Source organism: Calidithermus timidus DSM 17022, assembly GCF_000373205.1.
GTDB classification, from domain to species: Bacteria; Deinococcota; Deinococci; order Deinococcales; family Thermaceae; genus Calidithermus; species Calidithermus timidus.
The window spans coordinates 278,044-389,264 of record NZ_KB890696.1; the positions used below are offsets into that span (position 1 = coordinate 278,044).

General features: G+C 65.0%; 112 protein-coding genes and 2 pseudogenes (1 of these 114 running past the window's edge). 57 read left to right on the plus strand and 57 right to left on the minus strand.

Annotated elements, in window-relative coordinates; translation table 11 throughout:
• Nucleotides 1-50 precede the first annotated feature (50 nt).
• The 4 genes and pseudogenes from B047_RS0107900 (at nt 51) to B047_RS18700 (ending at nt 4,933) form a co-directional block, all read left to right on the plus strand.
• Entirely contained in the window at nt 51-1,097 is a 1,047-nt protein-coding gene (locus B047_RS0107900) for a zinc-binding dehydrogenase (protein WP_018466420.1), read from the plus strand.
• Nucleotides 1,094-2,083, plus strand: coding sequence for a Gfo/Idh/MocA family protein (locus tag B047_RS0107905; RefSeq protein WP_018466421.1), 990 nt, complete (start codon nt 1,094-1,096; stop codon nt 2,081-2,083). The genes B047_RS0107900 and B047_RS0107905 overlap by 4 nt, the downstream gene beginning before the upstream one ends.
• Nucleotides 2,080-3,957 carry a glycoside hydrolase family 36 protein gene (locus tag B047_RS17215; protein WP_157205847.1) on the plus strand — a complete coding sequence of 626 codons (1,878 nt, stop codon included), beginning with the start codon at nt 2,080-2,082 and terminating at the stop codon, nt 3,955-3,957. Before B047_RS0107905 ends, B047_RS17215 begins: the two co-directional genes overlap by 4 nt.
• Before the next feature lie 123 nt (nt 3,958-4,080).
• A pseudogene (locus tag B047_RS18700) lies at nt 4,081-4,933 on the plus strand (transposase).
• Between the two features lie 289 nt (nt 4,934-5,222).
• Here B047_RS18700 and B047_RS0107920 read toward each other — a convergent pair.
• The 6 genes and pseudogenes from B047_RS0107920 to B047_RS0107945 all read right to left on the minus strand — a co-directional run bounded on the left by B047_RS0107920 (nt 5,223) and on the right by B047_RS0107945 (nt 11,386).
• Nucleotides 5,223-6,068, minus strand: a complete 846-nt coding sequence (locus B047_RS0107920) for a carbohydrate ABC transporter permease (protein ID WP_018466424.1) — start codon at nt 6,066-6,068, stop codon at nt 5,223-5,225.
• Nucleotides 6,061-6,939 (minus strand): carbohydrate ABC transporter permease, encoded by an 879-nt coding sequence (locus B047_RS0107925; RefSeq protein ID WP_026234711.1) that lies wholly within the window; start codon nt 6,937-6,939, stop codon nt 6,061-6,063. The genes B047_RS0107920 and B047_RS0107925 overlap by 8 nt, the downstream gene beginning before the upstream one ends.
• A 103-nt stretch (nt 6,940-7,042) precedes the next feature.
• Nucleotides 7,043-8,311: an ABC transporter substrate-binding protein gene (locus B047_RS0107930; protein WP_018466426.1), complete on the minus strand. Its 1,269-nt coding sequence runs from the start codon at nt 8,309-8,311 to the stop codon at nt 7,043-7,045.
• A gap of 229 nt (nt 8,312-8,540) precedes the next feature.
• Nucleotides 8,541-9,895 (minus strand): annotated as a pseudogene (locus B047_RS16525) (NAD(P)(+) transhydrogenase (Re/Si-specific) subunit beta).
• A 25-nt stretch (nt 9,896-9,920) separates the two neighbouring features.
• On the minus strand, nt 9,921-10,214 hold the full coding sequence (locus B047_RS0107940; protein WP_026234713.1) for an NAD(P) transhydrogenase subunit alpha part 2: 294 nt from the start codon (nt 10,212-10,214) through the stop codon (nt 9,921-9,923).
• 47 nt (nt 10,215-10,261) lie between these two features.
• Nucleotides 10,262-11,386: an NAD(P) transhydrogenase subunit alpha gene (locus B047_RS0107945; RefSeq protein ID WP_018466428.1), complete on the minus strand. Its 1,125-nt coding sequence runs from the start codon at nt 11,384-11,386 to the stop codon at nt 10,262-10,264.
• 101 nt (nt 11,387-11,487) lie between these two features.
• Here B047_RS0107945 and B047_RS0107950 point away from each other — a divergent pair, with 101 nt between their 5' ends.
• Together B047_RS0107950 and B047_RS0107955 are read left to right on the plus strand one after the other, a co-directional pair.
• Complete coding sequence (locus B047_RS0107950; protein ID WP_018466429.1) at nt 11,488-12,381, plus strand: DMT family transporter; 894 nt, start codon at nt 11,488-11,490, stop codon at nt 12,379-12,381.
• A 47-nt stretch (nt 12,382-12,428) separates the two neighbouring features.
• Nucleotides 12,429-13,079, plus strand: coding sequence for a TapB family protein (locus B047_RS0107955; protein ID WP_018466430.1), 651 nt, complete (start codon nt 12,429-12,431; stop codon nt 13,077-13,079).
• A gap of 51 nt (nt 13,080-13,130) precedes the next feature.
• Here B047_RS0107955 and B047_RS0107960 read toward each other — a convergent pair whose 3' ends face one another.
• Nucleotides 13,131-13,460, minus strand: coding sequence for a hypothetical protein (locus B047_RS0107960; RefSeq protein ID WP_018466431.1), 330 nt, complete (start codon nt 13,458-13,460; stop codon nt 13,131-13,133).
• A 66-nt stretch (nt 13,461-13,526) separates the two neighbouring features.
• Here B047_RS0107960 and B047_RS0107965 point away from each other — a divergent pair, with 66 nt between their 5' ends.
• Nucleotides 13,527-14,693 (plus strand): MFS transporter, encoded by a 1,167-nt coding sequence (locus B047_RS0107965; RefSeq protein ID WP_018466432.1) that lies wholly within the window; start codon nt 13,527-13,529, stop codon nt 14,691-14,693.
• 61 nt (nt 14,694-14,754) lie between these two features.
• Here the strand turns inward: B047_RS0107965 and B047_RS0107970 are convergent, their stop codons facing one another.
• Nucleotides 14,755-15,189, minus strand: coding sequence for a 23S rRNA (pseudouridine(1915)-N(3))-methyltransferase RlmH (locus tag B047_RS0107970; RefSeq protein ID WP_018466433.1), 435 nt, complete (start codon nt 15,187-15,189; stop codon nt 14,755-14,757).
• Nucleotides 15,190-15,480: 291 nt separating this feature from the next.
• Here B047_RS0107970 and B047_RS0107975 point away from each other — a divergent pair, with 291 nt between their 5' ends.
• The 5 genes from B047_RS0107975 (at nt 15,481) to lpdA (ending at nt 20,745) form a co-directional block, all read left to right on the plus strand.
• Nucleotides 15,481-16,587, plus strand: a complete 1,107-nt coding sequence (locus B047_RS0107975) for a thiamine pyrophosphate-dependent dehydrogenase E1 component subunit alpha (RefSeq protein ID WP_018466434.1) — start codon at nt 15,481-15,483, stop codon at nt 16,585-16,587.
• Nucleotides 16,588-16,665: 78 nt separating this feature from the next.
• Nucleotides 16,666-17,640 (plus strand): alpha-ketoacid dehydrogenase subunit beta, encoded by a 975-nt coding sequence (locus B047_RS0107980; protein WP_026234715.1) that lies wholly within the window; start codon nt 16,666-16,668, stop codon nt 17,638-17,640.
• Nucleotides 17,641-17,656: 16 nt separating this feature from the next.
• A complete protein-coding gene (locus B047_RS0107985) occupies nt 17,657-19,078 on the plus strand; it encodes a dihydrolipoamide acetyltransferase family protein (protein ID WP_018466436.1) in 1,422 nt (473 codons plus the stop codon).
• A 31-nt stretch (nt 19,079-19,109) separates the two neighbouring features.
• Nucleotides 19,110-19,301: a four helix bundle protein gene (locus B047_RS0107990; protein ID WP_018466437.1), complete on the plus strand. Its 192-nt coding sequence runs from the start codon at nt 19,110-19,112 to the stop codon at nt 19,299-19,301.
• Between the two features lie 49 nt (nt 19,302-19,350).
• On the plus strand, nt 19,351-20,745 hold the full coding sequence (gene lpdA, locus B047_RS0107995; protein WP_026234716.1) for a dihydrolipoyl dehydrogenase: 1,395 nt from the start codon (nt 19,351-19,353) through the stop codon (nt 20,743-20,745).
• 197 nt (nt 20,746-20,942) lie between these two features.
• Here the strand turns inward: lpdA and B047_RS0108000 are convergent, their stop codons facing one another.
• From B047_RS0108000 to yedA, 9 genes are all read right to left on the minus strand, one after another.
• Entirely contained in the window at nt 20,943-22,835 is a 1,893-nt protein-coding gene (locus B047_RS0108000; protein WP_157205848.1) for a DUF4900 domain-containing protein, read from the minus strand.
• On the minus strand, nt 22,832-23,680 hold the full coding sequence (locus B047_RS0108005; protein ID WP_018466440.1) for a PulJ/GspJ family protein: 849 nt from the start codon (nt 23,678-23,680) through the stop codon (nt 22,832-22,834). Before B047_RS0108005 ends, B047_RS0108000 begins: the two co-directional genes overlap by 4 nt.
• Before the next feature lie 9 nt (nt 23,681-23,689).
• Nucleotides 23,690-24,175, minus strand: a complete 486-nt coding sequence (locus tag B047_RS17590; RefSeq protein ID WP_084784974.1) for a type IV pilus modification PilV family protein — start codon at nt 24,173-24,175, stop codon at nt 23,690-23,692.
• A gap of 11 nt (nt 24,176-24,186) precedes the next feature.
• Nucleotides 24,187-24,603 carry a hypothetical protein gene (locus tag B047_RS0108010; protein ID WP_169336595.1) on the minus strand — a complete coding sequence of 139 codons (417 nt, stop codon included), beginning with the start codon at nt 24,601-24,603 and terminating at the stop codon, nt 24,187-24,189.
• A 75-nt stretch (nt 24,604-24,678) separates the two neighbouring features.
• Entirely contained in the window at nt 24,679-26,283 is a 1,605-nt protein-coding gene (locus tag B047_RS0108015; RefSeq protein ID WP_018466442.1) for a DNA polymerase/3'-5' exonuclease PolX, read from the minus strand.
• A gap of 49 nt (nt 26,284-26,332) precedes the next feature.
• Nucleotides 26,333-27,124, minus strand: coding sequence for a histidinol-phosphatase HisJ family protein (locus B047_RS0108020; protein WP_018466443.1), 792 nt, complete (start codon nt 27,122-27,124; stop codon nt 26,333-26,335).
• Nucleotides 27,125-27,128: 4 nt separating this feature from the next.
• Nucleotides 27,129-27,701, minus strand: a complete 573-nt coding sequence (locus tag B047_RS0108025) for a hypothetical protein (RefSeq protein WP_018466444.1) — start codon at nt 27,699-27,701, stop codon at nt 27,129-27,131.
• A 60-nt stretch (nt 27,702-27,761) separates the two neighbouring features.
• On the minus strand, nt 27,762-29,009 hold the full coding sequence (locus B047_RS0108030) for an MFS transporter (RefSeq protein ID WP_245533721.1): 1,248 nt from the start codon (nt 29,007-29,009) through the stop codon (nt 27,762-27,764).
• Between the two features lie 13 nt (nt 29,010-29,022).
• Nucleotides 29,023-29,907: a drug/metabolite exporter YedA gene (yedA, locus tag B047_RS0108035; RefSeq protein WP_018466446.1), complete on the minus strand. Its 885-nt coding sequence runs from the start codon at nt 29,905-29,907 to the stop codon at nt 29,023-29,025.
• A 243-nt stretch (nt 29,908-30,150) separates the two neighbouring features.
• On the opposite strand from yedA, the gene B047_RS0108040 reads away from it, so the two are divergent.
• Nucleotides 30,151-30,615 carry an Lrp/AsnC family transcriptional regulator gene (locus B047_RS0108040; protein ID WP_018466447.1) on the plus strand — a complete coding sequence of 155 codons (465 nt, stop codon included), beginning with the start codon at nt 30,151-30,153 and terminating at the stop codon, nt 30,613-30,615.
• A 14-nt stretch (nt 30,616-30,629) separates the two neighbouring features.
• Nucleotides 30,630-31,772: a PQQ-dependent sugar dehydrogenase gene (locus B047_RS0108045; RefSeq protein WP_018466448.1), complete on the plus strand. Its 1,143-nt coding sequence runs from the start codon at nt 30,630-30,632 to the stop codon at nt 31,770-31,772.
• 38 nt (nt 31,773-31,810) lie between these two features.
• Here the strand turns inward: B047_RS0108045 and B047_RS0108050 are convergent, their stop codons facing one another.
• Both B047_RS0108050 and B047_RS0108055 read right to left on the minus strand, forming a co-directional pair.
• Nucleotides 31,811-32,401: a DNA-3-methyladenine glycosylase family protein gene (locus B047_RS0108050; protein ID WP_018466449.1), complete on the minus strand. Its 591-nt coding sequence runs from the start codon at nt 32,399-32,401 to the stop codon at nt 31,811-31,813.
• Between the two features lie 16 nt (nt 32,402-32,417).
• Nucleotides 32,418-33,008: a cysteine hydrolase family protein gene (locus B047_RS0108055; RefSeq protein WP_018466450.1), complete on the minus strand. Its 591-nt coding sequence runs from the start codon at nt 33,006-33,008 to the stop codon at nt 32,418-32,420.
• Between the two features lie 37 nt (nt 33,009-33,045).
• On the opposite strand from B047_RS0108055, the gene B047_RS16530 reads away from it, so the two are divergent.
• Entirely contained in the window at nt 33,046-33,291 is a 246-nt protein-coding gene (locus B047_RS16530) for a hypothetical protein (protein ID WP_018466451.1), read from the plus strand.
• Between the two features lie 122 nt (nt 33,292-33,413).
• Here the strand turns inward: B047_RS16530 and B047_RS0108065 are convergent, their stop codons facing one another.
• Both B047_RS0108065 and B047_RS0108070 read right to left on the minus strand, forming a co-directional pair.
• Nucleotides 33,414-34,016, minus strand: coding sequence for a biotin transporter BioY (locus B047_RS0108065; RefSeq protein WP_018466452.1), 603 nt, complete (start codon nt 34,014-34,016; stop codon nt 33,414-33,416).
• A 3-nt stretch (nt 34,017-34,019) separates the two neighbouring features.
• Entirely contained in the window at nt 34,020-34,928 is a 909-nt protein-coding gene (locus B047_RS0108070; RefSeq protein WP_018466453.1) for a biotin--[acetyl-CoA-carboxylase] ligase, read from the minus strand.
• An 82-nt stretch (nt 34,929-35,010) separates the two neighbouring features.
• Here B047_RS0108070 and B047_RS0108075 point away from each other — a divergent pair, with 82 nt between their 5' ends.
• Entirely contained in the window at nt 35,011-36,774 is a 1,764-nt protein-coding gene (locus B047_RS0108075; RefSeq protein WP_018466454.1) for a WD40 repeat domain-containing protein, read from the plus strand.
• Between the two features lie 104 nt (nt 36,775-36,878).
• On the opposite strand, the gene B047_RS0108080 is transcribed toward B047_RS0108075, so the two are convergent.
• Genes B047_RS0108080 through B047_RS0108090 form a run of 3 tightly spaced genes read right to left on the minus strand, consistent with a single transcriptional unit; the run spans nt 36,879 to nt 38,598 of the window.
• Nucleotides 36,879-37,181: a hypothetical protein gene (locus tag B047_RS0108080; RefSeq protein WP_018466455.1), complete on the minus strand. Its 303-nt coding sequence runs from the start codon at nt 37,179-37,181 to the stop codon at nt 36,879-36,881.
• On the minus strand, nt 37,178-38,026 hold the full coding sequence (locus tag B047_RS0108085) for a cobalamin-binding protein (RefSeq protein WP_245533722.1): 849 nt from the start codon (nt 38,024-38,026) through the stop codon (nt 37,178-37,180). Before B047_RS0108085 ends, B047_RS0108080 begins: the two co-directional genes overlap by 4 nt.
• Nucleotides 38,027-38,034: 8 nt before the next feature.
• Entirely contained in the window at nt 38,035-38,598 is a 564-nt protein-coding gene (locus tag B047_RS0108090) for a cob(I)yrinic acid a,c-diamide adenosyltransferase (RefSeq protein ID WP_018466457.1), read from the minus strand.
• Nucleotides 38,599-38,717: 119 nt separating this feature from the next.
• Here B047_RS0108090 and B047_RS0108095 point away from each other — a divergent pair, with 119 nt between their 5' ends.
• From B047_RS0108095 to B047_RS0108145, 11 genes are all read left to right on the plus strand, one after another.
• Nucleotides 38,718-39,395, plus strand: coding sequence for a cytochrome c biogenesis CcdA family protein (locus B047_RS0108095; RefSeq protein ID WP_018466458.1), 678 nt, complete (start codon nt 38,718-38,720; stop codon nt 39,393-39,395).
• Nucleotides 39,396-39,449: 54 nt separating this feature from the next.
• The gene (locus B047_RS0108100; protein ID WP_018466459.1) at nt 39,450-40,031 is read left to right on the plus strand and encodes an ABC transporter ATP-binding protein; all 582 of its coding nucleotides are present in this window, start codon (nt 39,450-39,452) and stop codon (nt 40,029-40,031) included.
• 100 nt (nt 40,032-40,131) lie between these two features.
• Nucleotides 40,132-40,806, plus strand: a complete 675-nt coding sequence (locus tag B047_RS0108105) for a heme exporter protein CcmB (RefSeq protein WP_018466460.1) — start codon at nt 40,132-40,134, stop codon at nt 40,804-40,806.
• Nucleotides 40,807-40,897: 91 nt separating this feature from the next.
• On the plus strand, nt 40,898-41,590 hold the full coding sequence (gene ccsA / locus B047_RS0108110) for a cytochrome c biogenesis protein CcsA (protein ID WP_018466461.1): 693 nt from the start codon (nt 40,898-40,900) through the stop codon (nt 41,588-41,590).
• A gap of 12 nt (nt 41,591-41,602) precedes the next feature.
• On the plus strand, nt 41,603-41,725 hold the full coding sequence (locus B047_RS18540) for a hypothetical protein (RefSeq protein ID WP_018466462.1): 123 nt from the start codon (nt 41,603-41,605) through the stop codon (nt 41,723-41,725).
• Between the two features lie 56 nt (nt 41,726-41,781).
• Complete coding sequence (ccmE, locus tag B047_RS0108120) at nt 41,782-42,210, plus strand: cytochrome c maturation protein CcmE (protein WP_018466463.1); 429 nt, start codon at nt 41,782-41,784, stop codon at nt 42,208-42,210.
• 97 nt (nt 42,211-42,307) lie between these two features.
• Complete coding sequence (locus B047_RS0108125; RefSeq protein ID WP_018466464.1) at nt 42,308-44,320, plus strand: heme lyase CcmF/NrfE family subunit; 2,013 nt, start codon at nt 42,308-42,310, stop codon at nt 44,318-44,320.
• Nucleotides 44,317-44,853, plus strand: a complete 537-nt coding sequence (locus B047_RS0108130) for a TlpA family protein disulfide reductase (RefSeq protein WP_018466465.1) — start codon at nt 44,317-44,319, stop codon at nt 44,851-44,853. The genes B047_RS0108125 and B047_RS0108130 overlap by 4 nt, the downstream gene beginning before the upstream one ends.
• Complete coding sequence (locus tag B047_RS0108135; protein WP_018466466.1) at nt 44,850-45,329, plus strand: cytochrome c-type biogenesis protein; 480 nt, start codon at nt 44,850-44,852, stop codon at nt 45,327-45,329. The genes B047_RS0108130 and B047_RS0108135 overlap by 4 nt, the downstream gene beginning before the upstream one ends.
• On the plus strand, nt 45,326-46,312 hold the full coding sequence (locus tag B047_RS0108140; protein ID WP_018466467.1) for a tetratricopeptide repeat protein: 987 nt from the start codon (nt 45,326-45,328) through the stop codon (nt 46,310-46,312). Before B047_RS0108135 ends, B047_RS0108140 begins: the two co-directional genes overlap by 4 nt.
• Complete coding sequence (locus tag B047_RS0108145) at nt 46,309-46,881, plus strand: Rieske 2Fe-2S domain-containing protein (RefSeq protein WP_018466468.1); 573 nt, start codon at nt 46,309-46,311, stop codon at nt 46,879-46,881. Before B047_RS0108140 ends, B047_RS0108145 begins: the two co-directional genes overlap by 4 nt.
• 18 nt (nt 46,882-46,899) lie before the next feature.
• Here the strand turns inward: B047_RS0108145 and B047_RS0108150 are convergent, their stop codons facing one another.
• Together B047_RS0108150 and B047_RS0108155 are read right to left on the minus strand one after the other, a co-directional pair.
• Nucleotides 46,900-47,943 (minus strand): C39 family peptidase, encoded by a 1,044-nt coding sequence (locus tag B047_RS0108150; RefSeq protein WP_018466469.1) that lies wholly within the window; start codon nt 47,941-47,943, stop codon nt 46,900-46,902.
• Nucleotides 47,944-47,946: 3 nt separating this feature from the next.
• Nucleotides 47,947-48,177, minus strand: a complete 231-nt coding sequence (locus tag B047_RS0108155; RefSeq protein WP_018466470.1) for a hypothetical protein — start codon at nt 48,175-48,177, stop codon at nt 47,947-47,949.
• Nucleotides 48,178-48,297: 120 nt separating this feature from the next.
• Here B047_RS0108155 and B047_RS0108160 point away from each other — a divergent pair, with 120 nt between their 5' ends.
• Complete coding sequence (locus B047_RS0108160; RefSeq protein WP_018466471.1) at nt 48,298-48,789, plus strand: hypothetical protein; 492 nt, start codon at nt 48,298-48,300, stop codon at nt 48,787-48,789.
• A gap of 205 nt (nt 48,790-48,994) precedes the next feature.
• On the opposite strand, the gene B047_RS0108165 is transcribed toward B047_RS0108160, so the two are convergent.
• From B047_RS0108165 to guaB, 3 genes are all read right to left on the minus strand, one after another.
• Nucleotides 48,995-49,477, minus strand: a complete 483-nt coding sequence (locus tag B047_RS0108165; protein WP_018466472.1) for a hypothetical protein — start codon at nt 49,475-49,477, stop codon at nt 48,995-48,997.
• A gap of 177 nt (nt 49,478-49,654) precedes the next feature.
• Nucleotides 49,655-50,212, minus strand: a complete 558-nt coding sequence (locus tag B047_RS0108170) for a hypothetical protein (RefSeq protein WP_157205850.1) — start codon at nt 50,210-50,212, stop codon at nt 49,655-49,657.
• Between the two features lie 51 nt (nt 50,213-50,263).
• Nucleotides 50,264-51,775 carry an IMP dehydrogenase gene (guaB, locus tag B047_RS0108175; RefSeq protein WP_018466474.1) on the minus strand — a complete coding sequence of 504 codons (1,512 nt, stop codon included), beginning with the start codon at nt 51,773-51,775 and terminating at the stop codon, nt 50,264-50,266.
• Nucleotides 51,776-51,893: 118 nt separating this feature from the next.
• Here guaB and galE point away from each other — a divergent pair, with 118 nt between their 5' ends.
• On the plus strand, nt 51,894-52,898 hold the full coding sequence (galE, locus tag B047_RS0108180; protein WP_018466475.1) for a UDP-glucose 4-epimerase GalE: 1,005 nt from the start codon (nt 51,894-51,896) through the stop codon (nt 52,896-52,898).
• 38 nt (nt 52,899-52,936) lie between these two features.
• Nucleotides 52,937-53,752, plus strand: a complete 816-nt coding sequence (locus B047_RS0108185) for a hypothetical protein (RefSeq protein WP_018466476.1) — start codon at nt 52,937-52,939, stop codon at nt 53,750-53,752.
• A 107-nt stretch (nt 53,753-53,859) separates the two neighbouring features.
• Here B047_RS0108185 and B047_RS0108190 read toward each other — a convergent pair whose 3' ends face one another.
• Both B047_RS0108190 and B047_RS0108195 read right to left on the minus strand, forming a co-directional pair.
• Nucleotides 53,860-54,519 (minus strand): thiamine diphosphokinase, encoded by a 660-nt coding sequence (locus tag B047_RS0108190; RefSeq protein ID WP_018466477.1) that lies wholly within the window; start codon nt 54,517-54,519, stop codon nt 53,860-53,862.
• Nucleotides 54,516-55,472: an ABC transporter ATP-binding protein gene (locus B047_RS0108195; protein WP_026234723.1), complete on the minus strand. Its 957-nt coding sequence runs from the start codon at nt 55,470-55,472 to the stop codon at nt 54,516-54,518. Before B047_RS0108195 ends, B047_RS0108190 begins: the two co-directional genes overlap by 4 nt.
• 43 nt (nt 55,473-55,515) lie before the next feature.
• On the opposite strand from B047_RS0108195, the gene B047_RS0108200 reads away from it, so the two are divergent.
• The 3 genes from B047_RS0108200 to B047_RS0108210 all read left to right on the plus strand — a co-directional run bounded on the left by B047_RS0108200 (nt 55,516) and on the right by B047_RS0108210 (nt 58,819).
• Nucleotides 55,516-56,976, plus strand: a complete 1,461-nt coding sequence (locus tag B047_RS0108200) for a bifunctional ADP-dependent NAD(P)H-hydrate dehydratase/NAD(P)H-hydrate epimerase (protein WP_018466479.1) — start codon at nt 55,516-55,518, stop codon at nt 56,974-56,976.
• A gap of 209 nt (nt 56,977-57,185) precedes the next feature.
• Nucleotides 57,186-58,070 carry a homoserine kinase gene (gene thrB / locus B047_RS0108205; protein ID WP_040779539.1) on the plus strand — a complete coding sequence of 295 codons (885 nt, stop codon included), beginning with the start codon at nt 57,186-57,188 and terminating at the stop codon, nt 58,068-58,070.
• Entirely contained in the window at nt 58,055-58,819 is a 765-nt protein-coding gene (locus B047_RS0108210) for a DUF4388 domain-containing protein (RefSeq protein WP_018466481.1), read from the plus strand. The genes thrB and B047_RS0108210 overlap by 16 nt, the downstream gene beginning before the upstream one ends.
• Before the next feature lie 65 nt (nt 58,820-58,884).
• Here B047_RS0108210 and B047_RS17595 read toward each other — a convergent pair whose 3' ends face one another.
• The 3 genes from B047_RS17595 to B047_RS0108220 form a co-directional block, all read right to left on the minus strand.
• Nucleotides 58,885-58,968, minus strand: coding sequence for a 30S ribosomal protein THX (locus B047_RS17595; protein WP_084784966.1), 84 nt, complete (start codon nt 58,966-58,968; stop codon nt 58,885-58,887).
• Between the two features lie 11 nt (nt 58,969-58,979).
• Nucleotides 58,980-59,273: a 30S ribosomal protein S20 gene (gene rpsT / locus B047_RS0108215; RefSeq protein ID WP_018466482.1), complete on the minus strand. Its 294-nt coding sequence runs from the start codon at nt 59,271-59,273 to the stop codon at nt 58,980-58,982.
• Nucleotides 59,274-59,402: 129 nt separating this feature from the next.
• Entirely contained in the window at nt 59,403-59,786 is a 384-nt protein-coding gene (locus tag B047_RS0108220) for a hypothetical protein (RefSeq protein ID WP_018466483.1), read from the minus strand.
• Between the two features lie 51 nt (nt 59,787-59,837).
• Between B047_RS0108220 and tyrS the strand changes: the two genes are divergently transcribed.
• A complete protein-coding gene (gene tyrS, locus B047_RS0108225; protein WP_018466484.1) occupies nt 59,838-61,136 on the plus strand; it encodes a tyrosine--tRNA ligase in 1,299 nt (432 codons plus the stop codon).
• Between the two features lie 111 nt (nt 61,137-61,247).
• On the opposite strand, the gene B047_RS0108230 is transcribed toward tyrS, so the two are convergent.
• The 9 genes from B047_RS0108230 to B047_RS0108270 form a co-directional block, all read right to left on the minus strand.
• Nucleotides 61,248-61,913 (minus strand): V-type ATP synthase subunit D, encoded by a 666-nt coding sequence (locus tag B047_RS0108230; protein WP_018466485.1) that lies wholly within the window; start codon nt 61,911-61,913, stop codon nt 61,248-61,250.
• 93 nt (nt 61,914-62,006) lie between these two features.
• The gene (locus tag B047_RS0108235; protein WP_018466486.1) at nt 62,007-63,407 is read right to left on the minus strand and encodes a V-type ATP synthase subunit B; all 1,401 of its coding nucleotides are present in this window, start codon (nt 63,405-63,407) and stop codon (nt 62,007-62,009) included.
• Between the two features lie 21 nt (nt 63,408-63,428).
• Nucleotides 63,429-65,168, minus strand: coding sequence for a V-type ATP synthase subunit A (locus tag B047_RS0108240; protein ID WP_211209142.1), 1,740 nt, complete (start codon nt 65,166-65,168; stop codon nt 63,429-63,431).
• Nucleotides 65,169-65,277: 109 nt separating this feature from the next.
• On the minus strand, nt 65,278-65,592 hold the full coding sequence (locus tag B047_RS0108245; protein ID WP_211209143.1) for a V-type ATP synthase subunit F: 315 nt from the start codon (nt 65,590-65,592) through the stop codon (nt 65,278-65,280).
• Between the two features lie 2 nt (nt 65,593-65,594).
• Nucleotides 65,595-66,575 carry a V-type ATPase subunit gene (locus B047_RS0108250; RefSeq protein ID WP_018466489.1) on the minus strand — a complete coding sequence of 327 codons (981 nt, stop codon included), beginning with the start codon at nt 66,573-66,575 and terminating at the stop codon, nt 65,595-65,597.
• 2 nt (nt 66,576-66,577) lie between these two features.
• Complete coding sequence (locus B047_RS0108255; RefSeq protein WP_018466490.1) at nt 66,578-67,144, minus strand: V-type ATP synthase subunit E; 567 nt, start codon at nt 67,142-67,144, stop codon at nt 66,578-66,580.
• Nucleotides 67,145-67,198: 54 nt separating this feature from the next.
• On the minus strand, nt 67,199-67,480 hold the full coding sequence (locus B047_RS0108260; RefSeq protein WP_018466491.1) for a hypothetical protein: 282 nt from the start codon (nt 67,478-67,480) through the stop codon (nt 67,199-67,201).
• A gap of 37 nt (nt 67,481-67,517) precedes the next feature.
• Entirely contained in the window at nt 67,518-69,494 is a 1,977-nt protein-coding gene (locus tag B047_RS0108265) for a V-type ATP synthase subunit I (protein WP_018466492.1), read from the minus strand.
• Between the two features lie 8 nt (nt 69,495-69,502).
• Nucleotides 69,503-69,817, minus strand: coding sequence for a V-type ATPase subunit subunit G family protein (locus B047_RS0108270; RefSeq protein WP_026234727.1), 315 nt, complete (start codon nt 69,815-69,817; stop codon nt 69,503-69,505).
• Between the two features lie 240 nt (nt 69,818-70,057).
• Between B047_RS0108270 and B047_RS0108275 the strand changes: the two genes are divergently transcribed.
• The 14 genes from B047_RS0108275 to B047_RS0108340 all read left to right on the plus strand — a co-directional run bounded on the left by B047_RS0108275 (nt 70,058) and on the right by B047_RS0108340 (nt 87,195).
• Nucleotides 70,058-71,212, plus strand: coding sequence for a 23S rRNA (cytosine(1962)-C(5))-methyltransferase (locus tag B047_RS0108275; protein ID WP_018466494.1), 1,155 nt, complete (start codon nt 70,058-70,060; stop codon nt 71,210-71,212).
• Nucleotides 71,213-71,477: 265 nt separating this feature from the next.
• Nucleotides 71,478-71,693 (plus strand): DUF3248 domain-containing protein, encoded by a 216-nt coding sequence (locus tag B047_RS0108280; RefSeq protein WP_018466495.1) that lies wholly within the window; start codon nt 71,478-71,480, stop codon nt 71,691-71,693.
• Nucleotides 71,694-71,739: 46 nt separating this feature from the next.
• Nucleotides 71,740-72,168, plus strand: a complete 429-nt coding sequence (locus B047_RS0108285) for a DUF3809 family protein (protein WP_018466496.1) — start codon at nt 71,740-71,742, stop codon at nt 72,166-72,168.
• A 99-nt stretch (nt 72,169-72,267) separates the two neighbouring features.
• Nucleotides 72,268-72,939: a metal-dependent hydrolase gene (locus tag B047_RS0108290; RefSeq protein WP_018466497.1), complete on the plus strand. Its 672-nt coding sequence runs from the start codon at nt 72,268-72,270 to the stop codon at nt 72,937-72,939.
• A 71-nt stretch (nt 72,940-73,010) separates the two neighbouring features.
• Nucleotides 73,011-73,883 (plus strand): serine/threonine-protein kinase, encoded by an 873-nt coding sequence (locus tag B047_RS0108295; RefSeq protein WP_018466498.1) that lies wholly within the window; start codon nt 73,011-73,013, stop codon nt 73,881-73,883.
• Between the two features lie 73 nt (nt 73,884-73,956).
• Nucleotides 73,957-75,882: an AMP-binding protein gene (locus B047_RS0108300; RefSeq protein WP_018466499.1), complete on the plus strand. Its 1,926-nt coding sequence runs from the start codon at nt 73,957-73,959 to the stop codon at nt 75,880-75,882.
• Nucleotides 75,883-75,977: 95 nt separating this feature from the next.
• Nucleotides 75,978-77,624: a dynamin family protein gene (locus tag B047_RS0108305; RefSeq protein ID WP_018466500.1), complete on the plus strand. Its 1,647-nt coding sequence runs from the start codon at nt 75,978-75,980 to the stop codon at nt 77,622-77,624.
• A 476-nt stretch (nt 77,625-78,100) separates the two neighbouring features.
• A complete protein-coding gene (locus B047_RS0108310; RefSeq protein ID WP_018466501.1) occupies nt 78,101-78,475 on the plus strand; it encodes a response regulator in 375 nt (124 codons plus the stop codon).
• Nucleotides 78,472-78,924, plus strand: a complete 453-nt coding sequence (locus B047_RS17225) for a chemotaxis protein CheW (RefSeq protein WP_018466502.1) — start codon at nt 78,472-78,474, stop codon at nt 78,922-78,924. The genes B047_RS0108310 and B047_RS17225 overlap by 4 nt, the downstream gene beginning before the upstream one ends.
• Before the next feature lie 96 nt (nt 78,925-79,020).
• Complete coding sequence (locus B047_RS0108320) at nt 79,021-80,994, plus strand: methyl-accepting chemotaxis protein (protein WP_018466503.1); 1,974 nt, start codon at nt 79,021-79,023, stop codon at nt 80,992-80,994.
• 8 nt (nt 80,995-81,002) lie between these two features.
• Entirely contained in the window at nt 81,003-82,844 is a 1,842-nt protein-coding gene (locus B047_RS16540) for a methyl-accepting chemotaxis protein (RefSeq protein ID WP_018466504.1), read from the plus strand.
• Nucleotides 82,845-82,852: 8 nt separating this feature from the next.
• A complete protein-coding gene (locus B047_RS0108330; protein WP_018466505.1) occupies nt 82,853-85,606 on the plus strand; it encodes a hybrid sensor histidine kinase/response regulator in 2,754 nt (917 codons plus the stop codon).
• Complete coding sequence (locus tag B047_RS0108335; protein ID WP_018466506.1) at nt 85,603-86,343, plus strand: DUF4388 domain-containing protein; 741 nt, start codon at nt 85,603-85,605, stop codon at nt 86,341-86,343. Before B047_RS0108330 ends, B047_RS0108335 begins: the two co-directional genes overlap by 4 nt.
• A gap of 12 nt (nt 86,344-86,355) precedes the next feature.
• Complete coding sequence (locus tag B047_RS0108340; RefSeq protein ID WP_018466507.1) at nt 86,356-87,195, plus strand: response regulator; 840 nt, start codon at nt 86,356-86,358, stop codon at nt 87,193-87,195.
• Between the two features lie 69 nt (nt 87,196-87,264).
• On the opposite strand, the gene B047_RS0108345 is transcribed toward B047_RS0108340, so the two are convergent.
• The 4 genes from B047_RS0108345 to sdhC are packed head-to-tail and all read right to left on the minus strand — an operon-like array spanning nt 87,265 to nt 90,573.
• The gene (locus tag B047_RS0108345) at nt 87,265-87,975 is read right to left on the minus strand and encodes a succinate dehydrogenase iron-sulfur subunit (RefSeq protein WP_026234730.1); all 711 of its coding nucleotides are present in this window, start codon (nt 87,973-87,975) and stop codon (nt 87,265-87,267) included.
• Nucleotides 87,976-88,033: 58 nt separating this feature from the next.
• A complete protein-coding gene (sdhA, locus tag B047_RS0108350) occupies nt 88,034-89,764 on the minus strand; it encodes a succinate dehydrogenase flavoprotein subunit (RefSeq protein ID WP_018466509.1) in 1,731 nt (576 codons plus the stop codon).
• 2 nt (nt 89,765-89,766) lie between these two features.
• Complete coding sequence (locus tag B047_RS0108355; RefSeq protein WP_018466510.1) at nt 89,767-90,204, minus strand: succinate dehydrogenase hydrophobic membrane anchor subunit; 438 nt, start codon at nt 90,202-90,204, stop codon at nt 89,767-89,769.
• A 3-nt stretch (nt 90,205-90,207) separates the two neighbouring features.
• Nucleotides 90,208-90,573, minus strand: coding sequence for a succinate dehydrogenase, cytochrome b556 subunit (sdhC, locus tag B047_RS0108360; RefSeq protein ID WP_018466511.1), 366 nt, complete (start codon nt 90,571-90,573; stop codon nt 90,208-90,210).
• 350 nt (nt 90,574-90,923) lie between these two features.
• Between sdhC and speD the strand changes: the two genes are divergently transcribed.
• On the plus strand, nt 90,924-91,364 hold the full coding sequence (gene speD, locus B047_RS0108365) for an adenosylmethionine decarboxylase (RefSeq protein WP_026234731.1): 441 nt from the start codon (nt 90,924-90,926) through the stop codon (nt 91,362-91,364).
• A gap of 45 nt (nt 91,365-91,409) precedes the next feature.
• Nucleotides 91,410-93,956 (plus strand): TolB family protein, encoded by a 2,547-nt coding sequence (locus B047_RS0108370; protein WP_026234732.1) that lies wholly within the window; start codon nt 91,410-91,412, stop codon nt 93,954-93,956.
• A 14-nt stretch (nt 93,957-93,970) separates the two neighbouring features.
• Here the strand turns inward: B047_RS0108370 and B047_RS0108375 are convergent, their stop codons facing one another.
• The gene (locus tag B047_RS0108375; protein ID WP_018466513.1) at nt 93,971-94,780 is read right to left on the minus strand and encodes an IclR family transcriptional regulator; all 810 of its coding nucleotides are present in this window, start codon (nt 94,778-94,780) and stop codon (nt 93,971-93,973) included.
• A gap of 158 nt (nt 94,781-94,938) precedes the next feature.
• Here B047_RS0108375 and aceB point away from each other — a divergent pair, with 158 nt between their 5' ends.
• The 5 genes from aceB to B047_RS0108400 all read left to right on the plus strand — a co-directional run bounded on the left by aceB (nt 94,939) and on the right by B047_RS0108400 (nt 100,965).
• Nucleotides 94,939-96,528: a malate synthase A gene (aceB, locus tag B047_RS0108380; RefSeq protein WP_018466514.1), complete on the plus strand. Its 1,590-nt coding sequence runs from the start codon at nt 94,939-94,941 to the stop codon at nt 96,526-96,528.
• A gap of 222 nt (nt 96,529-96,750) precedes the next feature.
• Nucleotides 96,751-98,172, plus strand: coding sequence for an FAD-linked oxidase C-terminal domain-containing protein (locus B047_RS16545; RefSeq protein WP_052606070.1), 1,422 nt, complete (start codon nt 96,751-96,753; stop codon nt 98,170-98,172).
• Nucleotides 98,169-99,323 (plus strand): FAD-binding protein, encoded by a 1,155-nt coding sequence (locus B047_RS0108390; protein WP_018466515.1) that lies wholly within the window; start codon nt 98,169-98,171, stop codon nt 99,321-99,323. Before B047_RS16545 ends, B047_RS0108390 begins: the two co-directional genes overlap by 4 nt.
• A gap of 5 nt (nt 99,324-99,328) precedes the next feature.
• A complete protein-coding gene (locus tag B047_RS0108395) occupies nt 99,329-100,591 on the plus strand; it encodes a (Fe-S)-binding protein (RefSeq protein WP_018466516.1) in 1,263 nt (420 codons plus the stop codon).
• Between the two features lie 86 nt (nt 100,592-100,677).
• Nucleotides 100,678-100,965: a GYD domain-containing protein gene (locus tag B047_RS0108400; RefSeq protein WP_018466517.1), complete on the plus strand. Its 288-nt coding sequence runs from the start codon at nt 100,678-100,680 to the stop codon at nt 100,963-100,965.
• A 23-nt stretch (nt 100,966-100,988) separates the two neighbouring features.
• Here B047_RS0108400 and B047_RS0108405 read toward each other — a convergent pair whose 3' ends face one another.
• From B047_RS0108405 to B047_RS0108430, 6 genes are all read right to left on the minus strand, one after another.
• The gene (locus B047_RS0108405; RefSeq protein ID WP_026234733.1) at nt 100,989-101,510 is read right to left on the minus strand and encodes a DJ-1/PfpI family protein; all 522 of its coding nucleotides are present in this window, start codon (nt 101,508-101,510) and stop codon (nt 100,989-100,991) included.
• A 68-nt stretch (nt 101,511-101,578) separates the two neighbouring features.
• Complete coding sequence (gene pstB / locus B047_RS0108410; protein ID WP_157205852.1) at nt 101,579-102,385, minus strand: phosphate ABC transporter ATP-binding protein PstB; 807 nt, start codon at nt 102,383-102,385, stop codon at nt 101,579-101,581.
• Between the two features lie 9 nt (nt 102,386-102,394).
• Nucleotides 102,395-103,228: a phosphate ABC transporter permease PstA gene (gene pstA, locus B047_RS16550; RefSeq protein ID WP_018466520.1), complete on the minus strand. Its 834-nt coding sequence runs from the start codon at nt 103,226-103,228 to the stop codon at nt 102,395-102,397.
• Entirely contained in the window at nt 103,225-104,175 is a 951-nt protein-coding gene (gene pstC, locus B047_RS0108420) for a phosphate ABC transporter permease subunit PstC (protein WP_018466521.1), read from the minus strand. The genes pstA and pstC overlap by 4 nt, the downstream gene beginning before the upstream one ends.
• Before the next feature lie 95 nt (nt 104,176-104,270).
• Nucleotides 104,271-105,353 carry a phosphate ABC transporter substrate-binding protein PstS gene (gene pstS / locus B047_RS0108425; protein WP_018466522.1) on the minus strand — a complete coding sequence of 361 codons (1,083 nt, stop codon included), beginning with the start codon at nt 105,351-105,353 and terminating at the stop codon, nt 104,271-104,273.
• A 97-nt stretch (nt 105,354-105,450) separates the two neighbouring features.
• Nucleotides 105,451-105,792: an ArsR/SmtB family transcription factor gene (locus tag B047_RS0108430; protein WP_018466523.1), complete on the minus strand. Its 342-nt coding sequence runs from the start codon at nt 105,790-105,792 to the stop codon at nt 105,451-105,453.
• Nucleotides 105,793-105,951: 159 nt separating this feature from the next.
• Between B047_RS0108430 and B047_RS0108435 the strand changes: the two genes are divergently transcribed.
• Nucleotides 105,952-106,431 carry an arsenate reductase (azurin) small subunit gene (locus B047_RS0108435; protein WP_026234736.1) on the plus strand — a complete coding sequence of 160 codons (480 nt, stop codon included), beginning with the start codon at nt 105,952-105,954 and terminating at the stop codon, nt 106,429-106,431.
• A 9-nt stretch (nt 106,432-106,440) separates the two neighbouring features.
• Entirely contained in the window at nt 106,441-109,014 is a 2,574-nt protein-coding gene (locus tag B047_RS0108440) for an arsenate reductase (azurin) large subunit (protein ID WP_026234737.1), read from the plus strand.
• A 106-nt stretch (nt 109,015-109,120) separates the two neighbouring features.
• Here the strand turns inward: B047_RS0108440 and B047_RS0108445 are convergent, their stop codons facing one another.
• The 3 genes from B047_RS0108445 to B047_RS0108455 form a co-directional block, all read right to left on the minus strand.
• Nucleotides 109,121-109,849 (minus strand): pseudouridine synthase, encoded by a 729-nt coding sequence (locus B047_RS0108445; RefSeq protein WP_040779613.1) that lies wholly within the window; start codon nt 109,847-109,849, stop codon nt 109,121-109,123.
• 107 nt (nt 109,850-109,956) lie between these two features.
• The gene (gene mnmA, locus B047_RS0108450) at nt 109,957-111,057 is read right to left on the minus strand and encodes a tRNA 2-thiouridine(34) synthase MnmA (protein WP_018466527.1); all 1,101 of its coding nucleotides are present in this window, start codon (nt 111,055-111,057) and stop codon (nt 109,957-109,959) included.
• Between the two features lie 84 nt (nt 111,058-111,141).
• On the minus strand, nt 111,142-111,221 hold the 3' portion of the coding sequence (locus B047_RS0108455) for a DUF1385 domain-containing protein (protein ID WP_018466528.1). It continues 904 nt past the right edge of the window; 80 of the gene's 984 nt are visible here — the last part of the coding sequence; the start codon falls outside the window, past its right edge; the stop codon is at nt 111,142-111,144.

The following is a 111,221-nucleotide window of genomic DNA, read 5'->3' on the forward strand; positions in this document are numbered from 1 at the left end:
AGGGGCTATGGGCTATCGACTATCGACATTTCTCGACTGAAAGGACTCCCGTGGCACGACGACTGATCTTCACCGCCCCCCGCCAGATCGGCTTCGAGGACTACGACGACCCGCCCCTGGGGCCGGAGGAGGTGCGGGTGCGCACGCTCTACTCCGGGATCAGCGCGGGGACCGAACTCACTGCGTACCGCGGCACCAACCCCTACGTCCACAAGCGCTGGGACCCCAAGCGGCGGCTTTTCCTCGCCGACGCCGCCCCCAGCACGCCCTATCCCCTACGCGGGTGGGGCTACGAGGAGGTGGGCGAGGTGGTGGAGGCGGGCTCCGCCGCCGGCGACCTGCCCCCCGGGACGCGGGTATTCGGGGTGTGGAGCCACACCACCCACGCCGTACTGAGCGCGGCCTACCTGCGGCCCCGGCAGCTTCCCGAGGGCCTCGACCCCTTGCTGGGCATCTTCTCGCGCATCGGCTCCATCGCGCTCAACGGCGTCCACGACGCGCGCATCCGGCTGGGCGAGACGGTGGCGGTGTTCGGGCTGGGGGCGCTGGGCCAGATCGTGGCGCAGATGGCCCGGGCTTCGGGGGCTTTGGTGATCGGGGTGGACCTGCACCCGGCGCGCCTCGAGCTCGCCCGGAGGCTGGGCACCCCCGTCACCCTCGACGCCCGCGCCGTCAAGGTGGCCGAGGCCATCAAGGACCTCACCGGCGGGCGCGGGGCCGACGTGTGCCTCGAGGTCACGGGCTCGACCCAGGCCCTGAACGAGGCCATCCGGGCGGCGGCCTACTCGGCGCGGGTGGTGGCGATGGGCTTCTTCCAGGGCGAGGCCCAGGGCCTGCGGCTGGGCGAGGAGTTCCATCACAACCGCATCAACCTCGTCTGCTCGCAGATCTCCGGCCCCGACCCCGAGCTCAAGTACCGCTGGGACGACGTGCGCCAGGCCCAGACCGCCATCCGGCTCCAGCACGAGGGCGTGCTCAACCTGCGCCCCCTCGTCACCCACGTCCGGCCCTTCGAGGAGGCCGCTGCGCTCTTCGAAGCCCTCGACCAGACCCCCGAGCAGGTGGTGCAGGCCGTGCTGGAGTTCCCACAACCATGAAGCGCCTTCGTGTCGGCATCCTCGGCTGCGGCGGCATCGCCCGCGCCCACGCGCGAGTGCTGCTCGAGCTGCAGGGCGAAGCCCGGCTCGTCGCCTTCTGCGACCGCAACCTCCACAAGGCCCAGGCCCTCGCCGCGGAGTTCACCGACGGCAAGGCCGCCGTCTTCGCCGACCACCACGCCCTGCTCGAGCACGCCGGCCTCGACCTCCTGATCGTCGCCCTGCCGCCCTACGGCCACTCCGACGAGGTGGAGCAGGCCGCACGGCGCGGGGTCCACCTGCTTATCGAGAAGCCCATCGCCCTCGAGCTCCCCCTGGCCTGGCGCATGGTGGAGGCCGCCGAGCAGGCGGGCATCAAGACCCAGGTGGGCTTCATGTACCGCTTCGGGGAGGCGCTCGAGCGCCTGCAAAGCCTGGACACCGGCCCCGTCGGGCTCGTCAGCGCCCGCTACTTCTGCAATGCCCTGCACGCCCCCTGGTGGCGCGACCGGGCCCGCTCGGGGGGGCAGATGGTCGAGCAGGTGATCCACCTCTTCGACCTGCTGCGCTACCTGCTGGGCGACCCCGTGACGGTCTACGCCAAGGCCGCCAACCTCTTCCACCGCGACACCCCCGGCTACACCGCCGAGGACGTGAGCGCCACCGTCGCCGCCTTCGAGGGGGGCGCGCTGGGCGTGGTCTACGCCACCAACGGGGCCATCCCGGGCCGCTGGATCAAGGACTTCCGTCTGGTCGCGCAGAAGCTCACCGCCGACTTCACCGACCCCAACCGCGCCACCTTCCACTTCACTACCGGCCCCGAGCAACCCCCCCTCGAGGTCGGGTCGGCCCGCGACCTCTTCCTGGCCCAGATGCACGACCTCATCCGGGCCATCCGCGACGACCGCCCCGCCCGCACGCCCATCCGGGAGGGCGCGAAGTCGCTCGAGTTCGCCCTGGCCGCCCGCCAGTCCGCCGAGACCGGGCAGGAGGTGCGGCTGCGATGAGGCCGCTGCTCGAGGACCACGCCCTGAGCCTGCGTTCGTCCCGCGTCGCGCTGCGCCGGTGCTACCCGGTGGTGAACGGGACGACGCACCGCGCCGAGCCCACGCACGTCCGGAAGGATGCGCACGGGTTGAGCCTCGAGTACGCCCTCCCCGAGGGCCGCTTCGGCCTGGAGGCGCGGGTAGAGGGCGACCGCTGCCGGGTGAGCTACCGGCTCGAGGGCTCCCCCGCCGATCTCGTCCTCGACAGCTTCGGGCTGCACTTCGCGCGGCTGGAGGGGGTGCGGGCCGCCCTGCGCCAGGGCTACCACAGTTGGGACGGGGCGGAGTACGTAGACCTCGAGGCCATCCCCCAACCCCGCACCGGCTACGCCCTGACCCAGTTGCTCCCCCGCGAAGGCCCGGGCAGCGCGGTGCTGGGTTTCGAGCGGCACGACCGCTTCCAGCACCGCTTCACGCTGGCCCCGGACGGCCTGACCGTCGAGACCCTCTGGGACCGCAAGGCCCCTGGCCCCGGCGGGCGCTGCGCTTCGGAGACCCTGCTGGCCTTCGCCCACGCCGGGGTCGAGGCGGCGCTGCGGGAGTGGGCCCGGGCCGTTGCCCAGGCCGCCGACCCGCCCCCGCGCCGCCCCCCTGAGCCCATCACCGGCTGGTGCTCGTGGTACAACCTCTACGGCTCGATCAGCGAGGAGAACCTGCTCGAGCACCTGCGGGGCGTGGGGGAAGTGGCCCGGCGCGAAGGGCTGCCCATGCGGGTCTTCCAGATCGACGACGGCTTCACCCCCGAGATGGGCGACTGGCTCGAGGTCAGGCCGCAGTTCCCCCGCGGGATGAAGCCCCTGCTCGACGACGTCCGGGCCGCCGGCTTCGTCCCGGGCCTGTGGATCGCGCCCTTCGTGGTGGGCAACCGCAGCCGCCTCTACCGCCTTCACCCGGATTGGGTGGTGCGCGACCGGCAGACCGGCGGCCCGCTGGTGCAGATGCGCTTTTACGGCGAGTTCCGCTGGCACAAGCGCAGCGAGGAGTATTACGTCCTCGACGCCACCCACCCCGAGGCGCTCGAGCACCTGCGCCAGGTCTTGCGCACCTGGCGGCGGGAGTGGGGCTGCGCCTACTTCAAGACCGACTTCATGTTCTTCGGCATGGAACACGGCCCCGACCGCGCCCTCCACCACACCCCCGGCCTCACCCGCGTCGAGATCTGGCGCACGGTGGCCCGGATGATCCGCCAGGAGATCGGGGAGGCGCTGTGGGTGGGCTGCGGCGCCCCCCTATGGCCCTCGGTGGGGCTCGTGGACGGCATCCGCACCGGGCGGGACGTGGGGGCCGAGTGGCCGCCCGACGCCCGCGAGCGGCTGCACGGGCTGGCGCTGCGCAACTTCGGCAACCACCTGCTGTGGGAGGCCGACCCCGACTGCGTGCTGCTGCGCGAGCGCTTCCACCACCTGAGCCCCCTCGAGCAGGAATCCCTGACCCGCTTCGCCGCGATGATGGGCGGGGTCATGCTCACCAGCGACGCCCTCGACGAGCTCTCCCCCGCCCGCCTCGAGCTGTGGCGGCAGTGCCTGGAGGCCGCCCCCGGCGGCTGCCGCTTCCCCCTGCTCGGCACCGGCGACCCGGTGCTCGTGCAGGTGCGCGGCAACCCGGCCCACGGAGCAGCCGTCTTCCTCTTCAACCCCACCGACGAGCCCGCCCCCCGGCGCTACCCCCTGGCCGACCTCGGCCTCGAGCCCCCCCTTTTCGCCCTCGACCCGGCCAAAGGCCCCCCAGGACAGGGACCCCTCGAGGAGCTGACGCTCGAACTCCCCCCACACCAGGGCACCCTGCTGTTCCTAAGCCGCGAGCGGCTCGAGCACGTCCCCGAGCGGCTGCCGTGAGGCGGTTAACAGCTTTCATACCGGATTCAAAAAGATAATCACCCAAACCAAAGACCTTCAGAGGCTATCTTTACCCAAGTTGCCACCTACTTCCTTCGCCGGGATGCAAAAATGTAGGCCGCTATGCTTCGCGAAACCATAGCGGCCTTCTGCATTATAGACGACCTCCTCCCCCTCCTGGGCCACAAAGACGACCCTCAGACCAAAACCCCCTCCAGCACCATCCTCACCCTCGCCATCCTCTCCGCCCTCCACTTCGGCGGCAACCACCGAAGGGCCCTGACCTTCGCCCAAGACTTTGCCCTCTTCTCCCACCTCCCCTCCCCAAGCCGTTTCAACCGCAGGGTCCACGCCCTCAAACCCCACCTCCTGGCCCTCCTACCCCTCCTCTCCCACCTCTGGAAGCATTTGCACCAAGCCCAGGGGTACGCTCTGGATACCTTCCCCCTGGTGTACGGCTATGCCGTCCCGACAGGGGATCGTCCCCCCTTCCCCTCTGCGAGAACATCCGGGCCCCAAGGTGCAAGCTGGCCCCGGAGCGGGTCTTTCGGGGGTTTACTTCCACGGCTTCAAGCTGCACCTTTTGGTGGACGATGGCCTCTTCGTGCACGAGGTGGCCCTTACTCCCGGGGGCGTGCACGACTTGGGCTCGCTCTTCCTTCTGCCCCTGGAGGTGGAGGAGGGGAAGGCGCTGTACATGGACCGGGGGTATGAGAGCTACGTGTGGGAGGACGTGATGCGGGAGGCGTTGGGGGTGGAGGTGATGCCCATTCGCAAGCGGAGGAGCAGGCGGTATGTGCCGTGGTCCCAGTACCTAGCCATCCTAGGGCGGCGGGTGGTGGAGACGGTGGGGAGCATGTTGCACGGTCTTTTCCCCCGGCGGATTCATGCCGTGACGCAGGAGGGGTTTGTCTTGAAGGTGCTTGCTTTCGTCCTGGCGCACGACATCCGTCTTATCGCGGAGAAAATCGCTTAGGTAGCAACTTGGGTTATCTTTTTGAATCCTAGAGCACACCCCTCCCTGACGGTCGGCGAAGCAAGCGCATCCCTTCGGTCGGGTCAGTTCGTCCCCATTCGGGAACGAACTGACCGAATCTGGTATCAGTCATCAGCCGTCAGCGGGAGGCTCGTGGCGCGTGGTGAAGGAAACCCCTCCCCCGCCCTCCCCGCCCGCGGGGAGGGAGTATCCCCCCGGCCCCCCTTGCCAAGGGGGGGTAGAGAGAGAGCGTTCAGCGTTCAGCTATCGGGTATCGACCCCCAACAACCTACCCCTTCACCGCCCCCGCCGTAAGCCCTGCCACGATGCGCTGCTGGAACACCAGCACCATGATTACCAGCGGCACCGTCACGACGACCGAAGCCGCCATGATCGAGCCCCAGGGGATCTCGAAGGGCGTGGCCCCGCCAAAGGAGGCAATGGCAACCGGCACCGTCTTGACTTCGTTGCCGATGGTGAAGGTCAGGGCGAAGAGGTACTCGTTCCAGGCCTGGATGAAGGCCAGCAGGCCGGTGGTGACCAGGCCGGGGCCGGTGAGGGGCAGCATCACCCGCAGCAAGGTCTGCATGGGGGTGGCCCCATCGACGTAGGCGGCCTCCTCGAGCTCCCGTGGCAACCCCCGGAAATAGCCCGTCAGCACCCAGATGGTGAAGGGCAGCGTGAAGAGCAAGTAGGAGAAGATCAGGCCGCCATAGGTGTTGAACAGGCCCAGCTGGCGCAGCAACACGAACATGCCCGAAAGCACCGAAACCTGCGGGAACATGGTCATGGCCAGCACGATGTAGAGCACCGCGTTCTTAGGCGGGAAGCGCAGGCGGCCCAATGCGTAGGCCGAGAGCACGCCCAGCACCAGCGAGATCAGGGTAGCAAAGCCCGCCACGATGAGCGAGTTGATCAGGTTGCGCCCGAAGGCCGCGCCGCTGAAGACGTTCTCGTACTGTGAGAGCGTGAAGGGGATGGGCAGGAAGCTGGGGTTGGAGCTGAAGAGCGCGTCGCTGGGTTTGAAGCTCGAGATCACCGCCCAGTAGAAGGGGAAGACGCTGTAGACCACCACGAAGACCACCAGCGCATAGAACAGAAGGCGCCGGACGATGAGCCAGGGCCCTTTAGTCATGACGCCCCACCCCCCCCACGAAGCGCATGTACAGCACCACGAAAATCATGATGATCACCAGGATCGCCACCGATATAGCCGATCCATAGCCCAAATCCTGGAAGTCGATGAGGGTTTGTCGGTTGTAGACCGCCAGGCTCTTGGTGGCCGTGTTGACGCCCGTCATCACGAAGATCACGTCGAAGACCCGCAGCGCGTCGAGGGTGCGGAAGATCAGGGCCACCACCAAAGCCGGGGTCAGGAGGGGCAGGGTAAGGGTCCAGAACTGCTGCCACTTGCTCGCCCCGTCGATGTCGGCGGCTTCATAGATGTCGGAGGGGATGAGTTGCAGCCCGGCCAAAAGCAGCAAAGCCATAAAGGGAGTGGTCTTCCACACGTCCACCGCGATGATCGCAGGCAGCACCAGGTTCGGGTTGGCCAGGAAGGCCACCTTACTGCTCAGGATGCCCAGCTTGGTCCCGATGACGTTGATGACGCCATAGATATCGTTGAGCATCCACTGCCACATCTTGGCCGAGACCACCGTGGGAATGGCCCAGGGGATGAGGATGGCGGTGCGCACCAGACCCCGCCCCTTGAAGTTGGAGTGCACGATGAGGGCGATGGCCAGACCCAGAATGGTCTCGAGGCTCACCGACCAGAAGGTGAACTTCAGGGTGTTCCAGAAAGCAACGCGAAAATCGGGGTCCCGCAGCAGGAAGAGGTAGTTTTCAAAGCCCACGAACTCGGGCCGCTCGACAAAAGCGATATCGGCCTTGAAAAAGGAGTAGTAAAACACCTGGGCCAAGGGATAACCCGCTACCAGGACCACCACCAGCAAGGTTGGAAGCACCAGCAGCCAGGCCAAGCGGGTTTGACGGACAGTTAGCATCGTTCACCTGCCTTTATCCGCGAAGTGAAAATCCCATGTTGCTCGATCCAAAGCATAGCTAAAAAGCCGGGGGCTGGAAATCCCAGCCCCCGTGCCCTGAAGCTCAGCGCAGGATGCGTTGCAGCTTTGCTTCGATTTCCCGCAGGGCCACGTCGGCGGTCTTCTGACCGCTGATGGCCTCGTGCACGCCGGTCCAGAAAGCTTCGGAGACCTGGTTGTACTTGGCTCCGGCCACGCCCGAAGGGCGACCCACGGCGTTCTGGAACACCGGCAGCAAATCCTTGAACCAGGGGTTCTTCGCCAGCACGTCCTTGTCGTTGTACAGCGCCGGACGAGTGGGTAGACGGGAGAGGTTGACGGCGTTGTCCTTCTGCACCTCGACGCTGGTGAGGTAGCGCACCAGGTCGGCGGCGACCTTCTGGTTCTTGGAGTAAGCCGCGACCATGAGCTGCCAGCCGCCCAGGGTGGCGGCGTTCTTACCGCTGGCACCGGGACCCTTGGGCAACACGGTCACGCCGACCTTGCCCTTGACAGGGCTGTTGGCTTCCTGAGCCAGCGCGTAGGCGTAGGGCCAGTTGCGCATGAAAGCAGCGTTGCCGTTTTGGAAGGCGTTGCGGGCTTCTTCCTCAGCGTAGCTGGTCACGCCGGGAGGGGCGATCTTGCCGATCCAGCCGCGCACGGTGGTCAAAGCAGCGCGGGCGTTGGCGTTGTTGATGGAGATCTTTCCGTCGGGTTCGACCACCAAGCCGCCGCCGAAGGAGTAGATCCACTCGAGCGCGTCGCAGGTCAGGCCCTCGTAGCTCTTGCCCTGGAACACAAAGCCCCAGAAGTCCTTGTTGTTGGCGCGCTCACCGGCCTGGATCTTGGTGGCCATGGCCTCGAGCTCGGCCCAGGTCGCCGGAGGCTTGGAGTAGCCGTACTTCTGCAACAAGTCAGTGCGGTAGTACAGCAGCCCAGCGTCGGTGAAGAAGGGGATCGAGGTGAGTTTACCCTTGATGGTGTTGTTCTCGACGATACGGGGGAAGAACTGCGACAGCTCCTGAGCCGTGAAGAACTGCTTGAGGTCGGCAGCGTGGGGGGCGACGATGCCGGGCCAGATCACGTCGATCATGTACACGTCGACGTCGGGGCTCTTGGCAGCCCAGTATTGCTGGTACAGTGCCAGGCGGTCGTTGGTATCGGCGGGGGAATCGATGTACTCGACCTTGTTACCCGTTTTCTTGGCCCACTCCTCGGCCTTGGCCTTCATCCAGCGGCCACCCTCGCCCACCGCAGTGGAATCACCCGCCACACGAATGGTCACTCCCTGCGCCAGGGAAGCAGCACCTACCGTCAGCGATAGGGCTACAATCAGCCACTTGCTCAGCTTCATTGCGCTCCTCCTTACTTGCGGAATCGCTTCCAACAGTCAGGGGCACGAAAACGGCACTCGCTCAACCGGACAAATTCGCTTTTGGTATCCGTTTAGCGTGCTAAAAGCTGTTGGAATTGCTTCCGGGATGCACATTACCGCTCGCAGCGCATTTGTGTCAAGTAGGGGAAAGGGGCGGACCCTGTGCCCGCCCCTACAGAAGGGGCTTTGCTAGGACATAGCAGCCCGGCTACAGCCTCTTCAAGGCCTGCACCAGTTTGCCCAACACGTTCTGGGCGTCGCCATAGAGCATGCGGGTGTTCTCGGCATAGAAGAGCTCGTTTTCGACACCGGCAAAACCCTTGCCCTGACCGCGCTTGATCACGATGGCATTCTGGGCCTTGTCCACATCGAGGATGGGCATGCCGTAGAGCGGCGAGCCCTGACGGTGGGCCGCCGGGTTGACCACGTCGTTGGCCCCGATCACCACCGCCACATCGGCGGTGGGAAACTCGGGGTTGATCTCCTCGAGGTCATACAGCTTCTCGTAGGCCACCCCGGCTTCGGCCAGCAGCACGTTCATGTGGCCGGGCATGCGCCCGGCTACCGGATGGATGGCGTACTTGACCTCGACCCCTTGGATTCGAGCAAATCCGACAGCTCGCGCAGCTTGTGCTGGGCCTGGGCCACCGCCATGCCGTACCCCGGCACGAAGATCACCTTGGAGGCATAACCCAACAGCACCGCGGCATCGTCCACCTCGATGGGTTTGAGGCTACCCTTTACCTCCCCATCGGCTTGCTCGACTCCGAAGCCCCCCAGCACCACGCTGGCAATGGAGCGATTCATGGCCCTAGCCATGAGCACGGTGAGCAGCGTCCCCGCCGCGCCCACCACCGTCCCGGCCACGATCAGGGCCGCATTACCGATGGCAAAGCCCTCGAAGCCCACCGCCAGACCAGTAAGGGCGTTGAACAAGGAAATCACCACCGGCATGTCGCCTCCCCCGATGGGCAAGGTCACCAACACGCCAAAGGTGAGCGCCGCGAGGAAAAAGAGCAGGATGAAGAGCGCTGCGTCATCGCGCAACAGCCAGACCCCCACCCCGACCGCGACCAGCAGCACAGCCAGGTTGAGGGGGCGCTGGAACGGGAAGACCAGCGGTCGGCTCGAGACGAGCCCCTGTAGCTTGGCGAAGGCCATGAGGCTACCAGCGAAGGAAAGCGCCCCGATGAGCGCCCCCAGCACCGCCAGTGCCATCAGACCGGTGCTCTCGAACTCTCCGCGCAACAGCTCGACCGCGGCAATTGAGCCCGCTGCCCCGCCCCCCATGCCGTTGTAGACGGCCACCATCTGGGGCATATCGGTCATAGCGACCCGCTTGGCCGCGACCCAGGCCACGACCGCGCCCAGCACGATAGCCGCGAGCATCAGGCCGAAGTTCTGCATATCGGGGGTCAGGAAAGTAACCAGCGTCGCCGCCGCCATCGCGAAACCCGCCCACACGATGCCGCTGCGGGCCGTGCCGGGAGCCGACATGCGCCTGAGGCCAAGGATAAAGACCAACGCGGTCAGAAAATAGACGAGTTGAACGAAGGTATCCATTGAACGATAGGCCATCGACGATGGGCTACTGACCTCCCTTCGGCTTCCTTTCAAACATCTCGAGCATCCGCTCGGTGACGGCGTATCCTCCGGCGGCGTTGGCCGCACCCAGCACCACCCCGATGAAGCCGATGGCGCGCTCGAGGGTAGTATCGGCGTGACCCAGCACCACCATCGCCCCTACCAACACGACCCCGTGAATGAAGTTAGAACCCGACATCAAGGGCGTGTGCAGGATCACCGGAACCCGGCTGATGACTTCATAACCGGTGAAGGCGGCCAACAGGAAGATGTATAAAGCTGCCCAGGTACTATCCACGCTCAGACCTCCAAGGGACGTTGCAGCAGGGCGTCCTTCGCGCTCACTCACGCTCCGACCAGGCTCCGGGTTGGCTCGTGGGTGATCTCGTGCCGATGGGTGAGCAGCGCCCCGGCCAGGATTTCATCGGACCAGTCGGGGGCCAGCTCGGCGTTTTTGATGAGCAGTCTGCACAGGTTGTAGAGGTTCTTGGCGTACATCTCGCTGGCGTGAATGGGTAACTCGCTGGGAAGGTTGAGCGGCCCGGCGATGCGCACGCCTCCGACCTCGAGGGTCTCCCCAGGCCGGGTGAGCTCGCAGTTGCCGCCCGACTCCGCTGCTACGTCCACGATGACCGAGCCGGGAGCCATGCGACCCACCATCTCGGCGCTCACCAACATGGGGGCCCTGCGACCGGGAATTTGAGCGGTGGTGATCACCACGTCCATCTGCCCCACCTGCTGAGCCAGCGCTCCTTGCTGAATGGCCTGCTCTTCCTCGGTCAGCTCGCGGGCGTAGCCCCCTTCGCCTTCGGCGCTGATGGGCAGCTCGATCACCTTGGCTCCCAGGCTCAAAGCCTGCTCGGCAGCCGCTTTGCGCACGTCGTAGGCCCAGACGTTGGCCCCCAGACGCTTAGCCGTGGCGATGGCCTGAAGCCCAGCCACCCCCACGCCCATCACCAGCACCCTGGCAGGGCGGATGGTCCCGGCGGCGGTGGTGAGCATGGGGAAGAAGCGGCTCGACAGTTGCGCCGCAATCAAAGTCGCCCGGTAACCTGCGACCGTCGCCTGCGAGGAGAGCGCGTCCATGCTCTGGGCGCGGGTGATGCGGGGGATGAGCTCCATCGCCAGCGTGCTGATGCCCCAGTCGGCCAGGGCTTCCACCCGTTTGGGATCGCGGTGGGGATACTGGAAGCCGATGAGGATGGCTTCGTGGGAAACGCGGGGCAGCGCCGCGGCCTCGAGCGGCCCCACCGTGAGCACGATCTGGGCCCCCTCGAGCACCTCCTCTGCCCCCACGACCTGGGCACCGGCCTGCCGGTAGGCCTCGTCCGAGAAGAAAGCCGATGCCCCCGCACCAGCCTCCAGGCGCACCGCACACCCCTCCTTGACCAAGCGGCCCACCACCTCCGGGGTGAGGGCCACCCGGCGCTCGCCAGGGGCAGATTCCTTCGGCACCGCAATCTGCACCATATGCTGAGTATACCCAGGCTTTCACCTGGTTGAAGTCAGGACAAACGCCCCTCAACTCGCGCCCATCGTGGCAAACCCTCTGAGGGTAATACAATCAGCCCGTGCGACCCAGCAACCCCATCATCGTCCTCGTCCTCAGCGCTGGTGTGCTGGCGATCTCCTTCGGTTCGGTTCTGGTACGGCTGGCCACCGCAGCCGCCGGCTTTGAAAGCCCAGGGCTGAGCTTGGTCATCAGCGCCCTACGGCTGACGGTGGCTTCGCTGCTGCTGCTTCCGGCCTGGCAGGCCTTGCGCAGGGTGAGGCTCGAGGCTGGAGCCTGGGTCTACGCCGTCTTGGCCGGGATCTTCCTGGCCGTACACTTCGCCACCTGGATCACCTCGATCTCCCTCACCTCCATCGCGGTGAGCACCACCTTGGTCAACACCAACCCCATCTGGGTAGCCCTCTTGGCCTGGCTGTGGCTAGGACAACGCCCCTCGGCCCTCACCCTGATGGGCATTGCCGTGGCCTTCGCCGGGGGCGTGGTCATCGCCCTGGGCGGCAGCTCCAACCCCGGCAGCAACCCGGCGCTGGGTAACCTACTGGCCCTGCTGGGCGCGTTGGCGGCCTCCTGTTACTTCCTGCTGGGGCGCGAGGCCCAGCGGCGAGGCTTCGGCATCGGGCTTTACGCGGCAGTGGCCTACAGCACGGCGGCGGTGGTCCTGTTGCTGCTGCCACCCCTGTTCCAGGCCCGCTTTAGCGGCTACTCCCCCGCCTTTTACCTGTGGGTTGTGCTGATGGCCCTGATCCCTCAGCTCATCGGGCACACCAGCTTCAACTGGGCGGTGAAGTGGATCAACCCGGTCATCGTGACGCTGGTGATCCTGCTCGAGCCCATCGGCGCAAGCCTGCTGGCCTTCGCGCTGTTCGGCGAATTGCCCGGCCCGCAGGTGCTGGCGGGGGCGGTGGTGATGCTAGGGGGGGTGGTGCTGGCGGTGCTGGGCAACCGTTCTTAACGCTCGAGTAACAGCCGCGCGGTAGTGTAGGGCTTGGAGGGACCGACATGAAGCATTGGGCCACACTCCTGCTGAGCATTACCGCCTTCGGCCTCGGCTGGGCCAAGTGCGACCACCCCTATTACCCCGTGCGCGAGGGCTGGACCTGGACCTACAAGCAGAGCGGCCAGGTCAACGAAACCTACAGCCTCACCGTCACCAACGTCAGCGACCAGGGCTTCACCCTGCGCTACACCACCAAAGAAGGCTCCTTCGACCTGCGCTGGCGCTGCGACGCCACGGGGCTGATATCGCTCGACCAGGGCTCCTTCGGCCAGAAGCAAAGCTTCAAGCTCGAGACCACCAACGCCAAGGGAGTGGCGATCCCCTCCCAATTCCGCGTGGGCCTGGCCTGGAGCTACAGCTACGGCCTCAAAGGCAGCTTCGACAGCGGCGGCCAGAAGATGACCATAACCGGCAAGTCCAGCACCGACGCCAAGATCACGGCCCGCGAAGCCGTCAAGGTGCCGGCGGGCACCTTCCAGGCCTTCAAGGTCGAGACCACCACCAAGACCGAGATGGTCATGAACGTCGGCGGCCAGAACCAGCCCATGCCCGCCCAGAGTCTCGCCGGGACCACCTGGTACGCCGAGGGGGTGGGCATGGTGAAGTCGGTGATGGCGGGAATTACGATGGAGTTGGTGTCGCTGAAGAAGTAGCCGATAGCCAAACGCAAGGTGTTCCTTTCGCCACCAGCCATGGGCCTTTCCTCACGTCAGACGGATCCACAGCCACACGCCTAGGGCGAAGGCCGTGGCCAGGCCGAGGACGGCGCGGAAAGCGCGGATGAGCAGGTGGGCGCCGAAGAAGAGCACGGCCCCGCTTCCAGCCATCACGGCCCCGACGACGGAGAGCCTCGAGGCCACCCCTTCCACGAAGCCGCCGAGGTCGATGCGGATGCGCAGGAGGTTCTGGCTGAGGGCGGGGTCGGGCGGGTGGTTGGCGATGAAGAGGGCAGCCCAAGCCACCAGGGCGCCCAGGACGATCAGGAGGCCGCCGAGCAGCTCGAGCCAGAGGGTGGAACTCAGGGTCGGGCGCATGGGATTAGCCTACGGCCTCGAGGCCGAAGCCCAAAACAGCGCCCCAGGCGGTAGGATGATCGCGTCATGCCCACTGCCTTGCGCGTCTTCGTGGTGCTGCTGCTGGCCTATTTCCTCTCCTACTTCTTCCGCTCGGCCAACGCGGTGATCTCTGCCGATCTCCAGCGTGATCTGGGCCTCTCCCCTGCCCAGCTCGGCTTGATGACCAGCCTCTTCTACCTCGCCTTCGCCCTGATCAACCTGCCCCTGGGCTCACTGCTCGACCGCTATGGGCCACGCTTCGTGCACCCGGCTTTGATGCTGGTGGGAGCCGCCGGTGCTCTGATCTTCGCCAACGCGCAGAGCTTCGAGGTGCTCTCGCTGGGGCGGGCGCTGCTGGGCGTAGGGTTCGCGGGAGGGCTCATGGCCGCACTCAAGGCTTTCTCGCTGTGGTTCCCGCCCCAGCGCTACGCCAGCGTCAGCAGCGTATACGTGGCGCTGGGCGGATTGGGGGCCATTGCGGCAGCTACGCCGCTGGCGCTGCTGAAGGAGGCGCTGGGCTGGCGGGGGGTGTTCAGCTGGGGAGCCTTGGTCATCGTAGGGGTAGCAGCCCTGGTGGTCACCCTGGTGCGCAACACCCCACCCGGGGTGCCTCTGCCGCGCTCGAGCGCCGGGGACAGCCTGGCCACCATCTGGCGCAGTCCGGCTTTCTGGCGCATCGCCTGGCTGAACTTCGTGCTGGGCGGGGGCTTCCTGGCCTGGCAGACGCTGTGGGGCGGGGCCTACCTCTACCGGGTGCGGGGTATGGAAAGCCTCGAGGTCGGCAACTACCTCTTCGCGTTTTCGCTCGCGGCTATCCTCGGCTTCCTGGCCTGCGGTCTCCTGGCCGACCGCCTGGGCCTGCCAAGGGTATACCTGAGCGCAGGCATCGTGCTCACGCTGGCCGTAGGAACGTTGGCCTTCTGGAACGGCATGCCCGAGGGCTTCCTCTACGGCATCTACGTCCTGATCGGCTTCTGTGGCAGCTTCAACATCCTCTCCTTGGCCCAGGCCCGGCTGATCTTCCCCCCCGAACTCACCGGGCGAGCCACCACAGCCGTCAACTTCATGGGCTTCATCGGGGTCTTCCTGCTGCAACTGGGCATGGGCGTGGTGGTCCAGGCCAGCGGCTACCCCCTGGCCCTGGCGATCTGGTTCGCGCTGCTGGTATCGGCGGTGCTGCTGTACGCCCCAATGCTCAAGACGGGAAGCTAAGGAGGCCCTCAGCGGTCAGCTTTCATACCGGATTCAATAAAGATAATCCCCCAATTCGCATTCACCGGTGATACGGCTCCCCACGCTTGAGGCTCTCCACGCGATAAAGCTGCTCGAGCAGGACCACCAGGGCCAGTTCGTGCTGCAGGGTCAGCGGGGAGAGTGAAAACAGCCAGTGGGCTCGAGAGCGGGTTTGCTCCGTGTGCCCCTCCGCCCCACCGATCAGAAAGGCCACTTTTTCCCCCGCCATTTCCCAGTCGCTGAGCTTCTTGTGCAGGGTGAGGGTGTTCACCAACTGGCCGCGCTCGTCCAGAACCACCCGCACGAAACCCTCGCTGGCCTCGAGCAGCCGCTGGCCCTCCTGGGCCTGGGTGCCCTCGCGCACGTAGATCAGCTCGAATTTCCGGCTCCTGCGCAGACGACTGGCGTACTCCTCGAGCCCCAACCGGGCGTACTCGAGCCTGGGCCTGCCCACCACGCATACCCGAATGCGCACAGGCCCAATCTAACGCCTTTGGGCCTCGAATGTTCCAACTCGAGCTATCCTCCGTCACCGCCCTCGCTATAATCGAAGAACCTAGAGGTGAACGATGGGGATGCCCACAGCGCTAAAGCTCGTCATTGTCGGCCTTTCCCCGGCCTCGGCCCCGGCGTATCCCAGCCGGGGTTCTTCGTTGTCGGCGCCTGAGTCCCTTACAAAGGGGCAGGGTGCTCTGCTGGACGTGGCTCTTACCCAGAGCCATGACGCCTGGCGGGCCAGTGCCTGCGCCAGGTCAGGAGGTTCGGCATGATCAAGGACAAAACCGCTTTTGAACCCTTTAGCCTCGAGCCCATCCGGCTGCTATCGCCCGAGGGGGAATGGATCGCACCGTTTGAGCTCGACCTCGACGAGGCCACCCTCAAGGGCTTCTACCGCGACATGGTGACCGCCCGGATGCTCGACGAGAAGTTCGTCATCCTCATCCGCACAGGTAAAACCAGCTTCATCGCCCCCCATGCCGGGCACGAAGCCGCTCACGTGGGCATCGCCCACGCCATGCAACGCGGCCACGACTGGCTGTTCCCCTATTACCGCGACATGGGGCTGATGGTGGCGATGGGCGTCCCAATGGTAGAAATCTTCGGGCAGATGCTGGGCAACGCCGCCGACCCCGCCAAGGGACGGCAGATGCCCTCGCACCCCGGTTCCAAAAAGCTCAACATTTTCACGGTCTGTTCGGCCATTGCCTCGCACATTCCCCCAGCGGCAGGGGCCGCCATCAGCATGAAGCTGCGCCGCAGCAACCAGGTGGCGGTGTGCACCTTCGGCGATGGGGCTACCAGCGAGGGCGACTGGCACGCGGGCATCAACTTCGCCGCCGTACAGAACGCCCCCGCCGTGTTCGTGTGCGAGAACAACCGCTACGCCATCAGCGTCGATTACGCCCACCAGACCTCCGCCCACACCATCGCCGACAAGGCCCACGCCTACGGCATCCCGGGCTACCGCGTGGACGGGCTGGACGTGCTGGCGAGCTACTACGTCATGCACCACGTGATCGAGCGTTCGCGCTCAGGCGCGGGCGCGGCGCTGGTGGAACTCGAGGTCTACCGCTACGGTCCCCACTCCTCCGCCGACGACGACACCCGCTACCGACCCAAATCCGAGGTAGACGCCGCCCGCAAGCGCGACCCCCTCGTGCGCTTCCGCAAGTTCCTCGAGCAGCGCGGGTTGTGGGACAGCGCCGCCGAGAACAAGCTGCGCACCCAGATCGCCCACGACCTCGAGGCCGCCTTGCAGGAAGCCGAAGCCGCGGGCGAAGCCCCCGCCGAGTGGATGTTCGACGACGTGCTCTCCCGTCGCCCCTGGCACCTGGAAGAGCAGCGCAAGCTGGTACTCGACGAACTGCGCTGAAGCGTGCCCTATGTCGCACGTCATACGCTCAGCTTGCGCAGGGCGTATGACATAAGAGCTAACGACCAGGAGGAATCAATGGCAACGATGACCCTGATCCAGGCCATCAACAAGGCCCTGGACGAAGAGATGGCCCGTGACGACCAGGTAGTGGTGTTTGGCGAAGACGTGGGCAAGCGCGGAGGCGTGTTCTTGGCCACCGAGGGCTTACAGCAGAAGTACGGCCCCGAGCGGGTGATCGACACCCCCCTCTCCGAGGCCGCCATCATCGGCGCGGCGGTGGGCATGGCCGCCCACGGCATGCGCCCGGTAGCCGAGATCCAGTTTGCCGACTACGTTTTCCCTGGCTTTGACCAACTCGTCTCACAGGCCGCCAAGCTGCGCTACCGCTCAGGCGGACAATTCACTGCCCCTATGGTGGTGCGCATGCCCACCGGAGGCGGGGTCAAGGGAGGGCACCATCATTCTCAGAGCCCCGAAGCCCACTTCGCCCACACCGGCGGGCTGAAGGTGGTGGTGGTCTCCACCCCCTACGACAGCAAGGGCCTCCTCAAGAGCGCCGTGCGCGACGATGACCCGGTGGTCTTCATGGAACCCAAACGCCTCTACCGCGCCCTCAAGGAAGAAGTGCCCGAGGACGATTACCTCATCCCCATCGGCAAGGCGGCCATCCGCAGGGAAGGAGGGGACATTACTCTGATCTCTTACGGCAGCAGCATGGTCGAAACCCTCAAGGCCGCCGAGGAGATGGCGGCTGCCGGTATCCAGGCCGAGGTCATCGACCTGCGCTCCGTGCTCCCGTGGGACAAGGAGACCGTGTTGAACTCGGTCGCCAGGACCGGACGAGTGCTCATGATCTCCGAAGCCCCCCGCATGGCCAGCGTGGCCTCGGAAGTGACCGCGACCATCTCGGAGGAACTGTTCGATCAGTTGCTGGCTCCTCCCGTGCGCGTCAGCGGCTTTGACACTCCCTACCCTTACGCCCAGGACAAGCTTTACATGCCTACCGTGACCCGCATCCTGAACGCGGCCAAGCGGGTGCTAGACTACTAGCCGATAAGGAGCCGATATGCCCAGAGAGATCGTTCTGCCCGAGCTGGCGGAGTCTGTTGTCGAGGGAGAAATCCTCAAGTGGCTCGTAAACGAGGGCGATCTGTTGAAGAAGGATCAGCCCTTTGTGGAAGTCATGACCGATAAGGTGACGGTCGAATTACCCAGTCCCTATGAGGGCGTGCTGATCAAGAAGCTGGTCAAGGAGGGCGACGTGGTGAAGGTTCACGCCCCCATCGCCACCATCGCCGAGCCCGGCGAGGTCGCCCAGACCATCAGCGATAAGGCTCAAGCACCCGCACCCAGCCTCCAGGCCGCCGAGGAGCGCTCCATCGTCGAACCTGGCAACGTCCAGGAGGACGACGGGGCAAGCCTCTCCTTGTTCAAGCCCGACACCAAGCAGGAGCAGGTCAAGAACCCTTTCGCCGGTGGTATTCAGGCTAAGGCTGTGGTGGCTGAGGCCCCCAAGGCCGGGGTCAGCAAGCACGGGCGGGTCATCGCGGTGCCCGCCGCCCGGAAGCTGGCCAGGGATCTTGGCCTGGACATCGCGCAGATTTCCGGCTCCGGCCCCAATGGAAGGGTGCGGGTGGAGGACGTGAAACGCTATGCCGAGTCGAAGGTCGAGAGCCCTGCGCCTGCCGCGCCTCAGCCCACCGCCCCGGCACCTGTGCAAGCCCCTGCCCCTGCGGGATTCCCTGCTCCCGTGCAGTACAAGTCGCCCAAGGGCTACGAGGGGCTCGAGGAGCGCCTCCCCCTGCGCGGCCTGCGCCGGGCCATCGCCAACCAGATGGTGGCTTCCCACCTCTACACCGTGCGTACCCTCAGCGTCGACGAGGCCGACCTGACCGAGCTCGTCGAGCTGCGCGCGCGCCTGAAGGCCGAGGCCGAGCGCCAGGGCGTCAAACTCTCCTACCTGCCCTTCATCTTCAAGGCCATCGCCCGCGCGCTCAAGAAGTTCCCCAGCCTCAACTCCTCGATGGACGAGGCCCGCCAGGAGATCGTCCTCAAGAAGTACTACAACATCGGCATGGCCGTCGCCACCGACGCCGGGTTGGTGGTGCCGGTGCTCAAAGACGTCGACCGCAAGAGCGTGCTCGAGCTCGCCGCCGAGGTCAACGAGTTGGCCGAGAAGGCCAGGGGCGGCAAGCTCGCCCCCGAGGACATGAGCGGCTCGACCTTCTCCGTCACCAACATCGGCTCCATCGGTGCGCTCTTCAGCTTCCCCATCATCAACGTGCCCGACGCCGCCATCCTGGGCGTGCACTCCATCCAGAAGCGCCCGGTGGTGCTGGAGAACGACGAGATCAAGGTGCGGCACATGATGTACCTCTCCCTCTCCTTCGACCACCGCCTGGTGGACGGGGCCGAGGCCGCGATGTTCTGCAAGGAGGTCATCCGGCTGTTGCAGAAGCCTGATCTGCTGTTGCTCGAGGCGATTTAGTCTTACGTTCTACGTCGTACGCCTAGTCCACATGACCGAACCATATCCAAGCTATTTCGGCTTCGAAGACCTCGAGGTCTATGAGCTTAGCCTGGAATTCATCGCTGAGGTCTACCGGCTGAGCCAGAGCTTCCTTCGAGCCGAGCAGTTCGGCTTCCTGGCCAAGGCCAGCCGGATCAAGGGTAAGCTCAACGCGCTGGCAGGAGCACTCGATAGCGCCTAAGCACAGGACATTAGACGCACGACGCACGACCAATGATAATGGAGGCGCTATGTCAACTGTCTACGATGTGATCGTTATCGGCACAGGCCCCGGCGGCTACCACGCGGCGATCCGGGCGGCGCAATTGGGCAAGAAAGTGCTGGCCGTGGAGGCCGAGTACGTGGGCGGGGTCTGCCTCAACGTGGGGTGCATCCCCACCAAGGCCCTACTGCACGCGGCTGAGGAACTCGAGAGCATCAAGCATGGCTCGAACTTCGGACTCGAGGTCAAAGACGCCAAGATCGACCTCAAGAAGCTGGGAGGCTGGCGCGACGGCATCGTCAAGCGGCTCACCGGCGGGGTCTCGCAGCTGTTCAAGGGCAATAAGGTCGAGCTCAAGACCGGTTTCGCCAAGTTCGTAGGTTCCAAGACCATCGAGGTCGGCGGGGAGCGCATCGAGGGCAAGACCTTCATCATCGCCACCGGCTCCGAGCCCAACACCCTGCCCGGCTTCGAGGTGGATCAAAAAGACATCATCGACTCCACGGGCGCGCTGCGGGTGGAGGACAAGTTCCCCAAGCGCCTGCTGTGCATCGGGGGCGGGGCGATCGGCCTCGAGTTCGCCCAGGTGTATAAGCGCATGGGGGCCGAGGTCACGGTGATCGAGTTCATGGGCCAGATCCTGCCCGCCGCCGACCCCGAGACCGCGGGCCTCCTCGCCAAGGTGCTCACCAAGCAGGGCATCGCCATCAAGACCAACACCAAAGGCGTAAAGGTCGAGCGCAAGAAAGACGGCCTGCACGTGACGCTCGAGGACGTAAAGTCGGGGAAGCAGGAAGAGATCGTGGTAGATAAGATCCTGGTGGCCACCGGGCGCCGCCCGCGCGGCAAGGGGCTGGGGCTCGAGGCCATCGGCGTCAAGGTGGACGAGCGCGGCTACATCCCCACTAACGAGAAGATGGAGACCAATGTGCCCGGCATCTACGCCATCGGCGACGTGACCCGCCCGCCCCTGCTGGCCCACAAGGCCATGAAGGAGGGCCTCGTCGCCGCTGAGAACGCCGCCGGAGGCAATGCGGTGATGGACTACCAGATCCCCAACGTCGTCTACACCTCCCCCGAGTGGGCCGCCGTGGGCCTGACCGAGGAGGAAGCCGCCAAGGCCGGCTACAAGGTCAAGGTGGGCAAGTTCCCCCTCTCCGCCTCGGGCCGCGCCATGACCCTGGACGCCACCGACGGCCTGATCAAGCTCGTCGGCGACGCCGAGACCGACTTGCTCTTAGGCGTGCACATCCTCGGCCCCAACGCCTCCGACATGATCGCCGAGGCGGCGCTGGCGCTGGAGATGGGTGCTACTGTCACCGACGTTGCCCTCACCGTCCACGCCCACCCCACCCTCTCCGAGGGGATCATGGAGGCGGCAGAGCACCTGCACAAGCAAGCCATCCACATCGCCAACCGCTGAGCCGAAAACCGGTGTCCCGGCCCCAGAGGGGCCGGGACACTCTTCGCGTGCGTGGGTCATACCGGATTCAAAAAGATACTCTTCAAAACCAAAACCCAGAGGCTATCTTTTTGAATCCCAGAGCACTCCCTTCGGTTGACCGCCCCGCCAGGGCGGGGCGGCGTCACCTTTCGGTGACGAACTAACCGAATCTGGTATCAGTAGACCTGCTCGCGCTGCCCGAAGCTGATGACTCGAGGCGTACCCACTTCATCGAGTTCAGTGGTGGGAAAGTAGGGCGGTGCCTTGCCACTTAACATGCGCTGGTCGTAGGTGAATTTGCGCCCATAGCCGGTAACAAAAACCCCGGTTGATGGGTTGAAGGTGCCAAAAGCCCCGTAGTAGTACTCGATAATCCCGCCCAGCAGTTGCACATCGCCGGAGGGTGGAAGGCTATCGTAGTTCTCAACTCCAACAACGCCCCTAGAGCTCATGAGAACCCCATGTATCGCGATGTTTTGAGGAGCACGTAAGCCGTCCGAGATATTGCCCCCGCCGATCAGCACGTCACCCGGATCGGAAGAGGTGCCTTGAGCGTAAATCCCAAGGATGTTGTTAGCTCCCAAGTTATCACAGGTGGCGCGGGTCACGCTTCCATCCAGATTGCGAGTGGGGCTCGAGCTGCATGGCGGACTCTCGTACTTGAGATCACGCGTGATGCGGATATCGCCTCGGGCCGCCACGGTGATCTCCGCGAAGCGTGCCACGGCGGGGGGAGCATCGTTGGAATCGACGCTGATCGCAGGTACCCGGCTAGGCCCACGCAACCGATTGATGTTCCCGTCGACGTAGATGACCCCGTTGAAGTTGCTCTGCACCGCCACCCAACTGCTGCCGCTCTTGCGGTACAGGACCTTGCTGGGGCCGTCCGCGTAGCGGTACTCCGTGCAACTGCTCGAGCTGGTGCAGGCCTTGATGTACTGATAGGTGGCCGCAGGCTGCCACCGCCCTGAGAGGTCGCGGGTCAGGGGGTTGCCGTTGTCGTCGGCTGCATAGAGATCGAGCGAGTAGAGATTGCTTGTGAAGTACAGCCCCCGATCATTGGCGGCGTCACGTTGACGATCATTGTTGTCCGGCAACCGAATAAAGCTCGTTCTCCAGCTCACACCGTCGGTGAATGCAGGCTGGGTTCCCCGATAGGTTGGGGCAGAGGCGTTGGGGGACATTGAGCTTTCGGCGATAAAGGTTTGACGGCTGCCATCGGCAGACATGAAACTCGCCCCGGGGGTGACGCTCCCGCTACAGCTCGACACTCCCGGAGAGGCACATCCAGCACTGGTCACCTCGCCCCCGAACCAGGGGTTGCGGTAAAAGCGGAAGTACTGGTTGGTGTGTACAGGACCGTCGAAAAGGGTCCGGTCCGTAAACCAGACATCCCCACCACCACGGGCAGCATGGACGTTGGTAAACAGCGCATAGCGGGCGAAGCTACTACGCCCAATAGGAAAACGATATTCCCCTTGCAGTACAACGTTGCGCTTGTAAATACCCTGGGTAGCTTCGGAAACCATCACAAAGGGCAGAGAGTACTGCTGAAGGGTGTTGTCGCCGGTGCCACCCCTTGGAGCCCCATCCACGAAGCGGCCAGAGGGCAGCTGAACTCCAGCAGGCAACCCCACTCCACAGGCCGTACCGGTGAAGTACACCCGCACCTGCACAGTAGCTCCCGAGCTTGCGGGCGCCGGATTGAGGCCGCATATCAGAGCGTCAACTTGAGTTTGCAGCTGACCCGCGACAACCGCTAAATCGCTCGCCACGGTAGCGGGATCAGGTTGGCTTCCACTGCCGTTCCCCCCGTAGCTCCAGCGATTGGTGCTGCTCGAGGTCGCGTTTACCACCTGCTGCAAGCGGTCCTTTACAGGGCCCGTAAGCAAAGCTCCAGCCACGTTGGCCCCACCCCGTGCGAGCATCAGGGTCTGAATGACCGCGGTGTTGTCCCGGCTGTGGCGCATCTCGTCGAGCATTCGGCTGAACATCAGGGCTGAAACGCCACCAATAACCAGGATCGAAACGAGGGTGACGACCAAAGCGATGCCGTCCGACTTTCTCATGAGCATGAGACCACCGTCCCTATAGTGTAGGTGCCGTTGTTGAGGAGCTCCACCTGGCCGGTATACGTTCTGGTGATGGCACGCCCCCGAGAGTTCTCCCGCGTCTCCATCACCACCTGCAGGCGCTGGAGAGCATAGGTCGTGCCCGCATCGGTAAAAGTCATACCCGGGAAGGCGCCACTGGAAAAATTCCAGGTCCTCAGGGCGCCGCTCGAGCTCGAGTAGACATAGTCGATGCGGAAATTGGTGATGCCAAAGGCCATAGGCTGTTCCGTGCCACCCTCGCGGGTGTACAGGATATTCTGGCTGGGATCGTAGCGAATCCCCATGGCTCGAATCCGAAAAACCAGAGTACCGGTAGGGGCAAAAGCCAGCGGATTGCGGCAAGCGGCGTGAGATAGCCTCCACTGACTGGGCTGCCCATTCTGGGCCACACCAGAGACGGGCAACACGATGGACTGGGCCCCGTTGACCATCAACAGCTGATCGCTGGCGCTGATCCCCAGTGCAGAGGTCGTCGTGGCAGAAGACAAAATATCGGCATAGTAGTCCTGCTTGTTGACGACCGGGTACCCAGCCCCGCCGTCGATAAGGCCGATGGAAACGGCTTGAGCGGTGGGTGTGTAGGGCTGGTTAATGATCCCGCCGAAGATCGCGCTGCGCAGATCCTGGGTGATCACCTCCATCACTCTGCGCAACTTTGCCTGAGCGCTGGTCACAGCTTCTTGATCGCTCTGCGTCTGAAGTGACTGGATCAAGCCGTTGTAGGCGATCGCCGTCAGTGTGATCAGCACGGCCAGGGCAACCAGAATTTCGATAAGGGTAAAGCCTCTAGCTCTGCGCATACCCTTCTCCTAGTTGATGCCGGGCAGAGGTGCTGCCGCCCCGCCCGCTACGGGAGCAGCCCCAACGGTTCGAGCCTCCACGCATGACTCCCCCTGCGCACCACGCCAGCACACCTGGATGCGATAAGCCCGCAGGTTGCTAAGGTTGAGGCCACCGCTCACCGCCCAAGTAGGCGTGCCTTCGTTATCAATCCTCGCCCGATAGAGGTTGGGGTTAGCGAAACGCCCTTCATGGGTCAAGTCAGGAAAACTGGTTCTGAGCGTTCCATAGTTCCACTCCCTATAAGTGGAAGTGCTGTCCGGCATTACTTCGCTGTCGGCCTCTACCAAACGCCGCCCGAGATAATTCAGCAATTGAGCTGCTTCGGTACGCCCTCCCGATTCGACGTTTTGGCGTATATTCCCCAAAATTAGGAGTGTAAAAGCCGACAAGGCTATACCCAGCACGGCTAGAGCGACTATGACTTCGATGAGCGTCAACCCCTGTCTATTCATCGCGACCTCGCTCACTGCACGTTGACTTCCCCAATCAGCGAGAACCTGAGGGCGTAAGAACGCCCGTTGAGCGTGACGTTGATGGGCTGGCTGAAGCCAGAAGGAAAGATAACCTTGCCAGGCGGGGTGAAGCTAAACCAGGTTCCGCTGGGAAGTTGCCCACTCAAGCTGCTAGTTAAATCCACAAAACGGATCACCTTGGGGGTGGATTCCTGAGTCTGCACTTGAAGGCGCTGGCCATTGCGAACCAGATCGAGGCGCTGACCACGGCTAGCTGCGGCGGTAGCCCCTTGCCAAACGATCTGCCGTATGGAGTTAAGGCTCGCTCTAGCCTGCTGGTTTGCAAGCATCCTGCGGCCCGATACCGCAGTAATCCCAAGCACTATCCCAATCAGAGCAACCACCAGCAAGAGCTCGATGAGGGTCAACCCTCGAGACCATCTCATGGCCCTAGCCTAGCTAGGTGGAGGTAGCACAAACTACCCCCTATCAGGGGATTGGATTTAGGTCGTTTTCGCTTGACCCCAAGTTTCAGGCGTCCAGGCGTTGACCACCTGCTTTTTACCCAACCCAGCCTTGGCCGCGAGGGCCAGGCCATAGGCGATGCTGGAAAGGCCCTCGAGGCCATGGGCATCGGTCCCCAGGGAGAAGCGCAGCCGGTCGCGCCACTTCAGGGCCAGGCGCCAGTCGAGGTCGCAGCGGTGATAGTTGCAGTTGATCTCGATGATCGCGCCCCGCTCGGCGGCGCGCTCGAGCACCCGCTCCCAGTCGGCCTCGGCCCCCCGGCGCCGCAACAGCAGCCGCCCGGTGGGGTGCCCGAGAATCTTGAGGTAGGGATTATCCAGCGCCCTTAGCAAGCGCCGGGTTTGTTCTTCTTTGGGCAGGTTGAGCCCCGAGTGTAGACTGCCGATCACCACGTCGAAGCCGGCTAGCATCTCGTCGGGGTAGTCGAGGGAGCCGTCGGGGAGGATGTCGGACTCGATGCCCTTGAGGATGCGGAAGGGGGCCAGCTCGGCGTTGAGCTTTTCGATCTCGGTCCACTGCGCCTTTACGCGCTGCGGCTCGAGGCCCCCCGCGTAGGAGGCCGATTGGGAGTGATCGGAGATAACCATATAGCTGTAGCCCTCGGCGATGGCGGCCTCGGCCATGGCCCGTAGGCTGGCGGTGCCGTCGGAGTAGGTGGAGTGGCAGTGGATGAGGCCCAGCAGATCCTCCCGGCGCAGGGGCTGGGCGGGCTCCTCCAGGCCCAGGTGTTCGGGCTCGCGCCAGTAGGGCGAGACCGGCCGGCGTCCCAAGCGCTCGAAGACCTCGGCCTCGGTAGGGGCTTCCGGCAGGGCGCCCAGCGCCTCGAGGAAAGCCAGTGAGCCCGTGGCCCGCACCAGTACGGTACCGTAGTTCTGCTGTGCAGCGCAGAAAACTTTGAGGGGCAGACCACCCAGTTGACCGTGCAGCACTGAGCCCTCGATGCGTTCGATATAGCGCCCGAGGGCATTCTGCACGGCTTCGGGCTGGGCTAGGACTACAAAGTCGAGGTTGCCGATGGTCTCGAGGCCCCGCCGGAAACTCCCGGCCACCTCGGCCCGGATGCCCGCACTGGCGAAGTCGGCCAACAGTAGCTCGGCAGCTTCAACAGCCTCGCCCCACAGGACGCGACGCAGGCCCTCGAGCGCGAAGCGCGCCGCCTGGACCAAATTGGCCTCGGTCTTGGCCCCGAAGCCGGGGATGCCCCGCAGCCGCCCGGCCTCGCCGTGGCGGATGAGCTCCTCGAGCGAGTCCACCCCGTGTTCCCAGAGGGCGCGGATTCGTTTGGGGCCCAGGCCCTGCACCCGGAAAAACTCCAGCACCCCCGGCGGTACCTGGGCCTCGAGCTCGGCCATGTAGGCAAACTCCCCGCTCTGCACGATCTCGGTGAGCATGGGAGCCAGCGTCGGACCCACGCCGGGAACCCCCTTGAAGCCTTGGGCGGCCAGGGCCTCGAGGTCAGCGTCGAGCTTTTCGATGTTGCGGGCGGCTCGGCGGTAGGCCTGGGCCCGAAATTCGCCCTCACCCAGGACTTCCATCAAGTCGGCGGCGTACTCTAACATCCCGGCCAGCTCTTTACGGTTCATGGCTATAGCGTAATACGCCGATGGCCGATGGCTGACGGCTAAATAAGGTCTATCCCAGCCCGTACGGCTGCGCCCTGCCCTCACGGAAGACGGTGGCTTCGGTGTACCCGGCGTGTTTGAGCGCGGACAGCGCCTCGGCAAAGCGGTGAGCGACCTCCCCAGGAGCGTGGGCGTCGGAGCCGAGCACCACGGGAATGCCCAGCTCACGGGCCCGCTCGAGGATGGCCGGGCTGGGGTAAAGCTCCCCGATCTTCTTGCGCCAACCTGCCGTGTTCACGTCCAGCGCCAGCCCTTCGCCCGCGATCACCTGCAAGGCCTCCTCGGCCAGATCGAGGTAGCCCTCGGCAGGGATATGACCGAACTTCTTGGGCAAGTCGAGGTGCCCGATGCTGTGGTATAGCCCCGAACGGGCCGCTTGAATGACCAGCCTGAAGTACTCGCGGTAGACCTCGCGCAGGTCGCGCTCGTCGAAGTCGGCAGCGAAGGCCGGGTTGTCGAAGGGCCAGGCTCCGATATAGTGCACCGAGCCGATGACGTAGTCGTAGGCGTAGCCACAAAGCAGCTTCTTCACGAAGCCCTCGGTACCCGGATGATAGTCGGCCTCGAGCCCGATCCCCACGTAAAAATCCCCGGCCTGCTCGCGGGCCCGCTCCAACGTAGCGTGGTAGAGGGGCAGCTGCTCGAGGCTCATGCGCACCTCGGCGTCGAACCAAGCAGGCATGGGGCTGTGATCGGTGAAGACCACACCCTTCAAACCAGCCCTGCGCGCGGCCTCGACGTACTCGAGGGGCTGCCCTACCGCGTGACGGCACAACGGGGTGTGCATGTGGGAGTCGTACATGAGATCAGACTACCCTCAGCACCAGGCCCGCAGCAGCCCAAAGCTGCACGCTTCGCCCGAGGAGGCGCGAAGCCTGCTCAGAAAGCCCGGCATCGGGCAAAAGCTCGCCCTCCATCCTCTGAACCAGGCTGGGCACCTCCGGCGGGGCCAACTCAGGTGCGCGAGCCAATACGCTGTCCACCTGCCACCTCGAGGCCCACAGGCGCTTTATGGCCCACAAAGCCTCCTGGGGGGAAGGCTCGAGGGCAAAGGGCCCTTCCCCGGCATAGCGCACCAGCAAGCGGCCCTCGGGCAGCATGCGCATAATCTCGTCGGCCCGCTCGGGCAGCAAGTAGCTTTCGCGCAACAGGCGCTCGGCCTGGGCGCAGGCAGCCTCGAGCCGCTCCTCGTCGAGCCGCGCCCCGAAGACCCCGGCGAAGGCGTTGCGAATCTGCTCGGGTAGGTTGGCGAAGCGGTAGAACTCGGCCTCGAGGCCCTGCAAGACCACGGTCGCGGCGACAGGCAGCCCGGCGGCCTGGAGCTTCTGGAGATCGGCCACTTCGCCAGTGGCGCTGGCCTGCTCGAGGGAGAAAATCATCGGGCTCGATTATAGGCCGTAGAAGCAGGAGGCGTGCGGCTTTGGGCTACCGACACCCCCTCAAGCCACCACCGGCCGCAACGCCCGCCGGATCCCTAGCGACAGCATCCCCCCCATGATCGCCAGGACACCTGCCGCAAAGAAGGCCAGGTTGTACTCGCCCAGCGCGTCGCGCACGCTGCCCCCGGCCCAGGAGGCGAAGGCCGCCCCGAGTTGGTGGGCTGCGAAGACCCAGCCGTAGACTGTGCCCACGTTTTGCCGCCCAAAGTTGTCGGCCACCAGGGCCACGGTGGGGGGCACGGTGGCGATGTAGTCGAGACCGAAGAGGATGGCGAAGGGGATCATGGTCTCGGGGGTCGCCGCGTAGGGCAACAGCAGCAGCGAGAGGCCGCGAAACGCGTAGTACACGCACAGCAGCTTGCACGGGTCGTAGCGGTCGGTGAGCCAGCCCGAGCCGATGGTGCCCACGAAGTTCATCGCACCCAGCAGGGCCAGCATCCCCGAGGCCACCCCCTGCGAGATCCCGCAGTCTACGGCGTAGGGGATGAAGTGAACCCCGATGAGGCCATTGGAGGTCGCGCCGCAGATGAAGAAGGTGCCCGCCAGCAGCCAGAAGGTGCTCGAGCGCACCGCCTGTCCCATGATTCCGGCGTCGGCGGTGATCCTAGCAGGCGCGGAGCCAGGCGCAGCCCCCAGGGGTCGCTCCCCCATTTCGGCGGGACTGTCCTTCATCAACAGGAAGATGGGCAGCATCACCGCCAGGGCTATCCCCGCCATGATCCAGCTGGCCTCACGCCAGCCCAGGCCCGTAGCCCAGGCCACCAGCGCCGGGATGAAGATGAGCTGCCCCGCCGAGGTGGCCCCGCCGAAAATCCCCGTGACCAGCCCCCGCTGCTTGAGGAACCAGCGGTTGGCCACCGTCGCGCCCAGCACGCTGCCCACGATACCCGTACCCACCCCGCTCACCACACCCCAGATCAGGTTGAGCTGCCAGACCTGCGTCATGAGGGCGCTGCCCGCCATGCTCAGGCTCATCAGCAGCAGGCCAAAGAGGGTGATGCGGCGCGGGCCGTAGCGGTCCATGAGGTAGCCGCTGAAAGGGCCGCCCAGCCCGAAGAGCACCAGGCCGATGGACGCCGCCACCGAGATGGTGGTCTTGCTCCAGCCCAAATCCTGCTCCAGCGGAACCAGCAAGGCCCCTGGCACCGAGCGAATCCCGGCGGCAACCAGCGTCGCCAGCACCGCCACCGCTACCACGATCCAGCCGTAGAAAATGCGCTTGGACTTCTCCACAGACCCCCTGTTCACGCAAGGCTACACCCTAGCGCCGGGCCAAGGCAACCAAACCCACGCCCAGCAGGATCACTGGCAGGGCCACCAGGGTGGCCAAGGTGATGGGCTCTGCTGCCAGGGCTACCCCCAGCAGCACCGCCACCACCGGGTTGACGTAGGCATAGCTTCCTGCCAGCGCCGGGCGCACCCTTGAGAGCAAGAACATGTAGGCGCTGTAGCCCACCAGCGAGCCGAAGACCACCAGGTAGGCCCAAGCGGCGAGGGACTCGAGACTGGGAAGCTGGGTGAAGCGCTCGCCCAGGAGCGTGCCCATGACCATCAGCACCCCACCCCCCACCAGCATCTCAGCCGCGCTGCCCATCATGCCCTGGGGCAGCGTCATGTGGCGGCTCCAGGCCGAGCCGAAGGCCCAGCAGAGCGGGGCCAGGAAGATCAGGAGGGTGCCAAGGGGGTTAGAGCGCAGGTTGCCCTCGAGCATCAGCAACGCCACCCCCGCAAAGCCCAGTACCATGCCCAGCCACTCGAGGCGGCGGGTCCTCTGCCCCCACAAGCGGCCAAACAGGGCCAGCCACAAAGGCATGGTAGCGATGATGGTGGCCGCCAACCCCGAGGCCACCCCCAGCGACTCGCCCAGGGCGACCATTCCCATACCTCCACCCATCAACAGCGTGCCCACCCAGGCCGCACCCCACCACTCCCGGCGGTTTGGGGCCGGAGTACCGCGCAACCGCAGCACGAGGAACATCCCCCCGCCGGCCACCAGGAAGCGGATTCCGGTCGCCAACAGCGCAGGCATGGTCTCGACCATGTACACGATGGCCAAATAGGTCGAGCCCCAGATCAGGTAAAGCGCCAGCAGGGCTGCGGGGATCGCCCAGCCATCGCCAGCAATACGGGGTAATGCTTTATGCATCTGCATGCTCAGACCTCGCTGTGGGGTTGCTGGGAGTCGGGTACGCCGCGAGCCCGCACAATCCGCCGCCCAACGCGGGAACGCGCAGGAATTCGAGGCAGAACATTCTCTGGTCGAATGCGGTTCGGTCATCGAGCGGTAGTACCATAATCACCTCCGGTCAACATCGCGAATGACCCAATGATATAAAACCGAACACCATTTCGTCTATATCTCATTCAGGTGCATGATAGAATGCTGAATATGGTTCAGTTAGATGCCATCGACCGAGCGATTTTGCTCGAGTTGCAGAAGGAGAGTCGCCTTTCTTATGCGGAGATTGGGGCTCGAGTGGGGCTTTCGGCGGCCGCAGTACACGACCGGGTGAAGAAGCTCGAGCGCAAAGGGGTCATCGAGGCGTACAGAATTCAGGTCAACCCCAAAGCCATCGGGCTGCAGGTGACGGCCTTCATCGCGGTACGGCTGCAAAACGACGCCACCTGCGCCGACGTGGCCCCCACCTTCGCCGACTTTCCCGAAGTCGAGGAGTGCCACAGCGCAGCAGGCGATGTGGACGTGCTGCTCAAGGCCCGCACCGCCACCCCCGAGGACCTGGAAAAGCTGCTCTACCGCATCAAGCGGGTGCCCGGTGTCTCGCGCACCACCTCGACCGTGGTGCTCTCGACCCAGTTTGAGGCTCGACCCCTTATTCCGATTGAGGTGGAGTGAGCGTAAAGTAAGGTATGAGGTTGCCGGTATTGCTCCTCAGCCTGATCCTCGGCTCGAGCCTCGCTCAGTCCCAGAACTGCCTGGGCTTCCCCCGGCTCAAGGTCACCACCCCTGCCGGATTCTGTGCCGGCGTGGTCTGGGATGGGCTGGTCTATCCCAGGGGAGTCCTGCCGCTTGAGAACGGCAGCCTGCTGGTGACGGAAATGGGCGGCTGGGAGGAGAATCGGGGCAGCTTGGTGCTGCTCTCCAAGGCCAGGGAATACCGGCCCCAGGCCCTCTTCACCCGGCTGGACCGCCCCAACGGCCTCATCCTGGGACCCGATGGCAAGGTCTATGTGGGCGAGGCGGGGAAGATCTTCCGCTTCAACCCAGGCAACCTGAGCAAGCCCGTCAAGGAGTACGTGATCAGCGATTTGCCCACCGAAGGCCGCCACCCCCTGGTCCAGATGGTCTTTGATCGCTCGAGGCGGCTGCTGGTCAACGTAGGCAGCGCCAGCGACAACTGCCAGGATGCCCAGGGCGAGGCCACCTGCCCCGAAGCCCAGACCCGAGGCCTGATACGGCGCTACACCTTCGACTGGAACAGCGGCAAAGTCACGGGCTGGGAAGTTTTTGCCCGTGGGTTGCGCAACTCCATGGCCCTGGCGGTGCATTCCTCAGGCACGCTGCTCCAGGCGGAGAACTCCCGCGACGCGATCAACGCCGCCGACCCCAAGCTCGACGACGAGGAACACCCCAAGGACGAGATCAACGTGCTCGAGGCCGGCGCCAACTACGGCTGGCCCTACTGCTACGAGAACGCCCGCAACGCCCCCGAGTTCCCCGACTACCCCTGCGCCAACACCCGCAAGCCCGCCGTGCTGCTACCCGCCCACGCCGCCCCGCTGGGCATGACCTACTGGACCGGCGGCCCCCAGGCTTACCGGGGCTGGCTGGTGGTGGGCTACCACGGCTACCGCAAGTACGGCCACCGCCTGGTGGCCTTCCCTGTGGACGCCAAGGGAGTACCCAGCGGCAGGCCGGTTGAACTCATCAAGGATTGGGTCTTACCCAACGGTGAGCTGGGGGCTCCAGTAGACGTAAAGCCCGGTCCCGACGGCAGGCTTTATATCGCAGATGACCGCAACAGCATGGTAATCGTGTTTGGCAAGCAATAAACCACGGGTAAGGCCGGGCTCTTAGCGTATCCCAGATTTCACACACCTGAGCCCTCAACCACCCGCCACATGTACCAAGCAGCGTGGGAACGGAAGGGGCGGAAACGCTCGCCGAGGGCCTCGAGCTCGGCCTTGGTGCTCACCCCGTATACCCGCTCGAGGCCCCTGCGCACCCCGAGGTCGAGGATAGGCCACACGTCGGGGCGACGCAGGCCGAACATCAAGAACATCTGCACCGTCCAGACCCCGATGCCCTTGACCTGGGTGAGGTGGGCGATGATCGCTTGGTCGGACCGGTGCTCGAGGCCCTCGAGGCCGCCCCCAAGGGCGAAGCGCGAGAGGTCGTGGACGAAGCTGGCCTTGGCCCGCGAGAGGCCCAGGGCTCGCAGGTCGTCGGGGTGGGCGGCGGCCAGCGCTGCGGGTTCGATGGGAAAGCGCTGCTCGAGCCGCTTCCAGATGGTCTGGGCGGCCTTGCCGGAGAGCTGCTGCCCCACGATGGAGCTGACCAGGGTGGAGTAGGCAGGCCGTACCTCGGCGGCGTGGGGCTGGAAAGGGGCCGGGCCGAAGCGCCGCTGGAGCTCGGCCATCAGCGGGTCGCCGAACTCGACCGTGCCGTTCGTGACCGCCATCTTCTGCCGCTGGGGCCTAGGCAAACTGCACCCCGGCGCAGGTGGTGACCTTGCCCTGGTACAAGAAGGTGACCTGGCGCAAAGCGGCCTCGAGGTCGAAGGGGGTGAGGGCGCTGGTGCCGTCCTCGGGCAGCACCACGTTGTACCAGCGCAGCGCCGCGCTGCCCGCCGTGTGCAGCACGCAGATGTTGGCCACCGTACCCACCACCACTACGTTCTTGATGCCCCACAGGTGCAGCAGGTGCTCGAGCTGGGTACCGTAGAAGCCGTCGTAGCGGGCCTTGCGGATGACGGTCTCCTCAGGGCGGGGCTTGAGTGCCTCCACGATCTCGGCCCCCCAGGTGTTCTGCACCACGTGGCGCGGCCAGATGTTGAACTCGGGGTCGTCCTCGGGGTGCCAGTCCTGGGTGTAGACCACCCTGACCCCAGCGGCCCTGGCCCGCTCGAGCAGCTCGGCGATAGGCGGTATGGTCTTGGGCGCGTCGGGGACGAAGAGGGCCCCCTCGGGCTCTACGAAGTCGTTCTGCATGTCTACGATGATCAGCGCACTCTCGCGGGCAGGCAGGACAACCTGGGGATGCCTGGGAATTTCTGGGACTTCAACCATAGCTCTCTCCACCCCTATTCTAAGTTGGGGGTGCGCAATGGACTTCAAGGTTTCCTGGCGCGAAGCACTGATGCTGGGCGCGACGGTGACATTGCTGGTGGCCGGGGCACGGGCCCAATCCCAGGGGCTGCTCGCGGCGCTGATGCTGGGCTTGCCCTTCGGCCTGCTGGCCACGCTGTTGTATAAGGGGCTGATGCCCCTGCTCCTGCGCAGGCTGGCTCGAGGGCGCCCCACTGAGCCGTTGAAGGACCAGCCGGAGAACAGCCATGGACCTCGAGACTGAAGCCCTGATTTGCACCCTGCACCCTATCCTTGAGCTAAAAAGCCTTAGCCGAGAGAATCCCTCTCCCGCTGGGAGAGGGGTTGGGTGAGGGAGCCATTGGCGCGTTTTGGCGTTCGGCCTGGTTACCTGCGCCCTATGAACCTCCAGGTCGCAGGCAACAGGGCGGCAGCGATGATGGCCTTGACCAGGTCGCCGATGAGGAAAGGGGTCATCCCAGCTTGCAGCAGGCCCTGGAGCCCGGTGTACTTACCGATCTGCGCCAGCATGTAGCCCAGCCAGGGCAGACCCAGCACGTAGATCAGGAGGTTGGCCAGCAGCATGGCCGCCAGGGTTTTCCAGGGGCTGCGGTCGGTACCGAAGCGCTCGACCAAGAAGCCCGCCAGGAAGGCGGCCAGGGGGAAGGCGACCAGGTAACCGGCGGTAAAGGTAACCGCGGCCCAGGTTTTACCCCCGGCGAAGACCGGGAGCACCAGCCCCTCGAGCAAGTACGCTACCAGGGCCAAAAAGCCCAGGCGGCTGCCCAAAGCCGCACCCACCAGCAGCACGCCCAGGGTTTGCAGGGTGATGGGCACAGGCTGGGTGGGGATGGAGGCCTGGGCGCACAGCGCCACGAACAGGCTGCCGCCCAGCACCAGCAGCAGGTCGCGCAGCGCGCTGCGGGTGGGGAGGAGGGTCTTGAGCAGCGGGGTGTAGGGCAGGCTTTGCGTAGGATTGGTCAGGTTCATCACTTAGCCTCCTAGTCTGCCGATGAGGGACACATCGCCAGCGGCGATTCGCTCGGTTGCGCCCTGAGACTCTACCACTAAAGCTCCGTCCTCGGCTAGGTCTAAGGCTCTGCCTCGCACTTCGCCTCTGGGCGTCCGGACCGTCACTTCTTGCCCCAGGGTAACGCTGTACTTCTTCCAGTCCTCCAGGATGCACTCGGGCTTGGAGAGGTTCTCATACTGGTTTTCCAGCTCCTCGAGGATCCGCGCAAGCAGCTCGGCACGGCTCACCGGGCCAAACTCGCTCAGCGCCGCCGCCCCTGGAGGCACCGGGGGCCGAACGTTGAGCCCTATCCCCAGGATCACCAGGCCGGGTGAGGGGGTTCCCATCCTGGCCTCGACCAGAATCCCGGCCAGCTTGCGCCCGTCAGGGGCCAGCAGGTCGTTGGGCCACTTGAGCCCGCCCAGGCCCACCGCCTCACGCAGGGCTACCCCCACCGCCAGCGGCAGCAGGGCGATGGAGCTTCGCGGGCGCAGCAGCAAGGAGAAGGTGAGGGAGGAGCCCGGCGCGCTGATCCAGGGACGACCCATTCGTCCGCGGCCCGCGCTCTGGCGCTCGGCCAGCACCACCGCTCCCTCGGGGGCTCCCTCCTCGGCCCACTGGCGCAGCACGTCCTGGGTGCTGGTGGTGTGGCCTAAGTAGCGGTAAGGCCTGCCGAAGCTTCCCCGCAGCAGGGGCTCGAGCACCTGCGGCAGGGGGGTTCCTGGCTCTACCCGTACCCCCAGGGCCTTGGAGATTTCGATGGGATAACCCTCGTGGATCAGCCGCTGCACCAGGTAGCGGGCCCGGTCGCGCTCGATACCCAGCTGCTCTCCCAGGCGCCGGCTGGGCTGGAACTGTTCGCTGAGCAGGGTCAGCAACCTTTGTTGCACGTCCTCTATATTACCGTCCCGCAACCGGAACTCCAGCCCTCCACCCTTTAGGCAACCCCAATCCGGGGCTAAGCTGTAGAGGATGCGACAAATCTTCTGGCTTCACCTGCTTGGGCTGGCCTGGGCCGCCTCGCTCTCCCCGGCGGGTACGCTCCAGGGTCACCATGGCCCGGTTGCGGCCCTGGCGCTGAGCCCGGATGGGCGAAGCTTGGCCCTGGCCGCCGATGCCTACATCCAGCTCTTCGGCGTGGATGGGCGGCCACGCGGCCTGCTGAGCGGCCATCAGGACACGGTACGCTCGCTGAGCTACCACCCCCAGGGCACCCTGCTGGCAAGCGGGGCTGCCGATAATGCCGTGCGGCTATGGCACCCCGAGTCGCGCCTGGCCCTCCGCACCTATCAGGCCCATTCGGGCGAGGTCTGGGGAGTGCGCTTCAGCCCCGACGGGCGCAGCGTGCTCAGCGGCAGCGCCGATGGGGAGGTACGGCTGTGGGACCTGGGGGGCCGAACCCTGCGCACTTACACCGCAGGAGGCTGGATCTACGGTCTGGCTTTCGCCCCGGACGGAAAGCGCTTTGCCAGCGGGGGTCTCGAGGGGGTCGAGCTGTGGCACACCCAGTCAGCCCGTCCCCTGCCCCTGCTGGGGCCGCAGGGGGTCCATTCGCTCGACTGGAGCCGCGAAGGACTGCTGGCGACGGGGGACCGCGAGGGGGTGATCCGGCTGTGGAACCTCGAGGGGCAGCCCCTGCGCCAGGTCCCGGCCCACGGCCAAGTGGTCAGCGCGCTGGCCTGGAGCCCGGAGGGCCGGCGACTCCTCAGCGGCAGCCAGGACGGCAGGATCGCAGTATGGGACGAGGAGGGCCGGCCCGTGCGAAGCTGGCAGAGCAGCTCGGTGCTGTGCGTGACCTGGAGTCCAGAGGGTGGGGTGATCAGCGGCCACGACGACGGACGGGCCCGACTGTGGAGTGCCGAGGGAAGGCTAATGCGGACCCTCGAGCCCATCGCCGCCTCGGTCAGCGCCCTGGCGCACAGCCCCGACGGGCGTTATCTGGCCAGTGGCGGGTGGGATAAGGAAGTCTGGCTGTGGGATGGCCAGGGGCGGGTGTTACACAGGCTGCGGGGGCACGAACTCGAGGTCAGCGCGCTGGTCTTCTCCCCCGACAACCGCTACCTCGCCAGCGGCAGCGCCGATGGCACCATCCGCATTTGGGAGGTCGCCAGCGGGAGGCCACTCCAGACCCTCTCCCGCCACGACGGTGGGGTTTCGACCCTGGCCTGGCACCCGGCGGGCAGAGGTTTGGTGAGCGGCGGGCGCGACGAGCTGATCAAGCTGTGGGAGTGGCGCAGCGGCAAGCTGCTGCTGGACTGGCGCGCCCACGAGTACGACGTGACAGGCCTCGCCTGGGTGGGCGAGAGCCTCGTTAGCGCCAGCGCCGACCAGAGCATCGCCTGGTGGAACATACGGGGGCAGGAGTTACGGCGGGTGTTCACCGGGCAGGGGCCACTTTACGCCCTCGCCCTCGATCCCAAAAGCGCGGTCCTGGCCACCGGCGGCCTCAAAGGAAGCATTAGGCTGTGGGAGGCGCACAGCGGGAGAGCTCTGCGCACCCTCGAGGGCCACACCAGCGCCGTGCAGGCCCTGGCCTGGAGCCCCGGCGGCCAGCTCGCCAGCAGCGGCTGGGACAAAACCGTGAGGGTCTGGAAGGCCGCGAGCGGCGCCCTCGAGCAGACCCTCGGCGGCTTCGTGCGCCCGGTCTACGGCCTGGCCTGGCCTCAATCGGGGCTGGTGGTGGGCAGTGGGACGCTGGAGCGCGGGGGGACGATGAGCGTGTTCAGGGCGCGCTAAGCTTCTGCGGAAGCTGCCAGTAGTTCGTAGCCGCGCCAAACACCCAAACCAAAATCGACCGGTACCTTCTTGCGTATCAGGCACGGCGCGGGACGTACGAGCTTCTACTCCCCCTCGAGCGGCCACGGCCGCCCGTACGCCCGCACCTCGCTGTCTTGGAAGGCGTGCGCGAGCAGCCGCTGCAGGTACCGGCCCGCCTCGGGCAACAGGCCGCTGCAGGCGGAGTGGGTATAGGCGAAGACGTAGCGCGGCCAGCGGGGGGACTGGAAGAGCACCACACAGCCCTCGTACTCTGGATAGCCGGCGTAGAACTTGGCCAGTAGGGCCTCGAGCGCCTCCCTCGCCTCGGGCAAGGCGTGCTCTTCGGGCGGACGAACCCACAGCGTCGCCACCTTGAGCGCGTTCACCGGCTCACCCCCCAGGCGTAGGGAGAGCGGGCCAGCAGTTCGGCCAAGCGCTTGGCCCCCTCGGCCAGTCGGGGGCCGGGGCGGCCCAGGTAGGCTTCCTCGAGGGGGAACACCTGTCGGTAGCGGAGGGCGGGGATGTCGAGTTGTCGCTTGAGCGCCACCTCCGGGCGCAGCTTGCGCACGCCGCACCAGGAGACGGTGATCAGGTCGGGCGCGGCAGCCTCCACCTCCTGGGGGGTCAGGGGCTTGGAGCGCACGTCCAGGTGGGCGAAGGCGTTCTCGGCCCCCAGCGCCTCGAGCAGCCCCGTCACCCAGCTACGCCGCCCCGCGGCGATCATCGGGCGCGGCCACCACTCCACCATCACCCTCGGAGGCCGCACCCAGCGCGGCAGGCTCCCCCGCGCCTGGGCGATCATCCAGCGCATGGCCTGCACCACGCGCTCCCCCTGGCGGGGCACCTCGAGCCACCCCGCCACCCGCCGGATGTCGGAATACACGTCCTGTAAGCTCTCGGGGTCGAGCACTTCGTAGGGGATCCCCCGCTCGGCCAGACCCTGCACCACGCGCTCCATGCCCGGTACGCTCAGGCTGGCGAGCACCAGGTCGGGCTCCAAGCGCTCCACCTTGTCCAGGTCGATCTGAAGATCGGGGCCAACACGAGGCAGCTGCCTGACTTCGGGGGGAAAATCCGAGTGGTCATCCACCCCCACCAACCGGTCCAGGCAGCCCAGCGCCCAGACGATCTCGGTGTTGGAGCCGGTCAGGCTGACGATGCGCATGGTCTGCATATGGCGTTCGAAGGCTTTTGCGTAGGGCGTAAGTGTGACCACCCAGCCATCGACCATCGACACCCCTATCGGCGCTTCTTGACCAGCCACTTCTCCTCGGCAAATCCCTCACGCCTGTTGACTACGCGGGCTAGGGTGAACAGCAAGTCGGAGAGCCGGTTGAGGTAACGCATGGCCTCGGCGTTGACCTCCTCGGCGCGCATCAGCTCGACCACCCTTCGCTCGGCTCGGCGCACGATGGTGCGGGCTAAATGCAGGGCTGCCGCCGCCGCGTGACCGCCGGGGTGGATGAAGCCGGTGAACCTGGGAGCCTCCTCCTGGTAGCGGTCGATGAGGGCCTCGAGCCTCGCCACGTCCTCGGCGTCGATGCGGGCGAGGTTCTTCTCGTAGGGGCCGCCGAAGCGGGTGGCGAGGTCGGCGCCGAGGTCGAAGAGGGCATTCTGGAGGTACTCGAGGTCGGCCTGGATGTCGGGGTGGGCCTCGCCCAGGGCCACCCTGGCCATCCCGATGGCGCTGTTGGCCTCGTCCACCGTGCCGTAGGCCTCGACCCTGGGGTGGTCCTTGGACACCCTCTCGGCTCCGTAGAGCCCGGTCTCGCCCCGGTCGCCGGTCTTGGTGTAGATCTTCATGGCCCCAATCTACCCCTTGCTGCACGGTCGAAGCACTGCCGCAGCGCACAGTCGCAGGCCCCAAGGTCAGTCAGGGTACACACGTCCCGCTCACGATGGCCTAGCGTAGATCCAGTTGTATGAGTCTGCCCATCGCTTTTCTGGCCGGAATGCTGTCCTTCCTCTCCCCCTGCGTGCTGCCGCTGGTGCCCACCTACCTGCTCTACCTCGGAGGCAATAAGGGCCGCCCTATCGTCAACGCGCTGGCTTTCATAGGCGGGTTCAGCCTGGTGTTTTTGATCCTGTTTGGCTTGCCGGCCACCCTTCTGGGCAGCCTGCTGGTCAGCAACAAGACCCTGCTCTCGCAGATCGGCGGGGTTGTCGTCATCGGTTTTGGGCTGATGATGTTGGGGTTGAAGCCTGCGCTTTTGAGCCGGGGTCTCAACCTGCGCTTTGGGGGTGATGCCGCCAGACCCTGGGGTGCGCTGACCTTGGGAGCGGTGCTGGCCATCGGCTGGACACCGTGCATTGGGCCGCTGCTCGGGGCTACCCTCACCCTCATCACCAACGAGGGGCGGGGCTTCGAGCTGTTGCTCGCCTACGTCATGGGCCTAGCCATCCCATTCTTGCTGGTGGCTGCCTTCACCGATCGAGCGGTGTCGCTGGTACGGAGAACCGCCCGCTACACCAAATACATCGAGCGGGGAGCCGGGGTGTTTCTCATCGCTGTCGGCTTGCTGATGGCGACCGGAACACTGACCATGCTGAATGGATTTTTTAACCAAATCACCCCAGAGTGGCTGCGGGAGCGGCTTTGAATGCCCCAGCACACCCCACAGGCGGCTGCGGCGGTCTACGGTAAGATTCTTGCGATGCTGCTCGAGGCTCAATCCCTCTCCAAGCGCTATGGTCGCGACTGGGTGATCCGCGACCTGGATTTTCGCCTCGAGCCCGGCGAGGTCGTGGCCCTGCTGGGGCCCAACGGGGTGGGCAAGACCACGCTGCTGCGGCTCTTGGCCGGGCTGGTCCGGGCCAGCGGAGGTCAGGTCAGGCGGCTGGGCAGGGTCGGGATGCTGGCCAATCCTCCGGCCTTTCACCGGCACTTCACCGGGGAGGAGAACCTGAGCTATGCACTACGGCTCGAGGGCCACACACCCAGGGCCAGCACCATCGCTGCGGCTCTGGAAGCGGTGGGCTTGCCCGCGGGCAAGGCAGTGCTAGGCTACTCCAGCGGCATGAAAAAGCGCCTGGCAATGGCCCGCCTGCGCCTCCAGCAACCCGACATCTGGCTGCTCGACGAACCCGAGGCCGCGCTCGATGCCCAAGGGCGCGAACTGCTCAAGGCCCTCCTCCTCGAGGCCAAAGCCTCCGGCGGCGTCGTCCTCGCTACCCATGACCACGGCTGGGTCCAGCGCCTTGCCACCCGAACGCTCGAGCTCTCCCCCGCCATCTGAACGCCATGCCGCCGCTTCCTGTCCGCTCAACCCGCAATCAGAGCTCAACCCTCGGCACTCGGCGTGCAACGCCGGGCGCCAGGCCTTCGACCTGCACCCCATGACCCTCCTCACCCGCATCTTCTGGCTGGCCCTGCGCGACCTCACCCTCGAGCTGCGCGGGCGCACCGGGCTCTTGGCGGCGGTGTTCTTTCTCTTCACCATGCTGCTGATCCTGGGGCTGGCCCTCGGCCCCAACCAAGGTGACCTGCGCAAGGCCGCCCCGGGCGTGCTGTGGGTGGCGCTGGCCTTCGCCGGAAGCCTGCTGGCAGGGCGGGCTTTTGGCCTAGAGGTCGAGGACAATACCCTCGATGACCTGTTGCTCATCCCCGGCAACCGCGAGTGGATCTATTACGGCAAACTGCTGTTTCAGCTACTACTGCTGCTGATCGTCGGCCTGGTGCTGCTTTTCCTTACGGCGGGACTTTTCTACTTGCCCCTTTCGGCCTTACCCGGCATCCTGGTCACGCTGGTGCTGGGAAGCGTCGGCTATGCTTCTGTGTCCACCTTCTACGCCGGGATGCTGGCCCGGTTGCGCGGGCGCGAAGCGCTGCTGCCGCTGGTGCTCTTTCCGGTAGTGGTGCCGGTGGTCCTGGCCTCGGTGCGCGCTACCGCTTCGCTGGTGGAAGGCCTGCCACCGGGCGAAGTGGCCGACTGGTGGCGGCTGTTGCTGGTCTTCGATGTCATTTACGTGACCTTGTGTGGGCTACTTTTCCCGTATGTTCTGGAAGGATAGCGCAACCGCGACGTGAGCGGGCTCGAGTGTTCACGGTAGTCCTCACATCTGTTTTGTCCGAGAATGGCGTAAGAAGATCAAGGAGACTGCCATGAGCCAAAGCAAGCGTATGGATATCCTGAGCCTGACTTCGCTGAGCCTGGGCTTACTGTCCCTGGGGATCGGCGCTTTCCTAGCCTTCACCGCCCCACCGGCCACCGAGCAGGGGCACGTTTACCGCATCATCTTCCTGCACGTGCCCTCGGCCTGGGTGGGCATGGTTTCGCTTTTCGTGGCGGTGGTCTACTCGATCCTCTACCTGGCTAGGGGCAAAGCCCGCTATGACCGCATGGCGACGGTGGTGATCGAGGTTGCGCTGCTGTTTTTGAGCCTGACCTTGATCTCCGGGATGCTGTGGGGCCGACCCACCTGGGGCGTCTACTGGACCTGGGAGCCGCGCCTGACCACCTTCGCGATCCTGTTGGTGGTTTACATCGGCTACTTCGTGGTGCGAAGCGCCATCGAAGACCCCGAGCTCAGGGCCAAAGCCTCCGCCGCCATCAGCATCCTGGGGGCGATCAACGTGCCTATCACCTACATGTCGGTCAAGTGGTGGCGTAGCCTACACCAAACCCAGACCTTCGACCTCACCACGGGCCGCAGCAACTTCGACCCTGCCATGCTTCCAGCGCTTCTGGTCAACATCCTCGCACTCAGCTTGCTGTTTTTTGCTTTCGTGAGGATCCGTGGCCTGCTGGCCGAGCGCGAGTCGGCCAAGCAAGAGTTGAGCCCTCAGGCGGGCTAATGGAGTGAAGTCATGGACAGCAGCATCCTGCAAAACCCCTTCAACCCCTTCGTGGTGTGGAGCTACGTCATCGGATACGCCACACTGCTGGGCTATTTAGGCTACTTGTTGTGGCGCTACAGGCGGGAGAAGTAAAGCAAAACACAAAAGACCGTCCGATCGTGGTTTTTGGTCTTGTCACGGAGGTTCAATTGAAGCCCAAACACATCATTGGCATCGTGGTGGTGGTAGGCGCCCTGGCTTACCTGATCTTCGGAGGGCTGGGGCGGAACCTGGTGTACTTCTACACCCCTAGCGAGTGCTTGCAAAACCAAGCCACCTGCCAGAGTCGCCAGGTGCGGCTGGGCGGGCTGGTCAAGGCCGGAACGGTGAGCTACGACAAGGACACCCTGGATTTACGCTTCGTCGTCACCGATGGCGTGAGCGAATTCCCCGTGCAGGCCAAGGGCACCCCTCCGGCCCTGTTCGGCGAGAACAGAGGGGTGGTGGTCGAAGGCCGCTTCCAAGGAGGTACCTTCGTCAGCACCAACCTGCTGGTCAAGCACTCCGAAGGCTACCAGGCCCCCAAGGAAGGTTACACGCCCGAGCAGATCCGCAAGCTGATCGAGGAGGCAAAGTGACGATCGGTACCCAAGGCCAAAGACCCAGACCCCTGAGCGCCGGCTTGTGCCCTCTGCGTATGGCGTATGGCCTTTGGCGATCCCATAGGAGGCCTACATGACCCCGGGTTTTCTGGGCGGGATGGCCCTGCTGGCCACGCTGGTCTTCTCGCTGGTGGGGCTGGTGCTGTGTGGCCTGGCCCAGTGGGCGCAGGACCGGCGCTACCTCGAGGCCGCCCGGCGGGTCGCGCCCATGAGCTTCCTGGCCGCGCTGGTGAGCTTCGGAGCGCTGGAGTGGGCCCTGCTCACCCACGACTTCAGCGTGCGCTACGTGGCGCTGCACCACTCGACCAAGGACCCGCTATGGGTGACGCTGGTGACACCCTGGGCCGCGCTCGAGGGCTCCATCTTGTTGTGGGGTACCTTGCAAACGATGTATACCTGGCTGGTCTCGAGGCGGGTAGATGCCGGGGGCGCCAGCGCCGCACCCGTCCTCGATCCCTGGCGGGCTCCGGTGGCCTTAGGGGTGCTGTTCGCCATCCAGGTCTTCTTTTTCGCCGTGATGGTCTTCGTGGCTCACCCCTTCGACGCGCTGCCCAACCCACCCGCCGACGGACGCGGCCCCAACCCCCTGCTGCAAAACCATTGGATGATGGCGGTACATCCGGTGCTGATGTATCTGGGCTTCGTAGGACTCTCGGTGCCCTTTGCCTACGCGCTGAGCGCAATGGTGGCCCGCCGCTTTCAGAGCTGGATCTTCGAGACACGCTGGTGGACGCTGGTGGCCTGGGGTTTCCTGACCGCGGCTATCTTCGCTGGAGCGTGGTGGAGCTACGAGATCCTGGGCTGGGGCGGGTACTGGGCCTGGGACCCGGTAGAGAACGCCTCCTTCATCCCCTGGCTGCTGGCGACGGCTTTTCTGCACACCACGCAGGTGCAGGAGCGGCGGGGTATGTTCAAGCCCTGGAATTTTGCTTACATCACCCTGGCTTTCGCGGCCACGGTATTCGGCACCTTCCTCACCCGCTCGGGCGTCATCCAGTCGGTACACGCCTTCGCGGACGGCCCGGTGGGTGCTCTGTTCCTGGTTTTCCTGCTGGGGGTGCTGGGGGTGGGGCTGGGCCTGCTGAGCAGGGTCAGCAGCGAAGTGCGCGACGCGGGCGAGGTGCGCTGGAAGAGTCGTGAAGGAGCCTTGTTGGCTGCTTCGCTGCTGTTTGGCACCATGGCGTTTGTGGTGGTGATCGGCACCCTCTGGCCGCTGGTGGTGGAGGCGCTGAGCGCGGCCAAAGTCTCCATCGGCGCGCCCTTCTTCAACCAGGTGTCGGCTCCCGTGGGCGTGGCTGCGCTGTTGCTGATGGGAATTGGCCCGGTGCTACCCTGGCGCAACACCGGCCCCCAAATCCGCCGCAACCTCTTCATCTTGGGCTCAGCACTGCTGGCGGGCACGGTACTAGGGCTGCTGCTGAGGCTGGCGCCGGGTGCCTCGCTTAGCCTGGGCCTGCTGGCTTACAACCTCTGCGCGGTGGGACTGATGGTCGACCAGGGGGTGAAGGAGCGCTCGAGCTCCCTGGGCATCTCGCGCTGGAAGGCTTTCCTCGAGCTCGCCTCCTCCTCACGCCGCCGCTTCGGCAGCCACATCGTGCACGTGGGTTTCGCCCTGGCCGCCGTAGCCATCGCCTTCAGCCAGACCTACCGCTTCGAGGAAGCCAAGACGCTGCGGCTCGGCCAGCGCTGGCAGAGCGCGGGGGTGGAACTCACCCTGCGCAAGGTGGGATTGGAGGAGCAGGGCAACCGCCAGTCGGTGTACGCCCTCGTCGAGATGCGGGCGGTGGACCGCCGGGGCCTGTGGGCCGACGGCACCTACATCACCCGCCTCAACTTCTACCCTCAGATGGGCAATCAGGGACTGGCCGCCCCCGACCTCAAGTACACCCCCTACAACGACTACTACCTCATCCTGCAAGCCTTCGATACCGAGCGGGGAGAGTGGGCCACGCTCAAGCTGGTGGTCACGCCGCTGGTGCTGTGGCTGTGGATCGCGGGAGCCATCATGGCCCTTGGAACGCTTTACATCCTCTGGCCCAGTCCCCAGCCTCAACGCGAGCGAGCCGCGGGAGGGGCTCCGGCATGAGGCGCTTCTGGCCGCTGCTGATCCTGGCGCTGGGTGGGCTGTTCTGGTGGGGGTTGCAGCGCCCCGACCCCAACGCCCTGCCCTCGGTGCTGGTGGGGAAGGCCGCCCCCGACTTCGCCTTGCCGCTGCTGAAGCCCTACCGCGCCGAGTGGGGTGAGAGGCTCGAGCTGAGCCGGTGGGTGGGCTCGAGGCCCATCCTGCTCAACTTCTGGGCCAGTTGGTGCCTGCCTTGCCGCGACGAGGCTCCGCTGTTGGAGCGCTACTGGCGGCAATACCGTGACCGACTCCTGATCGTGGGCATCAACGTGCAGGACAGCGAGGCCCAGGCGCTGGAGTTCATCCGCGAGTATGGCCTGAGCTTTCCCAGTGTCTTCGATCCCAAGGGCACGCTGGCGGTGGACTACGGCACCTATGGCGTTCCCGAGACCTTCGTGATCGACGCTCGGGGCAAGGTGCTGTTGCGCCACGCTGGCCCGGTGAGCGAGGGGACGCTGAGGGACATGCTGCAAAAAGTCGGGCTGGAGGCGCTGTGAGCAGCGTGGCTCGAGCCTTGCTGGGGCTGCTGTTGGCGCTTGGCCTCTCGGCTTTGGCCCAGCCGCCCTCCCCCACCCCACCCCCCGACCTCTCCCCCGAGGTCTTTCGCATCGCCAAGGGGCTGCGCTGCCCGGTGTGCCAGGGAGAGTCGGCGAGCGAGTCCAACTCCGGGGTAGCACAGGAGATGCGCCGCCTGATCGCCGAACAACTGGCCCAGGGCAAGAGCGAAGCCGAGATTCGTCAGTTTTTCGTCGAGCGCTACGGCCCCTGGATCCTCTACGAGCCCCCCAAACAGGGCCTTACCCTGTGGGTTTGGCTCTCCCCGCTGATCGGGCTGGCCCTGCTGAGCTATGGCCTGTGGCGCTATCTGACCGCCACCCGCGCCAAAGCCGCACAGGGCGACGTCTCCGAGGAAGAGATCGCCCGCCTCGAGGCCGAGCTCCTGCCGCCCGACACCCAACACCGAACGCCATGATACCCGCCTACCTCTTCACCGCCCTGCTGGTGCTGGCTGCCCTGGCCTACATCCTGCGGCCCCTGCTCAAGCCCTCCCAACCCTTCCCCCAAAGCCCGCGTCCCCAGGAGCTGCGCGCCGAGGTCGAGTTGCTGAAGAACCAAGCCCGTGAGGCCGCGGGAGAAGAGCGCAAGCGGCTGCTGGCGCAGGCGGTGCGGCTCGAGCGCGAACTCGCCGATCTAGGCCAACAGGCTCCCACCCCGCGCCCCCTCTCCCCGGCTACGCTGGCGCTGGTGGCGGTGAGCCTGCTGGCGGTGGGGGTGGGGCTTTGGCGCTTCACCGTGCCCCGCCTGCCGGGCGAGACCATCATCACCAGCCGGGCCGAGGCCGCCCGACTGCGCGACCTCGAGGCCAAAGCCCGCCAAAGCAACCACCCCGAGGCCTGGCTGGCCTACGCCAACCAGGCCTGGGAGGTGCGGGACTTCGAGCGGGCCAGCCAGGGCTATCTGCAAGTCCTCAAGCTCGAGCCGCGCAACGTGCTGGCCCTGCGCCGCCTGGGCATCCTGCTCTTCTTTGCCGGGCGCGGCGAGCAGGCCCTACCGGTGCTCGAGCTCGCCACCCGCGCCGATCCCTCCGAGCCGGAGGGTTGGCTCTTCCTGGGCAACATCTACTTCCAAGCCGGTCGTCCCCAAGACGCCATTTCCGCCTGGGAGCGCTACAAGGCCGCCGGGGGCTCGTCGCCCCAGGTGGACAACCTGATCCAGACGGCCAGGCAGCAGTTGCAGACCAGTTCGGCAGGCCAGCGGGTCTACTTGCAAAAATGCGCCGCCTGCCACGGAGCTCAGGCCCAGGGCGATATCGGCCCCGCGCTAAAGGGCAACCCCATCAGCAAAGTCTCCCAAGCCGTGAGCGAAATCGTCAGCAAGGGGCGCGGCAGTATGCCCGCCGTTCCGCTGAGCGCGGAAGAGCTCGAGGCGCTGCTGGATTACCTGAAAACGCTATGAAGCTCGAGCGTCGCGACCTCATCTGGATTATCCCCAGCGCCATCGCCGCTGGCTTTTTCGGCTGGCTTTCCTGGCGCACGATCTACATCCGCTTCCTCAAAACCGGCGTCTCGCAGCCGGTGTGGAAAGATGGGCCCAAGGTGCACGTGGCGAAGGTGAGCGAGCTGAGGCAACCCTGGGCCTTCAAGTACTTCGAATATCCACTTCAGATCGGCACGGCAGAGCGCAAGCTGCAGGCGGTGGCCTTCCGGCTACCCCAGCCGGTAGCGGGAGGCCTCGAGCTCGACGGCGCTCACTTCCTGGCCCTCTCGCGCATCTGCACGCACCAGGGCTGCACGGTCAACTTCGTGGATAACCCCGAGCTGGGCGCCATCGCCTACAACTTCCGCAGCGACCACCCCTTCCTGGGCTGCCCCTGCCACTTCGGCGCCTTCGAACCCTTGCAGGCCGGACGGGCCGTATACGGCCCACCGCGCTTTCCTTTGCCGAGGCTGCGGCTGGAGGCCGGGGATGGAGCGATCTACGCCACCGGGTATGAAACCCCGCTGCGCCCCCTCGAGCAAGGATAGTGCGCCGCCACCCACAGCTCAGCGGCTCACCCGGCCCTGAAGCTTCCTGAGCGCCTCGCGGGCCTGGCTGTAACCAGGCTTGTAGCGTAATGCAGCCTGCAAGTCACCGATGGCTGCTCGGGTCTGGCCCACAGCCGCCCGAGCCATGGCCCGCCAGTAATAGGACTCCTCGTGGTCGCTGACGCGGCCCAGCACATCGCCAGCCAGCTTGATCACGTCCTGGTAGCGGCCTGCGCGGTAGTAGGCCTCGAGCGGATCGAACTGGTACCACAGCATGCGCCAGGGCCAGTTGAACGCCGTATCCGCGGGGCGGCCCGGGTCGTAGGCGCGCTTGAGGGGCAGCTTCCTCGAGCGGTCGAAAGCCTGAACCGCTCCCCCAACATCGCCCAGCCGCAGCAGGCTACTGCCTAGGTTGAACCAGGCAAAGGCGTTGGTGGGCTGGGTCTGGGTTTCCTCGCGGGCGAGGGAGAGCGATCGCCGCCAGAGGGCGCGGCGATCGAGCCTTTCGCCCAAAATAGCCTCGACCCTGGAAGCCCGTTCAGTGGTGTAGACCACCAGATAGGTGCGGTTGAAAACCTGCCACAGGCCGTCAAACTCGCTGTAGCGCAGCGTGACCCTGGGGCCGTAGTAGGAGTCGAAGGCGTTGAAGATGCCCCTGGTGTCGTCGTAACCGACCAGCAAGCGGTAGTGCCCCATGCCCCCGGCCTCCGGGGTGACGAACCAGGTCTCCACGATTACCGGAAAACCCGCCGCGATCAGGCGCTTGAGCAATGGGTAATCCCCCGCCACGCCGTGGTGAACCCTGTAGCCCTGCTCGCGGGCGTAGGTGGCCATCTCCTCGGGGCTGACGTTCTTGTCCTGCTTGTTGGGCTTGAGCACCGGGGCGATCTGGTACTGGGTCTGCCGACTGCCCCAGAAGCTCATGGCCATGCCGATGGTCGCGGGACCGCAGTTGTTGAAGCGCTGGTACTCGTGACGCACGCCTTGCAAAAAAGCGCTTGGGGGCAACTCAGCAGCCCAGGACAGGCCCATCAGAGTCAGGGAGAAAGCTACCAGACGCACCGCTCAGTCTCCAAACAGCTTGTCGAAAGCATCCTTACCGCCTGACTTGCGCGCAGGACGGTATACGTCATGCTCGAGCTCGATGCGCCCTTCCCTGAGCAGGGCCTCGAGGGCGCGGGTGAGCTCGAGGCGCGAGAGGCTCTCGCCCTCCTCGTCGAGCCAGCGCTGGATGTCGCTCACACTGGCAAAACGCAACCGTTCTACCGCCCGCAAGACCCAGCCCCGCGTATCCATGGCCCCCAGGCTACAGTAGCTTCCCCGCGTTATCTCGAGCCAGGCCACATTTACCCCGGCCCGGATGCGTGGAGGTGGTGGGCCTATTCAACTGGCGCCGTCTTGTCGCAAAATAGCAGGGTGGACCCCTATCGGGAGTATCAGGACTATGTCGTAGCCCACCGGCTGCGCGCTGAATTGGGGGAACGCGTTGCGCCCTTGTTTTCCCTATCCGAGTACGCGGCCTTGCGCCTAGAACGCAGTGAACTCCTGCGCAAGCTAGTGGCGCGGCAGGGAGACCCGTCGCTGCTGAACCAGATCGAAGAACTCACCGACGACCTCAACTACGGGTTCTGGTCCAACCCAGGCACCCTCAAGGCCTTTCTCAACCGAATAGGCCCCGGCGCGCACCCTCTCCTCAGCAGTCCGGAAGCCTTCGAGCGGCTGCTCTCCCCGACCGAGCGCTCGAGGCTGCCCGAGCCGGGCCTGGCCGGGCGCTACTACCTGGGCTGGTTCCGCCTGCCCAACCTGGTGATGGAGCCCCTGGCCTTCGAGGCCGCGCTGCGCGAGCAGGAAAGCCTGGGCGAGCGGCTGGGCCTGTTTCTGGACATGTTCAACCAGGTAGTGGGCTAGAGGGAGCGATAAAGCGGGTATTGCGCGGGCGGCTCGAGGCAAAAGCCCACCGGCCATCTTCCGGTGGGCCCGACAGTGCCTGGCGCTTATACCGGATTCAAAGAGATACCCTTCAAAACCAAAACCCAGAGCACTTCCTTCGGTCGACCGCCCCGCCAAGGCGGGGCGGCGTTCCCATTCGGGAACGAGCTGGCCGAATCTGGTATTATTGCAGATAAACGTTGATGCCGAACTGCCCGGTCAGCCCAAAGCCGCCCGAAGTGAAGTTGAACAGCGGGTTGAGTTCGACAAACCAGCTCCAGTTGCCGGCTACGAAGTTCTCGTAACCCACGGCCCCTTGCAGCAAGAACGCCGCCGTGCCGCCGCTAAAATTCAGGTGGGGGCCACCACCGAAGTAGATGCTAGCGCCCGTGGCGTTGAGGGGATAGAGCACATCGGCTCCTAGCAGCAGGCTAAAGCCACCCCCGCTGGCTCCCAGAGCTCCCCCGGCGCGAAGGTCGAGCGGGCCGAGAAGGCGCTCGAATCCCACGACCCCGGAAAGGTTCAGGCTAAATCCCGGCGTGAAGCTGATGACGGCACCCGTACCGTTGGCAAGCAGGCCAGGTGTGGACACCCCAATCCAGTTGCGCTGGGCCGAGGCCATACTGAAGAGGAGTACGAACATAGCCAGGACGGCAAATTTTCTCATAGGTTTTCCTCCTGAGGGCATTCTAATGCCTTCTTTCTCTACGATGTAGGTCTTTTGGTCTACAGCACCCCACCCTACCCTCCCCTACCCGTAGGGGAGGGACAGTGCGAATCCGGGTACCCGTACAGGCATCTATGCAACGGTGTACTCAAGGCTCATCGCCAAGGTCTCTGCACCTCACCGTGCCTCGAGGTCGGCCTCGAGGGTGTAGTCGTCGGGATTGAGCATCAGCTTGAGCACCACCGGACGGCCCAGCATGCCCGAAGTGCTCACCCGCGTGACAAACTGCACCGGCACGTAGACCGTGCGGGTTTTGATGGGCCCGATCCCCAACTCGCCGCTGTTGCACAGCAGGGTCACGGCCTGGGCATAGGCCCTGGCGTCGCCGGAGCGGCTGGCCCGCCCTGCTTGGGCGATGAACGCGCGGGCCAAAGCCGAATCCCGCGCGGCGTTGAACTCGCTGAGCTCGAGGACGAAGCTCTCGGAGAGGATGCCCTGGTAGGTCCAGGTCTGGCAGGAGGGCGCCGTGCTCGAGAGCGCTCCCGAGGCCCGGGCATAGGTGAGGAAAGTCTCCCCCACCGCCACCTTGCTGTACAGACGGTAGTGGTGTCCCGCGCTGCCTTCGCTGAAGTACACCACCCGGCTACCAGGGGTTTCAAAGCGCTCCAGCGAAACGGTTCCTTGGGCCGCCACGACCGCGAAGGCCGCCAAGATTACCCATATCAAGCGCTTCACGGCAAGGTTGTACCACAGCGGGGCCTGGCCCTGCACCCAGCGGGCTCGAGTTCAGCGCGAGTAGTTGGGCGCCTCCTTCACCACCACCACGTCGTGGGGATGGCTCTCGATGAGGCCTGCATTGGTGATGCGGGCGAAGCGGGTCTGGGTGCGGAAGGCTTCGATATCAGGGGTGCCACAGTAGCCCATCGCCGCCCGCAGGCCACCAACAACCTGATAGAGCACGTCTCCCACCGGACCCTTGTAAGGCACCATGCCTTCAATCCCTTCAGGGACGAGCTTCTTGGCCTCGGTCTTCTCACCTTTGCCGGAATCCTGGAAGTAGCGATCGGCGGAACCCTGGCGCATGGCTCCCAAAGAACCCATACCCCGGTAGAGCTTGTAGCGCCGCCCCTCTCTGAGCACTTCCTCACCGGGAGCTTCTTCGGTGCCGGCGAGCATCGAACCCAGCATCACGCTATGGGCTCCGGCGGCGATGGCCTTGGCCACGTCGCCCGAGTACTTGATCCCCCCATCGGCGATGACCGGAACGTCTAGGCCCTCCAGGCCGCGCACGGCCTCGAGGATCGCCGAGATCTGGGGCACGCCCACCCCAGTCACCACCCGCGTCGTGCAGATCGAGCCGGGGCCGATGCCCACCTTGACCGCGTCGGCTCCGCGCTCGGCCAGGGCCCGGGCCCCCTCCGCCGTGGCCACGTTGCCCGCGATGATCTGAACCCCCTCGCCGTAGCGGCCCTTGAGGCTCTCCAGCGCCAGCAGGATCCCCCGGCTGTGGCCATGGGCGCTGTCGAGCACCAGTACGTCAACCCCGGCCTCGACCAGCGCAGCAGCCCGCTCGTCCAGGTCCTTCGCTACCCCGATGGCTGCCCCCACCAGCAGGCGACCCTGGGCATCCTTGGCGGCATGGGGGTACTTCCGGCGCTTGCTAAGGTCCTTGAGTGTCAGCAGGCCCTTGAGCTTGCCCTCGCCATCCACCAGGGGCAGTTTTTCGATCTTGTGCTGGCGCAACAGTTCCTCCGCCTCCTCGAGCGTGGTGCCGGGAGGGGCGGTGACGAGGCGCTCGAGCGGGGTCATGACCTCGCTGACCGAGCGGCGCAACTCACGCTCAAAGCGCAGGTCGCGGTTGGTCACCAGTCCCAGCAACTTGCCGAAGAAGTCGACCACCGGCAAGCCGCCGATCTTGTACTCCCGCATCAGGCGCTCGGCGTCCTCGAGGGTCGCGGTGGGGGGCAAGGTCACGGGGTCGTGGATCATACCCGCCTCGGAGCGCTTGACCTTGCGCACCATCGCGGCCTGCTCCTCGATGGAGAGATTCTTGTGAATGACCCCCAGGCCCCCCTCGCGGGCCATGGCCACGGCCATCCCTTCCTCGGTAACGGTGTCCATCGCCGCCGAGAGAATCGGGATGTTGAGCCATAAGCGGCGGGTGAGGCGGGTGCGGGTAGAGACCTCTCTGGGCAGGACCTCGGAATACGCCGGGACGAGCAGCACGTCGTCGAAGGTCAGGGCTTCGAGGGCGATCTTCTCGGTTTTGCTGACGGGTTCGGGCGCAGTCCGCAACATATTCCCAAAAGTATATCAGCGCAACAGGGGTAGCCCAAGCCCCTACGAGGAGACCAAATCGTAAGCAAACAAAAGGCTTCGCAAGCAATCAAAACCAGCTTCGGGTATACTGGAGCGCATGAAAGTTCTGATCACCGGCGGAGCCGGCTATATCGGCAGCACCGTGGCCAGCGCCCTGGAGGACAGCGGCCACACCCCCGTCATCCTCGATTCTTTAGTCACCGGTCGCCCGGAGTTCATACGGGGCCGGGCCTTCTATCACGGCGACATCGCCGAGCGCAGCCTATTGGAGCGCGTCTTTCGCGAGCACCCCGACATCCACGCCACCATCCACTGCGCCGCCCTGATCGTCGTGCCCGAATCGGTCGAGCAGCCCTACCTCTACTACCGCGAGAACGTCTGCAAGTCGCTCGAGCTGTTCAAGAACCTCGAGGAGCTGGGCTATCCCCGGGTGGTCTTCAGCTCCTCGGCTTCCATCTACGACACCGTGCCGGGGTTCAAGGTTACCGAGGACTCCCCCTTGAAGCCAGGCTCCCCCTATGCCCGCACCAAATACATGATGGAGATGGTGCTGCAAGACCTCACCCGCGCCACCCGCCTGCGGGGAATCGCCCTGCGCTACTTCAATCCTATTGGGGCCGACCCCAAGCTGCGCTCGGGGTTGCAGGTGCGCGATCCATCCCACGTGCTGGGCCGACTGGTGGACACCGCCTTGGGCAAACTCCCCTACTTCCAGATCACCGGCACCGACTACCCCACCCGCGACGGCACCGGCATTCGCGACTACATCCACGTCTGGGATCTGGCCATGGCCCACGTCAGGGCCGTCGAGCGCTTCGACGAGGCGCTGGCCAAGACCTCCAACAGCTACGAGGTCATCAACCTCGGCAGTGGCCACGGCAACACCGTGAAGGAACTGGTGGCGGCATTTGAAAAGGTCTGGGGCTCGCCCATCAACAAGCGCGAAGGCCCCCGTCGCCCCGGCGACACGGCGGGAGCCTACGCCAACGCCGATAAAGCCTGGGAACTGCTGGGCTGGAAAACGGAGCTCAGCCTCGAGGAGGGCATCCGCAGCGCCCTCGAGTGGGGCAAGAAGCGCAAGGAAGTGCTGGGTTACGCCTGAAACGGGGGTCTATTGCGGTTGGCGTATACAATTCCCCTGTGCAGGCCCTCCCCCACCCCCATCTCCCCACCCAGGCCTCGGAGGGATCAGTGCTCAGGGCCAGGGCCATGCAAGGTTACCTGCTCGAGCTGCGTTCCGCCCTCAGCCGCTACCGCCCAATTCCCAGCATTCACCTGATGGTGCTGAATCAGGAGGATTGGAACGCTAGGGCCCGTAATCCCTACGGCTTCGCCTTTCAGCGCACCAGCCCTCGCGGGGGCCTGTTCGTCTTTCTTCCGGCCCGTTACCCGGAGCGCTTGCTGTGGCGTTTGCGCGAGGTGCTGCTTTCTGCGGCCAAGCAGGGCGGGCTACCCAGCAGGATCGAGGAGTTCCTCGACCTCAACCTAGGTCACGAGTACGCCCACGCGGTGGCAGTGGCCTGGGGATTGCGCACCCGGGTCCACTGGGTAGACGAGTTCCTCGCCAACTACCTGTGGCTGCTGGCCCTTTCCCAGACCAACCCCGACTTCTTCAAGCTGGCCAGGAGCTGGGGCCACACCCTGACCCACCTGACCCCCACCAACCCCCAGCTCGGCAGCTACGAGCGCAAGAAACCGGGGGTCTCCGACCAACTCTGGTTCCAGGGGCAGTTCACCAGCTTGGCCGCCGAGTTGGTGGGAAAACACCAAGACCAACTGCTCCTGGGGCTGCTCGAGGCCGCCCCGCTCAAGCGCTCGACGGTCCACAAGGTACTGGTGGGGCTCGAGCCTAGCTTCAAGCGGTGGTTCGCCGAGTTCTCACCCAAAAAGCAAGCGCTTCCCCCCCTCGAGAAACAGAGCGTCGGATGGGAAAGCCCGAGTCAGGAATCACGCTAATACCGGATTCAAAAAGATACTCTTCAAAACCAAAACCCAGAGGCTATCTTTTTGAATCCCAGAGCACTCCCTTCGGTCGGGTTAGCTCGTCACCATTCGGTGACGAGCTAACCGAATCTGGTATAATACCCGAATCGCGCAATCAGCACCCCGTAGCCTTGGGCCAGTTCGACTTCCAGGCCCTCGGGGCGGGCGACCTGGTTAGACAGGGTCAGGCTGTCGCCCAGCGCGACCTGGGACTGTACCAGCTCCCAGCGGGCTCCCCGGATGCCCAGCCCGCGCAGGTCGGTCAGGGGGATGAGGCTGAAGGGAGTCGAGGGGGGAAAGTCGAAGTGGAAGCGGCCCGGCAACAGGGGGTGGGCCTCCTCGAGGCCGCTGCTGAGGACGATGCTGAGCCCCTGCTTGGCCAGGGCCAGGGCTAGGGTGAGGTGGGCCAGGCTGTGGTCGCTCTGGCCACCCAGCGCCCCCAACAACAGCAATTCCCTCGCTCCCCTCGAGCGCGCCGCTGCGATAGCCAGCTCGCCGTCGGTCTTGTCTTTCTCCCTGGGGTACACCTCGCGGGGCACCTCGGGGTACTGAGCCAGCAGCTCGGGGGGACTGGAGTCGAAATCCCCGACCCACAGCTCCACCGGAAGCCCCAGGACCTGGGCATGGGCCATCCCGCCATCGGCGGCGATGACCCGCAAGCCCCCGCTGCGCTCGAGTTCCCGGCGCAGACGGGGGGTGAGCTCCAAACTCCCGCCCAGCAGGATGGCGAAACGGCTCACGTGCCCTCCAAGGGGATGACCCGGCTGAGGTCGAGGCTCAATAGCAAGCTCTGGCCTTCCTGCCAGGCACTTTCGCCACCCTCGCAGTACAAGCGCAGCCCCTGCCACTCCAGCCAGTAGCCCACCCGCTCGCCCAGGAACAGCCGCTCGAGCACCCGCGCCTGTGGGCCCCGCCCCAGCTCCAGCGCCGCCGAGGGAATTAGGTGGGTCTTGCGGGGCAGCCCCAGCCGGGACGACTGCTCGGGCGAGAGCAGGTTGCGATGACCCAGAAAACGCGCCACCCAGGGGTCGGCGGGCTGGCGGTAGAGGGTTTCGGGAGAACCGAGCTGTGCCAGGCGTCCCTCCCGCATCACCGCGACCTGGTCGGCCAGCAGAAAGGCTTCCTGCTGGTCGTGGGTGACCACGATGGCGGTGGGGCCATCGCCCGAGAGCAGCTCCCGCAACTCGAGGATGAGCGTCTCGCGCAACCTGCGGTCCAGTGCGCCCAGTGGCTCGTCCAGCAGGAGCAGGTCGGGGTTGGGGGCCATGGCCCGCGCCAGTGCCACCCGCTGCCGCTCGCCACCGGAGAGCAGGTGGGGCAGCTTGTGCGCCTGAGGGGTGAGATGGGTCTGCTCGAGCAAGGCCCGCACCCGTCGCTCCAGCCGCTCCCTGGGCCAGCCCGCCTCGCGCAACCCGAAAGCGATGTTCTCGTAGACGCTGAGGTGAGGAAAGAGGGCAAAATCCTGAAACAGCATTCCCACCCGGCGTTTTTCCGGGGGCAGGGCCAGCAGATCCCGCCCCTCCATGCGGATGGAGCCGGAGTCGGGGTACTCGAGGCCGGCGATCAGCCGCAGCACGGTGCTCTTGCCCGAGCCCGAAGGACCCAGCAGGGCCAGGGTCTGCCCCTTGGGCACGCTCAGGGAGAGCTCGAGGCTGAAGCCCGGATAAGCCTTGCGCACTTCCCGCAAAACCAGCACGATCCCCAAATTACACCGATAGAATTCAGCCGTGGCTACGATGCGGCTGTTCACCTCCCAACACATGCGCCAGGCCGACGCCATGGCTGCCCAACTGGGTTTTCCCAGCCTACTGCTGATGGAAGCGGCGGGCAGGGCCGTTGCTGAGTGGGTGCTGGAGCGCTTCCCCGGAAGACCGGTAGCCGTGCTGTGCGGCAAGGGCAACAACGGGGGCGATGGGCTGGTGGCGGCGCGCTACTTGGCGCTGGCCGGGGTCGCGGTGCGGGTCTTCGCGGCGGAAGGCCCCTCTGGCGACGCCGCCCAGATGCAGCGGGCCTTGCAGGCTCACGGTCTGGAGCTTCACCCGCTCGAGGAGTGGCAACCGCAGCCGGGGGAGGTCATCGTCGATGCCCTCTTCGGCACGGGCCTCAACCGCCGCCTCGAGGCTTTCTGGGCCGAGTTGGTGGGCCGGATCAACACCTCGTCGTGCCCGGTGCTCGCGGTGGATCTGCCCTCGGGCCTGCCCTTTGAGCCCTGCGTTCGAGCCGACTGGACGGTGGCGCTGGCCGCCCTCAAGGATGAGCACCTGTTCTATCCCTGGCGGGAGGCCTGCGGGCGCATCGTGCTGATGGAGATCGGGATGCCGCAGCGCTCCCTCTTCCAGCCCGACCTCCCCGAACTCCTGACCCCTCAGGCGATGGCAGCCCTGTTGCCTCACCGTCCGGGCAATGCCCATAAGGGCAGCGTAGGCCGGGTGCTGATCGCGGGGGGCTACGCCAACTACACCGGGGCCCCGGCGCTGGCCGCCTTGGGGGCACACCGGGCCGGAGCCGGTCTGGTGAGCGTGGCCTACCCCGCCGGGCTCGAGCTCCATCTGCCATTGGAATCCGTGCGTCATCCGCAGGAGCGCTGGTCGCCAGAGGGCCTGAGCCACGTCAGGGCCGAAGCTGCCGCAGTCGGAATGGGCGCGGGACCACAGGCTGAGCTGGCGGCACAGGCCGTGCTGTCACGCCGAATACCCACCGTCCTAGACGCCGACGCCCTGCAGCCGGGAATCGTGGAATCGTATGCTCGAGCCCACACCCCCACCGTGATCACCCCCCACCCCGGCGAGGCAGCACGCTTGCTGGAAAGCGAGGTCGCTTCCATCACAGCGAGCCCGCTCGAGGCCGCCCGCACACTGGCCGAACGCTTCGAGGGGGTGACGGTGGTGCTCAAGGGCGGGCCAACGGTCCTGGCGCGGCGGAGGGAGAAGGGGGTTGAACTGGCGGTCAACACCACCGGCAACCCGGCCATGGCCAGTGGGGGGATGGGCGACGTGCTCTGCGGAGTCATCGCCGCCCTGCTGGCGGCGGGGCTGGAGCCGTGGGATGCGGCGCGGCTGGGCGTGTACCTGCACGGCCTCAGCGGGGACCGCCGGGGCCAGGTGGGTTTGCTGGCTCACGATCTGGCCGAAGAGCTGCCCCAGGCCAGGGCCGCGCTCGAGCGCGGCGAGGTCAGGGCTTTCTGGGAGTGGGAGTAGCCTTTGGACCGGGCTCCTGGGCGGGGATCGCCACCCCGGAGGCCGTCCACCCCAGCAGAGCGATCCCGCTGAGCCAGAACAGGTCGTACAGCACCGTGCTCCACCGGGCTGGGCCCCCCACCAGCGCCCATGGCTCCATCCGATGAGGCGATCGTTGCGAGCCTGAAAGCCAGGCCACAGTGTGGCCTGGCCCTGACGCGGCTTTGGGTATGATTACGGACGTGTTTGAGGTCCTGGTTCCGGCGACTCTGGCCAACCTGGGCTCGGGCTTTGATGCTCTAGGGGTAGCCGTGGATATCTACCTCGAGGTCCGCGCCCAGCCGGCGGAGTGCGATCGCTTCGTTTACACGGGGGAAGGGCAGGTGCCCCCCACCGCCGACAACCTCGTTCACCAGGGCTACCGTGCGGCCTGGGCCGAGCTGGGCCAGGCCGCTCCGCCAGTCGCCTTGTGGGCCAACAACCCCATTCCGCTGGCGCGGGGCATGGGCAGCAGTTCGGCAGCGCTGGTCGCAGGTGCGGCCATCGCCGACCGCATGAGCGGGGGGAAGCTGGGCCAGGACGGGGTCTTTGCCGTCACCGCCCGCATCGAGGGCCACCCTGACAACGTGGCCCCCGCCATCTACGGCGGCTTCGTGGCGGCCCTGGCCGACCCCCCCATCGCCATCCCCCTGCCCGTGCCCGAGGTGCGCTTCGTGCTGGCGATCCCGGCCTACGAGGTGCCTACCCCGCTGGCGCGGGCCGCATTGCCCCGGCATTATTCCTTACAAGACGCGGTCTTCAACCTCGCCCGCAGCGCGCTGTGGCCGGCTGCGCTGGCCAGTGGGAGGCTCGAGGTGCTGCGCGAGGCAGCTAAAGACCGTCTGCACCAGCCCTACCGTGCCCACCTGATGCCGGGTCTGGAGGCGGCGCTCGAGGCAGCCTACACCGCCGGAGCCTTGGCGGCTTTCGTGGGAGGTGCGGGGCCGACGGTGGCGGCAGTCGTCCGCCCTGGAATGGAGGGCGCGGTGCGGCAAGCGCTGGCGGGGTACGCCGGTCAGGACGGTCGAACCCTTATTCTAGGACCGGGAGCAGGGTATACGTGGAAGGAGATCTGAGCATCATCCCCATCGTCGACATCATGGAGCTGCTCCATGACGGGCGCCGCACCGGACGCCTGGAACTCAAAGTGGGCGAATTGCCGCTAACCCTGCGCTTCGTAAGGGGAGAAGTGGTAGGCGGGGGAATCTGGGACTGGGAGGGCCTCGAGGCCATCAGCACCTTTCCCCTCCATGCCCACGAGGGCCATTTCGAGTTCGTCAACGAACTCCAAACGGGCACGCCACTGATGGGCTTCAAGACCTTCATGGGCGAGTGGGCCCGCCTCAACGACGAGTGGAGCCGCTTTCACCGCTTGCTCGATTCGCCCAGTCGGGTGGTGGAGAGCCCGCGCCCGGTCGAGCCCTTCGCGATTCTGGTCGGTGGAAAGAGCGTCAGGGCCGCGGCCAAGGCCTGGGGTGTACCCTTGATCGTGGCCGCCGAGCGGGCCTGGCGTGGGCTGCACGAGGGGGACCTGGTACCGCTGCGCAAGTACGCCTGGTTTGCCTTACGCATCCGCCATCCCTCTGCCCGCCGCACCCAAGCCAGCAGCCTCACCCGCCTCGAGGATAAGATCACCGTGGCCCTCGATGGCACCCGCAACATGGGCGAAATCATCCAGAGTGGGGGCCTCGAGCTCAGCGCGGTGCGCCGCTATCTGGTCGGGGCGCTGCTCTCGGGCGAGATTCAGCCCCCCGGTCGGGGCTGGTTGCTGCGCGACCTGCTGTGGGAGTTGGAAGCGGAAACCCGGAGCAGCGCGCCCGCTTGAGCGCCGAGCAAAGCAAAGCCCTCGAGCCTGGTGCTCGAGGGGGGATTTGGTATAGGCCTTGGGGATTACTTCTTGGGGCGGGGACGGTACTTGCCAAAGGTACCGCGCCAGATTTTGCCCCTGCGGGTACGACGGTCGCCCTTACCCATGGCGTGCTCCTTCAAGCCTTAGCAGCGGCCAGTAGCTTGTTGACACCGGCCATCAGCCGAGACTTCTTGCGTGCAGCGGCCCGCTTGTGCAAGGTAGAGCCCTTGGCGGCCTTATCGATGAGGCTTTCGGCATAGCGCATGGTCTCGATGGCCTCTTCAGCGTTGCCAGCCTGGGCCAGGGCCAAGGCTTTCTTGGTCACGGTCTTGATGGTGGCCTTCTTGGAGCGGTTGAGGGCACGCCGCTTGAGGGACTGGCGGTGCCGCTTCATCGCGGAAGGGTTGCGGGTGCTTTTCTTCTGTGCCATGTTTCTCCTGAATCAAGACTGCCCGGCCACGCTGAGCATATGCGCTCCAGGCAAACCGCCCACAAGTCTAGCACATGGATGGGGGTTTTACCAATCAGGGCGTCCGTGGGATGCGTGTGGGATAAATCTTCAGTACTCGAAGCGGGTGCTCACCCAGTCCAAGCGGGCGTAGCCCTTCGCGTCTTGCAGCTTGAAGCGCACGGTGTACATGCCGGGATTGACGTAAAACAAGGCGGTATCGGTGAAGCGGCCCTTGTAGCGGCGGGATTGCCCAACCTGCCGGCCATTCTGGGCGATGCTCACCTCGAGCAAGCCATCGTTGAGTTGCCCATCTACCCTGACCTTGACCGCAGCGTTGACCCCGGTTACCCGCAGGTCGTATTTGTGTTCGCCGCTGTACTTCCAATACAGCATCGGTATGAAGGGGGGATAGCCCACCGCCAGGCCCACCTGCTCGGCGTAGTAGGCCAAAGCTGCCGCCAACAACACCAGCACCAACACGAAACGCAGCACGGCTTCAGTATACGGGCAGGATGGGCTTTTCCGGCGGTTATACTTGTGCCCATGACGGTTGAGGAAACCCTTAACTCACTCAAACGGGGAGCGGTAGAGATCATCCCCGAGGAAGACCTGCGCAAGAAGCTCGAGGCGGGGCGCAGGCTCACCATCAAGCTCGGCTTAGACCCCACCCGCCCGGACATCCACATCGGGCACGCCGTGGTCTTGCGCAAGATGCGCCAGTTCCAGGAGTTCGGGCACAAAGTGGTCATCATCATCGGCGACTTCACCGCCATGATCGGTGACCCCTCGGGCCGCAGCGCCACCCGCCCACCGCTGACGCTCGAAGAAACCCGCGCCAATGCCCGGAGCTACGTAGAGCAGGTCTCCAAGATCCTGCACCGAGATCCGGAGCGCTTCGAACTGCGTTACAACTCGGAGTGGTTGGAGAGCCTGGGCTTCAAGGAGGTCATCAAGTTGGCCTCACAACTCACCGTGGCGCAGATGCTCGAGCGCGAGGACTTCAAAAATCGCTACACCTCGGGCGTCCCCATCTCCATCCACGAGTTCCTCTACCCCTTCGCCCAAGGCTACGACTCGGTGCCCATCGCAGCCGACGTGGAGATGGGCGGCACCGACCAGAAGTTCAACCTGCTCGTAGGCCGCGAGGTCCAGCGGGCCTATGGCCTGCCGGAGCAGGTAGCCTTCATCATGCCGCTTCTGGAGGGCTCTGACGGGCGCAAGATGTCCAAGAGCTACGACAACTACATTGGCATCAACGAGGAGCCCGCCGTGGTCTTCAAGAAGCTGATGCAGGTCATAGACCCGCTACTGCCGCGCTATTTTGAGCTGTGCACCGATCTGGAGCCTGGGGAGGTCAGGGGGGTGCTCGAGAAAGGCGGCATGGTCGGGGCGCACCGGGTACTGGCCCGCCTGCTCACCGGGGCTTACGCTCAGGAGCTGATCCCAGCACGACTGGACCGAGCCTTCTACGAGGGACTGGGGTACAGCCTCGAGGCCGCCGGGCATGACCGTGACGCGGGCAGCATGGAGGTCGTTCGCCAGGCCGAGGAGCGGTACTACCAGGTTGCCAAAAACATCATTCCGGAGGACATTCCCATCATTACGGTCCCCTCCGCCGAGCTCAGCGGGGGAAGCATCGCAGTATCCCGACTGTTCACTCTGGCTGGGCTCACCGCCTCCAACGGCGAAGCCAAGCGCCTGATCCAGAACCGGGGCCTGCGCATCGATGGCGAGGTGGTGGCCGACCCCAACGCCCAGGTTGCCCTCGAGCGGCCCCTGGTGCTCCAGCGGGGCAAGGATCGCTTCGTGCGGGTGGAGGTTATACCAGATTCAAAGAGATAATCAACCCAGAGCGATTCCCACGAATACCGCCCACAGCAAGAGGCAGCTGTAGGCGGTAATTTACGCCGCACCGCGCGCGGCGTAAATGTGGGAAGTGCGGTAGAGCTTTAGCTACAAGCCCGCGCCCTTCTCGAGGTGCGCCGAGATGACGCCGGCTTCCTGGGCCTCGCGCTCCTCGATCTTGGCCTTAATGCGCTTGAGGGTGGTCACCTCCTCCAGAGCCCGCTGGTCGAGGGTGTCGGAGATGAACTTGATCTGCTCGTTTATCTCGGGGATGGTGATCTGCTCGAGGGCGTTGACCCGGCGGTTGGTCTTCTTGATCTCCTCACCGATCTTGCGCAGGCGGTTTTCGGTGTTGGCGACCTCGATGATGGCCTCGGCCAGGGCCCTGAAAGCGGTGGTGGCCTCGAGGGTCTTGGAACCCACCCCGATGGGGCTGAACGCCAATGCCCCGTTGCCCTCGGGAGCGCTGATCCTGGGCACCTTTACGCCGTAGAGGCTCTCGACCTCCATGTGTACGCTCACCGGCGTACCCGAGAGAGACTCCACCGCCTCGGGGGTGTCGAAGGCCTTGGCGATGAGCAAGCTGAAGTAAGCGTCCTTGGCGGCGGCGTTCAGGGCTTCACGGGCCTTGAGCGAGTCCTGCACCAGGGCGAAGAACTCCCCGATCAGCGCGTCGCGTTTATTTTTGAGCAGATCGGCGCCCTGCAGAGCCAGGCGGCGCTGATCACGCTTGGCCAGTAGCGTGGAGCGCGTGGGTGAGACTTGTTCAGCCATTGGCACCTCCGGTGCGTCGTGCATCAAACGTCCTACGTCCTACGCCAAGGTCAAAGGCGTAAGACGTACGGCGCAGGACGTAAGACCTCATGGCTACACCCCCACCAACTCTTCGAGCTTGCCCGTCTTCTGGTGGTACTGGTCGATGTACTCCTTGCGGATGCGCTTGAGCTCGGAGGCGGGGAAGTCGGAGAGCAGCGCCCAGCCGATGTTGAGGCTCTCCTCGATGGAGCGCTCCTGCTGACCTTGGTTGATGAACTTCTTCTCGAAGTTGTCGGCGAAGCGCAGGTACTTCTTGTCTACCTCGGTCAGGGCATCCTCACCGGTGATGGCCACCAGGCGGCGCAGGTTGATGCCGCGGGCGTAGTTGGAGAAGAGCTGGTCGGCGAGTTCCTTGTGGTCGGCGCGGGTCTTGCCCTTGCCGATGCCGTTGTTCATCAGGCGCGAGAGGCTGGGCTGCACGTTGATGGGTGGGAAGATGCCCTGCTGAGCCAGGTCGCGCGCGATGAAGATCTGGCCCTCGGTGATGTAGCCGGTGAGGTCGGGGATGGGGTGGGTGATGTCGTCACCGGGCATGGAGAGGATGGGGATCTGGGTGACCGAGCCCTTCTTGCCGTGCACCACGCCCGCACGCTCGTAGATCGAGGCCAGGTCGGTGTACATGTAGCCGGGGTAGCCGCGGCGACCTGGGATCTCCTCGCGGGCCCCGCCGATCTCGCGCAGCGCCTCGCAGTAGTTGGTCATGTCGGTGAGGATGACCAACACGTGGTAGTCGTGCTCGAAGGCCAGGTACTCGGCGGCAGTGAGGGCCATGCGGGGGGTGAGCAGGCGCTCGACCGTGGGATCGTCAGCCTTGTTGAGGAAGAGCACCGAGCGGCTCAGCGCCCCTGTGCGCTCGAACTCCTGCAGGAAGTAGCTCACCTCGCGCTGGGTGATGCCCATCGCGGCAAAGACCACCGCGAAGCCCTCACCCTCGCCGAGCACTTTGGCCTGGCGGGCAATCTGGGCGGCGAGCTCGTTGTGGGGCAGACCCGAGCCGGAAAAGATGGGCAGCTTCTGCCCGCGCACCAGCGTCATGTTGACGTCGATGGCGCTGATGCCGGTCTGGATGAACTCCTCGGGCTTCTCGCGGGCCACCGGGTTGATGGGTGCGCCGTTGATGGGCAGGCGCTTCTCGGCCACCACCGGGGGGAGGCCATCGATGGGCCTACCGATGCCGTTGAAGGCCCGGCCCACCATCTCCTTGCTCACGCCCAGGCGGGCCACGTCTTCAACGAGCGAGACGGTGGTGCGCTCGAGGTTAAGCCCCGAGGTCTCCTCGAAGACCTGAAGCACGGTGTACTGGTCGGAAACCTCGATGACCTGGCCCCCACGGATGCGGCCCGTGCCGTCGTCGATGTTCACGATAGCGCCGTAGGCCAGATCGGCCGCCCCCTCGAGGAACAAAAGCGGCCCAGAGATGTAGGTTACGGCGTTGTACTCCTTCTTGAGCATCGTTTACCTCCTGGCGCTTCCTCACGCCTTCACGGCGCCCAGGAAGGCGGTCTTAATCATCTCGTCAAACTCCGCCTTGTAGGCCGGGAACTCCTCTTCCGGCACGTAGCGGGCCCGCCCGATCTTCTCGATCACCGGGTCGCTCAGGAAGTCGGCGATGGTGGCCCCCTTGGAAAGGGCCAGCTCACCCTGCTTGTAGGCCGCGAGAATCATCTGCATGATCCCGTAGGCCTTGGCCATAGAGCAGCTCGCGTCCACCGGGTCAAAGCCGTTTTGCTGGAGGAAGTCCTCCCGGGCGATGCGGCCAATCTCCAAAGCCAACCGCTCGGCGTCCTGCAAGGCGTCTGGACCCACCAGCTGCACCACCTGCTGCAGCTCGGCCTCGCGCTGCAGGATGGAGATGATCTGGGCGCGCACCTCGGGGTAGTCGGGGGCCACGTGCTCGCGGTACCAGGGCTCCAGGATGTTCAGGAACAAGGAGTACGAACGGGCCCAGTTGATGGCGGGGAAGTGCCGGGCACGGGCCAGCCCAGCGTCCAAGGCCCAGAAACCACCGGTAATGCGCAAAGTGGACTGGGTAACCGGCTCGGAGAAGTCGCCACCCGCCGGAGAAACCGCCCCAATGACCGAAACCGCCCCCTGCTCACCGGCCAGGGTGATTACCTTGCCGGCCCGCTCGTAGAAGCTGGACAGGCGCGAGGCCAGGTAGGGCGGGTAGCCCTCCTCAGCGGGCATCTCCTCCAAGCGGGAGGCGATCTCGCGCAGGGCCTCGGCCCAGCGGCTGGTGGAGTCGGCCATCAGCGAGACCTTGTAGCCCTGGTCGCGGAAGTACTCGGCCAGGGTGATGCCGGTGTAGAGGCTGGCCTCACGGGCCGCCACGGGCATGTTGGAGGTGTTGGCCACCAGGATGGTGCGCTCCATCAGCGGGCGCCCGGTCTGGGGGTCCTCGAGCTCAGGGAACTCCACCAGTACGTCGGTCATCTCGTTGCCACGCTCACCGCAGCCGACGTAGACGACGATGTTGGCGTCGCCAAACTTGGCAATGGACTGCTGGGTGACGGTCTTGCCCGAGCCAAAGGGGCCGGGGATGGCCGCCGTGCCCCCCGCGGCCAGCGGGAAGAGCACGTCGAGGATGCGCATGCCGGTGAGGAAGGGCTCGTTGGGGTCGAGCTTGCGGGTGAAGGGGCGCGGCTTGCGCACCGGCCAGAAGTGGGCCAAGCGCAACTTGGTGCCGTCCTCGAGAAGGGCGATGGTGTCGTCGATGGTGTACTCACCGGGGCCCACGATGCTTGCGATCTTGCCCGACTTGTCCGGGGGCACTAGGATCTTGTGGGTGAAGCTGAACTCGGGCACCGTGCCCAGGATGTCACCCCCTTTGACGACATCACCCACCCGCTTCATAGGGGTGAAGCTCCACTTCTTGCTGCGGTCGAGCGAGCTGACCTCGATGCCACGCGAGATGTAGATGCCCGAGATCTCCTGGATCTTGTCCAACGGGCGCAGGATGCCGTCGAAGATCCCGTTGAGCAGGCCCGGCCCCAGCTCCAGCGCCAGAGGCAAGTTGGTAGATACCACTGGCTCGCCCACCTGTAGGCCGTTGGTGTCCTCGTAGACCTGAATGAAGCATTCGTTGCCGTCCAGCCGGATGATCTCGCCCACGAGCTTCTCATTGCCCACGCGCACGATGTCGTACATCTTCGCGCCCTCGAGCCCCTCGGCGATCACCGCTGGACCTGCGATTTTCTTGATGACTCCCACTATGTTCCTCCTTGTCTGTGGAGTCTTGCCTTTACAGATAGGCGGTGGTCGATAGTCAATAGTCTATAGCTTGATCCATTTGTCACGGACTATCGGCTCTCGGCCACCACCCCTAGAGCTTGATGTCAAAGCCGATGGTCTGCCGCACCAGCTGGCGCATATAGGCCCTGGCGTCGCCGCCGCCGCTGAAGGCCTCGAGCAGGTTGGGCAGCGAGAGCAGCACCGGGGTGCTGCGCCCGCGCATGATGCGCTCGACTGCCTTGTTGGGGTCGGGGAGCAGGCTCTCGTCCACGGCGATCAGGGCGTAGGCGTTCGACTGCACCATTTCGGCGAGCGTGCGGGCAGCCTCCTCCTTGCTCGAGGTCACCGCTTCCAAGCCGGCCAGGCGGTAGCCCGAGGCCGTCTCGGCGTCGGTTAGCACTCCGATCTTCACCCCATCACCTCCTTCTCCACCGCGTCGGCAGGTAGGTTGTAGTAGGCCCGCCGGGCCAGCAAGCGAATGCGGGCGGCCTCCCACTCCTTAGTGCGGATGTAGTCGAGCGCCAGGCCGGGGCCCAGGCTGTCGAGGCTGCCCTGGTGGGCCTTCTGGCGCAGGATCTTGCGGAGAATCCTCTCCAAGTCGCCCAGCGTCCGTGCCCCCATCGCCGGGGCCAGGGGAGTCGCGCTCAGGGTATCCATCGCGGCAAAGTCGCCCTGGGCGATGCGGCTGAAGGCGGTCAGGGAGAGGTGGGTTCCGCCGGGGATGAAGTAGGCCTCGAGGTTGGCCGGAGCAGCCAGGGCCTGTAGCTTGAAGGCCGTCGCCAAGTTGGTGGCGTCTACCTCGAGGGCGAAGTACGAAGCCAGGAAACGACCCTTGAGCTTCTTGGCCTTGGCCAGCGCTGCGGCGAAGAACTCGCGGTCGAGCGCCACTTCCAGCGCCAGGAGGTCGGGACTGCCCTGCACCGCGTTGCGCAGGGCCTTGGCCAGCGGGTTGCCGGGCAGTTGCAAGATCTGGGCGATACTTGCGGCATCGGAGGCCTGGAGCATGCTGTTGATGAGGGTGTCCGGCAGGGTGCCCCCCACCAGGGTAGCCTTGATCTCCTCGGGGTCCTTACCCGCTGCTTTTCCGCGCAGGATAGCCTTGAGATTGACCAAGTCGGCCCGCAGCAGCGGCAGGCTGACCACCGCGCGCAGCTCACCCGACACCAAGCTCGGCAGGTCGCCCACGGTGCGGCTGAGGTGGCTGGACACCGCCCGGTCCACGTCCTCCAAGCTTCCGCCCTTGAGGTCCGGAGCGTAGACGGTCTCGCCCAACAGCCGCACAAAGTCGGGGAAGGAAGCGCTCAGGGCCTGCTGGAAGAAGCCCTCGCCCACCAACTGGCTGCGCCGGGAGCGCACGCGGGCGTTGAGGTAGGCGTAGCCAGCCGCCATGCCTACCCCCAAATCGCTTTCGCGGCCTTGGCCGAAAGCGAGTCCCAGGCCCGCTCGAGGCGCTCGGGAAGACTGTTTTGCACCATGCTCTTGCCACCCGCGGCCACCAGGCGCACGCCGTAGCGCAGGCTGGCATCGGTGCGCAGCTCGAGGCCCTTGGCCTTGGCCCAGGACTCTATCTTGGCCGCATCGTCGGGGTTGACCACCACCGCCTCGGCCTGACTCAGGCTCTGCAGGGCTTCCTCAGCCAGCTTGCTCAGGGTCTCGCCGTAGCTCGGCTGTCCCTGGAGGCTGGCCAGGGCCTTGAGGGCCTCGGCCTTGACCCGGTCCATCACCTGGCCCCTGGCCTGGATGCGGGCCTGGTTGAGCACCAGCTCTGCCGCGCTCTCGGCCCGGCGCTCTGCCGCTGCGCGTTCGGCCTCCAACTGCTTTTGCCGAGCGGCCTTGAGGGCCTCAGCCTGCTCCTGAGCGGCCTTGATGATCTCGGCAGCCCGGGTTTCGGCAGCTTTGGTGACCTCGGCGATCTCGGCGAGAACCTCCTGTTGGAGGATGTCCTCAAGTTTCGACATTCTTCAGGTCTCCTTGCGACTCCACACCCTGGGGCATGGAGTCCGGTCAGGGCTCTAGCTGATGAGGAACAGACCCACGAAGCCGAAGATCACCAGCGTTTCGGGCAGCAGGAAGAAGATCAGCGCAGTACCGAAGTTGCGGCGGTCTTCGGCCACAGCCCCCAGCGCAGCAGCACCGATGGCCGACTGGGCCACGCCGGTGCCCAAAGCGCCCAGACCCAGAGCCAGACCCTTGCCGATGGCAGCGAAGGACGAGGCCGCGGCAGCCCCTTCTTCAGCAGCGAAAGCCACAGCCAAGAGCGCCACACCGATGATCGAGAGAACTTTCTTCAGCATCACGTCACTCCTTTTCGCGCATCCGCGCTTGATGAACTTATTGGTCACGAACCGACTTGAAGGGACGGTAAGCCCGGCCCACCTCGTCGAAGAACCCGTAGTTGTTGCCGAATTCGATCCACAGCAAACGGATTGGCTGAAGCACGTGCCCCATGATGGTGATCAGGGTGATCAGCGCGAACATGATCGCCCCTACCACAAAGCCGATGAGGCCGCCGACAAAGCCCAGTTGCTCGGCCATGGCGAAACCCGCGTCGTTGGCGAGCTTGTAGAGCACCGCTCCCGCCAAACCTACCGCGTAGATACGGATATAGCTGAGGATTTGCCCGCCTTTGGTCAGCAGCTCGATGGGCATCACCAAGTAGCCCATGATAGCCCCCAGGCTACGGGCCACCTGGAACATCGACACCACGAACACCGCTAGCCCGGCGACGAGGATGAAGGTCGTCAGCGGGGCGCCCGCTCCGGTCAGGAAGGTGTAGGCGTAGGCCACGATTCCGATCAGGCCCGCCAGATACCCGATGCCCTCCCACATGTGCGAGGCGCTGTGGTGCTTATAGCCCATGTAAGCCCGCAGGCCGAAAGCGTAGAAGAGCTGAAGAATGCCCAGCAGCAGGCAGACCACGATCAGCAAGGTGGAAGTCTCGGCGGCCTCGAGGCGGTTGAGCAAGATCGGGAAGAGCCCGCTGTGAAGGCCGTCGTTGGGGTAGAAGATACCCAGGTGCTCGGCCAAGGTGCCGAAAAACTCCCCGTAGAGGAAACCCCAGATGCCCGCCGAGACGGCCATCCAGGTCAGCAGCTTGGAGATGTCACGGCTCACCGCCGGCGCGATGTTGAAGCCCACCAGGGGGATCAGCACGTTCTGCCCCCGCCTGGCCCTGTTGGCGAAGAAATAGGCTAGGTAGCCAAACAGCAGCGCCATGCCGATGTCGCCCACCACCATGCCGAAGAAGAGCGGGAAGAAGAGGGCGATGTTGATGGTAGGGTCGTAAGAGCCGTACTTGGGGGTATTGAGGAAGCCGTGCAGCAGTTCGAAGGGCTTGGCCCAAGCCGGGTTCCTCAGCGTCACCGGCACCTGGTCGGCCTCGTGGTGCTCGTCCACGGGCTCGAAGGTGTAGACGATCTGGTCACGCAGTTTGCTCAGCGCCTCTTCCACCTTGGGCTTGGCGTCCTGGGGCACCCAGCCCATCAGGGCCATGCCGTACTTGCCCGCCGCCAGATCGGAGGCAGCCTTGTAACGCAACACCTCGTCGCGGGCCCGGGTGAGCAGGGCCTGTAGGGAAGGCAGGGACTCCCGACCCAGCTTAGCAAGCTCCTCGAGCACACCTGCGAGCTCTTCGGGAGCGATCTTCTCGCGCTCGCGCATGCGGCGGGCCACCTGGGTGACGGGCAGGTTGGCGAAGGCTCCGGGAAAGCGCAGCTCGGCCAGGCCCAGACGCGAGAGGGCGCTGCGGGCGGCCTCGAGGTCGTATCTCATGACCACCACCACCGCGGCCACCTGCTTGTCCATGGGCGCCGACTCGAGCAGGTAACGGTCTTGCAGGGCGGAATCCAAGGCGCTCCGAACCGCGAGCAACTCCTCGGGCTTGCCCACCAGGAAGGGGACCACCCCCAAACGGGGGCTCTGGTCGATGCCGTGGGTCAGGCCAGCGAGGGCCTGAGCGGCAGCGCCAAAGAGCTGGATGGTCTGAAGCTCATCCTCCAGCGCTGCCCGCTCACGGCCCAACACCTCTGCGCGCTCCACCCAGGGTCTGATCTGGGCTTCGGCCTCCTCGAGGGTGCCGGAGAAGGGCACACCCACCACCGGATCCACGCCCAGCACCGCCAGGGTGCGGTCTGCGCCCGAGACGATGGCCTCCCAGCGTCTGAGTTCGCTCTCCTCCTGCGGGCTCAGGCGGAACTCGCCGAGCTCGGCGGGACGCAAGGGGTCGATGTGAACCACCCCGGCGTGCTGGAGTTCGGCCAGCAGCGAGCGGGCCAGGCGACGCGGCCCGGCCACGACCAATTTCTCCATCGGCGCGATCAAGGGAGAACCTCCCCCAGCACCAGCTTGACGGCGCCCTCGAGGCGCGCCTCGGCAGCTTCGGTGATGCTCTTCGCCTCGGCCTCGGCACGCGCCCTGGCCTCCGCCTCAATTTTGGCCACCGTATCGGCGGTCTGGGCCCTCATCCGGCTTTCCATCTCGCGCACAGCCTCCTGGGCTTGGGCCACGATCTGGGCGGCCTGGGCTTCGGCATCTTTGATTTTGGCCTGCGCCGCTTGTTTGGCCTCCTCGAGCTGCTTCGCGAGTGCTTGCTCGCGCTCAGCGAGGTCTTTAATCAATCCTAGGCCAGCCACTTTCCCTCCTTTCGTGAAATAAGGCTCATGTAAACGCCCGCAGCATTGTAGCGGTTTATGAAAAGGGGCGTCAACGGTGCATAGCATACCCTACAACAGCGCTTTGAGGCCTGTGCCTCAGGCCGAAACCCAAGTGCTGGGGACACCAGCACACCGCAGCCTGGCAACGCGTGGACAACCTGAATCTGCGTTCGGTCACGATTGGCGCTTTGCCTGCGGCGTATGGCGTAAACTGCCTCGGTGAAGGTTCGTGTTTCTCCCCGCGGGGCCAGCCGCCTGCTGGCCCACCATCCATGGGTCTACCGCTCCGACGTGCTCGAGGGGCCAAAGCAGGCCGGGCTGTACCCGGTCTACGGGCCCAAGGGCCTGCTGGCCTGGGCAGCCTGGAACCCGGCCTCGGAGATCGCAGTGCGGGCATTTCGTTACCGCCCTACCGACGACGCCGAGCAAAGCCTGCTGGACAACCTCCGGCGGGCCCTGGCCCAGCGCAAGGCCAGTCTGGAGGCTGAACCCCAGGGAGCCTTTCGCCTGGCCCACGCCGAGGGCGACAGCCTGCCGGGGCTGGTGCTCGACTACTATGCCGGCCACGTGGTCGTGCAATCCGGCTCGGCGGCCCTCGAGCCCCTCCTGCCCCGCTTCGTCGAAGTCTTGATCGAGCAGCTCCCCGTGCAGAGCGTGCTGGCGAGGAACGACCAGCGAAGCCGCACACTGGAGGGACTCGAGCTGGAGGTGAGAACCCTCTTCGGCAAGGTGCCCGAGTGGGTGTGGGTCAAGGAGGGGCCCGTCGAGTACCGCGCGGATTTGCTGAGCGGCCAGAAGACCGGGGCCTTCATCGACCAGCGGGACAACCGCCTGCGGCTGCGGGCCTACAGTGGGGAGCGGGCCCTCGACGTGTTCAGCTATCACGGCTCCTTCGCCCTGCACCTGGCGCAGGGGTTCAAATCGGTCACGGCGGTGGACAGCTCAGCCGAGGCGCTGACCCGCGCCCGCGCCAATGCCCAGCACAACGGCCTCGAGATCGCCACGGTGGAAGCCAATGCCTTCGAGTTCCTGCGCCAGGAAGAGAAATCGGGCCATAAATACGACCTCATCGTGCTCGACCCCCCGGCCTTCGCCAAGAGCAGGCGGGATCTCGAGCGGGCCTATGCGGCCTACAAGGAGGTCAACCTGCGCGCGATCAAGCTGCTGCGCGAGGGCGGCATCCTGGCGACCGCCTCTTGCAGCCACCACCTGACCGAAGCTTTGTTTTACGAAATGCTGGCCGACGCCGCCGCCGACGCCCACCGCTCTTTACGCGTGCTCGAGCGGCGCGGTCAGGGCTGGGACCACCCGGTGCTGCTGGGCGTGCCAGAGACGCACTACCTCAAGTTCGCCTTGCTGGAGGTGAGGGACTGAGGGGTGATATCAGATTCGGTCAGTTCGTTCCCGATATGGGAACGCCGCCCCGCCAAGGCGGGGCGGTCGACCGTCAGGGAGGGGTGTGCTCTGGGATTCAAAAAGATAGCCTCTGAAGGTCTTTGCTTTGGGTGATTATCTTTTTGAATCCGGTATGAACTGGGTTCAGGGGCTTGTAGCCCGTGATTTGTCGAGGGTCTGGCGTCTTGGCTCATGCGCCCGGCCACCCTTGACCTCCCCCGCCAAACCCTCCACACTGAGCACGATGAACGACGCCATGGAAGACCTGCTCGAACGCCTGGGCAACAACCTGGTGTGGCGCATCGGCAAGGCCGAAACCGAAGACGTGATCGTGGTGCGGGTGGGCCTAGCCCGCGCCGTCAGCAACTTCGCCCTGTATCCCCGGCTGCGCAACGCCACCGACGAGGAAATCGAAGCCCTGGTCAAGAGCGGCCAGGTGCGGGTGGAGTGGGTGGACTGATCCGCCACGCCACCCTCCCACGAAAACCCCACTGCTCACAAAGCCCATGAACATCGAGCGCACCTTTGAGCTAAGCTTACCCGGTGACGAGGCACTGCTGCATTCGCCCGAAAAAGTCTTCGGCGGGCGCAGCCCTTTCGAAGCCATGAGCCGTGAAGGGCTAAGGCTGCGGGGGGCTCTGGTCGCCGACGTGCCGCTGCTGGGAGAACTACGCTTTCCCTTTGAAAGTGAGCTGGTGCTGGGCGCTGGCCTGGCGCAGCTCGAGCCCATCTTGCCCTCCCCCATCCCCGATTACTGGGCCGAGATCGCCGGCGAGGGGCGGGTGCAGGGCGAGAAGCTTCGCTATGAGATCACCGTGCGCTTGCACGCCGAAGTACCCCCCGGCGACAAGTGGGGGGGCAAAGCCCTGCGGCGCATGGCCGAGGCCGCCTTCGAGCGCACCCTCAGCCGCGCCCTGAGCCAACTCCAGCGATGAGGCTGTCGCAAACGACCTCGAGCCCACCGATCGAGCTTTATACTGTTTTGGGATGAGGCACCCGAAGACAGCGGGTGGTTGCACTGGGGGTGAGAGGCCATGCTAGAACTCCGGTACATCGGCCACTCGGCGGTTTACTTGAGCGACGGAACCACCCGTATCGTGATTGACCCCTTCATTACGGGCAATCCCAAGGCTACCGTGGGGGTCGAGGCCGTGGAGGCCGACCTGATCCTGGTCACCCATGCCCACGGTGATCACTGGGGCGACGCCCTGGCGCTATCCAAGAAGGGCGGGCTACTGGTCTCCAGCGCCGAAATCGCCGCCTACGCGGAGCAGCGGGGGGCCAGGGTTCAATCCATGAACATCGGTGGGACGTATAGGTTCAAAGGAGGCTGGCTCAAGTGGACCCCAGCTTGGCATTCCTCGAGCTTTCCCGATGGCACCTACGGCGGCACGCCCATGGGCGTGGTGTTGGAACTGGGCGGTAAGCGCATCTACCACGCCGGCGACACCACCCTCTTCAGCGACATGCGCCTCATCGGCGAGATGGGGCTCGACTTGGCCTTGCTGCCCATCGGCGACAACTGGACCATGGGGCCCGATGAAGCTCTCAAGGCGCTCGAGCTGCTGCGTCCCAAACAGGTCGTGCCCATCCACTACAACACCTTCCCGCCCATCACCCAAGACGGCGCAGCCTTCGCCTCCAAGGCCGGCTTAATGGGAATCGAGGGAATAGCCCTGGCCCCAGGGGAGAGCCATAGGCTGTAACGATGCGGTAACGCTGGGTCGCCTATGCTGAAGCCAAGTTGGCAACGCTCGCGTTTGATTGCCAGGTAGCCATGCCGCTGAGAGACGAGAATATCGATTATTCGCGCCTGACCCGCAAGGATTTCCGGCTGGAGATGCTTCTGGGCCTGGGTCAGACCGCTCAGGTCTATCTGGCCAAGGCCCCCAACGGCGTGAGCGTGGCCCTGAAAATTCCGCGCCGCGAAGTGCGGGAAAACCGCCAGATGAGTGAGCGCTTTGCCCAGGAGGTTTCGCTGTCCATCAGCTTGTCGCACCCCTACCTGGTGCGTGGCCTGGCGGGTCGCCCCACTGGGGACGGGGCTTTCCTGGCCCTGGAGTACTTCCCCGAGGGCAGCCTCGAGGACCGCCTCCACAAAGAGCCTCTGGCCTTCCCCGATGCGGTGCGCGGCCTGCAGCAGATCGCCCAGGCGGTGCTGTTCTTGCACCAACGCGGGGTGATTCACCAAGACATCAAGCCTGCCAACATCTACCTCAAAGGCCCCGACTTCAAGCTAGGCGACCTGGGGGTAGCCAAGAGCCGCAGCAACCCCAGACCGCTCGAGCGGGCCGGGAGCCCTTTCTACATGGCCCCGGAACTGTTTGCTGGCGAAGAGGCCACCGAAGCCTCCGACGCCTACTCCTTCGGGGTGCTGGCCTACGAGCTGCTCACCGGCAAGCGGCCTTTCCGCGCTGAAACCCTCGAGGACGTCACCCACGCCCACTTGCACCTAGCTCCCCCACCCACCTCGCTGCCCCGCCGCCTCGACCAGGCCCTGCGCAACCTGCTGCACAAAGACCCCAAGCAGCGCCTGAGCATCCCCCAGTTCTTGCAGGTCCTCAGCTCGCCCAACGAAGCTCCCCAGCCGCAGCCGGAAGCCAAAGAAAAGCCCAAGGGCCTGTTCGGGTTGTTCCGCCGCCGTTCCTGAAGGACCTCCTCCTTACTGACGGTGTAGTTACGGCACCGGGCGCAGCAGCCCTGAGGACCGATAAACTTTGGCTATGGCACAACCTGTCTGGTATCCCAATGAGGAGTACACCCGCGGCTCGCACCTCGAGGCCCTCATGCACAAGCTGGGCCTGGGCAGCTACGAAGAGCTGTACCGCTACAGCATCGAGCAGCCTGAGGCTTTTTTCGAGGCCACCTTCGAGCAGATGGGCTTGGAGTGGTTCCGGCCCTACACACGGGTGCTGGACAGCACGCAGGGCCCCCAGTGGCCGCAGTGGTTCGTCGGCGGCCAGCTCAACTTGGCCTATAACGCCGTGGGCCGTCACGCCAAGAAGCAACCCGACGCCCTGGCGCTGATCTGGGAGGGTGAGGACTCCGAGGTAATCCGGCTCTCCTACGGCGAGCTCGAGGCCATGGTCGCAAAGGCGGCCAATGCGCTCAAGTCGCTGGGGGTTGGCAAGGGTGAGCGGGTGGGCATCTTCTTGCCCATGATCCCCGAGACGGCCATCGCAGCGCTGGCCATCGCCCGGATCGGGGCCATCTTCATCCCCATCTTCTCGGGTTACGCCGCCGAGGCTGCCGCCACCCGGCTGAACGACGCGGAGGCCCGGCTCATCGTCACCGCCGACGGCTTCTGGCGGCGGGGCAGCAAGGTCAGGCTGCTGGAGACCGCCCGCGAGGCCGCGGCGCTCTCCCCCAGCGTGGAGCGGCTCCTGGTGGTGCGGCGTTTTGGCGACGTGCCGCTGAAAGAAGGCGAGGTAGCCTGGGAGCAAGTGGTGGACACCCAGCCCAAGGAGGCTCCTTACGAGCCGATGGACAGCATGGACCCCTTCATGCTCATCTACACATCGGGCACCACCGGCAAGCCCAAGGGCACCGTCCACTACCACGCGGGTTTCCCGCTCAAGGCCGCCCAGGACATGGCCCACTGCTTCGACCTGCGGCAGGGCGAGATCCTGTTCTGGTTCACCGACATGGGCTGGATGATGGGCCCCTGGGCCATCCTGGGCGCACTCACCCTGGGTAACACGGTCTTCCTCTACGAAGGCGCGCCGGATTTCCCCGACCACGGGCGGTTGTGGAGCATGGTCGAACGCCACCGCATCACCCACCTGGGCATCTCCCCCACCCTGGTGCGCGCGCTGGTGCCCTTCGGCGAGGAAGCCATCCGCCGCCACGACCTCTCCTCTGTGCGCATGCTGGGTTCGACCGGCGAACCCTGGAACCTCGAGCCCTACCTGTGGTTCTTCCACGCCGTCGGACGAGGCCGGGTACCCATCATCAACTACTCCGGCGGCACCGAGGTCGGGGGGGGTATCCTGGGCTGCGTGCCCTTTAAGCCCATCAAGCCCATGGGCTTCAACACGGCGGTGCCGGGCATCCACGCCGCCGTGCTCAACGCGGAGGGGAAGCCGGTGGTCGGGGAGGTGGGCGAGTTGGCGGTGCTGGCCCCCTGGCCGGGCCAGACCAAGGGCTTCTGGAGGGCGCCCGAGCGCTACTTAGACACCTACTGGAGCCGCTTCGAGGGTGTGTGGGTTCACGGAGACTGGGCCGTGGTGGACGAGGAGGGCCACTGGAGCATCCAGGGCCGCAGCGACGACACCCTCAAAGTCGCGGGCAAGCGGGTGGGGCCAGCGGAGTACGAGAGCGCGGCGGTGGAACACCCGGCGGTCAAGGAAGCCGCCGCCATCGGAGTGCCCCACGAGGTCAAGGGGGAGGGCGTGGTGGTCTTCGTGGTGCTCAAGCCAGGCCACACCCCCAGCCAGGAGCTGGCCAAGGCCATCACCGAGCAGATCGTGCTGCGTCTGGGCAAGGCCCTCAAGCCCGAAAAGCTGCTGTTCGTGGATGACCTGCCCAAAACCCGCAACGCTAAGGTCATGCGCCGGGTGATCCGCGCGGCCTTTTTAGGCCAGAACCCCGGCGACCTCTCCGCGCTGGAGAACCCCCAGGCGGTGGAGGCCATCCGGGCGCTGGCATAAGGGAAAATTACCCCGATGGCCGATAGTCGCTCGCGTTTCGCGTATGACGCTTAGCCCAGGCGTGGCCTATACTGGACCCTCGGAGCCCTGAGCCTATGCTCGATGCGCAGACCCAGCAACTTGCCCACAAAGTGCGCGATCTGGTGGCCCAGGGCCTGGAGGCCCTGGCCCGAACCTCCACCGACCTCACCCCCCTGCGCCAAGCCCTCCTCGATCTCAACGGCCCTTTTTTGCTGGTGGTGGCGGGCGAGTTCAACAGTGGCAAGAGCAGCCTCCTGAACGCACTGCTGCGAAGCAGCCTGCTCGAGGAGGGGGTGACGCCCACCACCGACCGGGTGCAGCTCATCGGCTACGCCCCCGAAACCCGCTACGAGCCCCAGAGCCCCGAGCTCGCCCACCTCTACCTGCCCAACCCCCTCCTCGAGGACTTACGGCTGGTAGACACCCCCGGCACCAACGCCATCCTGCGGCATCACCAGGTGCTCACCGAGCGATTCCTCCCCCGAGCCGACCTGATCCTCTTCGTCACCAGCGCCGACCGCCCCTACACCCACAGCGAGGCCGAGTTCTTGCAGCTCATCCGGACCTGGGGCAAGAAGATCGTGCTGGTGGTCAACAAGATGGACATGCTGACCCCGCCCGAACGCGAGCAGGTGCTGGAGTTCGTGCGCAAAGGCAGCGAGCGGACCCTAGGCCACAGTGTCAGGGTATTCGGGGTTTCGGCGCGACAGGCCAGGCAGGGCGAGCGCGAGACCAGCGGCGTGGGAGAACTCGAGGCCCACATCCAGCGGGTACTGAGGCACGAAGCGGCGGCACTCAAGCTGGGTTCCCCCCTGGGGGTACTGATCCGGTTGTTGGAGCTAGCCGCACCCGAGCTGGAAAATCAGCTCCAGGGCATCCAGAAGCAGCTCGCCACCTGCGAGGACCTCGAGCGGCTGGCCGCACGCCACGCCGAGCGCACCCGCCGGGACTTCGCCGGCCAGGTGGCGTTGGTGACCCAGGTGGTGGAGGGGGTGCGTGAGCGCGGCGAGGCCTGGCTGGACGAGACCGTGCGCCTGGGCCGCTTCTTCGACCTCATCCGCAGCTCCAAGCTCAAGCAGAGCTTTCTCGACGAGGTGGTTAGGAACGCCAACCTCGACATCGAACGCGGGGTGACGCAGGGGCTGGGTTGGCTGGCTAAGCGCGAGCGGGAACTGCTCGAGGACGCCCTGCACCTCCTGCGCGAGGCCCCGGGCCTCAGCGCAACGCAGGCTTCAGGGGAGCAACAAGCCATCGCGGGCAACCTCGAAGCCGCCCTGAACTCCTTCGAACCCGAGCGCGAAGCTTTGGCGCTGAAAAACCACATCCAAGCAGCCCTGCAGCACACCGCGCTGGTGGAGGTGGGGGCGGTGGGACTGAGTGGGCTGCTGGTGCTGATCTTCCAGAAACTGCTGCTCGACCTCATGGGCATCTTCGCCGGACTGGTCGTAGCATTGCTGGGATTATCCATCCTGCCCCGTCGCAAGGAAGCCGCCAAGGCCAAGCTGCGCGAGCGCCTGGCCGCACTTAAAGCCGACCTGCAAAAAGCCCTGGGTGAAGCCCTCGAGGCCGAGTTGCGCAAGGCTCAAGAGCAGTTCACCGCCCTCTACCGCCAACCCTGCCTGCGGCTGGAGGCCAGCCGCGACAACCTGCAAGGCCAGATCGACAATCTCAATGCCCTCAGCCAAAAGGCGCTGGCGTTGCGAGAAGAAGTGACCCGTTAGAGCGCTTCCCACGAATACCGCCTACAGCTGCCTCTTGCTGTAGGCGGCAATTTACGCCGCACCGCGTACAGCGTAAATGCGGCAACGTGATAGAGCCGCCGAGGATCGAGGGCTGGGGGCTCTGTGGATATGACGAATCCGCCTTTGTGCGACGGAGGGCCATACACAGTAGATGGGAACAGGCTTCTAAGTTTATAGTCGATACATATTTATATCATGATCATATTTATAGAGATTTAACACACAAATATAGGCTCGCAGGGTGGGGTTTATTAGGTCGCTGCTGCGTCGAAGCCGAAGTCGCTGCTTTTAGGCTCGAGGCGGCTTGTTGTATTTTCGGTTTGTCCTGTGCATCTGTCACAGGACAGCTATATGTGCGCTCCTAACATCTGGAGTGATCACGTCGGGCGATTATGCGTTATGCCCTCAATACATCGCACCGTCCGGACGTGCAGTTTTCAGGAGGAACTTCAGTCATGGCCAAACTCATCGCAGTCGACGACTCCCTCTCCGACCTCAAGCTCATCGAAAGCATCCTGGCCACCGACCATAAAGTAGTGTTAGTGCAGGGTGCTGAAAACATAGAGAGCCGCATCGAGGCCGAGAAGCCCGACCTGGTGTTGCTGGACGTGGTGATGCCAGGCCGCAATGGCTACGAGGTCTTGCGTAGCTTGCGACGCAATGAGAAAACCAAAAACCTGCCGGTGCTGGTCATCAGCTCCAAGGGCGAGCCCACCGACATCGAGTGGGGCAAGCGTCAGGGCGCTAGCGGATATCTCACCAAGCCCTACACCCCCGACTCCCTAAAGCAGGCGGTGAGGGATTTGCTGGGCGGGAGTGAAAGGTCGTGAGCAAGACCCAGGTTCGTCAGGCCGGGTTCTTTCGCCTGGCAGGCGACCTGTATGCCCTCGAGGTGTCCCACTTGCAGGAGGTGCTCGAGGTAGGGCGGCCGACTCCCATCCCCTTGGCTCCCCCCGCTCTGCTGGGCATGGTTAACCTGCGCGGGCGCATCCTGCCCCTCTTCGACCTCAAGGGAGTGCTGGGCCTGAGCCGCCAACCGAGCGCAAGCGGGAAGAGCGCGGTGGTCATGCGCTACGGCAAGCAAGTGCTGGGACTCGCGGTGGACGAGTTCATGGGACTTTCACCGCTTCAGAGTCTGCGCTCCGGGGGCGCGGGCATGTACCTGGGCGAGGTGAGCTTTCAAGGCCGTAGCGCCCGTGTGCTCAACCCCGAGGCCCTGATGGCCGACATCCGGGGTCTGCTATCATCAGCAACAGACTGGAGCCGTTCTTTTGAGTGAGCGCAAAGGAGCGTTCGGTGAACCGCGTCTACCTCTCGCACAAGCATGGCCCGACCCATCAACGGGCCACACCCCCTTCTAAAACAGGAGCGTCGTATGCAGCCCGCCAAACCTGCCAAACCCACTAAACCCGCCAGGCGTAGAATCCTGCCCCGCTTATTCCCCCGCGCAGCCTCCGCCAAGCAGGCTGGCCCGTCTGGCGGCTTCCTGAACAACCTGCGCCTGGTCTGGAAGATCGCGCTGATCGTGCTGGTGATGGCACTAGGTGCCTCGGCAATCGTGGTGACCGGTCTGAGGGGTCTCCAGGCCATGCGCGCCGACCTCGACAACCTCTACAGCGGCATGCTGGTGCGCCTGTCCAGCGTCCACAAGGCCGAGATCTACTACGCCGACCTGCTGCGCTACCTTGAACTCGCGCGCAGGCCCCAGGCCGACATCGGCGAGCAGCGAGCGGTCATGGAGCTAGCAGCGAGGGCCGTTTCCAGCGCCGACGAGATCATCGACCGCTACAACCAGGAGTGGGTCACCGGCAGCAACTACGATTACATCACCCGGCTGCTGCACGCACGGGGCAAGGAGTCGCTACAGGAAAGCGAGCTGAACGCGATCACCGCCGTCAACGAGCGCTATCTTAACGCACGTAGCCAATTTAACGTCTTCTACCGAAGCGTAGAAGCCGGAAAGCCCGACCTGAAGCTGGCTGAGGAGGCTATCTACCAGTACACTATCTTGCGCGGACACCTGCACGAGCTGATCAACGTCAACGACGCCCTGGCCCTCGAGATCAATAACGCCGCGCTGGCCAGGAGCGGCGAAGCCCTCCGCACGATGCTAGTCACCCTGGTGGTGGCGACGCTGTTGACGCTGCTGATGGTTCTCTGGATCACCCGGGCCACCACGCGCCGCCTGGCCGCGCTCGAGCGTGGCGCCATGGACCTGCGCGAGGGCAAGCTAGACATCGTGTTGAAGGTGAGCGGTAGAGACGAGATCGGCACCTTGGGGTCGGTCTTCAACGAGGCCGTGGCCCAGCTCCGGGCCAAGGCCGAGGCCGACGCCGAGGCCATGCGCCAGAGTCAGATCCTCCAACAAAACATCGCCGAGTTCCTCAACGTCACCATGGACATCGCCCAGGGTGACCTCACCAAGCGCGGCGTGGTGACCGAGGACGTGCTGGGGAACGTGGTGGACGCCGTGAACCTCACCGTCGAGGAGATCGCTTACCTGCTCAAGGACGTAGCCAAGGCAGCCGAGCGCGTCAACACCGAGGCCGAACGGCTCAACCAGGTGGCGGCCTCGGTGCTCGAGGGGGCCAAGGTTCAGGCCGACGAGGCCCAGAAAGCCCAGGGACAGGCCCTGGAGGTGACCCAGTCCATCCGCCAGATGTCCGATACGCTGAACATCTCGGCTCAGGCCGCCGCCAAGACGCTCGAGGCCTCGCAGAAGGGTCAGGAAGCGCTGATGGCGACCTTGACGGGCATGCAGAGCATCCGCCGCGAGGTGCAAAGCATCGCCAAGAGCATCAAGGGCCTTTCCGACCGCTCACTGGAGATCTCGGAAATCGCGCTGACCATCTCCAACATCGCTAAACAGACCAACCTGCTCGCGCTCAACGCCGCCATCGAGGCCGCAGGTGCGGGTGAGGCGGGCCTGCGCTTCTCGGTGGTGGCCGACGAGGTGCGCAAGCTGGCCGAGTCCTCCGCACAGGCCGCCCAGCGCGTAGGCATGCTGATCAAGGGCATCCAGAGCGAGATCCAAAACGTGGTGATCTCAGTAGAAGGAGGCACTAAGGAAGTAGAGCAGGGCTATCGCATCGCCACCGAGGCCAGCGAGCAGCTCAAGGAGATCGCCCACCTGGCCGAGCAGTCGTCGAAGCTGGTTCAAGCCATCTCCGGCGTGGCCCAGCAGCAAGTGCAAAACGTCGAGCGCGTCAGCCAGGCGGTACGCTCGATCGCCGGGACCGCCGAAGCCACCGAGGAGAACAGCCAGCAAGGCCGTCAGGCCGCCGAGGAGCTGCGCAAGCTGGCCGAGCAGCTCAGCGCCAACCTCTCCCGCTTCCGCCTGCCTAGTTGAGGGGGTTTATGCAAGCGGCCAAACACAAACCCAAGCCCAACCCGCGCCCGGCAGCCTCGAGCGCTTCCCCCAGGATTCGCTTTGGCATCCGCCAGCGCATCCTGTTGCTGCTGGCGCTCCCCCTGCTGTTGCTGCTGGCCGCGGCCTCCATCGCCACGGCGGTCACCCTGCGGCAGAGCCTGGAGGCCGAGTTCAGCGCCAAGGGCGAGGCCATCGCCCGCTCGATCGCCTCCAGCGTCGACGACGACATCCTGGCAGGCAACCGCAGCGCCGTGCAGCAACGCCTTGAGGACTTCGCACCCATCCCCAACGTCACCTACATTTTCGTGCTCGACAACAGCGGCCAAGTCTTCGGTTCGGTCATCAATCACGTCGCCCTCAAAGGTGGCAGCATCCGCAGCACCTACATCCCACAGGCCGTCATCGACAGCGCCCGCAACTCCTCGGCGAGCCTGCGCCGCGTCAACTACACCGACGCCGTGGGTAAGAGCTACCGCGACATCCTCGAGCACCAGGCTCCCATCGTGGGCAACCTGGGTCGGGTGTTCGTGGGCATCGACCGCAGCGTCATCGTGCAAAAAGCAAACCAGATCGCGCTGGCTTTGGCCTTGGGATTCGCGGTGGTCGCCCTGGTGGTGCTGCTGCTGGCTACCGTACTGCTGAACCGGCTGTTCCGTCCCATCAACCGCCTGGTGAGCATAGCCACCCGCATCGGCCAGGGAGACCTCTCCGAAACCGCCGACGTCAAAACCAACGACGAGCTGGGGATGCTGGGCCGGACCCTCGACGAGTCCATCGTGCGGCTGAGGGGCCTGGTGCGCACCGCCGAGGAGCGCGACCGTGAGCGCCGGGAGCGCGAGCAGTTGCAGTCCAACATCGCCGAGTTCCTCAAGGTGGCCATGGACATCGCCCAGGGCGACCTCACCAAGCGTGGGGTGGTGACCCAGGACGTGCTGGGTAGCGTGGTCGACGCAGTGAACCTGGCAACCGAGGAGATCGCACGGTTGCTGCAAGACGTCCAGCAGACTGCTTTGCAGGTCAACCAGGGCGCGCGCAGCATGGCCAGCACCTCCGCCCACGTGCTCGAGGCCGCAGCCTCCCAAGCCGAGGAGGCGCTCAAGGTCCGCGGACAAACCCACCAGGTAGCCCAGACCGTGCAAAGCCTGGCCCAGACTGCCTCCTCCTCGGCAGAGGCCTCCCAGCAGACCCTGCAGGCGGCGCGCGCGGGCGAGCAGGCGGTGGAGGCAACCCTGGCGGGAATGCGGCAGATTCGCGAGCAGATGCAGGGCATCGCCGAGAGCATCCGGGGGCTCTCCAGCCGCTCGGCCCAGATCTCGGAAGTGGCCGATGCCCTTGCCGACTTCGCCTCCCAGACCAACCTGCTCGCGCTCAACGCCACCTTCGAGGCCGCGGGTGCGGGCGAGCTGGGGCGGCGTTTCGCGGTGGTGGCCGAGGAGATCCGCAAGCTGGCCGAGGACTCCGCCAAAGCCACCCGCCAAGTGAGCGACATCGTCACCGACGTACAGCAGGAGATTGGCCGCACCGTGAGCGCGGTGCTCGAGGGAGCCCAGACCGTGGAGGTGCAGTACCGCAGTGCGGAGCAGGCCCAGGGGCAGCTCAAGGAAATCGCGCGACTGGCCGAGCAGTCCTCGCGGCTGGCGGCGCTGATCTCGAGCTACGCCCAGTCTCAGGTGAAGTCCATTGAGCTGGTGGATCAGGCCATGCAGAGCATCGCCCAAACCGCTCAATCCACCCAGAACGAAAGCCGGCAAGGCCGTCAGGCCGCCGAGGAGCTGCGCAAGCTGGCCGAGCAGCTTCAAAGCAGCCTCAGCCGCTTCCGCCTGGCCTAAAGGAAGACATGCCAAGCCCCATTCCCGAACTCCTCCAAAGCTTCCTCGCCGAAGCCTGGGAGGCCGTGCTGGCGCTGGAGCAGATCCCCGACTACGTTGCCCGCCAGGAATTTGAGCCCCTGGTCATCGTGACCCACCGGCTCAAGGGCTCGGCGGGGCTGTACAACTTCCCTCAGCTCGCCCGCCTGGCCGGGCTGCTCGAACGCCTGCTCGAGGGCGCGCCCCGGCTGACCCCCCCACAGCAAGAGCAACTCATCCGCTTCGTTGGGCTGGCCTCGGCCTGCATCTGCGATGCGCTCGACAGCATTGCCCAGAAGGGGCATGAAGGCGGTGTGGGGCTCAACCTCAGCCGCTTGGGAGCCTCGAGCCTGCTGCGCGAGTTGGCCTTTGCCAACCCTGAGGCCTGGGTAGCGCATACCCCGAGTGACCCCGACGCCGAGCTGGGCGAGGTCGACGCACCCGAAAGCGCGAGCTTACGCGAGGAGTTGCACCGTTTCTTCCGCGAGAACCCCGACATCTGGGAGTTCTTCGCCCCCGAGGTGCTCGAGCACCTCGACACCGCCCAAACCGCACTGGAGCACCTGGCCGGCGCGGGGGCGGAGGGTGACGTGACCGCGCTCTTCCGTGCGTTGCACACTATCAAGGGCGCAGCCTACTCGGTGGGCTGTGCTCCCATCGGCAAGCTTGCGCACAAGCTCGAGGACCTGCTGGTGCTCGTGCGCGACGGCCAGCGCCCCTGGAGCGGCGAGTTGGCCTCGATCGTGGCCGAAGGGGTAGGCACCATCCAGCTCATGCTCACCACCGCCGAGGGCCGTCCCACCGACCTCGAGGCGCACATCATCCGGCTCGAGGAGCTGCTGGGCGAATCCACCGGCCTCGTTGCCGCGGCCGCGGCGCCCCCTGCCCAACCCGCCGAAGCCCAAGCCGCTCCCGTCACTCCGAGCGCCGAGACCCGTAGCACGGTGCGCGTGGCACTCGAGCGCCTCGACCACCTCCTTGACCTCACCGGCGAGGTCATCGGGACCCGCTCGCGCTTCGAGAGCCTACTCGCCAGGCTCAAAGAGATCGACGATGCACTGGAGAACAGCCGCCTGCGCCTGATGCAAGCCGCCAGCGACTTCGAGAGCCGCTACCTCAACCCCACCCTCTCCGAGTCCAAGGCCCCCACCGCGGAAGAAGCGGGGGAGGCGGGCTCGAGCGGCATCGGCAAGTCGGTGCAGGAGATGTTCTCCGAGCTCGAGTTCGACCGCTACACCGACCTCAACATCCTCGCGCGCTCGGTCTCGGAGATGGTGGCCGACCTCAACGAGGTGCGCTCGCAGCTCGGCGCCACCCTGCTGGCCCTGCGCGACGAGCAGGACGCCTTCGGCAAGGTCACCCGCTCGCTGCGCTCGGAGGTAGGCCGCATCCGGCTGGTGCCCATCGGGCGCCTCTACCAGCGCCTGCGCCGCCAGGTGCGGCAGATCGCCGGCGACCGGCCCATCCGCCTGGAGCTCTCCGGCGAGCAGGTCGAGCTCGACAGCCTGGTGCTCGACGGCTTGATCGAGCCGCTGGTGCACATCGTCAACAACGCCATCGTGCACGGCATCGAAAGTCCGGAGGTGCGCCTGCAGCGGGGCAAACCCACCGAGGGCCTGTTGCGCATCCGCACCTACCAGCGCGGTGGCGACGCCTTTATCGAGGTCCAGGACGATGGCAACGGCATCGACGTGGAGGCAGTCAAGCGCAAGGCCGTTGAGAAAGGCCTGCGCAACGAGGCCGACCTGCAAAATCTCAGCCGTCGCGAGCTGATCGAGCTGATCTTTCTCCCCGGCCTCTCCACTGCCGATACCATCACCCAGAAGGCCGGGCGCGGCGTAGGTATGGACGCGGTATGGAACAGCGTGCGCCGCCTCAAGGGCGACATCACCATCGAGACCCAAGAGGGCCTGGGCACCACCTTCCGCCTGCGCGTGCCGCAGAGCCTGATCGTCTCGGATGTGTTGATCCTGGAGGCGAGCGGGCACACCCTGGGCCTGCCCAGCGACACCGTGCGCGCGCTGCGCCTGGTCGAGGGCGGCGCCCAGACGCTGGAGCACGAGGGTGAGCGCTACCCCATCCAAAAGCTTTCCCGCCTGCTGCGCTTGCCCGAGAGCGAACTGAGCGAGATGGCGGTGATCTACCTTGAGGTCGCCGGGCGCCAGCTGGCGCTGGGCGTCGACCGACTGGTAGGACTGCAGCAATCCATCGTCAAGCCTTTTGAGGAGCCACTCTCGCTCTTGGGTCATTTCTCCGGCGCGCTCGTGGCCGGTACGGGCGAGGTCATCCTGGTGCTCGACCCCAACGGTCTGTTGCGTCTGCAGGCCAGCCCTTACGACCACCACGCGGTCTCCTCGCTCAACATCGCCGCCCCTGCGAAGCAGACCATCCTGCTGGCCGACGACTCGCTCTCGGTGCGCAAAGTGGTGGGACAAAACCTGCGCCGACTGGGCTACAATGTCGTCACCGCCGTCGATGGCCAGGAAGCACTGGAAATCCTACAAGAAGGCACCTTCGCCGCCCTGATCACCGACCTGGAGATGCCCCGCATGAGTGGTTTCGAGCTTCTGGAGGAGGTGCGCCGCCGACCCCACCTCGCGCACCTGCCGGTGGCGATCCTCACCACTCGCGCCAGCACCAAGCACCGTGATCTAGCGATGCAGCTAGGGGTCAACGCCTACCTCACCAAGCCCGCCGACGAGGCCCAGTTGTTGCAGTTCCTGCGTGAAGGAGTTCGCACGTGAAAGCCTTGATCGTTGCCGCCAACCTCGAGTCCACCCAAGCCCTGCAGCAGGCATTCGTCCAGTCGGGTTTCGAAGTCCAGACCGAGACCAGCGCGCTGTATGCCCTGACCCTGCTGGAACGCAATCGCCCGGATGTGGTGGTGAGCCTGGCCCAGCTTTCGGACATGAGCGGGGCTGAGTTCTACGAGTTGGTGCGCAGCGACGATGCTCTGCGCTTCGTGGCCTTCATTCTGCTAGCCCCCAAGCCCCCGGCCAACATCTCCCGCATCGACAGCGTGATGCCCCCAGCGGTGATCGCCGGGGAGGTGGTGCGGCAGGCCTACCAGAAGGTGCTCGAGGTCACCCGCCAAACCTACGAAGTCTCCAGCGCCCCCCCTATCCGCGAGGCCATCCAGGGCGTCCTGGGCGACATCAGCCTCTTCGACTTGGCCCAGTGGCTGGCCCGCTCGTCCAAGACCGGGCGGCTCGTGGTACACCTCGAGGCCCAGCAAGCCACACTGTACTTCCTCAAGGGGCAGCTCATCCACGCCCAATTCGGCGACAAGAGCGGCGAGGACGCGGTGCTGCACCTGATGATACAGGCCGAGTCCAACCGCAATGGCAGCTTCGGCTTCGAACCTAAAGACGCCAGCGAACTATTCACGAAGCCGGTCACCATCCACAAGAGCACCGATCAGCTCCTGCTGTCTCTGGCGGTCGAGATCGATCATCGCCAAGCGGGCTCGAGCCTGAACTGAATAAGGAGGAGTATGCCAAAAGTTCTCGTCGTTGACGACAGCACCAGCGTACGCAAGGTGCTGGAGCGTCTGTTGAGCGCACGGGGGTTGCAGGTGGTGACTGCCCAAGACGCAGAAGAAGGGCTCAAAATGGCCACCGACGAGTCCCCCGATCTGGTCATCGCCGACGTGGTGATGCCGGGGATGAGCGGTTTCGAGCTGTGCCAGCTCCTGCGGCTCAACCAGCGCTTCCGTGATGTCCCGGTGATCCTGATCTCGGGCATCATGGACGACAAAACCCTCGCGCAGGCCCAGAGCGTGGGAGCCAATGGGGTCATCTCCAAGCCCTTCACCCCCGACACCCTCTACCCCAAGATCGAGCAGGCGCTGAGTAAGGCTCCCGCCGTCGCGGTCGCGGCTCCCGCTCCCATGCCCGCACCGACCCCTACCCCCGAGCCAACCCCAACTCCACCGGTGGCCGCCGCTCCGAGCGTTCCCACCCTCGAGCCCGTGCTCAAGCCGGGCCTCGAGCCCCTCCTCTCCCCTTTCCTCGACAAGCCCGAGGTCGAAAGCGCCATGATCATCGGCCCCGGCGGGGCCATGCTGGGCCAGGTCGGCCAGATGCCCCCCGACCCCGAGGTCTTCACCGTCTACTGTCGCACCCTGTTCTCCATCGCCGGGGTGCTGGGGGACCGCAGCGGCTACTCCACCCTGGACGGCCTGACCCTGGAGTACCGCGGCCACCAGCTGGTCTTCAGCCGTATCAACACCGATCATAGTCTGGTGCTGGTGGTGCGGGGCAGTGGCCAGCTAGGCGTGCTGCGCTACCTCGTGCAACGGCAGTTGCCGCAGATCGTCAAGCATCTGGCATAGGATGCCGATAGTCCATAGCAAAGCCAAAGGCAGGGCGAGCCGGTGGCTCGCCCTTTCTGGTGGTTGGAGTCAAAACTTGTCGTAAAGGATGGCCCGTTTGACCTCTTCAATAGCTTGGGTGACGGGGATTTCGCGCGGGCAGGCCTCGGTACAGTTGTAAGCCGTGCGGCAGCGCCAGACCCCGGTGCTGGCTGCGAGGGCCTGGAAGCGCTCGCGCGCGCCCCGGTCACGGCTGTCGAAGATGAAGCGGTGGGCCTGTACGATGGCGGCGGGGCCGATGTAGCTGCCGTTGACCCAGAACACCGGACAGCTGGTGGTGCAGGCTGCGCAGAGGATGCACTTGGTGCTCGCGTCGAAGCGGGCGCGGTCCTCGGGGCTCTGCAGGCGCTCGCGGTCGGGGGGCGGCTCGTCGTTGATGAGGTAGGGTTTGACCGCCCGGTAGGCCTCGAAGAAGGGCTCCATGTCCACCACCAGGTCCTTCTCCACCGGCAGACCGCGAATGGGCTCGACGGTGATGGTGTCCCCGGCCTTCTTGGTCAGATCCTTGACCAGCGCCTTGCAGGCGAGCCGGTTCTGACCATTGATCATCATCGCATCTGAGCCACAGATGCCGTGACCGCAACTGCGCCGAAAAGCCAGGGTGCCATCCTGCTGGTACTTGACTTTGTGTAGCAGGTCGAGCACCCGGTCCATGGGCTCAGCCTCGACCTGGTAGCTCACCCAACCCGGTTTGGCCGCCTTGTTGGGATCGTAGCGCATGACTTTGAGGATTACTTGCATTTGGTCTCCGTCGTAGGTCCTACGTCATACGTCGTACATGGTGGGATGACGTAGGACTTCAATATGTCCTCGCCTTGGGTTCGAATTTGCCCAGCACCACCGGCTTGTACATGAAGCCCACCTTACCCTGCTTCTTGTAGACCAGGGTGTGCTTGAGCCAATTTTTGTCGTCGCGTTCGGGATAGTCTTCGCGAGCGTGGGCTCCGCGGCTCTCCTTACGGTTGAGGCAGGAGTGCACCGTGGCCTCGGAGACCTCGAGCAAGTACCCCAGCTCCAATGCCTCCACCAGCTCGGTGTTGTAGCGCTCGCCTTTGTCCTGCACGCCGATGTTCTGGTAGCGCTCGTGCAACTCGGCCACCGCCGCGACTCCCTTGGTCAGCAGCTCTTCGGTGCGGAACACCGAAGCGTAGTCCTGCATGGCCTGCTGAAGCTCAGCGCGCAGCGCCGCCACCGACTCCTTGCCGCTGGAGTTGCGAATGCGCTCGAGGCGCTCGCGGCTGTCCCCCGTGACGTCCGGGGAGAGGTCGTGGAAATCGGCGCTTTTGGCAAACTTAGCCGCCGCAGTGCCCGCCCGGCGGCCAAAGACCACCAGGTCGCCCAGGGAGTTCGTACCCAGGCGGTTGGCCCCGTGCAGGCTCACACACGCGACCTCACCCGCCGCATAGAGCCCGGCGATGACGGTGTTCTTGTCGTCGACGATGACTTCGCCGTTCAAGGTGGTGGGGATGCCCCCCATGGCGTAGTGCGCCGTGGGCATCACCGGAACGGGCTGCTTGGTAGGATCGACGCCCTGGTAGATCCAAGCAAATTCGGAGATGTCGGGTAGCTTCTTGTGGATGGTCTCGGCAGGCAGGTGGGTGAGGTCGAGGAGCACGTGATCCTTGCGTGGACCCACCCCCCTCCCCTCGCGCACCTCGAGGTACATGGCCCTGGCCACCATGTCGCGCGGGGCCAGGTCCTTGATGGTGGGGGCGTAGCGCTCCATAAAGCGCTCACCCAGGGCATTGCGCAGGATGCCACCCTCGCCGCGCGCCCCTTCGGTGAGGAGGATGCCCAGCGGGAAGAGGCCGGTGGGGTGGAACTGGTAGAACTCCATGTCCTCCAGCGGCAGGCCTTTGCGGTAGAGGATGGCCTGCAGGTCGCCGGTGAGGGTGTAGGCGTTGGAGGTGACTTTCCAGGCCCGCCCGAAGCCGCCCGAGGCGATGACGATGGCCTTGGCCTGGAAGGTGTGCAGCTCACCCGTGGCCAGCTCGTAAGCCACCACCCCTTTGGCCACGCCGTCCTCGACGATCACGTCGGTGACGTGGAACTCATTGTAGAAGGTGAGGTCGTGCTTGACGCACTGCTGATAGAGCGTCTGCAAGATCATGTGGCCGGTGCGGTCGGCGGCGTGGGCCGCGCGGTGTACGGCCGCCTTGCCGTACTCCTTGGTGTGCCCGCCGAAGCGCCGCTGGGCAATCTTGCCGCTGGGAAGGCGGTCGAAGGGCAGGCCCATGTGCTCGAGCTCGAGCACCGCCTCGATGACCTCCTTGGCGAAGATCTCGGCGGCGTCCTGGTCAGTGAGGTAGTCCCCGCCCTTGATGGTGTCGAACATGTGCCATTCCCAGTGGTCTTCCTCGACGTTGCCCAAGGCCGCGCCGATGCCCCCCTGGGCCGCGCCGGTGTGGCTGCGGGTAGGGTAGAGCTTGGAGATCACCGCCACGTCCACGCCCTGCTTGGCCGCGTAGAGCGCAGCCGTAAGGCCCGAGCCTCCCGCGCCGATGACGATCACGTCGTGTTGGTGTGCCATGGTTACCTCGTACCCTCACCGTGCTCGAGCTGGGTGCTCTCCCCCAGCCCCTTGGAGAAGTCGTGGTTCAAAAGCGACATGCTGCCCACGAAGAACACCAGCACCGCCAGGGAATACGTCACCATCTTGGTCCAGAAGCGGGCACTGGCATCACGAACCCAGTCGTCGAGCACGTAGCGAAGGCCATTCATGCCGTGCAGGAGCGATAGCGAGAGCATGACCCAATCGTAGATCTTCCAGGTGGTGTTGGACAGACGCCTGGCGATGTAGTTGTAGTCGACATCCCCGGCGTTGATGAGGATGTTGGACATGTAGAGGTGACCCAGCACCAAAAACACCAGCACCAGGCCCGACACCCGCATGAAGACCCACCAGGCCAACTCGAGGTTGGTCCCCGCCTGGGCCTTGGCCTGTGAGTAACGGCGCGCTCGGATCGCCATTTCCTAGATCACCCCCATCGTATGCAGGATCTCCGGCACGATCTTGATGAGCGCCGGGACGAAAAACAGCGCGAACAGCACCCACACCCCATACCACAGCTCACGCTGGAGCCGCACACCCCATCCGGTGAAATCCATGAGGATGATGCGCAGTCCGTTGAGCGCGTGGTAGAGCACCGCGCCGATCACCCCCAGCAGCCCGACGCGGAAAAAGGGGGTATGCTCGATGGCAAACAACCTTTCCGATACCTGTGGCCCCCACATCGCCGCCGAGATGTTGAGCACGTGGATCAGGAGATAGAGCAGGATGGCTATCCCTGAAAGCCGGTGCAGAAAAAAAGCCCACTGACCTTCTCTGCCGCGATACATAACGTCCTCCAGCGGCCAATCATAGCACTGTCGGCGTAGGAAGCCTAAGTACCGTTAGCACACTCGAGCAGGACGCAGTGGGGCGTGTACGTACACCGGAGTCATAAGCAAGCAGCCATCGATCTTCTTCTCGCTCAATCCGTGCAGTTGCCGCCCTCGGGGCCGGTCGCCGCGTCAGGTACAGGCTGTGCATGCTTACTTCCTGCTCCCTCCGCGCCACACCAGCGAATTCTTGACACCCCACCCCCCCAGCCGCATAATGGTTGGCTGTTAGAACGGCGTTCCCACGCCGCTCAACGGGGTGAGAAAGCCTGCCGGGAGACACCCGTAGGCCGCTTAAGGAGACAAGGTTGGAACTCTTTGGGTTTGGCCCGCACCTGATGATCGACGGCTACAACGCCAACGCAGAAAAACTGGCTGACTTTGAGCTCGTCCGGCGTGTACTGGACGAGCTTCCTACCGAGATGGGGATGACCAAGGTTCTGCCCCCCTTCGTGTATCGCTACGATGGGCAGGGCGGCCAGTCGACCGGGGTAACCGGCGTGGTGCTCATCGCCGAGAGTCACATCGCCATCCACACCTTCCCCGAGAAGCGCTTCGTGAGTGTGGACATCTTCTCCTGCAAAGAGTTCGACCTCTCCAAAGCGCTCTCGAGCGTGGTGGAGAAGTTCGAGATCGGGCGCTACGAAACCTACCTCATCAACCGGGGCAAGGAATTCCCCAAAGACCCCGACCTCGCCCGCCAGATCGTGCTGGGCGAGCGCGAGTACCTGGAAGCTCGAGTGGGCTGAGCGAGCCGGTACCAAGCCCAGCCTCCAGGCCGCTAAAGTGTATTCATGCTCCACCGACTCCTCTGGGGGCTGCTGGCGCTGGTGGCGCTGGGTTCGGCTCGAGCCCAGCTCATCGGGGAAGTGCCGCTGCAGCAGGTGGTGACGCCCCACTTCAGCGTCATCCACCCGCCGCGCTTGGAAGGGTACGCCCGGCGGGTGGCCGCCGCCGCCGAGGCGGTGCGGGGGGCGGTAGTAGGCGTCGTGGGCAACCAACCCCCGCGTACCTACATCCTCGTAGGCGATGAAACCGACCAGTTCAACGGCTTCGCCACCGTTTTTCCCTATCCCGTCATCCGCATCTGGGCCACCTTCCCCCAGCCGGGGCTGATTGGAGTGCAGTGGCAGGATGTGCTCGAGGTGCTGCTGGTCCACGAGTACACCCACATTGCCCACCTCACCACCCACGCTGACGACCCCCTCTCACAGATCCTGGGCCGCTATCCCGGGAGCAACACCGCCCGCATTCCCCCGGCTTGGTTCATCGAAGGCTACGCGGTCTATCTCGAGTCCACCCTCACCAGCGGGGGACGGGTCGCGGATAGCACCACCCGCACCCTGCGGGCCCAGATCGCCCGGGAGGGGGAATGGCCCACGCTCTCCGACGCGGGAATTGGGCCGCTGGAGCACTACCCCGGCGGCAATACCCGCTACAGCTTCGGAGGGGGATTCGTGGCCTACTTGGTGGATAAATACGGCGAGGAAGGGGTGCGCGAGGTCATCCGGACGTACAACCACACCGGCTTCGACTTCTCCGAGGCCTGGCAGATCGCCCTGGGCAAGCGCCTCGAGCCGCTTTGGGAGGAGTGGAAGCGGCAGGAGTTGGCGCGGGCGAAGGCCGAGGCCGAGGCTCTGCGCCGAACGGGGCTGCCCCAGGCCGAGCGCCTGAGTGCGGGAAGCAGCCCGGCCTGGCGCTCGGATGGGCTGCTGGCCTGGTGGCAGGGCTCTTCGGTACGGGTGGGCTGGGCCGACCGGCGGCAGGACGCTACCCCTTTCCCGGCCTCTGTGCGCCTTCCGGGCCGTCCCGACCGGCTCTCCTGGGATAGAAGCGGTAGCCTGGTCTACTCCCGGATTGTCCAGCAGGGCGGCACCAGCTACGGTGAGCTGTTTCGCCTCGAGCCCGGCGGCCAGGAAACCCGCCTGACCCACGGGGCTCGCGCCAGCGATGCCGTGGCCGAGGGCGATTGCATCCTCTACGTGCGCCGCACTTTCGAGCGCTCGGTCTTGCGACGCTGGTGCGCGGGCCAAGACCGCGAAGTCTACACCCCGCCCCAGGGATGGCAGCTCTTCCAGCCCGCTCCCGGCCCCAACGGCAGCATCGCCCTATCGGTGTGGCGCCCCGGCGGCTTCTTAGACATCGCGCTGCTGCGGGAGGGGAGGCTCGAGTTCGTCACCTCCGACTTCTTCCAGGACTGGTGGCCCGCCTGGACCCCCGAAGGGCAGCTCCTCTTCGCCTCCGACCGCAGGGGAAGCTCGCAGCTCTACCAAGCACAAGGCGAGCGACTCTACCAGCTCACCGCCGAGCCGGGAGGCGTGTTCAACCTCAGTCCTTCACCGCAGGGGATCGTCTTCGCCAGCTACGGCGGAAAGGGCTTGGAGATCAAACGGCTGGAGAAGTTGCCGGAGGGGTTGGAAGTGGGCGCTCTCCAACCCGCGAGCCCTGAAGCCCCCGCACCGGGAAGTGGCGATTCCTACCCCGTAGAGCCCTACTCCCCCAACCTGCTACCCCTGTACTGGCTTCCCGTCGGCCCAGGAGCTTATGGCTTGGGCGCTACCCTCTACGGCAGCGATGTGGCCAGCCTTCACAACTACCGCATCGGCTTGGGTGTGGCGGAAAGCGGAGGGCTGCGGGTCGAGAGCGTCTACAGCTTCACCCCCACCTTCGAATGGGGGCTGGTGCTCGCCGGAAGCTACACCCCTGGAGGGTGGGCGGTGGGGTTGAGCCCGGTTTATCGCAGTAGCAGCGAACTTCCCGGCCTCGGCCCGGCCGAGTACCGCGTGCAAGCCTTCGGGGCTTACCACAGCGACCTGGGATGGGATGTGGGAGCCAGCCTCGACCTGGGCAAGCTGGACTTCGACCCCTTCGGCTACCTCGAGCAGGGCTGGAGCCTGAGAGGAGCGGTCTCGAGGCTCTTCGGCTGGGAGGGCGGCTTCACGCTGGCAGGAGAGCTGCTCGAGCAGAGCCTGGCGCTGCGGGTGAGCGGCATTCGGTACGACTGGAACACCCCCGTCCTCAGCGAAGCCCGCCTGTCGGCGCACTACCCCACGCGGCTGGAATGGCGGGTGGGAGACGGCATCTACGCCCTCGAGCGCCTCTCCTTGGTACCCTTCGCCGCAGCGAGGGGGGTGGGCACAAACCTGGAGTACGGCGGCGGCGTGCAGGTGTTGGGCGACTTCATCCTCGGCTACTTCGTGGGGCTGGGTGTCGGGGTGGAGGTGAACTATTACGACCAGCGCGGCTTTGGCTTCGCCCTGGTGCTCTCCGACCTGAGCAGGTTGCTCGGCTGGGATTCGCCCGCTTCACCCCTTCACCAGCGGGAGCCGGGGTTGCGCTGAGGCGGGAGGACGCGTCACCCCAGGCCCTGAGCCTTCCAGCCCAGCCGGGCCGAAACCGCGTCGGCAGCCCGCTTGATCCGCTCCCCCAAGCTCTGAACGCGCTCGTCGGGCACGCGGCTGGCAGGGGCCGAGAGCGACATGGAGGCCACCACCTTGCCCCGGTTGTCCCGCACCGGCGCGGCGATGCAGCGCACCCCTTCCTCACGCTCCTCGTTGTCGAGCGCGAAACCCCACTTCTGAGCCTCCCGGATCGCGCCCAAAAAAGCTTCGGGAGTGGTCAGGGTCTTGCGGGTGAAGGACCTGAACGGCCCCGCCCCGAGCATGCGCCGGGCCTCAGCCTCGCTGTGGCCCATCAGCAGGGCCTTGCCCACCCCCGTGCAGTACAGCGGGGCCCTGGCTCCGATGCGGGTGAACATGCGGATGAGCTGCCGTCCCTCGACCTGGGCAATGTAGACCGCCTCGTTGCCATCGAGCACAGCGAGGTTGACGGTCTCGTTGAGCTCATCGACCAGCTTTTCCATCTCGGGCATGGCCGCATCCACCAGCCCGCCCCTGGTGAGAAAAGCCGACCCCACCTGATAGGCCCGCAAGCCCACCTTCCATAGCCCCCGGTCTTCGTCCCAGTCGGCAAAGCCGCGCTTGCGCAGGGTTTCCAGCAGGCGGTAGGCGGTACTGGGCGAGAGCTCGGTGCGCCGGGCGAGCTCGGAAAGCGAGAGGGTCTCGGCCTCGGAGAGGGCCTCGAGCAGCATCAGACCGCGCTCGAGCGTGCGCACCTCCCCCACCTCGGTGCTGCGGGTGCGTCCCGGGCGACGCTTGTTTGCCATAGGCCAAGCTTACTCGGGGTGCAGGTATTTTTCAATATACGCAAAACCCATCCACTCGTTGACAAATAATGACCGGGAAGCTAGGCTCATGGGCATGGAAGCCGTCGATGCTCGGTAGACGATGGCCGATTTCTAAAACACACCCCGGAGGAAAAGCCATGACCCTACCCAAAGGTATCGAGATCACCGGCCCCAAGCTCCCGGCTTCGCATAGCGTCCTCACGCCCGAGGCCCTGGCCTTCGTGGCTGGGCTGCAGCGTGAGTTCGGCGCGGTGCGCAAGGGACTGTTGCAGCGCCGGGCCGAGGTGGCGCGGCGGATTGCGGCGGGCGAGAAACCGGGCTTCCTCGAGCACACCCGCTTCATCCGCGAGGGCGACTGGAAGGTAGCCCCAGCTCCCCCCGACCTCGACGACCGCCGGGTGGAGATCACCGGGCCCGTCGAGCGCAAGATGATGATCAACGCGCTCAACTCCGGGGCCAAGGTCTTCATGGCCGACTGCGAGGACGCCCTCTCCCCTACCTGGGAAAACGTCGTCCAGGGGCAGCAGAACCTCATGGACGCGGTGCGCCGCACCATCAGCTTCACCTCGCCGGAGGGCAAGGAGTACCGCCTGGCCGAGAAGACCGCCACCCTGCTGGTGCGGCCCAGGGGCTGGCACCTCAGCGAGCGCCACGTCCTGGTGGACGGCGAGCCGGTTTCGGGCTCGCTCTTCGACTTCGGGCTTTACTTCTTCCACAACGCCCACGAATTGCTCAAGCGCGGCTCAGGCCCCTACTTCTACCTGCCCAAGCTGGAGAACCACCTCGAGGCCCGCCTCTGGAACGAGGTGTTCAACTTCGCGCAGGACTACCTGGGCATCCCGCGCGGCACCATCCGCGCCACCGTGCTCATCGAGACCATCCTGGCCGCCTTCGAGATGGAGGAAATCCTCTACGAGCTGCGCGACCACGCCGCCGGGCTCAACGCCGGGCGCTGGGACTACATCTTCAGTTGCATCAAGAAGTTCGCCACCGTCCCCGCCGCGGACGGCGGGGTCATCTTCCCCGACCGCGCCCAGATCACCATGACCGTGCCCTTCATGCGCGCCTACACCGAGTTGCTGGTGCGCAGCTGCCACAAGCGCGGCGCCCACGCCATCGGGGGCATGGCCGCCTTCATCCCCAGCCGCAAGGACCCCGAGGTCAATGAGCGGGCCATCGCCGCCGTGACCAAGGACAAGGAGCGCGAATCCGGCGACGGCTTCGACGGCACCTGGGTCGCCCACCCCGACTTAGTGCCCGTAGCCATGAGCGTCTTCGACAAGGTGCTGGGGGCCAAGCCCAACCAGAAAGACCGCCTGCGCGAGGACGTCGAGGGCAAAATCCGGCCCGAGCAGCTCATCGACTTTCACGTACCCGGGGGCACCGTCACCGAGGCGGGGGCGCGCAACAACATCAGCGTGGAATTGCAGTACATGGCCGCCTGGCTCGGCGGCAGCGGCGCGGTGGCGATCTTCAACCTGATGGAAGACGCCGCCACCGCCGAGATCTCCCGCGCCCAGCTGTGGCAGTGGTTGCGCGAGGGGGCCAGGCTCGAGGACGGCCGTCCCTTCACCCGCGAGCTTTACGAAAAGCTCAAGCAAGAGGAGATGGCCAAGCTTGGTGGGCTCAAGAACCTCGAGGCCGCCGCCCAACTGCTCGATGAGCTGGTGTTGCAGCCGGAGTTCCGCGAGTTCCTGACCCTGCCCGCCTACGAGCGCCTGCCCTGAAGGCCCCCGAAGATGGAGGGCAACCCCCAAGCATGCCACGGCGTAAGGCGTTTTGAGGTCTACGCTGCGGTGCCTCCGGGCTACGAGCGACTTGATCAACGGCTTAGCCCCGTAGCCCTCTGAGGCCATGATTCGCTCGAGCCCACCGGGCGATTGGTGGCTATGGGCCATAAGCGATAAGCTAAAGCACAAGAGCGCGCACGTCTTGCTTAGGAGGACTCCATGAATCCCGCTTTGAGCGAGTTGGGACGCATCTACCCAGCCGAGCGGTTGCTGGTGCAGCCCGGCCAGCTCACACCCTACGAGTCCGACGCCCTCACCGCCTTTCGCGCCCGGCCCCTGGCGGTGGTGCTGCCCGAGACCACGGACGAGGTGGTGCAGACGGTGGCCTGGTGCGCACGGCACCAAGTCCCCTTCGTGGCCCGGGGTTCGGGCACCAGCCTCTCGGGTGGGTCACTGCCCGTCGAGGGCGGTGTGGTGATCGGGCTCAACCGCATGAACCGGCTGCTCGAGCTCGACCCCCAAGAGCGCATCGCGGTGGTGCAGCCCGGCTTCATCAACCTTCACGTCTCCAACGCCGCCGCGCCCTACGGGCTCTACTACGCCCCCGACCCCTCGAGCCAGCCCGTGAGCACCATCGGCGGCAACCTGGCCTTCAACTCCGGCGGAGCGCACTGCCTGAAGTACGGCATGACCTCTAACCACGTGCTGGGCGCGAAGGTGGTGCTGCCCGATGGCGAGGTGGTGGAGCTGGGTTCGCGAAGCCTCGAGGCCGTCGGCCCCGACTGGCTAGGGCTGTTCGTAGGCTCGGAAGGGCTGATGGGCATCGCGGTGGAGATCACCCTGCGCCTGCTGCCCAAGCCCGAGAAGTACCACACCGTCCTGGCCGCTTACGACAGCCTCGAGCGGGCCGGCAACGCGGTGGCGGCGGTGGTCGCCAGCGGGCTTTTGCCGGGGGCGATGGAGATCATGGACCACCTGGCCATCGAGGCCGCCGAGGCCGCGGTGAAGGCGGGCTACCCGACGGACGCGCGGGCGCTCTTGATCGTGGAGCTCGAGGGCGAGGCCCCCGAGGTCGAGGCCGAGGCGAGGCACCTGGAGGCCGTCATCGCCGCCTCTGGAGCTTACGAGGTGCGGGTGGCGCGGGACGCCGACGAGCGAGCGAAGATCTGGAAAGGCCGCAAGGCTGCCTTCTCGGCGGTGGGCCGCCTGAGCCCAGACTACCTGGTGCAAGACGGGGTGGTGCCGCGCTCGAAGCTGGGGCCGGCCCTGCTCGAGATCGAGCGCCTCTCCCAGCAGTACGGCCTGCGCGTCGCCAACGTCTTCCACGCCGGCGATGGCAACCTGCACCCCCTCATCCTCTACGACGGCAAGGTGAGGGGGCAGCTCGAGCAGGCCGAGGCGCTGGCCGGGGAAATCCTAAAGCTGTGCGTGGAGCTAGGCGGCTCCATCACCGGCGAGCACGGGGTGGGCATGGAGAAAAGAGCCTACATGCCCGCCATGTTCAGTGAGGACGACCTCGCCCTCATGCAGCGCTTGCGCCGCGCCCTGGACCCCGACGAACTCGCTAACCGGGGCAAGATGTTTCCTGGCGGCGAGGCCCCGGCCTCACCCGCTGGAGAAGGCCGGGGTGATCTGGCGTGAGTGAGGGCCTCCTCATCCGCCCTGGGGAAGTCGCCGAGGTCCAGGAGGCCGTCCGAGCCCATCCCAAGCTGCTGCCGAGGGGCGGGGGCACCAAGGCCGCCCTTTCCACGCCGAGGGAGGGCCAGGTCGTACTGGAGATGAGGGGCCTGAGCGGGGTGCTCGAGTACGACCCCGCCGAGTACGTGCTGGTAGCCCTGGCCGGAACCCCTCTGGCCGAGCTCGAGGCGCTTTTAGCCCAGCACGGCCAGTACCTACCCTTCGACCCGCCCTTCGTCGAGCTAGGGGCCACCCTGGGCGGGACCGTAGCCGCCGGGCTCTCGGGGCCCATGCGCCAGCGCTACGGCGGGCTGCGCGACTTCATCCTGGGCGTGCGCTTCGTGGACGGAGAGGGCAACGCCGTGCGTGGGGGCGGTAAGGTGGTCAAAAACGCGGCGGGCTTCGACCTGCCCAAGCTGATGGTGGGCAGCCTGGGACGGCTGGGGGTGCTGGTGGAATTAGCCCTCAAGGTTTTCCCCGCTCCTAGGGCCGCTGCCACGCTCCAAGTGACCTTCGAGAGCCTCGAACAGGCCCTCGAGGCCCTGTACAAGCTCGCTTCCTCGCCGCTGGAGTTCTACGCCCTCGACCTCGAGACCCACCCCAAGGACATCGCTTCGGCGATCGGCAAAGCCCCAAACCCGACCACCCTGACGCTGCGCATCGGCGGGCTACCGGAGGCGCTGCCCGCGCGGCTGGAACGACTGTGGGCCTTTCTGGGCCACCCACCCGACACCCGCCCCCTCTTGCTCGAAGGCGAGGTGGAAAGAAGCTACTGGCGCTCGGTGGGTCGCTTCGAGTGGGGGCAGGGCTACTTGGTCAAGGTGCCCATTCAGCCGAGCAAAATCGCCGGGCTCGAGCGCGAACTCCCTGCGGGAATGCGCCGCTACATCGGCGCGGGAAACCTGCTGTACCTCAACTGGCCCGACTCCATCGAAAAACTGGACGGCCTGCTCAAGCGCCAGGGGCTCCGCGGCCTGGTGCTGCGGGGTGACGCCGAGCGCATGCGGAGCGAAGCGCTGAAGTCACCCCTGATCGGGGTAGACTGGGAGCACGCCTTCGCGCGCCGAGTCACCGCGGCCCTCGACCCCCACAACCGCTTCTCTCTCAACCCCTGAAAGCTATGCAGCACAAGATCGACACCCAGAAAATCGGCCCCCAGGGCGAGGTGATGGCCCACGCCGTCGAGGCTTGCGTCCACTGCGGCTTCTGCCTGCCGGCCTGCCCTACCTACGCCGTGCTGGGCGAGGAGATGGACAGCCCGCGCGGTCGCATCTTCCTGATGAAGGAGGTGCTCGAGGGCAATTTGCAGCTCGAGGAGGCCGCCCCCTACATCGACAAGTGCCTGGGTTGCCTGGGCTGCGTCACAGCCTGCCCCTCCGGAGTGCCTTACGGCGAGCTCATCAGCACCTTCCGGGGCTGGGCCGAGCCGCGCCGCCACCGCTCGCCCTTCGCACGGGCCTTCCGCCTGGGCATCATGGAGCTGCTGCCCTACCCCAAGCGCTTCCGCATCGCCGCTCAGCTCGGCAAGATCGGAAAGGTCTTCAAAGCGGTGCTCCCCAAGGCCCTGCAAGCGCCGCTCGAGCTACTCCCCGAGCGCCTCGAGCCCGCTCCTCCCCTGCCCGAGTTCTTCCCGGCCAAAGGCCCCCGCCGCGCGCGCGTGGCGCTGCTGGCCGGGTGCGCCCAGCAGGTGCTCAAGCCGGGCTTCAACTGGGCCACCCTGCGGGTGCTGGCCGAGAACGGCGTAGAGGTGGTGATCCCCCAGGGGCAGGCTTGCTGCGGAGCCGCCGCCATGCATACCGGCGAGCGCAGCAGAGCCCTGGCCCTGGCTCGGCAGAACCTGAAGGCCTTTCCCGACGACGTCGACGCCATCCTCTCCAACGCCGCCGGGTGCGGTTCGGGGCTCAAGGAGTACGGCCTGCTCTTCGCGGGCCAAGCCGAGCACCAGGCCGCCGAAGCCTTCAGCAAGCGCGTGCAGGACGTGTCGGTATTCCTGACCAACCTGGGCCTGCTCGAGCCCCCCGCCCTCAAGCAGCCCCTCAAGGTGGCCTATCACGACGCCTGCCACCTGGCTCACGCCCAAGGGGTGCGCTCCGAGCCGCGCAAGTTGCTACGCTCGATCGGCGGCCTCGAGCTCGTCGAGATCCCCGAGGGCGAGCTGTGCTGCGGCAGCGCCGGAACCTACAACCTCGAGCAGCCAGCCATCGCCGCCACCTTGGGTGAGCGCAAAGCCCGCAACATCCTCGCCACCGGAGCCCAGGCTGTCGCTACGGGCAACATCGGCTGTTTCACCCAGATCCAGAGCCACCTGCGCAAGCTGGGGGTGGAAATTCCGATGTACCACACCCTGGAAATCCTCGATCTGGCTTACCAGGGCAAGTTGTAAGTCGCGCTTTGGGTCTGATAAACTCAGGTGCACACCCCGATTACGAGCACGCGCCTCGAGGACGCTATTCCCCCAAGGAGGTAGCCATGGCGACCTACGTGATTCTCAGCCGCTTCTCTCCCGAGGCCTTCCACGACCCCAAGGACTTCAAGAAGCTGGCTGAGGAAGTCTCGGCCCGTATCAAGTCGGAATGCCCCGGCGTGCGCTGGAAGGCCAGTTACGCCACCATGGGCCGCTTCGACGTGGTGGACCTGGTGGAGTCCGACGACCCCAAGCAGGTTTCCAAAGCGGCCATGATCATCCACGCCTACGGCCACTCCACCACCGAGACCCTGCCAGCTACGCCCTGGGACGAATTTCTGGCACTGCTTTGAGGGGATGGCTCGTCCTCTTCATCTCACAGCCCAATGTGCGCCCTAGCTTCGTCGGAGAAGCCGGCCCACTCGAGCATGGCTTTGGGCAATTCCAGGTAGCCCCGCGTGGTGCAAACCTTGCCCTGCCACAGCACCGGCCTGGCCTCGGGCCGGAAACCTCGTTCGCGCAGCGCCTCGAGCGCAAGGGGGTGAGCAGCCAGGGGCTGGGAGCGCTGGAGGTGGCCGAGCTCGAGCAGCATCAGTGCAGCATTTGCGCCGGCGAACACCGCCCGCAAGCCCTCCCACACCTGGGCGAACCAGTCCTGATGATCTGCGTCGCGGCCCAGCTTGCTCATCTGCGGGCCTCCGGGAATGACCAACACGTCCAGCGCGGTGCGGGCCCCCAACACGTAGCGCGGCGTCCAGACCGAGCCCCCGGCTCCCTCGAGCGCCGTCCTCCCCCGCGCCAGGGTGAAGGCCTCCCACTCCAACAAGCGGGCCACTTCCAGGGCCAACGCGGCTTCGGCCTCGAGGAAACCCGGGCTCAACAACACACCCAGTCGCACGGGGTCATCTTATAGGAGGTCAAGGGCCGGGGGCTAAGGCATACGACGTACGACCAACACCCCTTCCCTTACCCGAACCGCCCCGTGATGTAGGCCTCTGTGCGCGGGTCCTTAGGGTTGGTGAACATCTGGCTGGTGGGGCCGAACTCCACGAGTTCGCCGGTGAGGAAGTAACCGGTGAAGTCGGAGACGCGGGCAGCCTGCTGCATGTTGTGGGTGACAATCACGATGGTCACGTGCTTCTTTAACTCGCTCATCAGGTCTTCGATGGACTGGGTAGAGATGGGGTCGAGGGCGCTGGTGGGCTCGTCCATCAGCAAGACCTCGGGCTGCACCGCCAGGGCGCGGGCGATGCACAATCGCTGCTGCTGGCCACCCGAGAGGCTCATGCCCGGAGCCCGCAGGCGGTCTTTGACCTCCTCCCATAAGGCGGCTTGCCTCAGGGAGCGCTCTACCGCTTCATCCAGCAAGCCTTTGTGGCGAATGCCCACCAGCTTCAACCCGGAGGCCACGTTGTCATAAACGGAGAGGGTGGGAAAGGGGTTGGGCTTCTGAAAAACCATGCCAACCCTGCGGCGTACCTCTACGGGGTCCACCCCGCGCTCATAGATGTTCTGGCCATCCAACAAAGCCTCACCGGTTACGCGGGCGATGGGGGTAAGGTCATGCATGCGGTTGAGGGCCCGCAAAAAGGTGGTCTTTCCACAACCCGATGGGCCGATGAGCGCGGTCACCCGATTGGTATAGATGGGGAGGTTCACATCCCTGACCCCCGCCTTTTTTCCGTAGAACACGGATAGGCCTCGAGTTTCCATGCGCAGGGGCAGCTCTTCGCGTACGTCACCGGAGGTAGTTTTTACTTCAGGGCGAATCATCTGTCTCTCCTATTGGCGCCCACGGGTCGCCCAGCGAGCCAGTAGGCTCGTCAGCACGATCAGCCCCAAAAGCACCAAGCCTGCAGCCCAGGCCTGGCGGTGCCAGTCATCGTAGGGGCTGACCGCATAGGTATACAGCCGCACCGGCAGGGAATCCATGGGCTGGAGCAGATTGAATTGCATATAGACGTTACCAAAAGCGGTGAAAAGAAGCGGTGCGGCCTCTCCTGCTGCGCGGGAAAGAGCCAGGAGCATACCCGTCACCACTCCTGCGCGAGCAGCTGGGAGCACCAAGGAAAGAATCACCCGCCAGCGGGGCAGGCCTAACCCAAGCCCGGCTTCACGAATCGTCCAGGGTACCAGCCGCAACACGCTCTCTGTGGATTTGGCCAGAATCGGCAGCATGATGAAGGCCAGAGCCACCGCACCCGATAACCCCGAAAACCCCCCCATCGGCTTGACGATGAGCACGTAGGCGAGGAGGCCCTTGAGGATCGCGGGCATCCCGTTGAGGGTATCGGAGAGTACCCGCAAGGGGGGGTTGAGCGGGTGCTCGGGGTACTCGGAGAGCAGAATCCCTGCTGCCAAGCCAAAGGGGATGGCCAATAACAAAGCCACCCCGTTGAGAATGATCGTTCCCACGATGGCCTGGGCCATGCCACCGCCAAGCTCGCCTGGGGGCTTTTGCGTTTTGGTGAAAAAGTCCCAGTTGAGCGAGGTGAAACCCTCGATCAGGGCATACCCCAGCAGCAGAAGCAGCGGTAAAGCGGCCAGAGCCGTGCCCAGCACCAACAAAGCCATCATGAAGCGGTCACGGTTATAGCGAGCCTGCAAGCTCCTCATGCCCGTTGACCTCCTACCTTGAAGGCATTGATCAGGTAACTGGCCAGCAAATTAACCGCGAAGGCCACCAGGAAGAGGTAAAAACCCAGAGCGATAAGGCTGGAGAGGTGAATGTCGGTAACCGCTTCCTTGAATTCCAGAGCGATCACCGAAGGCATGGTAGTGGCGGGTCCGAAGAGCGGATATAGCAGCGGAATGCCCAGTAGCTTGAGCATGATGTTAGTGTTGCCGATCACCATCGCCACCGCCATGGTCTCTCCCAGGGCCCGTCCTAGTGCCAGGATTACCCCGGCCAAGATCCCTCCCCGAGCATAAGGCAGCATGGCCAGGCGCATCACCTCCCAGCGCGTCGCCCCTAAGGCATAGGCAGCCTCGCGCTGAGCTTGGGGCACCAGGCTGATGGCGTCTCGAGCCAAGGCCGTCGTGTAGGGAATAATCATGCTTGCCAGGATCACCACCGCGGTAAAGAAACCATAGCCCGAGGGGTTTCCCAGATACGGCAGAACACCAGGAGCATTTTCCGCCGCCCACATGTAGGCAGGCAGAAAGAGTTTTTCCCGTAAGAAGGGGGCCAAAACAAAGATACCCCATAGGCCGTAGACCACACTCGGAACAGCCGCCATAAGGTCTACGAGGTAATTGATGACGCCCACGAGCCACCTCGGAGCATATTCAGCAGCGTAAATGGCAGCCGCGATAGCGGGGAAGAGGGAGAGGAGCAGGGCGCAGAAACTGGTGAGCAAAGTGCCCACAAGATATGGCCAGGCCCCAAACTCCTCCTTGAGCGCGGGATCCCAAGTGGTTCCGGTGAGAAAACCCCAAAAGCCAAAGCGCTCGATGGCCTGGGCCCCCCCCAAGTAGAGGTAGTAACCCAGTCCCAAAGACAGCGCCACTACCCCGAAGGCCAGCAGCGTCACCACGGCAGCAAAAACACGATCCCCCAGCATCCGATACAAGGCTGAGGGTCTTTTGTTGGATCGGGCGAGTGGAGCCTGCATAGTAAAAGCTTACAGGGGGAGGCGGCCCTCCCCCAGCAGTAAGTCTAGCGGCCTACGATTTCCTTGCCCAAGGGCTTGCCCTGGTAGGTGATGCGGGCGATCAAGGCCAGAGCCCGCTGCTGGGCTACGCCGGGCAGGCGCCCATAGGTGAGGGGTTCGTTGAACTTCTGCCCATCGGTCACCAACCACTTCAGCAGCCCTACGAAGGCCCTGGCTTCGGCCTCGGATTTGAAGGCCTTGTTGGCCTCGAGCTTTTCGTAAACCAGCAGGTAGGAGAAGCTGGCGACGGGGTAGCCATCGGGCGCAGCGGTGTTGGTCAGGGAGATACGAGCATCACCGGGCAGGGGTACGTTAGCCGCTGAAGAGATGGAGGGCAGGTCGGCCAGCACGAAACGGCCCGCCTTGTTCTGCACCGCTCCATAGGCGATTTTGTTCTGGACGGCGTAGGTCACCTCGTTGTAGCCGATGGCCCCAGGGGTCTGGCGCACCACCCCGGCCACTCCCTCGTTACCCCGCGCTCCCACCTTGTTGGGAGCCTTCCAGTCTACGCTGTTGCCCCGGCCCACTTTCTGGGCCCACTCCGGCGAAACCTTGCTCAGGTAGTCGGTCCAGACGAAGGTGGTGCCGGAACCGTCGGAGCGGTGAACCACGGTAATGGGTAGGGGGGGCAGCTTGACATCAGGGTTGAGCTTGGCGATGGCCGGGTCGTTCCAGGTCTTGATGTTGCCCAGGAAGATGTCGGCCAGCACTTCACCGGTGAAGTTCAGGGGCTTGGCCAGGCCAGGAAGATTGTAGGTGGGCACCACTGCCCCTAAAACAAAGGGGATGTTGAGGGCGGCAGAGCCCGTGTTCTTGCGAATCTCCGCCATCTGCTGGTCGTTCAAGGGGTTGTCGGAAGCCCCGAAGTGCACGGTCTGCTCGATGAACTGGCGCTGACCACCGCCAGAGCCGATGGACTGATAGTTTACCCGCACCTGGCTGTTGGTTAGCTTGGCGTACTCGTCAAAGTACTTCGCCAGGATGGGGAAGGGAAAGGTCGCCCCGGCTCCGGTGAGGTTGACGCTTTGAGCCGAGGCCAATCCCGATAGAGCGGCGGCAGCAACAGCAGTGGCTAAGAGCTTTTTCATGCCAGATCCTCCCACGGCTTCTAGCCTGCTCGGCCTGTGTCAGGAGGTTGTCATGAGCAAGTCGTACCAGGGAGAGGCATTGCCGGATTTATCGGGTCTATTGGGCAAGCTCGAGCCGGATCGGTTTGGGCTGAAGCTCGGCCAGCTCCTGCAAGAGGCCACCGAGGCCAGCCGGATTGAGCCGATAATAGGTCCAGCGTCCCGCCCGTATCGCCTCGATCAAACCCGCCTCACGCAGAACCTTGAGGTGGTGGCTGACGGTCGGTGCTGAGAGCCCCAGGCGATCTTCAAGGTGGCAAAAGCAAACCCCATAGGCCGTTCCACAGCGCTCATCGCGGAGGGTATGTTCATCGGGCAAATCCGCCAGGATGCGCACCAGTTTGAGCCGTGCGGGATCGGCCAGGGCTTTTAGGCGAGCTACGGCGAGCTTTTCGTTCATGCAGGCTCAGTGTAGCAGAGTTCGGCTCGAGCCACACAAGCAACAAACCCGTTCCTGAGTTTTCGTGTGGCAAAGCCGTGCCTAACGGCTTTAACATTGACATTTACCAAATTGATTTGATATACATAAAACATCTTGCTCGCAACAAGGGAGGGATGCATGGCGGCAACGCTAAGCCGTAGAAGTGTCTTTAAGGTACTTGCCGGTGTGGTTGCAGTGGCCAGCGGGGGAAAGGCCCAGTACGGTTATGCCCCCAGCCTGGCCTATCCGGCGCTGAAGGTTGGCAACATCAACAACCTGCGGAATGGCCAGGCAGTCTACTTCAACTACCCCGATGGCTCGGCTCAAGGGGTATTGGTCAAACTGGGACAACGCGCCATCGGCGGGGTGGGCCGGGATCGGGATATCGTGGCCTTCTCCGCCGCCTGCACCCATATGGGCTGCGGGGTGCAGTTCAAGGGCGGGCGCTTTGTTTGTCCGTGCCACTATTCGATGTTTGACCCTGCCAAAGCCGGGCAGTGCTACCAGGGGCTGGCCAGTACGCCGCTGCCGCAAATCCGGCTGCGCGTCGCGCAGAACGGCGACATCCTGGCTCAGGGCGTGGTCGGCCTCATCTGGGGCCGGGCCCGCAATATCTAGGGGGTTTGAATGTCCTACGAACGCAGGGATCAACTACCCATTCCGCCCAGGAATGCTACCGTCCGCAATACGGTGTGCCAGTACTGCACTGTGGGCTGTGGGTACAAGGTGTATACCTGGCCGGTGGGCACGCAGGGGGGCCTCGAGGCCAGCCAGAACGCCTTCGGCGTCAACCTCAGCACCCAACCCCCCATCGCCGGGCAAACCTACTCCGAAACCATGCACTCCATCGTCACCAACAAAGACGGGGTGCAGTATCACGTGGTGATCGTGCCCGCCAAGGACTCCCCCATCAACCTCAACGGGGATCACTCCTCGCGAGGAGCCACCAACGCCATCGCTACCTTCTCAGAGAGCCGCGCCACCCGCGAGCGCCTGAAGTACCCCATGCTACGGGTGGGGGACCAGTTCCAGGTCATTACCTGGCAGGAAGCCCTCAACATCGTGTGTGGGGTAGCCAAGGGCATCCGTGACAAGGATGGCAACGACGACAATATCGCGGTCAAGGCCTTCGATCACGGTGGCTCGGGAGCGGGGTTCGAGAACAACTACGGAGTGGGCTCGCTGTTCTTCAAGGGCTTCAGCGTCAAACACATCGCCATTCACAATCGTCCGGCTTACAACTCCGAGGTCTGGGGTAGCCGCGAGCGTGGCGTGCACGAGCTGAACTACGACGCCAGCGACGCCCGACTGGCCGATACCATCGTGCTGTGGGGAGCCAATACCTACGAGACGGGGAGCGTGTTCTACACCGAGCACATACTGCCCAACCTGCAGGGGGCCACCATCCCCGAGAAGCAGCAAAGCCTCGAGCGCAACGAGCCAGTCGAAGCTGCCTACATGATCGTGGTAGACCCGCGCCGCACCAGTTCGCTCACCATCGCCCAGACCGTCGCGCCGGGCCGCACCCTGCACCTCAGGCCCAACCTGGGCACCGATTACATCCTGGCCAATGCCATTGCCCGGGTGATCTGGGAGCGCGGCTACTACAATATGCAGTACCTGCAAAACCGCACCGACATGGCCAAATTCGAGGAGTATAAGGCCAAGTCGCTCAAGCTGGGCACGCCTTATGCCGAGTTCATGGCCCAGGCCTCGCGTATCACCGGGGTTTCCAGAACCGACATCGAGAAAGCCGCCGATTGGATCGCCAAGCCCAAAGCTGGGGGCTTCAGGCGCCGCACCCTCACCATCTACGAGAAGGGCATGATCTGGAACATGAAAAACTACGACCAGATCGCAGCTCTGGTACAGATGGCCGTGCTCAGCCAGAACATCGGCAGGCCCGGCACGGGTTGTGGGCGGCAGGGAGGACACCAAGAGGGCTACGTGCGCCCACCCTCCCCCACCCCAGGCTCCATCTACAACGGCGGGCCACCGGTCAACGTGGACAAGTACCTCACCGACGGGGGCGGCAAGCTGTATTGGGTGATCGGTACCAATCCCTACCTCTCCACCCCCAACAACCAACTCTTCCGCAAGCGCATCCACGAGCGCACCAAGGCCCTGACCGACTACCTCGGCCAGTCGGGGGAGCCAGGCACGACAGGAGAGTATGTGGCCAAGGTGCTCGAGGGGCTCGAGGCCACGGGCGGGCTATTTATGGTGGTGCAGGACCTTTACATGACCCACACCGCCCTCGACGCTCATCTGCTGCTCCCGGCGAGCGCCTGGGGCGAAGCCAACCAGACCTCCATCAACTGCAACAGCCGCCTGCTGCGCCTGTACGAGAAGTTCATGGACCCCCCCGGCGAGGCCAAGCAGGACTGGGAAATCTGCAAGCTGGTAGGGCTGCGGATGGCCGATCTGTACCGCAAGGACGGCAACGAGGCCGAAGCGAGAAAGTTCGAGTTCGGCAAGGGCTGGAACAAGGACGAGGACGTGTTCCTGGCCGGGGCCAGCGAGTTCCCCGACAACAACGTTCCCGCCTCCGAAGAGGCCACCCTGCCCGCCGAGTGCTATAAGGGCGTGACCTATGCTTTCCTCAAGCAGGTGGGGCAGCAGGGCATCCGTACCCCGGTTCGCGTGGAAAATGGCAAGCCGGTAGGAACCCTGCGCCGCTACAGCACCAAGTTCGGCACCAAGGATGGCAAGTTTAGCTGGTACGGCACCGACGATTGGGAGGGCTATCCCCCCGAGGTGCAGAAGTACCTCGAGGGCGATATGGCCCAGAAGTACCCCTTCTGGATGACTACCGGACGTGCCCAGGCCATCTGGCAGACCATGTACAACGACCGCTTCCTGCCTGAGAAGATGCTGACCCTCCCCCTGCCATATATCGAATTGCACCCGCAGGATGCCCAGCGTCTGAGCATCAAGAGCGGGGACATCGTGGAGGTCTGGAACGAGGAGGGCAACGGCACCTTCATGGTCTACGTGACCGATGCGGTGAAGCCCGGTCTGATCTTCGCCCTGCAATACCACACGCGAGGAACGTCCAACAGCATGGTCTCGGGCTACACCGACCCCAAAACCACCATCCCCTGGTACAAGGGCACTCGAGTCGCCATACGCAAACTCTCCGGGGGGCTCCCCGACGTGACCAGCAACACCAGCTTGTTGGCCCAAAACAAGTTCGATTAGAGCGGTTCCTACGAATACCGCCTACAGCAAGAGGCAGCTGTAGGCGGTAATTTACGCCGCACGTGATGCAGCGTAAATGTGGAGAACGTGATCAGGTCGAGCGTCCCTAGCGTGCGGCAAGGTCTACGGCTTCGTAGAGCCTGCGCTCCTCGTCGGGCTCGAGCGGCCTGGATTCTCCTATGGTCAAGTCAGGCGGGAGGGCGAGTGGCCCGAAGGCGATGCGCCTGAGGTAGGTGACGTGGTTTCCCCGCGCGGCGAACATCCGCTTGACCTGGTGGTACTTGCCTTCGCGGATCACCAGCTCGACCTTGCGGGCATCGGCATGGAGGCTGAGCTCGGCGGGTTGTAGGAGCTCGTCGTCGAGCTCGAGGCCCAGGGCGAAGGCCTCCACGTCGGCAGGGGTGGCGGGGAAGGCCAGTTCGGCGTAGTAGCGCTTGCCCACCTTCCAGCGAGGGTGGGTCAGGCGGTGCAGCAGCTCGCCGTCGGTGGTCAGCAGCAGCAGGCCCTCGGTGTCCTTATCGAGGCGGCCCACCGGCATCCAGTCGTCGCGCTGCCACTCCTCACGCAGGAGCGCGGTGACGGGCTGGCCGTCGCGGTCGCTGGTCGAGGTGACGTAGCCGGCGGGCTTGTGCAGCATCAGGTGAAAGAAGGCCCGGTAGACCACCACCTCGCCGTCCACCTCGAGGCGCGAGCGGGTGGGGTCGAACTTAAAGGCCGCGTCACGCACCACCTCCCCATCCACCGAGACCAGCCCGGCCCGGGCCAGCCGGTGGATCTCTTTGCGGCTGCCCAGGCCCAGGTGGGCCAGTACCTTGTCCAAGCGTTCTTTCGCCATGTCAAAAAGAAAAACCCCGGACATCTCCGGGCTTTATAACTTTAAAATACCGACTTATGCAGTATGCGTCAAGCTTTTGCGGCTCAGGGGGACCCAGAAAGGACTCCTCAGCCTGCCAGAAGTCCCGCCCCAGCACGGGCCTCGAGCTGGTTGTGCAGGGGCCGGGCGATGAACCCGCCGCCCAACAGGCGGTTTCCCCGGTAGAGCACCATGCTCTGCCCCGGCGTCACGGCGAACTGGGGCTCGGCGAGCCGCACCCGCATGCGCCCGCCCTCGAGCAGCTCGACCGTACCCGGCACGGGCTTGGTGCGGTAGCGCACTTGCACCTCCAAGGTCTCGGGCAACTCCTCGGGTTCGACCAGCAGGTTGACCTCTCTCGCCTCGAGCCCCCCCCACAAGCAGGCCTCGCGCGGCCCCACGATCACCTCGTTGGTGGCGGTGTTGACCCGCACCACGTAGCGCTCGAGGTGGGTCTTGAAGAGCCCTAGCCCCTTCTTCTGGCCCACCGTGTAGAACTGCGCCCCGTGGTGCTCCCCGATCACCTCGCCGGTCTCGAGGTCCACCAGCGGCCCCGGCCTGGCGGTGAGGTGCCCGGCCAGGAAATCCTTGAGGTCACCCTGCACGAAGCAGATGTTCTGGCTCTCAGGCTTCTTAGCAGTAGGCAGGCCAAAGCGCTCGGCCAGCAGGCGCACCTGCGGCTTTTCCATGTGCCCGACGGGGAAGAGCATGTGGGGGATGGCCTCCTTGGGCACACCCCATAGGAAATAGGTCTGGTCCTTGCGCAAGTCGCCCCGCAGCAGGGCATTCCCCTCGCGGATGACGTAGTGGCCGGTAGCCACGTAATCACAGCCCAGCATGCGGGCCTTCTGCAGCAGGGAGTCGAACTTGACCCGCGTGTTGCAGTTGACGCAGGGATTGGGGGTCTCCCCCGCTTCGTAACCCGCGATAAAGGGATCGATGATCTTCTGCTGGAACTCCTCGTGGTAGTCGAGGAGGTAGAAGGGGACGCCTACGATATCGGCCACCCGCCTCGCCTCGTAAGCAGCATCCGGCGAACAGCAGGTCTCAAAACAGTCGTCCTTCTTGCCATCGGGCCAGAAGCGCATCATGGCCCCGATCACCTCGTAGCCCTGCTCCTTGAGCAGCGCCGCAGAAACCGAGGAATCCACCCCCCCGGACATGGCTACGAGCACGCGGGCCTTACCCACGAGGATTAAGTCTACCCGATGGCTTTAGGAGGTGGGGCACACTCCAACGTCCAGGGCTTGCTGATAGTCATCGGCTTTCGGCGTTCACGCCACCGGCACCGCCTCCGGCTTCTTCTCCCCGATGGCCGCCTTGGTGCTCTCGATGGCCACTTCGATCATGTCGT

What these genes read in the sequence shown, in the direction of transcription:
- B047_RS0107905 (WP_018466421.1), top strand. Translation starts at nt 1,094, where the DNA reads ATGAAGCGCCTTCGTGTCGGCATCCTCGGCTGCGGCGGCATCGCCCGC.
- B047_RS17215 (WP_157205847.1), top strand. Translation starts at nt 2,080, where the DNA reads ATGAGGCCGCTGCTCGAGGACCACGCCCTGAGCCTGCGTTCGTCCCGC.
- B047_RS0107920 (WP_018466424.1), bottom strand. Translation starts at nt 6,068, where the DNA reads ATGACTAAAGGGCCCTGGCTCATCGTCCGGCGCCTTCTGTTCTATGCG.
- B047_RS0107925 (WP_026234711.1), bottom strand. Translation starts at nt 6,939, where the DNA reads ATGCTAACTGTCCGTCAAACCCGCTTGGCCTGGCTGCTGGTGCTTCCA.
- B047_RS0107930 (WP_018466426.1), bottom strand. Translation starts at nt 8,311, where the DNA reads ATGAAGCTGAGCAAGTGGCTGATTGTAGCCCTATCGCTGACGGTAGGT.
- B047_RS0107945 (WP_018466428.1), bottom strand. Translation starts at nt 11,386, where the DNA reads ATGGTGCAGATTGCGGTGCCGAAGGAATCTGCCCCTGGCGAGCGCCGG.
- B047_RS0107955 (WP_018466430.1), top strand. Translation starts at nt 12,429, where the DNA reads ATGAAGCATTGGGCCACACTCCTGCTGAGCATTACCGCCTTCGGCCTC.
- B047_RS0107960 (WP_018466431.1), bottom strand. Translation starts at nt 13,460, where the DNA reads ATGCGCCCGACCCTGAGTTCCACCCTCTGGCTCGAGCTGCTCGGCGGC.
- B047_RS0107965 (WP_018466432.1), top strand. Translation starts at nt 13,527, where the DNA reads ATGCCCACTGCCTTGCGCGTCTTCGTGGTGCTGCTGCTGGCCTATTTC.
- B047_RS0107975 (WP_018466434.1), top strand. Translation starts at nt 15,481, where the DNA reads ATGATCAAGGACAAAACCGCTTTTGAACCCTTTAGCCTCGAGCCCATC.
- B047_RS0107980 (WP_026234715.1), top strand. Translation starts at nt 16,666, where the DNA reads ATGGCAACGATGACCCTGATCCAGGCCATCAACAAGGCCCTGGACGAA.
- B047_RS0107985 (WP_018466436.1), top strand. Translation starts at nt 17,657, where the DNA reads ATGCCCAGAGAGATCGTTCTGCCCGAGCTGGCGGAGTCTGTTGTCGAG.
- B047_RS0107990 (WP_018466437.1), top strand. Translation starts at nt 19,110, where the DNA reads ATGACCGAACCATATCCAAGCTATTTCGGCTTCGAAGACCTCGAGGTC.
- lpdA (WP_026234716.1), top strand. Translation starts at nt 19,351, where the DNA reads ATGTCAACTGTCTACGATGTGATCGTTATCGGCACAGGCCCCGGCGGC.
- B047_RS0108000 (WP_157205848.1), bottom strand. Translation starts at nt 22,835, where the DNA reads ATGAGAAAGTCGGACGGCATCGCTTTGGTCGTCACCCTCGTTTCGATC.
- B047_RS0108005 (WP_018466440.1), bottom strand. Translation starts at nt 23,680, where the DNA reads ATGCGCAGAGCTAGAGGCTTTACCCTTATCGAAATTCTGGTTGCCCTG.
- B047_RS17590 (WP_084784974.1), bottom strand. Translation starts at nt 24,175, where the DNA reads ATGAATAGACAGGGGTTGACGCTCATCGAAGTCATAGTCGCTCTAGCC.
- B047_RS0108015 (WP_018466442.1), bottom strand. Translation starts at nt 26,283, where the DNA reads ATGAACCGTAAAGAGCTGGCCGGGATGTTAGAGTACGCCGCCGACTTG.
- B047_RS0108020 (WP_018466443.1), bottom strand. Translation starts at nt 27,124, where the DNA reads ATGTACGACTCCCACATGCACACCCCGTTGTGCCGTCACGCGGTAGGG.
- B047_RS0108025 (WP_018466444.1), bottom strand. Translation starts at nt 27,701, where the DNA reads ATGATTTTCTCCCTCGAGCAGGCCAGCGCCACTGGCGAAGTGGCCGAT.
- yedA (WP_018466446.1), bottom strand. Translation starts at nt 29,907, where the DNA reads ATGCATAAAGCATTACCCCGTATTGCTGGCGATGGCTGGGCGATCCCC.
- B047_RS0108040 (WP_018466447.1), top strand. Translation starts at nt 30,151, where the DNA reads ATGGTTCAGTTAGATGCCATCGACCGAGCGATTTTGCTCGAGTTGCAG.
- B047_RS0108045 (WP_018466448.1), top strand. Translation starts at nt 30,630, where the DNA reads ATGAGGTTGCCGGTATTGCTCCTCAGCCTGATCCTCGGCTCGAGCCTC.
- B047_RS0108050 (WP_018466449.1), bottom strand. Translation starts at nt 32,401, where the DNA reads ATGGCGGTCACGAACGGCACGGTCGAGTTCGGCGACCCGCTGATGGCC.
- B047_RS0108055 (WP_018466450.1), bottom strand. Translation starts at nt 33,008, where the DNA reads ATGGTTGAAGTCCCAGAAATTCCCAGGCATCCCCAGGTTGTCCTGCCT.
- B047_RS16530 (WP_018466451.1), top strand. Translation starts at nt 33,046, where the DNA reads ATGGACTTCAAGGTTTCCTGGCGCGAAGCACTGATGCTGGGCGCGACG.
- B047_RS0108065 (WP_018466452.1), bottom strand. Translation starts at nt 34,016, where the DNA reads ATGAACCTGACCAATCCTACGCAAAGCCTGCCCTACACCCCGCTGCTC.
- B047_RS0108075 (WP_018466454.1), top strand. Translation starts at nt 35,011, where the DNA reads ATGCGACAAATCTTCTGGCTTCACCTGCTTGGGCTGGCCTGGGCCGCC.
- B047_RS0108085 (WP_245533722.1), bottom strand. Translation starts at nt 38,026, where the DNA reads ATGGTCGATGGCTGGGTGGTCACACTTACGCCCTACGCAAAAGCCTTC.
- B047_RS0108090 (WP_018466457.1), bottom strand. Translation starts at nt 38,598, where the DNA reads ATGAAGATCTACACCAAGACCGGCGACCGGGGCGAGACCGGGCTCTAC.
- B047_RS0108095 (WP_018466458.1), top strand. Translation starts at nt 38,718, where the DNA reads ATGAGTCTGCCCATCGCTTTTCTGGCCGGAATGCTGTCCTTCCTCTCC.
- B047_RS0108100 (WP_018466459.1), top strand. Translation starts at nt 39,450, where the DNA reads ATGCTGCTCGAGGCTCAATCCCTCTCCAAGCGCTATGGTCGCGACTGG.
- B047_RS0108105 (WP_018466460.1), top strand. Translation starts at nt 40,132, where the DNA reads ATGACCCTCCTCACCCGCATCTTCTGGCTGGCCCTGCGCGACCTCACC.
- ccsA (WP_018466461.1), top strand. Translation starts at nt 40,898, where the DNA reads ATGAGCCAAAGCAAGCGTATGGATATCCTGAGCCTGACTTCGCTGAGC.
- B047_RS18540 (WP_018466462.1), top strand. Translation starts at nt 41,603, where the DNA reads ATGGACAGCAGCATCCTGCAAAACCCCTTCAACCCCTTCGTGGTGTGG.
- B047_RS0108125 (WP_018466464.1), top strand. Translation starts at nt 42,308, where the DNA reads ATGACCCCGGGTTTTCTGGGCGGGATGGCCCTGCTGGCCACGCTGGTC.
- B047_RS0108130 (WP_018466465.1), top strand. Translation starts at nt 44,317, where the DNA reads ATGAGGCGCTTCTGGCCGCTGCTGATCCTGGCGCTGGGTGGGCTGTTC.
- B047_RS0108140 (WP_018466467.1), top strand. Translation starts at nt 45,326, where the DNA reads ATGATACCCGCCTACCTCTTCACCGCCCTGCTGGTGCTGGCTGCCCTG.
- B047_RS0108145 (WP_018466468.1), top strand. Translation starts at nt 46,309, where the DNA reads ATGAAGCTCGAGCGTCGCGACCTCATCTGGATTATCCCCAGCGCCATC.
- B047_RS0108155 (WP_018466470.1), bottom strand. Translation starts at nt 48,177, where the DNA reads ATGGATACGCGGGGCTGGGTCTTGCGGGCGGTAGAACGGTTGCGTTTT.
- B047_RS0108165 (WP_018466472.1), bottom strand. Translation starts at nt 49,477, where the DNA reads ATGAGAAAATTTGCCGTCCTGGCTATGTTCGTACTCCTCTTCAGTATG.
- guaB (WP_018466474.1), bottom strand. Translation starts at nt 51,775, where the DNA reads ATGTTGCGGACTGCGCCCGAACCCGTCAGCAAAACCGAGAAGATCGCC.
- galE (WP_018466475.1), top strand. Translation starts at nt 51,894, where the DNA reads ATGAAAGTTCTGATCACCGGCGGAGCCGGCTATATCGGCAGCACCGTG.
- B047_RS0108200 (WP_018466479.1), top strand. Translation starts at nt 55,516, where the DNA reads ATGCGGCTGTTCACCTCCCAACACATGCGCCAGGCCGACGCCATGGCT.
- thrB (WP_040779539.1), top strand. Translation starts at nt 57,186, where the DNA reads ATGATTACGGACGTGTTTGAGGTCCTGGTTCCGGCGACTCTGGCCAAC.
- B047_RS17595 (WP_084784966.1), bottom strand. Translation starts at nt 58,968, where the DNA reads ATGGGTAAGGGCGACCGTCGTACCCGCAGGGGCAAAATCTGGCGCGGT.
- rpsT (WP_018466482.1), bottom strand. Translation starts at nt 59,273, where the DNA reads ATGGCACAGAAGAAAAGCACCCGCAACCCTTCCGCGATGAAGCGGCAC.
- tyrS (WP_018466484.1), top strand. Translation starts at nt 59,838, where the DNA reads ATGACGGTTGAGGAAACCCTTAACTCACTCAAACGGGGAGCGGTAGAG.
- B047_RS0108230 (WP_018466485.1), bottom strand. Translation starts at nt 61,913, where the DNA reads ATGGCTGAACAAGTCTCACCCACGCGCTCCACGCTACTGGCCAAGCGT.
- B047_RS0108235 (WP_018466486.1), bottom strand. Translation starts at nt 63,407, where the DNA reads ATGCTCAAGAAGGAGTACAACGCCGTAACCTACATCTCTGGGCCGCTT.
- B047_RS0108250 (WP_018466489.1), bottom strand. Translation starts at nt 66,575, where the DNA reads ATGGCGGCTGGCTACGCCTACCTCAACGCCCGCGTGCGCTCCCGGCGC.
- B047_RS0108255 (WP_018466490.1), bottom strand. Translation starts at nt 67,144, where the DNA reads ATGTCGAAACTTGAGGACATCCTCCAACAGGAGGTTCTCGCCGAGATC.
- B047_RS0108260 (WP_018466491.1), bottom strand. Translation starts at nt 67,480, where the DNA reads ATGCTGAAGAAAGTTCTCTCGATCATCGGTGTGGCGCTCTTGGCTGTG.
- B047_RS0108265 (WP_018466492.1), bottom strand. Translation starts at nt 69,494, where the DNA reads ATGGAGAAATTGGTCGTGGCCGGGCCGCGTCGCCTGGCCCGCTCGCTG.
- B047_RS0108280 (WP_018466495.1), top strand. Translation starts at nt 71,478, where the DNA reads ATGAACGACGCCATGGAAGACCTGCTCGAACGCCTGGGCAACAACCTG.
- B047_RS0108285 (WP_018466496.1), top strand. Translation starts at nt 71,740, where the DNA reads ATGAACATCGAGCGCACCTTTGAGCTAAGCTTACCCGGTGACGAGGCA.
- B047_RS0108290 (WP_018466497.1), top strand. Translation starts at nt 72,268, where the DNA reads ATGCTAGAACTCCGGTACATCGGCCACTCGGCGGTTTACTTGAGCGAC.
- B047_RS0108295 (WP_018466498.1), top strand. Translation starts at nt 73,011, where the DNA reads ATGCCGCTGAGAGACGAGAATATCGATTATTCGCGCCTGACCCGCAAG.
- B047_RS0108300 (WP_018466499.1), top strand. Translation starts at nt 73,957, where the DNA reads ATGGCACAACCTGTCTGGTATCCCAATGAGGAGTACACCCGCGGCTCG.
- B047_RS0108305 (WP_018466500.1), top strand. Translation starts at nt 75,978, where the DNA reads ATGCTCGATGCGCAGACCCAGCAACTTGCCCACAAAGTGCGCGATCTG.
- B047_RS0108310 (WP_018466501.1), top strand. Translation starts at nt 78,101, where the DNA reads ATGGCCAAACTCATCGCAGTCGACGACTCCCTCTCCGACCTCAAGCTC.
- B047_RS0108320 (WP_018466503.1), top strand. Translation starts at nt 79,021, where the DNA reads ATGCAGCCCGCCAAACCTGCCAAACCCACTAAACCCGCCAGGCGTAGA.
- B047_RS16540 (WP_018466504.1), top strand. Translation starts at nt 81,003, where the DNA reads ATGCAAGCGGCCAAACACAAACCCAAGCCCAACCCGCGCCCGGCAGCC.
- B047_RS0108330 (WP_018466505.1), top strand. Translation starts at nt 82,853, where the DNA reads ATGCCAAGCCCCATTCCCGAACTCCTCCAAAGCTTCCTCGCCGAAGCC.
- B047_RS0108340 (WP_018466507.1), top strand. Translation starts at nt 86,356, where the DNA reads ATGCCAAAAGTTCTCGTCGTTGACGACAGCACCAGCGTACGCAAGGTG.
- B047_RS0108345 (WP_026234730.1), bottom strand. Translation starts at nt 87,975, where the DNA reads ATGCAAGTAATCCTCAAAGTCATGCGCTACGATCCCAACAAGGCGGCC.
- sdhA (WP_018466509.1), bottom strand. Translation starts at nt 89,764, where the DNA reads ATGGCACACCAACACGACGTGATCGTCATCGGCGCGGGAGGCTCGGGC.
- B047_RS0108355 (WP_018466510.1), bottom strand. Translation starts at nt 90,204, where the DNA reads ATGGCGATCCGAGCGCGCCGTTACTCACAGGCCAAGGCCCAGGCGGGG.
- sdhC (WP_018466511.1), bottom strand. Translation starts at nt 90,573, where the DNA reads ATGTATCGCGGCAGAGAAGGTCAGTGGGCTTTTTTTCTGCACCGGCTT.
- B047_RS0108370 (WP_026234732.1), top strand. Translation starts at nt 91,410, where the DNA reads ATGCTCCACCGACTCCTCTGGGGGCTGCTGGCGCTGGTGGCGCTGGGT.
- B047_RS0108375 (WP_018466513.1), bottom strand. Translation starts at nt 94,780, where the DNA reads ATGGCAAACAAGCGTCGCCCGGGACGCACCCGCAGCACCGAGGTGGGG.
- aceB (WP_018466514.1), top strand. Translation starts at nt 94,939, where the DNA reads ATGACCCTACCCAAAGGTATCGAGATCACCGGCCCCAAGCTCCCGGCT.
- B047_RS16545 (WP_052606070.1), top strand. Translation starts at nt 96,751, where the DNA reads ATGAATCCCGCTTTGAGCGAGTTGGGACGCATCTACCCAGCCGAGCGG.
- B047_RS0108395 (WP_018466516.1), top strand. Translation starts at nt 99,329, where the DNA reads ATGCAGCACAAGATCGACACCCAGAAAATCGGCCCCCAGGGCGAGGTG.
- B047_RS0108400 (WP_018466517.1), top strand. Translation starts at nt 100,678, where the DNA reads ATGGCGACCTACGTGATTCTCAGCCGCTTCTCTCCCGAGGCCTTCCAC.
- pstB (WP_157205852.1), bottom strand. Translation starts at nt 102,385, where the DNA reads ATGATTCGCCCTGAAGTAAAAACTACCTCCGGTGACGTACGCGAAGAG.
- pstA (WP_018466520.1), bottom strand. Translation starts at nt 103,228, where the DNA reads ATGAGGAGCTTGCAGGCTCGCTATAACCGTGACCGCTTCATGATGGCT.
- pstC (WP_018466521.1), bottom strand. Translation starts at nt 104,175, where the DNA reads ATGCTGGGGGATCGTGTTTTTGCTGCCGTGGTGACGCTGCTGGCCTTC.
- pstS (WP_018466522.1), bottom strand. Translation starts at nt 105,353, where the DNA reads ATGAAAAAGCTCTTAGCCACTGCTGTTGCTGCCGCCGCTCTATCGGGA.
- B047_RS0108430 (WP_018466523.1), bottom strand. Translation starts at nt 105,792, where the DNA reads ATGAACGAAAAGCTCGCCGTAGCTCGCCTAAAAGCCCTGGCCGATCCC.
- B047_RS0108435 (WP_026234736.1), top strand. Translation starts at nt 105,952, where the DNA reads ATGGCGGCAACGCTAAGCCGTAGAAGTGTCTTTAAGGTACTTGCCGGT.
- B047_RS0108440 (WP_026234737.1), top strand. Translation starts at nt 106,441, where the DNA reads ATGTCCTACGAACGCAGGGATCAACTACCCATTCCGCCCAGGAATGCT.
- B047_RS0108445 (WP_040779613.1), bottom strand. Translation starts at nt 109,849, where the DNA reads ATGGCGAAAGAACGCTTGGACAAGGTACTGGCCCACCTGGGCCTGGGC.